The organism is Undibacterium sp. TC4M20W, from assembly GCF_049340245.1.
In the GTDB taxonomy this organism is placed as follows: domain Bacteria; phylum Pseudomonadota; class Gammaproteobacteria; order Burkholderiales; family Burkholderiaceae_D; genus Undibacterium.
The window spans coordinates 1-115,343 of sequence record NZ_JBMPPI010000012.1; the positions used below are offsets into that span (position 1 = coordinate 1).

At 50.5% G+C, this 115,343-nt stretch carries 89 protein-coding genes and 1 pseudogene (1 of these 90 running past the window's edge); 59 read left to right on the forward strand and 31 right to left on the reverse strand.

Annotated elements, in window-relative coordinates; all coding sequences use genetic code 11:
• Positions 1–729: pseudogene (locus ACO0LL_RS15645) on the forward strand (IS3 family transposase); the annotation flags it as partial.
• Between the two features lie 143 nt (positions 730–872).
• Here ACO0LL_RS15645 and ACO0LL_RS15650 read toward each other — a convergent pair.
• Entirely contained in the window at positions 873–2,924 is a 2,052-nt protein-coding gene (locus tag ACO0LL_RS15650) for a prolyl oligopeptidase family serine peptidase (protein ID WP_422951780.1), read from the reverse strand.
• A gap of 101 nt (positions 2,925–3,025) precedes the next feature.
• Positions 3,026–5,626, reverse strand: coding sequence for a TonB-dependent receptor plug domain-containing protein (locus tag ACO0LL_RS15655; protein WP_422951781.1), 2,601 nt, complete (start codon positions 5,624–5,626; stop codon positions 3,026–3,028).
• Positions 5,627–6,229: 603 nt separating this feature from the next.
• Between ACO0LL_RS15655 and ybaK the strand changes: the two genes are divergently transcribed.
• From ybaK to ACO0LL_RS15670, 3 genes are all read left to right on the forward strand, one after another.
• Entirely contained in the window at positions 6,230–6,721 is a 492-nt protein-coding gene (gene ybaK / locus ACO0LL_RS15660; RefSeq protein ID WP_422951782.1) for a Cys-tRNA(Pro) deacylase, read from the forward strand.
• An 87-nt stretch (positions 6,722–6,808) separates the two neighbouring features.
• On the forward strand, positions 6,809–7,474 hold the full coding sequence (gene plsY, locus ACO0LL_RS15665) for a glycerol-3-phosphate 1-O-acyltransferase PlsY (protein WP_422951783.1): 666 nt from the start codon (positions 6,809–6,811) through the stop codon (positions 7,472–7,474).
• Between the two features lie 96 nt (positions 7,475–7,570).
• Entirely contained in the window at positions 7,571–8,032 is a 462-nt protein-coding gene (locus ACO0LL_RS15670; protein WP_422951784.1) for a cache domain-containing protein, read from the forward strand.
• Between the two features lie 17 nt (positions 8,033–8,049).
• Here the strand turns inward: ACO0LL_RS15670 and tsaD are convergent, their stop codons facing one another.
• Positions 8,050–9,078: a tRNA (adenosine(37)-N6)-threonylcarbamoyltransferase complex transferase subunit TsaD gene (gene tsaD / locus ACO0LL_RS15675; protein ID WP_422951785.1), complete on the reverse strand. Its 1,029-nt coding sequence runs from the start codon at positions 9,076–9,078 to the stop codon at positions 8,050–8,052.
• 144 nt (positions 9,079–9,222) lie between these two features.
• Here tsaD and ACO0LL_RS15680 point away from each other — a divergent pair, with 144 nt between their 5' ends.
• The 9 genes from ACO0LL_RS15680 to ACO0LL_RS15720 all read left to right on the forward strand — a co-directional run bounded on the left by ACO0LL_RS15680 (position 9,223) and on the right by ACO0LL_RS15720 (position 21,602).
• Positions 9,223–9,900, forward strand: a complete 678-nt coding sequence (locus ACO0LL_RS15680; RefSeq protein WP_422951908.1) for an ANTAR domain-containing response regulator — start codon at positions 9,223–9,225, stop codon at positions 9,898–9,900.
• A gap of 404 nt (positions 9,901–10,304) precedes the next feature.
• On the forward strand, positions 10,305–11,474 hold the full coding sequence (locus ACO0LL_RS15685; protein WP_422951909.1) for a CmpA/NrtA family ABC transporter substrate-binding protein: 1,170 nt from the start codon (positions 10,305–10,307) through the stop codon (positions 11,472–11,474).
• A gap of 9 nt (positions 11,475–11,483) precedes the next feature.
• Positions 11,484–12,383: a nitrate ABC transporter permease gene (ntrB, locus tag ACO0LL_RS15690; protein ID WP_422951786.1), complete on the forward strand. Its 900-nt coding sequence runs from the start codon at positions 11,484–11,486 to the stop codon at positions 12,381–12,383.
• Positions 12,384–12,385: 2 nt separating this feature from the next.
• Positions 12,386–13,198 (forward strand): ABC transporter ATP-binding protein, encoded by an 813-nt coding sequence (locus ACO0LL_RS15695; RefSeq protein ID WP_422951787.1) that lies wholly within the window; start codon positions 12,386–12,388, stop codon positions 13,196–13,198.
• 466 nt (positions 13,199–13,664) lie between these two features.
• The gene (locus ACO0LL_RS15700) at positions 13,665–15,965 is read left to right on the forward strand and encodes a putative bifunctional diguanylate cyclase/phosphodiesterase (protein WP_422951788.1); all 2,301 of its coding nucleotides are present in this window, start codon (positions 13,665–13,667) and stop codon (positions 15,963–15,965) included.
• A 431-nt stretch (positions 15,966–16,396) separates the two neighbouring features.
• On the forward strand, positions 16,397–18,319 hold the full coding sequence (locus tag ACO0LL_RS15705; RefSeq protein WP_422951789.1) for a PrkA family serine protein kinase: 1,923 nt from the start codon (positions 16,397–16,399) through the stop codon (positions 18,317–18,319).
• Between the two features lie 56 nt (positions 18,320–18,375).
• Positions 18,376–19,647 (forward strand): YeaH/YhbH family protein, encoded by a 1,272-nt coding sequence (locus tag ACO0LL_RS15710; RefSeq protein WP_422951790.1) that lies wholly within the window; start codon positions 18,376–18,378, stop codon positions 19,645–19,647.
• 8 nt (positions 19,648–19,655) lie between these two features.
• Entirely contained in the window at positions 19,656–21,197 is a 1,542-nt protein-coding gene (locus ACO0LL_RS15715; RefSeq protein ID WP_422951791.1) for a SpoVR family protein, read from the forward strand.
• Between the two features lie 99 nt (positions 21,198–21,296).
• Positions 21,297–21,602: a hypothetical protein gene (locus ACO0LL_RS15720; RefSeq protein ID WP_162040187.1), complete on the forward strand. Its 306-nt coding sequence runs from the start codon at positions 21,297–21,299 to the stop codon at positions 21,600–21,602.
• 104 nt (positions 21,603–21,706) lie between these two features.
• On the opposite strand, the gene ACO0LL_RS15725 is transcribed toward ACO0LL_RS15720, so the two are convergent.
• Entirely contained in the window at positions 21,707–22,387 is a 681-nt protein-coding gene (locus ACO0LL_RS15725; RefSeq protein ID WP_232063727.1) for a MarC family protein, read from the reverse strand.
• A gap of 171 nt (positions 22,388–22,558) precedes the next feature.
• Here ACO0LL_RS15725 and ACO0LL_RS15730 point away from each other — a divergent pair, with 171 nt between their 5' ends.
• The 3 genes from ACO0LL_RS15730 (at position 22,559) to ACO0LL_RS15740 (ending at position 23,965) form a co-directional block, all read left to right on the forward strand.
• On the forward strand, positions 22,559–22,984 hold the full coding sequence (locus tag ACO0LL_RS15730) for a hypothetical protein (protein ID WP_422951792.1): 426 nt from the start codon (positions 22,559–22,561) through the stop codon (positions 22,982–22,984).
• Positions 22,985–23,081: 97 nt separating this feature from the next.
• On the forward strand, positions 23,082–23,567 hold the full coding sequence (locus ACO0LL_RS15735; protein ID WP_422951793.1) for a GNAT family N-acetyltransferase: 486 nt from the start codon (positions 23,082–23,084) through the stop codon (positions 23,565–23,567).
• 38 nt (positions 23,568–23,605) lie between these two features.
• A complete protein-coding gene (locus tag ACO0LL_RS15740) occupies positions 23,606–23,965 on the forward strand; it encodes a 5-carboxymethyl-2-hydroxymuconate Delta-isomerase (protein ID WP_422951794.1) in 360 nt (119 codons plus the stop codon).
• 55 nt (positions 23,966–24,020) lie between these two features.
• On the opposite strand, the gene ACO0LL_RS15745 is transcribed toward ACO0LL_RS15740, so the two are convergent.
• Positions 24,021–26,336 carry a TonB-dependent receptor gene (locus tag ACO0LL_RS15745; RefSeq protein ID WP_422951795.1) on the reverse strand — a complete coding sequence of 772 codons (2,316 nt, stop codon included), beginning with the start codon at positions 26,334–26,336 and terminating at the stop codon, positions 24,021–24,023.
• A 92-nt stretch (positions 26,337–26,428) separates the two neighbouring features.
• A complete protein-coding gene (locus tag ACO0LL_RS15750) occupies positions 26,429–26,809 on the reverse strand; it encodes a DUF2946 family protein (protein ID WP_422951796.1) in 381 nt (126 codons plus the stop codon).
• A gap of 234 nt (positions 26,810–27,043) precedes the next feature.
• On the opposite strand from ACO0LL_RS15750, the gene ACO0LL_RS15755 reads away from it, so the two are divergent.
• From ACO0LL_RS15755 to ACO0LL_RS15765, 3 genes are all read left to right on the forward strand, one after another.
• The gene (locus tag ACO0LL_RS15755; protein WP_422951797.1) at positions 27,044–28,513 is read left to right on the forward strand and encodes an APC family permease; all 1,470 of its coding nucleotides are present in this window, start codon (positions 27,044–27,046) and stop codon (positions 28,511–28,513) included.
• A 55-nt stretch (positions 28,514–28,568) separates the two neighbouring features.
• Positions 28,569–29,057 carry a CreA family protein gene (locus ACO0LL_RS15760; protein ID WP_422951798.1) on the forward strand — a complete coding sequence of 163 codons (489 nt, stop codon included), beginning with the start codon at positions 28,569–28,571 and terminating at the stop codon, positions 29,055–29,057.
• 150 nt (positions 29,058–29,207) lie between these two features.
• A complete protein-coding gene (locus ACO0LL_RS15765) occupies positions 29,208–30,074 on the forward strand; it encodes an HDOD domain-containing protein (protein WP_422951799.1) in 867 nt (288 codons plus the stop codon).
• 58 nt (positions 30,075–30,132) lie between these two features.
• Here the strand turns inward: ACO0LL_RS15765 and ACO0LL_RS15770 are convergent, their stop codons facing one another.
• Entirely contained in the window at positions 30,133–30,327 is a 195-nt protein-coding gene (locus ACO0LL_RS15770) for a hypothetical protein (protein WP_422951800.1), read from the reverse strand.
• 386 nt (positions 30,328–30,713) lie between these two features.
• Between ACO0LL_RS15770 and ACO0LL_RS15775 the strand changes: the two genes are divergently transcribed.
• The 4 genes from ACO0LL_RS15775 to ACO0LL_RS15790 are packed head-to-tail and all read left to right on the forward strand — an operon-like array spanning position 30,714 to position 34,456.
• Positions 30,714–31,358, forward strand: a complete 645-nt coding sequence (locus tag ACO0LL_RS15775) for a TetR/AcrR family transcriptional regulator (protein WP_422951801.1) — start codon at positions 30,714–30,716, stop codon at positions 31,356–31,358.
• Positions 31,351–32,346 (forward strand): HlyD family secretion protein, encoded by a 996-nt coding sequence (locus tag ACO0LL_RS15780; protein ID WP_422951802.1) that lies wholly within the window; start codon positions 31,351–31,353, stop codon positions 32,344–32,346. The genes ACO0LL_RS15775 and ACO0LL_RS15780 overlap by 8 nt, the downstream gene beginning before the upstream one ends.
• Positions 32,343–33,326: an ABC transporter ATP-binding protein gene (locus ACO0LL_RS15785; protein WP_422951803.1), complete on the forward strand. Its 984-nt coding sequence runs from the start codon at positions 32,343–32,345 to the stop codon at positions 33,324–33,326. The genes ACO0LL_RS15780 and ACO0LL_RS15785 overlap by 4 nt, the downstream gene beginning before the upstream one ends.
• Positions 33,323–34,456 (forward strand): ABC transporter permease, encoded by a 1,134-nt coding sequence (locus ACO0LL_RS15790; protein ID WP_422951804.1) that lies wholly within the window; start codon positions 33,323–33,325, stop codon positions 34,454–34,456. Before ACO0LL_RS15785 ends, ACO0LL_RS15790 begins: the two co-directional genes overlap by 4 nt.
• 123 nt (positions 34,457–34,579) lie before the next feature.
• Here ACO0LL_RS15790 and ACO0LL_RS15795 read toward each other — a convergent pair whose 3' ends face one another.
• The 4 genes from ACO0LL_RS15795 to ACO0LL_RS15810 form a co-directional block, all read right to left on the reverse strand.
• Positions 34,580–40,171, reverse strand: a complete 5,592-nt coding sequence (locus tag ACO0LL_RS15795; protein ID WP_422951805.1) for a DUF3320 domain-containing protein — start codon at positions 40,169–40,171, stop codon at positions 34,580–34,582.
• A 421-nt stretch (positions 40,172–40,592) separates the two neighbouring features.
• The gene (locus ACO0LL_RS15800; RefSeq protein ID WP_422951806.1) at positions 40,593–41,096 is read right to left on the reverse strand and encodes a M15 family metallopeptidase; all 504 of its coding nucleotides are present in this window, start codon (positions 41,094–41,096) and stop codon (positions 40,593–40,595) included.
• Between the two features lie 2 nt (positions 41,097–41,098).
• A complete protein-coding gene (locus ACO0LL_RS15805) occupies positions 41,099–41,908 on the reverse strand; it encodes an N-acetylmuramoyl-L-alanine amidase (RefSeq protein ID WP_422951807.1) in 810 nt (269 codons plus the stop codon).
• Positions 41,905–42,882 carry an N-acetylglucosamine kinase gene (locus tag ACO0LL_RS15810; protein WP_422951808.1) on the reverse strand — a complete coding sequence of 326 codons (978 nt, stop codon included), beginning with the start codon at positions 42,880–42,882 and terminating at the stop codon, positions 41,905–41,907. Before ACO0LL_RS15810 ends, ACO0LL_RS15805 begins: the two co-directional genes overlap by 4 nt.
• A 188-nt stretch (positions 42,883–43,070) precedes the next feature.
• Between ACO0LL_RS15810 and ACO0LL_RS15815 the strand changes: the two genes are divergently transcribed.
• The 5 genes from ACO0LL_RS15815 to ACO0LL_RS15835 all read left to right on the forward strand — a co-directional run bounded on the left by ACO0LL_RS15815 (position 43,071) and on the right by ACO0LL_RS15835 (position 49,273).
• On the forward strand, positions 43,071–44,372 hold the full coding sequence (locus tag ACO0LL_RS15815) for an MFS transporter (protein WP_422951809.1): 1,302 nt from the start codon (positions 43,071–43,073) through the stop codon (positions 44,370–44,372).
• Between the two features lie 14 nt (positions 44,373–44,386).
• On the forward strand, positions 44,387–45,394 hold the full coding sequence (locus tag ACO0LL_RS15820; protein WP_422951810.1) for a succinylglutamate desuccinylase: 1,008 nt from the start codon (positions 44,387–44,389) through the stop codon (positions 45,392–45,394).
• Positions 45,391–47,187 (forward strand): ABC transporter substrate-binding protein, encoded by a 1,797-nt coding sequence (locus tag ACO0LL_RS15825; RefSeq protein WP_422951811.1) that lies wholly within the window; start codon positions 45,391–45,393, stop codon positions 47,185–47,187. The genes ACO0LL_RS15820 and ACO0LL_RS15825 overlap by 4 nt, the downstream gene beginning before the upstream one ends.
• 137 nt (positions 47,188–47,324) lie before the next feature.
• Positions 47,325–47,924: a M15 family metallopeptidase gene (locus tag ACO0LL_RS15830; protein WP_422951812.1), complete on the forward strand. Its 600-nt coding sequence runs from the start codon at positions 47,325–47,327 to the stop codon at positions 47,922–47,924.
• 2 nt (positions 47,925–47,926) lie between these two features.
• A complete protein-coding gene (locus ACO0LL_RS15835; protein WP_422951813.1) occupies positions 47,927–49,273 on the forward strand; it encodes a serine hydrolase domain-containing protein in 1,347 nt (448 codons plus the stop codon).
• Here ACO0LL_RS15835 and ACO0LL_RS15840 read toward each other — a convergent pair.
• Positions 49,270–50,172 (reverse strand): LysR family transcriptional regulator, encoded by a 903-nt coding sequence (locus ACO0LL_RS15840; protein WP_422951814.1) that lies wholly within the window; start codon positions 50,170–50,172, stop codon positions 49,270–49,272. The two genes, ACO0LL_RS15835 and ACO0LL_RS15840, sit on opposite strands and share 4 nt — an antisense overlap.
• Positions 50,173–50,271: 99 nt before the next feature.
• Positions 50,272–51,159: an N-acetylmuramic acid 6-phosphate etherase gene (locus tag ACO0LL_RS15845; RefSeq protein ID WP_422951815.1), complete on the reverse strand. Its 888-nt coding sequence runs from the start codon at positions 51,157–51,159 to the stop codon at positions 50,272–50,274.
• Between the two features lie 177 nt (positions 51,160–51,336).
• On the opposite strand from ACO0LL_RS15845, the gene ACO0LL_RS15850 reads away from it, so the two are divergent.
• The gene (locus ACO0LL_RS15850) at positions 51,337–51,906 is read left to right on the forward strand and encodes a L,D-transpeptidase family protein (protein WP_422951816.1); all 570 of its coding nucleotides are present in this window, start codon (positions 51,337–51,339) and stop codon (positions 51,904–51,906) included.
• Between the two features lie 134 nt (positions 51,907–52,040).
• Entirely contained in the window at positions 52,041–53,363 is a 1,323-nt protein-coding gene (locus ACO0LL_RS15855) for a serpin family protein (RefSeq protein WP_422951817.1), read from the forward strand.
• Between the two features lie 202 nt (positions 53,364–53,565).
• On the opposite strand, the gene ACO0LL_RS15860 is transcribed toward ACO0LL_RS15855, so the two are convergent.
• From ACO0LL_RS15860 to ACO0LL_RS15870, 3 genes are all read right to left on the reverse strand, one after another.
• Positions 53,566–56,406 carry a TonB-dependent receptor domain-containing protein gene (locus ACO0LL_RS15860; protein WP_422951818.1) on the reverse strand — a complete coding sequence of 947 codons (2,841 nt, stop codon included), beginning with the start codon at positions 56,404–56,406 and terminating at the stop codon, positions 53,566–53,568.
• 329 nt (positions 56,407–56,735) lie between these two features.
• Positions 56,736–58,328, reverse strand: a complete 1,593-nt coding sequence (locus ACO0LL_RS15865) for a glycoside hydrolase family 10 protein (RefSeq protein WP_422951819.1) — start codon at positions 58,326–58,328, stop codon at positions 56,736–56,738.
• Between the two features lie 103 nt (positions 58,329–58,431).
• On the reverse strand, positions 58,432–59,580 hold the full coding sequence (locus ACO0LL_RS15870; protein ID WP_422951820.1) for an acyltransferase family protein: 1,149 nt from the start codon (positions 59,578–59,580) through the stop codon (positions 58,432–58,434).
• A 421-nt stretch (positions 59,581–60,001) separates the two neighbouring features.
• Between ACO0LL_RS15870 and ACO0LL_RS15875 the strand changes: the two genes are divergently transcribed.
• From ACO0LL_RS15875 to ACO0LL_RS15895, 5 genes are all read left to right on the forward strand, one after another.
• The gene (locus tag ACO0LL_RS15875) at positions 60,002–60,397 is read left to right on the forward strand and encodes a DUF6404 family protein (RefSeq protein WP_422951821.1); all 396 of its coding nucleotides are present in this window, start codon (positions 60,002–60,004) and stop codon (positions 60,395–60,397) included.
• Between the two features lie 21 nt (positions 60,398–60,418).
• Positions 60,419–61,000, forward strand: a complete 582-nt coding sequence (locus ACO0LL_RS15880; RefSeq protein WP_422951822.1) for a hypothetical protein — start codon at positions 60,419–60,421, stop codon at positions 60,998–61,000.
• Between the two features lie 428 nt (positions 61,001–61,428).
• Complete coding sequence (locus ACO0LL_RS15885; RefSeq protein ID WP_422951823.1) at positions 61,429–63,042, forward strand: ShlB/FhaC/HecB family hemolysin secretion/activation protein; 1,614 nt, start codon at positions 61,429–61,431, stop codon at positions 63,040–63,042.
• 18 nt (positions 63,043–63,060) lie between these two features.
• Entirely contained in the window at positions 63,061–69,228 is a 6,168-nt protein-coding gene (locus tag ACO0LL_RS15890; RefSeq protein ID WP_422951824.1) for a filamentous hemagglutinin N-terminal domain-containing protein, read from the forward strand.
• Entirely contained in the window at positions 69,197–69,955 is a 759-nt protein-coding gene (locus ACO0LL_RS15895; RefSeq protein ID WP_422951825.1) for a FecR family protein, read from the forward strand. The genes ACO0LL_RS15890 and ACO0LL_RS15895 overlap by 32 nt, the downstream gene beginning before the upstream one ends.
• 81 nt (positions 69,956–70,036) lie before the next feature.
• Here ACO0LL_RS15895 and ACO0LL_RS15900 read toward each other — a convergent pair whose 3' ends face one another.
• The 5 genes from ACO0LL_RS15900 to glyQ form a co-directional block, all read right to left on the reverse strand.
• Positions 70,037–70,993 carry a M48 family metallopeptidase gene (locus tag ACO0LL_RS15900; protein ID WP_422951826.1) on the reverse strand — a complete coding sequence of 319 codons (957 nt, stop codon included), beginning with the start codon at positions 70,991–70,993 and terminating at the stop codon, positions 70,037–70,039.
• 185 nt (positions 70,994–71,178) lie between these two features.
• Positions 71,179–71,928 (reverse strand): lysophospholipid acyltransferase family protein, encoded by a 750-nt coding sequence (locus ACO0LL_RS15905; RefSeq protein ID WP_422951827.1) that lies wholly within the window; start codon positions 71,926–71,928, stop codon positions 71,179–71,181.
• 44 nt (positions 71,929–71,972) lie between these two features.
• A complete protein-coding gene (gmhB, locus tag ACO0LL_RS15910) occupies positions 71,973–72,536 on the reverse strand; it encodes a D-glycero-beta-D-manno-heptose 1,7-bisphosphate 7-phosphatase (RefSeq protein ID WP_422951828.1) in 564 nt (187 codons plus the stop codon).
• A 51-nt stretch (positions 72,537–72,587) separates the two neighbouring features.
• The gene (gene glyS / locus ACO0LL_RS15915; protein WP_422951829.1) at positions 72,588–74,672 is read right to left on the reverse strand and encodes a glycine--tRNA ligase subunit beta; all 2,085 of its coding nucleotides are present in this window, start codon (positions 74,670–74,672) and stop codon (positions 72,588–72,590) included.
• Between the two features lie 71 nt (positions 74,673–74,743).
• Complete coding sequence (glyQ, locus tag ACO0LL_RS15920; RefSeq protein ID WP_422951830.1) at positions 74,744–75,691, reverse strand: glycine--tRNA ligase subunit alpha; 948 nt, start codon at positions 75,689–75,691, stop codon at positions 74,744–74,746.
• Between the two features lie 352 nt (positions 75,692–76,043).
• On the opposite strand from glyQ, the gene ACO0LL_RS15925 reads away from it, so the two are divergent.
• Positions 76,044–78,527 (forward strand): EAL domain-containing protein, encoded by a 2,484-nt coding sequence (locus ACO0LL_RS15925; protein WP_422951831.1) that lies wholly within the window; start codon positions 76,044–76,046, stop codon positions 78,525–78,527.
• A 16-nt stretch (positions 78,528–78,543) separates the two neighbouring features.
• Entirely contained in the window at positions 78,544–78,810 is a 267-nt protein-coding gene (locus ACO0LL_RS15930; protein ID WP_422951832.1) for a hypothetical protein, read from the forward strand.
• A gap of 13 nt (positions 78,811–78,823) precedes the next feature.
• On the opposite strand, the gene ACO0LL_RS15935 is transcribed toward ACO0LL_RS15930, so the two are convergent.
• Positions 78,824–79,846, reverse strand: coding sequence for an aldo/keto reductase (locus ACO0LL_RS15935; protein ID WP_422951833.1), 1,023 nt, complete (start codon positions 79,844–79,846; stop codon positions 78,824–78,826).
• Positions 79,847–79,984: 138 nt separating this feature from the next.
• Between ACO0LL_RS15935 and ACO0LL_RS15940 the strand changes: the two genes are divergently transcribed.
• The 13 genes from ACO0LL_RS15940 to ACO0LL_RS16000 all read left to right on the forward strand — a co-directional run bounded on the left by ACO0LL_RS15940 (position 79,985) and on the right by ACO0LL_RS16000 (position 93,230).
• Positions 79,985–80,896, forward strand: a complete 912-nt coding sequence (locus tag ACO0LL_RS15940; protein ID WP_422951834.1) for a LysR family transcriptional regulator — start codon at positions 79,985–79,987, stop codon at positions 80,894–80,896.
• A gap of 134 nt (positions 80,897–81,030) precedes the next feature.
• Positions 81,031–81,612, forward strand: coding sequence for a 3'-5' exonuclease (locus ACO0LL_RS15945; RefSeq protein ID WP_422951835.1), 582 nt, complete (start codon positions 81,031–81,033; stop codon positions 81,610–81,612).
• Between the two features lie 90 nt (positions 81,613–81,702).
• Positions 81,703–82,485, forward strand: coding sequence for a hypothetical protein (locus ACO0LL_RS15950; protein WP_422951836.1), 783 nt, complete (start codon positions 81,703–81,705; stop codon positions 82,483–82,485).
• Between the two features lie 116 nt (positions 82,486–82,601).
• Positions 82,602–85,772 carry a prolyl oligopeptidase family serine peptidase gene (locus ACO0LL_RS15955; RefSeq protein ID WP_422951837.1) on the forward strand — a complete coding sequence of 1,057 codons (3,171 nt, stop codon included), beginning with the start codon at positions 82,602–82,604 and terminating at the stop codon, positions 85,770–85,772.
• 386 nt (positions 85,773–86,158) lie between these two features.
• The gene (locus ACO0LL_RS15960) at positions 86,159–86,446 is read left to right on the forward strand and encodes a hypothetical protein (protein ID WP_422951838.1); all 288 of its coding nucleotides are present in this window, start codon (positions 86,159–86,161) and stop codon (positions 86,444–86,446) included.
• A 122-nt stretch (positions 86,447–86,568) separates the two neighbouring features.
• Positions 86,569–87,420 carry a helix-turn-helix domain-containing protein gene (locus ACO0LL_RS15965; RefSeq protein ID WP_422951839.1) on the forward strand — a complete coding sequence of 284 codons (852 nt, stop codon included), beginning with the start codon at positions 86,569–86,571 and terminating at the stop codon, positions 87,418–87,420.
• A gap of 47 nt (positions 87,421–87,467) precedes the next feature.
• Positions 87,468–88,670 (forward strand): acyltransferase family protein, encoded by a 1,203-nt coding sequence (locus ACO0LL_RS15970; protein WP_422951840.1) that lies wholly within the window; start codon positions 87,468–87,470, stop codon positions 88,668–88,670.
• A gap of 164 nt (positions 88,671–88,834) precedes the next feature.
• Positions 88,835–90,229, forward strand: a complete 1,395-nt coding sequence (locus ACO0LL_RS15975) for a dicarboxylate/amino acid:cation symporter (protein WP_422951841.1) — start codon at positions 88,835–88,837, stop codon at positions 90,227–90,229.
• 36 nt (positions 90,230–90,265) lie between these two features.
• Entirely contained in the window at positions 90,266–90,715 is a 450-nt protein-coding gene (locus tag ACO0LL_RS15980) for a hypothetical protein (protein ID WP_422951842.1), read from the forward strand.
• A 244-nt stretch (positions 90,716–90,959) separates the two neighbouring features.
• Complete coding sequence (locus tag ACO0LL_RS15985; protein WP_422951843.1) at positions 90,960–91,649, forward strand: hypothetical protein; 690 nt, start codon at positions 90,960–90,962, stop codon at positions 91,647–91,649.
• A gap of 56 nt (positions 91,650–91,705) precedes the next feature.
• The gene (locus ACO0LL_RS15990) at positions 91,706–92,047 is read left to right on the forward strand and encodes an ArsR/SmtB family transcription factor (protein WP_422951844.1); all 342 of its coding nucleotides are present in this window, start codon (positions 91,706–91,708) and stop codon (positions 92,045–92,047) included.
• A complete protein-coding gene (locus tag ACO0LL_RS15995) occupies positions 92,040–92,519 on the forward strand; it encodes an SRPBCC family protein (protein ID WP_422951845.1) in 480 nt (159 codons plus the stop codon). Before ACO0LL_RS15990 ends, ACO0LL_RS15995 begins: the two co-directional genes overlap by 8 nt.
• 27 nt (positions 92,520–92,546) lie before the next feature.
• Entirely contained in the window at positions 92,547–93,230 is a 684-nt protein-coding gene (locus ACO0LL_RS16000) for an Asp/Glu/hydantoin racemase (protein ID WP_422951846.1), read from the forward strand.
• 48 nt (positions 93,231–93,278) lie between these two features.
• Here ACO0LL_RS16000 and ACO0LL_RS16005 read toward each other — a convergent pair whose 3' ends face one another.
• Positions 93,279–94,052, reverse strand: a complete 774-nt coding sequence (locus ACO0LL_RS16005) for a VOC family protein (RefSeq protein ID WP_422951847.1) — start codon at positions 94,050–94,052, stop codon at positions 93,279–93,281.
• A 248-nt stretch (positions 94,053–94,300) separates the two neighbouring features.
• On the opposite strand from ACO0LL_RS16005, the gene ACO0LL_RS16010 reads away from it, so the two are divergent.
• From ACO0LL_RS16010 to ACO0LL_RS16025, 4 genes are all read left to right on the forward strand, one after another.
• Complete coding sequence (locus ACO0LL_RS16010) at positions 94,301–94,933, forward strand: hypothetical protein (protein WP_422951848.1); 633 nt, start codon at positions 94,301–94,303, stop codon at positions 94,931–94,933.
• 21 nt (positions 94,934–94,954) lie between these two features.
• On the forward strand, positions 94,955–95,896 hold the full coding sequence (locus ACO0LL_RS16015; protein WP_422951849.1) for a polysaccharide deacetylase family protein: 942 nt from the start codon (positions 94,955–94,957) through the stop codon (positions 95,894–95,896).
• Between the two features lie 28 nt (positions 95,897–95,924).
• A complete protein-coding gene (locus ACO0LL_RS16020) occupies positions 95,925–96,935 on the forward strand; it encodes a ParB/Srx family N-terminal domain-containing protein (RefSeq protein ID WP_422951850.1) in 1,011 nt (336 codons plus the stop codon).
• 264 nt (positions 96,936–97,199) lie between these two features.
• Complete coding sequence (locus ACO0LL_RS16025) at positions 97,200–99,029, forward strand: sensor domain-containing diguanylate cyclase (RefSeq protein ID WP_422951851.1); 1,830 nt, start codon at positions 97,200–97,202, stop codon at positions 99,027–99,029.
• Positions 99,030–99,033: 4 nt separating this feature from the next.
• On the opposite strand, the gene ACO0LL_RS16030 is transcribed toward ACO0LL_RS16025, so the two are convergent.
• From ACO0LL_RS16030 to ACO0LL_RS16045, 4 genes are all read right to left on the reverse strand, one after another.
• Positions 99,034–99,561: a GNAT family N-acetyltransferase gene (locus ACO0LL_RS16030; RefSeq protein ID WP_422951852.1), complete on the reverse strand. Its 528-nt coding sequence runs from the start codon at positions 99,559–99,561 to the stop codon at positions 99,034–99,036.
• Between the two features lie 89 nt (positions 99,562–99,650).
• Positions 99,651–100,157, reverse strand: coding sequence for a DinB family protein (locus ACO0LL_RS16035; RefSeq protein WP_422951853.1), 507 nt, complete (start codon positions 100,155–100,157; stop codon positions 99,651–99,653).
• 233 nt (positions 100,158–100,390) lie between these two features.
• Entirely contained in the window at positions 100,391–101,422 is a 1,032-nt protein-coding gene (locus tag ACO0LL_RS16040; RefSeq protein ID WP_422951854.1) for a Leu/Phe/Val dehydrogenase, read from the reverse strand.
• A 230-nt stretch (positions 101,423–101,652) separates the two neighbouring features.
• Positions 101,653–102,264, reverse strand: a complete 612-nt coding sequence (locus tag ACO0LL_RS16045) for a dienelactone hydrolase family protein (RefSeq protein WP_422951855.1) — start codon at positions 102,262–102,264, stop codon at positions 101,653–101,655.
• A gap of 265 nt (positions 102,265–102,529) precedes the next feature.
• Here ACO0LL_RS16045 and ACO0LL_RS16050 point away from each other — a divergent pair, with 265 nt between their 5' ends.
• The 3 genes from ACO0LL_RS16050 to ACO0LL_RS16060 all read left to right on the forward strand — a co-directional run bounded on the left by ACO0LL_RS16050 (position 102,530) and on the right by ACO0LL_RS16060 (position 109,042).
• Positions 102,530–103,765 carry an efflux RND transporter periplasmic adaptor subunit gene (locus tag ACO0LL_RS16050; protein ID WP_422951856.1) on the forward strand — a complete coding sequence of 412 codons (1,236 nt, stop codon included), beginning with the start codon at positions 102,530–102,532 and terminating at the stop codon, positions 103,763–103,765.
• 2 nt (positions 103,766–103,767) lie between these two features.
• A complete protein-coding gene (locus tag ACO0LL_RS16055) occupies positions 103,768–106,965 on the forward strand; it encodes an efflux RND transporter permease subunit (protein ID WP_422951857.1) in 3,198 nt (1,065 codons plus the stop codon).
• 511 nt (positions 106,966–107,476) lie between these two features.
• On the forward strand, positions 107,477–109,042 hold the full coding sequence (locus tag ACO0LL_RS16060) for an oligopeptide:H+ symporter (RefSeq protein ID WP_422951858.1): 1,566 nt from the start codon (positions 107,477–107,479) through the stop codon (positions 109,040–109,042).
• Positions 109,043–109,120: 78 nt separating this feature from the next.
• Here the strand turns inward: ACO0LL_RS16060 and ACO0LL_RS16065 are convergent, their stop codons facing one another.
• Positions 109,121–110,803, reverse strand: coding sequence for an alkaline phosphatase family protein (locus ACO0LL_RS16065; RefSeq protein WP_422951859.1), 1,683 nt, complete (start codon positions 110,801–110,803; stop codon positions 109,121–109,123).
• Positions 110,804–111,150: 347 nt separating this feature from the next.
• On the opposite strand from ACO0LL_RS16065, the gene ACO0LL_RS16070 reads away from it, so the two are divergent.
• On the forward strand, positions 111,151–112,398 hold the full coding sequence (locus ACO0LL_RS16070; RefSeq protein WP_422951860.1) for a sensor domain-containing diguanylate cyclase: 1,248 nt from the start codon (positions 111,151–111,153) through the stop codon (positions 112,396–112,398).
• Positions 112,399–112,461: 63 nt separating this feature from the next.
• Here the strand turns inward: ACO0LL_RS16070 and ACO0LL_RS16075 are convergent, their stop codons facing one another.
• Positions 112,462–113,637 (reverse strand): DUF3667 domain-containing protein, encoded by a 1,176-nt coding sequence (locus tag ACO0LL_RS16075; RefSeq protein WP_422951861.1) that lies wholly within the window; start codon positions 113,635–113,637, stop codon positions 112,462–112,464.
• A gap of 124 nt (positions 113,638–113,761) precedes the next feature.
• On the opposite strand from ACO0LL_RS16075, the gene ACO0LL_RS16080 reads away from it, so the two are divergent.
• Entirely contained in the window at positions 113,762–114,178 is a 417-nt protein-coding gene (locus ACO0LL_RS16080; RefSeq protein WP_422951862.1) for a lysozyme inhibitor LprI family protein, read from the forward strand.
• A gap of 56 nt (positions 114,179–114,234) precedes the next feature.
• Here ACO0LL_RS16080 and corA read toward each other — a convergent pair whose 3' ends face one another.
• Positions 114,235–115,200 carry a magnesium/cobalt transporter CorA gene (corA, locus tag ACO0LL_RS16085; RefSeq protein ID WP_422951863.1) on the reverse strand — a complete coding sequence of 322 codons (966 nt, stop codon included), beginning with the start codon at positions 115,198–115,200 and terminating at the stop codon, positions 114,235–114,237.
• Between the two features lie 85 nt (positions 115,201–115,285).
• On the reverse strand, positions 115,286–115,343 hold the 3' portion of the coding sequence (locus tag ACO0LL_RS16090) for a GlxA family transcriptional regulator (RefSeq protein ID WP_422951864.1). Its footprint extends 977 nt past the window's final position; only the last 58 of its 1,035 coding nucleotides appear in the window; its start codon lies beyond the right edge, outside the window; the stop codon is at positions 115,286–115,288.

Below are 115,343 nucleotides of genomic sequence, written 5' to 3' on the forward strand. Positions count from 1 at the left end.
GGTGAAAGAAAAGCGCTTGCGACAGCCACGGATAGGCACACGCAAATTGCAGCACCTGCTTCAAGCAAAGATGAGAGAGCGTGGCATTAAGCTAGGAAGAGATCGTTTATTCGCATTACTTAGGGAAGGCGATTACTGGTACCATGCAGGCGGGCGTATCACAAGACGACACACAGCCACCATCGCTTTCATAAGCATCCCAATTTACTCAAGGCTGGGCCGCAACAAGTCATCGCTTCGAGGGCAGAGCAAGTCTGGGTGGCAGATATTACCTACATTCAGACCAAAGAGAAATTTGTCTATCTGAGCTTGATCACGGATCTGCACTCCAGAAAGATCGTCGGGCACCATGTCCATGCAAGCTTGCAAACGGAAGAGGTCAGTTGTGCCTTCAAAGCAGCGCTTAAGAGCAGAAAAAGCCAGTCAGCTTTGATCCATCATTCTGATCGTGGAATTCAATATTGTTCCAGCTATTACCAGCAAATTCATCAAAAGCACAACATCACTTGCTCGATGACAGATGGGTACGATTGTTACCAGAATGCCTTGGCTGAACGTATTAATGGGATTCTAAAGAATGAATTCTTGCTCTCGACGCCAAAGAACCTGGAGGAAGCACGACAGATGGTCAGGCAATCTATTGATATTTACAACAACGAGAGGCCTCATTTAGCCCTCCAATACAAAACGCCCAATGCGGTGCATCGGGCGTCTTTACTGCATTTTTAGTTGTCAACCTATTTTAGGACTGGACACTGTGTCTTCCTGCTTCATTTTTTCAGGAAATGACAGAACAAAAAAATCCCCTGCAATTACAGGGGATTTTTTGTCTTGCTTGGCGAACTTGGCTGTGATTGCCTAAAGAATCGGCATTATTTCTTTAAACACTGAGCAAAGAATTTTTCGCTACGGTTGTACAAGTCAAATACGTTAACGTCTTTGTTAAAACCATGTCCTTCTTCTGGATAGACTTTGTAATCCAGGGTTTTGCCAGCTTTCAACAAGGCATCACGCATTTTTTCTCCATGAATCAGAGGAACACGTCTGTCATCCGAGCCCATGGTCAGCATGATGGGGCCTTTGACGTTGGCGGCATTCCTGGCTGGTGAGCGCAATTCAAACAATGCGGCATCGGCTTTGGAATCGCCTACCCAGAGTTTGAATTCATTGTTCAGGTAGCCGCCGGTTGCTGCATCCGCGAGTTCTGAAGTATCGGACCAGGAAACATTCTGCAAGAGGCCGAGATCACTGACGGCCACGACAGAGCTGGCGCAACGCCACAAATCAGGGTCTCTGGTCATGCCCTGCAGGGATGCGTAGCCACCGTAACTACCACCCATCAGCGCCATGCGTTTTTTATCGACTATGCCTTCCTGCACCAGGAACATGGCTCCATCATTGATATCATCCTGCATGGTGCCACCCCATTGCTTCCATGCCTTGACATAATGGTTGCGACCATAACCTTCTGAGCCGCGTGGTTCCAGTTCCAGTACGGCATAGCCACGTGAGGCAAAGAATTGCGCTTCAGGCCAGCGTCCCCAGGAAGAGAAGTGATAACCACGCACCATAGGGCCACCATGAATATTCATGATCAATGGCAGGTTCTTGGCCTCAGTGCCTTTAGGCAAGGTCAGGTAACCATACACAGGTAAGCCGTCACGTGCTTTGAAGCCTATATATTTGCGCTCTGCCATCAAGGCCGGATTTGCCCACTCACGGTCCTGCACTATGGGTTCCAGGGTTTTCTTTTGTGTGTCAAACAAATAGTAAATGCCAGACTGTATGTCTGAGGTGGCATGGACTAAAGCCTTGCTTCCATCAGAAGACAGCCTGAAGGCATTGTAGGTTGCCGGCAGGGAGGCATCGATTTGCTCAGACAGGGATTTTCTCGCGCTATCGCCAAACCAGATGCGAGTCGGTTTAGCTGCATCATAATACAAGCCAACGACCTTGCCATTCTCGTCATTGCTTTCGCGTATCAAGCGTGCGCTGGCACCCTGGCCATTGATATCAAATATAGGGTCTGCATGCACCAGCTCACCAAATTTCTTGGTGACAGTGTCATACTTGAACAGGGCCATTTTATCCAGGCCATCTTTGTTGGTAGAGACATACAAGGTGCGGTCATCATTGTCAAAGCCGAGCACGTCGTACATCGTGCCATCGTTGTAGCTCGACTGCTCGAATATCTTTTCCCATTTGTCGCTGTCGATGGGGCGGTGATAGTAGGCAGTCATTTGCGGCTGGCCAGCTGCAGGACGGATTTCACCTCTTTGTGCGATGCGCGGACGTTTATGAGTATCCAGTTCCCAGCCTTCTGTACGGCCTGGTGACTCAAACGTCAATAATTGCGAGCGTCTGGTTTTGAAGTTGAATTTATAGACATCCGCATATTCCTTGCTTCTTCCTCGCATGGAAACATAGGCTTCTGGCGAATCATTACCTTCTGCCATGATGATGCTGTCAATATGAATGTCGCCTTTCTTGCGTTCATTCGTATTTTCCAGCTCCATGCTTTTATCATTGTCTATATCGTAGTAGTAGGAACCTTTATAGACAAAACGGCCCCTTGCTTCTTGTCCGTCGGCAGTGCGATAGAACAGATATTTATTGCCTACCCAGCGACTCTCGGCAACGTCAAAGCGGGGAGATGAAGTGATGACTTTGGCTTTGCGCGTGGCAAGATCTATCAATACCAGATTGCCACGGCCATTCAGTGGCACGATCGCGGCGATGGTTTTTCCATCCGGTGACATCGACAAGTCACGGTAATCAGTCAGCTTGAAGAAAACTTCTACCGGTATTTCAGCGGCACTCTGATATGCCTTGGCTTCTGCCGGGGCTCCGGCATATGCAGCATAGATAGGCAAGGCAGCAAAAGCGGCAACGATCACATGTTGCAGCGTTGAACGAAATTTCATGTTTACTCCTAAAAATGGGGGCACTAGGCCCCCAAAAATTTGATCCTGTATTTACTTGTACATGGATGCAATGCTGCGTGTTTTTTCAATAATCGCTTTGATTATTTGAACGCGTATTTAACAGAGAATTGGAAACGACGGCCAAATGGACTGTTATAACCTGAGTTGTATGGGAATGAACCATTGTTCAGCGCGCTACGGGCATCAAATGGTGGCTTTGTATCAAACAGATTGGAGATGTTCAATGCCAGTTCCATGTTTTTGAAGCCCTTGTAACCGGTGAACCAGTTCCAGGTAGTAGTTGCAGCTACGCGGCAGTAGGAAGTTGGTGCACCATAAATGATGTCAATCTTACAGCTGTCTGCTGGCGTACCAACATAGTCATAACCCGAGATATAGTTACCAGATGCCTCATGTGACCATGGACCTTTTTCCCAACCAACTGCGAGGGAACCACGGAATTCAGGTTGGCTATAAGTCTTGTTGTAATCGACAGTTTCGCTATCCGGGAATGGCGTTGTCAGATATTCCCTGGTCAGTGACATTTTTGAACGGAAGTTCAATTTGCCGTATTCACCCAGATTCTGTTTGCCCTTGAAGTCCAGATCAAAGCCGCTGACCTGGGTCTTGCCGATGTTGATGTATGGCAGGCTTACTTCAGTGATATGACCACCTTTGTCGCGGGTGATGAATTTCGCGAAGTTAGGGTCTTTCTGATTCGACAGCAGATAGGTGATGTCCAGCGAGCTGATTTCATCACGGCGTTCTATTTTGTAATAGTCCAGTGTGACGCTATAGTCCTTGACCGGTTCCCAAACGATACCGATAGTGTTGCTGGTGGATTTTTCAGGCTTGAGGTTAGCGTTACCAGAAATATTTGCCTTCAGCGAGATATTGCAGTCTGGTTCATTACCAGTCTGGCACAGTACCGGATCTTGCTGACCGTTATAGAAACCGACTGAAACAGATGGAGAAATTTCACGGAAGTTAGGGGCGCGGAAGCCTTTTGCAATCGTGCCGCGCAAGACTACCGTAGGGAGTACACTCCATTTTGCACCTATCTTAGGTGTCAGAGAATTGCCACCGACACTGTAATTATCTGCACGCACCGCAGTAGATAATTCCAGGGATTTCAGTACAGGCAAATTCAACTCGCCATAAGCAGATGCGACATTGCGGCTGGAGAATGGCAACTTCGGCAAACCACCGATGGAATAAACGCGTTGATCCAGGAAGTACTGATCATCGACGTCACTGGTGGATTCGCGGCGGTATTCAATACCGGCAGCACCACCGGCAAAGCCCCCTGGCAATTCAAATAATTCAGAATTACTGACTTTCAGATCAGCAAACCAGGTTTTATTCTCGCCCTGGCGTCTCAACATAGGAGAGATTCTGGCGCGCACATCAGCTGCATTGTTGGCGGCGCCAGGCACATAAGTGCCATTTGCCAGTGCGGCTTCCATCTGATCGGTGATGATGAATCCGCGTTGATCTACGTTGACTTTACTTTGCAGATAGCCGATGGAAGTATCGTATTCCCAGCTACCCAATGCGCCTTTGAAACCGCCGATGACACGTGTTTCAGTATCCTTGACATCGATAGTGCGAGCACCCAGGTCGCCGGTACGCACCAGGTAACTCTTGCCACCAGCTACCGTGAAAGTACCAGCGTCGTCGTTCGCATAAAACTGCGGATCAAAACGCAAATTGGTTTTGATTTGTGTGACACCAGCTTCGATGAAGAAGCTGTGATTCGCGCTGAATTGATATTCGCCACGGGCGAAGATGGAATCGTTGGAACGTTTTGGAACCGCATCAGTCCAGTCAAAACGATCCAGCAGGCAGCGGCCGTTTGGTGCCAGGTTAGCAGTAGGGCATCCTGGCAGTGCAGTAATGACGTTATTGATCAGGACATTACCGGGTACTGAGTAAGCTGTGCGGCGATCGCCTTTGGTAATGCCAAAGCCACGGTAATCCTGGCTGTTATAGGCATTGATGTCGCGCATGGACAGGGCATCAGAGTCGTGATGCTCGAAAAAGCCCATCAGATTAAACTTGTCTGCTGCAATATCACCCATGCCATAGGAGAGATTGAAGTCTTTGGATTTTGCCTTGCCGTGAGAGGTTGTGCCACCACTGACTTTGACTTCGCTGCCAGTGTAGTCTTTTCTCAGCCAGATATTGATCACGCCTGCGATCGCTTCTGAACCATAAATTGCAGATGCGCCATCGAGCAAGACGTCGATATGATCAACGGCACCCACAGGTATCGCGTCGAGATTGGCAAATTGTGACTGGAAGCCGGTAATACCATATTGTGCAATACGGCGGCCATTGACCAGTACCAGGGTGGCGCCGCTACCCAGGCCACGCAGTGATGCAGTCGTTGCGCCTGGAGAGAAACCGTTGTATTCAACACCGGTCAGGGCACCGGCATTGTTTGACGAAAGATTTTGAATAACAGATGACAAGCTGGTGGCACCTGTTTTTTCCAGCTCTGCTCTGGTAATGATCTGTACCGGTGAGGCACCTTCGGTCTGCACACGTTTAATGTTTGAACCGGTAATTTCAATTTTTTGCAGTTTTGCAGGTTCCTCTGTAACGGCTTGCGCGTAACCGTTCATGGTGAGCATAGAGCCGGCCATCAGGCACAGGGCAGTACGCACCAATTGAGAAGCTTTTTTTTCTTTCAGGTACATATATTTTCACTTCCACCTTAAGTTGTTATTAATTTTATCGGCAACAATCAAACCGTTTTGCTGTTGTATGGTCGGCTTGATCAGCACCGATAGAGCTAACTGCATGACCTGTTATATTTTTTTAGCCATGCAGGCAAAACCAGAATGACCCTCTGGTTTGCGCGGTATTATGTAATGGAATGTAACTGGATTGTTAATAATTGTTGCTTACTCGCGACGGAAAAAAATATTAAGCATTTAATAAAGATTAAATTTTGTAAATGATTTTTTCAGACATGAGAATTCGTAATTTTGCTTATTTTCCTGACATTATTTTGTGTTTCTTTTATTTGTCATTTGGCATCTTGATAAAAATGTATATTTGTAGTGCAAATATACATTTTTTTTATGCGTATAGCTATGCTAGGTAATTCGCAGCTTGCACCAGACTGATAAGCATCTGCGCTGGCTGTTTTTTAGTTTGTCAGTTTGTACATCAAATGAGTTAAGTACCCAGACTCAAAATAAAGTGATTTTTAATCTGTTATTGCGTGCCAGCCTGGCATGTTGAAACGATATAATTTGCGCCTATCTTTTAGTAAATCCTGTTTTTGAGAGTGTAATTTGGCCAAGAAAGAACATGTATCAGTCACCCAGGCAACGCAGTTGCTGCGCAAGCACAAGGCTGAGTTTACCGAGCACCCGTATGCGTATGAAGAACATGGTGGTACTTCGGTGTCAGCCCGTGAACTCGGTGTGGATGAGCACCACGTTGTGAAAACCCTGGTCATGCAGGATGACGCTGCCAAGCCCATGATCGTGCTCATGCATGGGGACAAAAAGGTTTCTACCAAAAACCTGGCCCGGCAGATAGGCTGCAAGTCAGTCGAACCCTGCAAGCCTGAAAATGCGCAAAAGCATTCAGGTTACCTGGTTGGTGGCACGTCCCCCTTTGGCACTAAAAAGGCCATGCCTGTTTATGTAGAGCGCAGCATACTGGCCCTGCCAAAAATTTATATCAACGGTGGCCAGCGCGGCTATCTGATAGGCATAGCCCCCGGCTTGCTGGAAAGTCTGTTGCAGGCACGGCCAGTCGATTGTGCCATCGACGAATGAATCCAGTTCCAAGAATTTTGCCAGGCTAGCTGATTCTGCTACTAGCCTGGCTTATACTTGCGAAGCTTAAAGAAATGAAGGAATAAGATGAATACAATACTGGCGGCAGTTGCCGCTTACCTGATCGGTTCACTGTCGTTTGCAGTGGTGGTCAGCAAGCTGTTTGGCCTGGCTGATCCGCGCACGTATGGCTCAAAAAATCCGGGAGCGACCAATGTACTGCGTAGCGGGAACAAGGCCGCAGCGGTGTTGACGCTGTTGGGCGATGCCTTCAAGGGCTGGTTGGCGGTATGGCTGGCAATCCACTACCAGGATCAGTTTGATCTTGGTGACACCGGCGTTGCCATCGTTGCCCTGGCAGTATTCATCGGCCATTTGTGGCCAGTGTTTTTCAAGTTCGTTGGCGGCAAAGGCGTAGCAACCGCAGCCGGTATCTTGATCGGCATTGATATCTGGCTGGGTGTGGCGACGCTGGTGAGCTGGATGATGGTGGCGTTTGCTTTCCGTTACTCTTCACTCGCAGCCCTGGTCGCAGCGATATTTGCGCCTTTTTATTATGGTCTCTTGTTTGGGCCTGACATCAAAATGGCGGCCATTGCCGTGATGAGCGGGCTGCTGGTGTATCGCCATAGCCAGAATATCGCGAACCTGATCGCAGGCAAGGAAAGCCGTCTGGGTAGCAAGAAGACGGCAGTGAAAGATGACAAGAAAGACGACAAGAAAGAAGATAAAAAGCAGGACAAGCAAAAATAAGTCTTAAATATTGTAAATAAATCTAGATTATTCGCTACCCCTCACTTATGCTTAAAAAGCTCCATGCTTTTTAATTCATAAATGAGGGGTTTGCTTATGCTGACGCGATTTGTGAAACTTTGGATGGCAGGCGTGTTCACTCTGGGCTTGATGAGTTTTCCGGCTCAGGCAGCGGAGCATGGCAGTGCCAATGAGGCCAAGGCCATGGTGCAAAAAGCCATCGATGCGATGAAAAAGCATGGTGTCGAGGCGGCTGTAGCCGAGATCAACAAGCGCGATGGTCAGTATCAGGATCGTGACTTATATGTCGTTGTGTATGACATGAATGGCAAAAATCTCGCCCACCTGAATCCCAAGATGGTAGGCAAGGAGATGTTTGACCTCACCGATGTCGATGGCAAATTTTTTATACGTGAGCGTATAGAACTGGTCAAAGCCAAGGGCAAAGCCTGGCAGGATTATAAATTCGTTAATCCCACGACCAAGCAGATCGAACCCAAGTCCATGTATGTGGAGAAATTCGAGAATGTGATCGTCGGCTGCGGCATCTATAAATAGTACTGCCGTGGATAAATTCAGGTGGCAATCAATTCCTGTAAAGGCCAGCGCGGCTTCACATTAAAGCCGTAATCCCTGGTCGCCAGACCGGGATTGTTTTTCAGGCGCATGGCACCGGCAAAGGCGATCATCGCGCCATTGTCGGTGCAAAACTCCAGCTCAGGGTAATACACCTGGAAACGCTTCTTCGCTGCTGCCGCATTCAGGGACGCGCGCAACTGCTGGTTGGCCCCAACACCACCAGCGATCACCAGACGCTTCAGGCCACTTTCCTTCATCGCGGTGACGCATTTGGCGGTCAGCACGGCGACGATGGCATCGACAAAACCACGCGCAATATTTGCCTTGTCCTGCTCACATATATTTGCCGGGTGGTTTTTAACAACCGTCAGTACCGCTGTCTTCAAACCAGAGAAACTGAAGTTCAAGTCCTTGGAGTGCAGCATGGGGCGCGGGAACTGGTAAGCCGCCGGGTCACCAAACTCTGCCATGCGCGAGATAGCCGGTCCGCCCGGATAAGACAAACCCAGCAATTTGGCTGACTTGTCAAAAGCCTCACCTGCCGCATCGTCCAGGGTTTCTCCCAATAGCTGGTAACGACCAACGCCATCCACCCGCATCAACTGGGTATGCCCGCCAGAGACCAGCAAGGCAACGAAGGGAAATTCGGGTGGCTGGCTGGCCAGCAGGGGAGACAGCAGGTGGCCTTCCAGATGATGGACACCGAGCACGGGCTTATCCAGTGCCATGCCCAGGCCACAGGCAACCGAAGCACCGACCAGCAAGGCACCAGCCAGGCCTGGTCCCTGGGTATAGGCAATCGCATCTATAGCTTGTTTTTCTGTGCCAGACTTAGTCAACACTTCGGTCAGCAGAGGCAGGGCGCGGCGTATATGGTCGCGTGACGCCAGTTCCGGCACGACCCCACCATATTCCTGGTGCATGGCGATTTGCGAATGCAGGGCATGCGCAAGCAGGCCGCGCTCTGTGTCATACAAGGCCAGGCCGGTTTCGTCACAGGAGGATTCAACGCCGAGAACTATCATATCTGTTTCTAAGTAAGGGAAAAGCAAGCGAATGACATAGGCATGGCAAGAATGCAAGCGATTGTCCACTTGTATTCCAGCGCAGGGATTGGTGTGATTCTTGCTATTGCTGGTAAACGTAATTATATCTGGCATGGGCCATCAATGCGCGGCAAAGCAAATACTGACGAAGCGACAACACCGGCAACACCAGCATCAACCAGTCTGCGGATTGTGGTGGTGAACACGGTCATCCAGCGCGAAGACGAGTTGCAGGAACACGCCCAGGCACAATTGGCCCGCTCACGCGCCTTGCGCATAGGCTTGCTGCAAGCGGGTTATAACATCATCGCCGTTATTCCTGGCGACATCTATATGAGCGAGCGCATCGCCCAGTTGCAGCCAGACATGATCATTATTGATGCCGAGTCTGATTCGCGTGATGTGCTGGAACATATGGTCATGCTGACCCGTGATGCGCCTCGCCCCATCGTTTTGTTTACTGAAGATGGCAACCAGTCGAATATGGCCGCCGCCATGGAAGCTGGCGTCTCGGCCTATGTAGTTGCCGGTTTGCAGTCTGAGCGCATCAAGCCTGTGCTGGATGTCGCCATGGCGCGCTTCAATGCAGATCAAAAGCTGCGTAGCGAATTATCCGATACCAAGGCCAAGCTGCAGGAACGCAAAACAATAGAACGTGCCAAGGGGCTGCTGATGGAGCGTCATCATCTTTCAGAAAACGAGGCCTATCAAAAAATGCGCAAGCAAGCCATGGAAAAAAACCTGAAGCTGGTGGATCTGGCGCAGCGCATGCTGGATGTGGTGGATTTGCTCGGTGGCTGAGCCAAGCTTGTGCATGCAAATGGTGCGTTGCGTCATTTGAGTGCGCAGCAACTGGTATTTTTAAGAGGATTTCGCTTCATAGTATTGGCATGAAGAGCCGAGTCCTTTAATTTAAGCTGGCACGGCAATTGCTGTAGCTAAAGAAAGTGCCAAAGCTGGCGCTTCAGAAAAAATGTGAGTCTGACTAACGGCGGTCACCTCACAAGACAAAGGTGTCTTTCCATCCGGTTTATCCGTGGTGGAACGACACCTTTTTTCATTATAGAAATCAATTTAGCTGGAGTGCAGACATGTCGAATCAGGAAACTTCTAATAATCTCATCAAGACGCAGGAAGAAAATGAACCTAATTTCAAACGTCGCAGTTTCTTGCAAACTGCCGCACTGGCAAGCGGGGCAGGCATCATGGGCTTGAGTACCGGTGGGGTATGGGCTGCGGGATCAGACAAGCCAGAAAAAGAAGAGGTGCACATAGGCTTCATTCCGCTGACTGATTGTGCTTCGGTGGTGATGGCATCGGTGCTGGGTTTTGATAAAAAATACGGTATCAAGATTATCCCAAGCAAAGAATCTTCCTGGGCCAGCGTGCGTGACAAACTCGTCAATGGCGAGCTGGATGCTGCCCATGTTTTATATGGCCTGATCTATGGTGTGCAGCTCGGGGTAGGCGGCAATAAAAAAGACATGGCCGTGCTGATGACGCTGAACAATAACGGCCAGGCGATTACCTTGTCGAAGAAGCTGGCAGAGAAGGGCGCTGTAGATGGCGCTGGCCTGGCCAAGCTCATGCAAAGCGACAAGCGAGAATACACTTTTGCCCAGACTTTCCCTACTGGCACCCATGCGATGTGGTTGTATTACTGGCTGGCTGCCCACGGTATCAACCCCATGAAAGATGCCAAGGTCATTACCGTACCACCACCGCAAATGGTGGCAAATATGCGGGTCGGTAATATGGATGGTTATTGCGTAGGTGAACCCTGGAACCATAGGGCGATTGCAGACGGCATAGGTATCACCGCGGCAACGACACAGGACATCTGGAAAGACCATCCAGAAAAAGTTTTGGGCACTACGTCTGAATTCGTACAGAAATATCCAAACACTGCGCGGGCAGTTGTGGCCGCGATTCTCGATGCCAGCCGCTGGATCGATGCGTCCCTGTCCAACAAGACCAAGATGGCAGAAACCATTGCCGATAAATCCTATGTGAATACTTCGGTCGATGTCATCAACCAGCGTATTTTGGGACGCTACCAGAATGGCCTGGGCAAGACTTGGGATGATCCTAACTACATGAAATTCTTTAATGACGGTGCAGTGAATTTCCCTTACCTGTCAGATGGCATGTGGTTCCTGACTCAGCACAAACGTTGGGGCTTGTTGAAAGCTGACCCGGATTACCTGGCGGTGGCAAAAGCGGTTAACCGCATCGATATCTACAAAGATGCTGCGACCATGGCCAAGGTATCTGTACCAAAAGACCCCATGCGCAGCAGCAAGTTCATGGACGGTACGGTCTGGGATGGCAAGAACCCGGCTGCCTACGCAGCTTCTTTCAAAATCAAGGCTTAAGGAGTTGTCATGAATACCTTGGTGCATAGTGCAATGTCTGCCGCAGGTGATACCAGCAGCGCAGCAACTACAGTGACGGAAGTTAACGTGGTAAAGGAAATCAAAACCAAAGCAGAAAAAAGACCACGCTCGTTCCGGCCATTTTTCCTGAGTGTGTTGCCGCCTTTATTTGGCATAGGCATGCTGATTTTGATCTGGGAAATCATCGCAATCAAGAACACGACTTTCCCTTCACCATGGGTGACTTTGCAGGAAGCCATCAAGGTGTTTTCTGATCCCTTTTATCAAAAGGGGCCAAATGACCAGGGTATAGGCTGGAATATTTTTGCCTCTCTCAAACGGGTCGCAGTTGGCTTTGGCCTGGCTGCAGCGGTAGGCATACCGCTGGGATTTTTGATAGGCCGTTTCAAGTTTTTGTCCGGTATGTTCAATCCCATTATCAGCCTGTTGAAGCCAGTCTCGCCACTGGCCTGGTTGCCCATAGGTTTGCTGGTATTCAAGTCGGCTCATCCGGCGGCGATATGGTCTATCTTCATCTGCTCCATCTGGCCTATGATCATTAACACCTCAATTGGTGTGCAGCGAGTGCCGCAAGATTATATGAATGTCGCCCGCGTACTCAATTTGTCTGAATGGAAAATCATCACCCGTATTCTCCTGCCTTCGGTTCTGCCGTATATGCTGACGGGCGTCAGGCTGGCGATAGGCACGGCCTGGCTGGTCATCGTCGCTGCAGAAATGCTGACAGGTGGCGTAGGCATAGGCTTCTGGGTCTGGGATGAATGGAATAATCTGAACGTACCACACATCATCATTGCCATCGTCGTCATCGGCATGGTGGGGCTGATATTGGAGCAAATCCTGGTAGCGATAGCACGCGCCTTTACTTATGAAGATGTGGGGACATGATCATGAATGAAATCGACAACAAGTACATAGAGATCAATCAGGTAGAGATGGTCTTCAATACCAAAAAAGGCAGTTTCCATGCACTGCGCGATATCAATCTGAATGTCAAGAAGGGCGAGTTCATCACCCTGATAGGCCACTCTGGTTGTGGCAAATCGACGCTGTTGAATTTGATTGCTGGCTTGACCAATGCCAGTGCTGGTACCTTGCTGTGCGCGCACAGGGAAATTTCCGGCCCATCACCAGAACGCGGCGTGGTGTTCCAGAATCATTCTTTATTGCCCTGGCTGACCTGCTATGAAAATGTCTTCCTGGCAGTCGAGCGTGTGTTTGGCGCAACCGAGAATGGGACCAAGCTGCAAAAGCGCACCATGCAAGCGCTGTCACTGGTGGGTCTCACGCATGCCGAGAAAAAACGCCCGAATGAAATTTCTGGTGGCATGAAACAGCGTGTAGGTATCGCCCGGGCATTGGCGATAGAACCCAAAGTCTTGCTCATGGACGAGCCCTTCGGTGCTCTTGATGCCCTCACGCGTGCGCATCTGCAAGATGAATTGCTGAAGATCGTTGCCAAGACGCAATCCACCGTGGTCATGGTGACGCATGATGTGGATGAGGCGGTATTGCTGTCTGACCGTATCGTCATGCTGACCAATGGTCCGGCAGCGACGATAGGTGACATCTTGAAAGTCGATCTGGACAGGCCGCGTGACCGCGTAGCGCTGGCGCAAAATCCACAATATGCAGCTTACCGTACTCAAGTGCTGGAGTTCTTATATCACCGTCAATCACATCCTGTGCATGATGCCGCCTGAACTTGCCTGAATAAAGCATTTGCTGGAATCGGCGTTTCTGAGTTGCTTTAAAGATAGTGGTTTGTAGAAACTCTATTATCGTCGCCGTTTCATTGTTTTTTGGCAATGAAACGGCGTTTCTGCATTGTATTTGCTGTTATGTAATAAATTATCTAAATGCAATGTTTGGAATGTTTTGTCCTAAAAAGCGCGGCAATATGAAATATAAGTCTCTGTTCAATTCACCAAATGAAAAATAGTTTTCATTTTTAATGCGGCTAATTGTGACAATATGTGCGGAAATCAATTAAATCTATGAGAGAATGCCTAATTCTTTTGGAAACATTTTTTTACAGATTCATAGGGATTTGTTGATGTGAATGTGGTCAGAGATACCTCAGGGCAAATAATTGTTTTGCCGCAAGAATGCAGGTATTTTTTCCATGAATGCGCAACAGGTTCTGGCTTTTTATATTGATTGCATGACATGTTTCGCTGGCTTTTTCTTAATGAAAGTGCATTAACGCCTGCCGAGCACGCTGCATGGAAATTAAGTGCACTACGTATCATTTTGATGTCTGGCTTTGTGCTGGAGGCGGCAGTAGCGATTCACAGTTCCCTGGACGCAATCGCAGTTGGTGCTTATCAGGTGCTGTGGGTGGTTGGCTTTTTCTATGCTGTGCTGGCATTGGGGCTGTACTATTCATCCCGTCATCTGCGCGCCGGTGCCGCTATACTCATAGGCACGGTATATGCGTCTGCATTCGCCATTGTTTGTCTCATCGATCAGTTCGAAATAGCCAAGTTTGGCTATATCTTCATCTATACCACCCCGATTATTGCCCGGCTGTTCTTTGGTACCCGGCTTGCCATAGGTCTGATGGCATTCAATGTATTACCTTTTCTTTTATTGTTATTGAACCGGCCCCTGTTCAATGTGCCGGGCTTTGATGTCACCCTGCCGGCCAGCAATACCTATATACAGTCTCTGTTATTCCTGTTCTTTAATACCTGCGTACCGCTGGCTGTATTCAGGGTGTTGCATGAGCTTGACGTATCAGCATTGCGTTATCGCCAGGCCAGTGCAGCGCTGGAAGTCAGCCATGCGCAGTATGAAGAAGTGTTCCAGAATGCCGGCACGGCTTTGCTGTTGACTGACGCCAGCGGGCAAATCCTGCAGGCGAACCAGCTGGCCAATAATTTACTTGGACGTGAAGCGGATGATGATGGCGACCGTGCCTTGTTTGGCTGGTTGTCACTGGATAACAGTGTGCGTCTGAAAAGCCCGAATGCCGAAGAATCAGAAAACATGCGCATGTCGGCTTACCGCACACGTGATGGCAAACTGGTTGCACTGGAAAATATTTCACAGACTTCTACCGATCACTACATCGTCGCCTTGCGCGATGTTTCTGGTCTGCATTCCATGCACCATGCGCTGCAACTGAGCTTGCAGCGTGAAGATTACCTGAGCCGTCATGATGCACTGACCAATCTCCCCAACCGAGACATGTTGCGCAGCCACCTGCAAGGCGTGTTTGCCAATAATGATGAGACCAAAGTCACTGCTCTGGTGTCTTTCCGGCTGAACAGCATACGTCATGCCAATCAGCAGTTTGGTGCTCATACTGGCGATATCCTGCTGCGCCGTTTTGCCGAAGAATTGTCACGTGCCTTGCCGAAGAATTGTTTTTGCGCACGCCTGCGCAGTATCGTGTTTTCATTTGTCGTCGAGAATTCGCGTACCCCAGGTGAAATTATCAAACTGGTAGAAAAAGTCAGAAATAATTTACCTAAAGAGCTGGAAATCAATGGTGAGAATTTATTGATACAGTTCTCGGCCGGTATCGCCCTGGTGAGGTCAGAAGATGTTGATCCAGATGATCTGATACGCCGTAGCGAAGTGGCACTCGATACTGCCCGCCGCTCCAGTGACCAGAGTGTCACCTTGTTCGATGAAGAAGATGCCCTGCAAATACGCCGCAGTGTCGAGATTGAAGTCGGTATCGTCAATGGTCTCAAGCAAGATGAATTCCGCCTGGTATATCAACCCAAGGTCGATAAGCATGGCAAGATCGCAGGTCTGGAAGCTTTGCTGCGCTGGGAATCACCCAGCCTTGGCAATGTCGCCCCGGCAGAATTTATTCCGATTGCCGAGCGCGCCGGCTTGATACGCCTGATCAGCAACTATGTCATGAACCAGGTCTGTTGCCAGGTCAGGGACTGGCTCAACCGTTTTGCTGATTGTCCCGTAATTGCGCTGAATTTGTCAGCAACAGATATCGCCCGCAATGACTTGCTGCAACTGATAGATAATTGTTGCAACCGTTATGATATTGCACCTTCTTATATCGAATTTGAGATTACCGAGACCGGCCTGATCGCCAATGAGGCCCTGACCATACATCATCTTGATGAGCTCAAGGCGCGCGGTTTCAATATTGCGATTGATGACTTTGGTACCGGTTATTCATCGCTGTCCAAGCTCAGCCATTTCCCGGCACAGAGCGTCAAGATTGACCGTTCCTTCGTTGCTCAGATAGGCAATAACAAGAAGAGCGAAATGATCATCAAGGCGATTATCTCGCTGGCCAATATCCTGTCTTGTCACACGGTGGCCGAGGGGGTCGAAAACGAAGAGCAGGAACGGTTCCTCAAAGAGATAGGCTGCGATTACTTCCAGGGATATTATTATTACAGGCCACTCGAAGTCTCCGCACTGGAATTGCTGCTCACTGAAATGCCAGCCAAAGAAGCTGCGCCATCTTACAAATTCAAACTTGCCTGACATTTTTCATGTCATATTTCCCGCATATGCATCAATGATTTGCGATGGAATGCGCATAAAAATTTGTGCATCTGCGGAATACTTCATCACATAAATTAACATTCGCTGTCAACGTCATCCACGCAATTGCGTTGGATAGTGTAGATTGATGCTTTGTGTGTGATCATGCTCAAGCGCAGGTTTAACTTAATTCGTTTAACCTAATTCGCTTTACTTAATTCATTTAACAAATTTAGAGTAACTGAATTCGTTTTGCTTATTTCCAACATTTTGCACAGAGTAACAATTTCGTCTGCACGTTTTGATAATTTCAACTACACTAAAGTTGTAGTGTGCTGGCTGGCAATTAATTTGATGTGATCAGTTTGATTTGAATTGCCACCAGACCGGTTCGGTATTTGCAAGTTTTCTGCTTATCCATGGAGGTCGGGATGAATATCTTTGACAACTACACCGCGCGGTATGAACGTACTCGTGAAGAAGAGTATTCCATGCAGGAATACCTGGATCTTTGTAAGAAGGACAGGCTGGTATATGCCAGCGCTTCGGAGCGTATGCTGGCTGCCATCGGTGAGCCTGAGCTGGTTGATACCCGGCATGACTCGCGGCTCTCACGCATCTTCTCAAATAAAGTCATCAAGATCTATCCTGCCTTCCGTGAATTTTACGGCATGGAAGAAGTCATAGAACAAGTCGTTTCCTACTTCCGCCATGCTGCGCAAGGTCTGGAAGAGCGCAAGCAAATCCTGTATCTTCTGGGTCCTGTCGGTGGCGGTAAATCGTCCATCGCTGAAAGGCTGAAATCGCTGATGGAGAAGATACCCTTCTACTGCATCAAGGGTTCGCCCGTTAATGAATCGCCTCTCGGTTTGTTCAACGAAGATGAAGACGGGATTTTGCTCGAAGAAGATTTTGGTATCCCACGCCGTTACCTGAAAAATATACCCAGCCCATGGGCGGTCAAGCGCCTGCATGAGTTCAATGGCGATATCAATCAATTCCGTGTGGTCAAACGCTACCCCTCGGTATTGAAGCAGATTGCAGTTTCCAAAACTGAGCCAGGTGACGAAAATAATCAGGATATTTCTTCCCTTGTAGGCAAGGTCGATATCCGCAAGCTCGAAGAATATGCACAGGATGATCCTGATGCCTACAGCTATTCAGGTGGCTTATGCCTGGCGAATCAGGGCCTGATGGAATTCGTGGAAATGTTCAAGGCGCCGATCAAGGTCTTGCATCCATTGCTGACGGCCACTCAGGAAGGCAATTTCAAAGGTACAGAAGGTTTTGGCGCGATACCGTTTGAAGGCATCATACTGGCTCACTCAAATGAATCAGAATGGAAAACCTTTAAAAACAATAAGAACAATGAAGCCTTCCTCGACCGTATTTATATCGTCAAAGTACCGTATTGCCTGCGCGTCAATGATGAAATAAAAATCTACGACAAACTGGTACGCACTTCCTCATTGGCAGCAGCACCATGTGCGCCCGGCACGCTGAAAATGATGGCGCAATTTGCTGTATTGTCACGTCTGAAGGAACCAGAAAATTCCAGTATCTTCAGCAAGATGCAGGTCTATGATGGCGAGAATCTCAAGGATACTGATCCCAAGGCCAAGTCACGGCAGGAATATGCTGATTATGCCGGTGTTGATGAAGGCATGAATGGTCTGTCAACACGCTTCGCCTTCAAGATTTTATCCAAGGTGTTTAACTTCGATAATACCGAGGTAGCGGCCAACCCCGTGCACTTGCTATATGTGCTGGAGCAGCAAATAGAACGCGAGCAATTTGCGCCGGAGATTGAGCAAAAGTATGTGTCGTACATCAAGGAATATCTGGCACAACGCTATGCGGAATTCATAGGCAAGGAAATCCAGACGGCTTACCTGGAAAGTTATTCCGAATATGGCCAGAACATCTTTGACCGTTATGTGACCTTTGCCGATTTCTGGATACAGGATCAGGAATTCCGCGATCCCGATACCGGCGAGAGTTTTGACCGCGATGCCTTGAACAATGAACTGGAGAAAATAGAAAAACCGGCAGGCATTTCCAACCCTAAAGACTTCCGCAACGAAATCGTCAATTTCGTGCTGAGGGCGAGGGCGCAAAATGCCGGTAAAAATCCAGCCTGGACCAGTTATGAAAAACTGCGCACTGTTATCGAGAAAAAAATGTTCTCGAATACAGAAGAGTTATTGCCTGTCATTTCATTCAATGCCAAAGCCAGCGCCGACGATTCGAACAAGCACCAGGAATTTGTTGAACGCATGGTCGCCAAAGGCTACACCGCCAAACAGGTACGCCTGTTATGCGAATGGTATTTGCGGGTAAGGAAATCTTCCTGATCGCAGCATGAATAGAAGAGTGAAGCAGTAAATTTCAGGGCAAACGGGAGAGCATTTTGGTTCATTTGATTGACCGGCGTGTCCAGGGTAAAAACAAGTCTGCCCCGAATCGCGAACGCTTTTTGCGTCGCTATAAAGGGCAGATTAAAGATGCTGTTGCCAGAGCAGTTAAAGGTCGTTCTATTACTGATATAGAAAGTGGTGAACGCATTTCCATTCCCGTCAAGGATGTCAATGAGCCAAGTTTTGGTCATGCCCATGGCGGTGTCTGGGAAGGTGTGCAGCCAGGTAATGAGCAATATCAGCGCGGTGACCAGGTAGCCAGGCCCAAAGGCGGTAGTGGTGGCTCTGGCAAAGGGCAGGGCGGCAATAGTGAAGACCCCAGCGAAGATGATTTCGTATTTCAGTTGTCGCGCGAAGAATTCATGAATTACTTTTTCGAAGACCTGGAATTGCCCAATATGGTCAAGACCCAGCTCACTTCGACGACCGATTTCAAGAGCCAGCGTGCAGGCTATAAAACCTCGGGCACTGCGTCCAGCCTGCATGTGCTGCGTTCCTTGCGCGGCGCCATGGGCAGGCGGATAGCGGTGGGTGGCAAGTCTGCCCGCCGGCTCAAGGATGCAGAGCAAGAAATGACGGTCTTGCTGGAAGTAGGGGTGGACCCCAAAGAACCCCACTTCGTTGCGCTGAAAGAGGAAATACATCACCTGCGCATGCGTTTGCTGGCCATCCCTTTTCTTGATCCATTTGATCTGCGTTACAGCAACCGTGTCAAGGTGCCCAAACCCGCCAGCCAGTGTGTGATGTTTTGTCTGCTGGATGTGTCCGGTTCCATGGATGAGCAAAAAAAAGATACGGCAAAACGCTTCTTCATCTTGCTTTACCTGTTCTTGACACGCGCCTATGAAAAAATAGAAGTTGTCTTCATACGCCATCACACGACGGCGCTGGAAGTGGATGAAGACGCTTTTTTTCATTCGCGTGAATCAGGTGGCACCATCGTTTCTTCAGCCCTGAACCTGCTCGCTCAAATTGTGCGTGAACGTTATGCTGCATCGGACTGGAATGTGTATGTGGCGCAGGCCTCGGATGGTGACAATTGGGACAATGACTCTGCCACCTGCAAGCAATTGCTCCTCAATAGCATCATGCCTCTGGTGCAATATTACGCCTATGTAGAAATTACCGATGGCCAGCCGCAAAATCTGTGGCTGGAATATGAAAAAGTGGCCGAGCAAAGTGCGCACTTTGCGATGCAAAAAATAGAAACACCGGCGGATATTTATCCGGTTTTTCGGGAACTGTTCAAGAAGCAGCCGAAATGAGGTAATCCATGGAAAACGACCATGTCAGCCCCAGAAAAAAACATGCCCGCGCCTTGCCCGAACAATCAGAATGGACTTTCGAACTGATAGAGCAGGCGCATGAAGAAATACGCCGCGTAGCCGGGCAATTTGGCCTTGATACCTATCCAAATCAGCTGGAGATCATTACCGCTGAACAGATGATGGATGCCTATGCCTCAGTCGGCATGCCGGTATCTTATAACCACTGGTCTTTCGGCAAGCATTTCTTATCGACAGAAAAAAGCTACAAGCGCGGGCAGATGGGCTTGGCCTATGAGATAGTCATCAATTCCAATCCCTGTATTTCCTACCTCATGGAAGAAAATAGCCTGACCATGCAGGCATTGGTGATCGCGCATGCAGCTTACGGACATAATTCCTTTTTCAAGGGGAATTACCTGTTCCGTACCTGGACTGACGCCGAGGCGATTATTGATTATATGTTGTTCGCCAAGAATTACGTTGCCGACTGCGAACAGCGTTACGGCATGGAAGCAGTGGAGTTGATCATTGATTCCTGCCATGCCCTGCAGAATTATGGGGTAGATCGATATAAACGCCCGGCCCGCATCTCCCTGGCTGAAGAGCGGGAACGTCAGGAAGAGCGCGAGAAGTACATGCAGTCTCAGGTCAATGATTTGTGGCGCACGATACCGAGGCGCAATGAAGCACCTGAGAGTATGGTCAAACAGCGTTTCCCGGCAGAGCCGCAAGAAAATCTCTTGTATTTCATCGAGAAATATTCTCCGCTGCTGGAACCCTGGCAACGTGAGATCGTGCGCATCATACGCAAGGTGTCGCAATATTTTTATCCGCAGCGTCAGACCCAGGTCATGAACGAGGGCTGGGCCACCTTTTGGCATTACACCATACTGCAACAGCTGTATGAAGAAGGCGTCGTTGGTGACGGCTTCATGATGGAGTTCTTGCAGAGCCATACCAATGTCGTGTATCAACCGCCGGTAGGCAGCCGCTACTTTAACGGCATCAACCCATATGCGTTGGGCTTTGCCATGATGCGCGATATACGCCGCATATGTGAAGACCCAACGGAGGAAGACCGGGAATGGTTCCCTGACTTTGCCGGTTCTGACTGGCAAAAGACCTTGCAATTTGCCATGCGCAATTTCAAGGATGAAAGCTTTATTGCCCAGTATCTGTCGCCGAAACTGATGCGTGACTTTCATTTCTTTTCCATTCTTGATGATGACAGCAAGGATAAATTGCTGATTTCTGCGATTCATGATGAGCATGGCTACCGTTATCTGCGCGAGCAACTGGCTGGACAATATAATCTCGGCAACCGCGAACCCAATATCCAGGTCTGGTCAGTCGATATGCAGGGAGACAGAGCCCTGACCCTGCGCCATACTCAATACCTGCGCCGCCCATTGAACCCGCAAACAGGCGAAATGTTGAAGCACGTGGCCAGATTATGGGGTTTTGATGTGTATCTGGAAACGGTTGACCCTGAGTCCAAAGTCCTGGCAAGGCAGGAATGCAAATGGGAAAAACGCAACAGGCCCTGAGTTTTTGAGGCTGGCAAGGCGATGAGCTTAAATCCCGGTAGCGACAGTGCTGTCTATCAGTTAGAATGAAAAACGATTATCAGAAGACGGAGACGCGCCATGTATCTGGACCACCCAAAAATTTCTGCCACCAATAGCGAAACCGAACCAGACCGTATAGAGCGCCTGAGCCGTGTCTATGGTTATGCGATGGGGCTGGCAGATATTGATGGCAATACCGTGTGTATTACCAAGCTGGCCAAGATACATGATCACAAAGGCACCCTGATGGTGATCTGGTACGATGCGCCGACGCAGGCAGAAAAGAATTATTTTGTACGCGCCTGGAATAGCCGTATTGGTGACGAAACCGAGATAGTAGAGCATGCCCTGATGCTCAATGAGCCGGTATCCAACGCGGAATAAGTAGAAATAAGTAAACTGCTCTCTCGTTCAGAGAGAGTGTTAATAGCAAATGAGGCACATGAAGCACATGACCAGGTTTATACCTGTCATGTGCTTATTGCTTCTTAGTGCTTCAAATCCCCCAGCAAATCAGAAATACCTGCCCAACCAATTTCTATGCCTATACAGAGCAAAATAAAGGCAGACAGGCGCAGCAATACGATAGCGCCGACATCACCCAGTATTCTCTCCATATTGCGGGCAAAGCGGTAGCACAGGTAAATGACCAGGCTGGTCAGCAATACCCCTATCAGTGAGGCGATGCCGGTAATGATCCAATCGACAGGCTTGTGCGGCATCTGCGTACCCAGCGTGACTGAAGCGGCGATGGTGCCCGGCCCCACGGTCAGAGGGAAGCTGAATGGATAAAAACTGCGGCGGCGCAGCTCTTCCCGGGTCCAGCTGCCGCCATGGGATGCGGCGACAGAATTACGCAAATTATCCTGGCCCTGGTCGTTCAGCAATTTCCAGCCCGCCATGGCAACCACGATACCACCGGCGACCCGGACGATGGGCAGGGAGATGCCAAAAAAATCCAGTACATAAGAACCTATGAAGATAGCGCCCATGAGCAGGAAAAAACAATTCAGGGCAATGCGTTTTGCCAGCCGGTTAGCCAGCGGTGGTTCTATCGGTCCTGTCATGGACAAGAAGATAGGTGCAATGGCAATCGGGTTCAGGATGGGCAGCAAGGTGATCGGTACTACGATCAGGGCCTTGAAAAATATGATCATCGTGATGCTCATGTACACTCCTTGAATATGGGCTAATGATTATGCATCAGAAATCCGGCTACCGCGACTGTCAGGTCAGGCTTTGAAGTACAAATTGATACTTTTTGTTCATGGCTGGCGATCGCAGCATGGCCTAGAATGTTAGTACACTGTAATTTACAGCAATTCCGTGGCAGAAAATAGATGAACTCCTTATGTAAATTGGCCGCTGTAGCAACTCTGACTTTGCTTGCGGCCTGTGAGACGACGGCTCCTCTTTCTTATCTGAGCGACAAACCTGACCGCCCCCTGATTGATCATGAATACCCGGTTCGTATCGTGGCTGTCGATCAGACTTATTACTTCCAGGGGCCGGTGTCGGTGACGCCCGGCAAACATCTGGTGACGCTGGAGCTTCGTCATTCCGGTTCACGTCTGCCGACCCAGAAGACACTCGCTCTCGACGTGCAGCCATGCACCCGCTACTACCTCACGGCCAAGAAAATATCCCTGATGGAAAGTAAATGGGAACCGCGCATCTTCGACACTGAGCAGGTGGGCGGATGTAACGCTGAAGAAGAATTGAAGAAAGCCAGCGCTTCTGCCGGGCTTGCCGTATCTCGTTCATAAAATTTTGCAGGCATGGCATCGACTTAAGTGCAAGAAGCTGGGTATTTGCTTAAAATAGAAAGTCATAGGCAATCTTTACCCCAGGCCCGGCAAACTCATGAGCATCAGTTTCTCTCCCTTACTTCCTGAGCATCAGGACTTGCTCAGGAATTTTCTGCACGTCGCTTTGTGGGACCCGCCGCCCGCGGGTTTGCGCCCGCTGGAAACCCTGCAACTGCCTCATGTACGCATCTATGCAGAAGACTGGGGGCGTGCCAGCGATATCGGCGTCATCGCCAACATTGAGGGCGAAGCTGCTCCCATAGGCGCTTGCTGGATGCGTCTCGTGCCAGATGGCATGGGGCTGGCGTATATCAATGAACATACACCGCAGCTTGGCATCGCGCTTTTGCCCGCATTTCAACACAAGGGTTATGGCAAATTAATGATGCTGGCAGCATTGGATGCGGCACGCCAGCGTGGCATAGAACAGGTTTCTCTGACCGTGCATCCACAAAACCCGGCTGCTGGCATGTATGGCTCTTGCGGTTTTGTGCAGACTGATATCAGAAACTCTTATCTGCTCATGCAGGTCACGTTATAAAATTCAGTCACATTTTCTCAAATCATCAGAAAGAAAACATGCCTCATCTGACCGTAGAATATTCCAGTAATCTGCCCTTGCAAGCCAGGGAGTTACTATTGCAAATTAATGAATCTTTAGCTGAGACAGGGCATTTCAAGGAAATCGATATCAAGAGCCGGGCAATCCGCTTTGATGAGGTGGTCATTGGCACCGCGCCTGCTGCGCGCGCTTTTTTGCATGCCAAACTGGTGATATTGAGAGGGCGCAGCACCGAAGTCAAACGTGAATTGTCAGAGCGTGTGCTGGCAGTTATCCAGGCTGCACAAGCCTGGTCGCAGGGGCTGGATGTGCAGCTTTGTGTTGAGGTGCTGGAAATTGACAAGGAAACGTATGCAAAGGCGCATCTGGCTAATTGATAAGGCCATCATATAGTCACAGCATAAAGCCACAGCGCCTTTGGTTTAGTCCAGTTTAAAAATCAAACTTCAATTCACCTACTACACTGCGTTGCGTGTAGGGGTGAAAGGCCCAGTATTTTTTATTATTCAAATTATCTATGCCAACCGAGGCCACCCATTGCCTGGCCAACTGGTAACGCACGCGCACATCAGCGACCACAAAGCTGGAAAAGCCCTGATAGGTAAAGGCATTGCTGTCGCTGTTATCGAGTGAGCCATATTGCTTGCCGCTGTAGCGCAAACCCAGCGTAGTGCTGAGCTTGTCGTCAGGGCGGTAGCTGATGACAAAATTGGCGCGCCAGGCTGGCACACGCGGCTGCCATTTGCCAACACTGGCAGGGAATTTGTCATTACGCGTTATTTCAGAATTGGCATACGTCAGGCTGGCTACCAAATCCAGGCCACGGGTGAATACATCGTTGGCCTGATAGGCGAGTTCCAGCCCTGTCGTATGGATTTCATCCACGTTCTGGATATTTGTCACGTTAGGCGTGACCAGGGTGTTCACCTGTGAATACAGCGCATCCCTGGTTCTTTCATGGAACAGGGTGGTACGCAGAAAACCCTTGCCATCATTTAGCGTCCGCTCTGCCGTCCATTCCGTGGTCCAGGATTTTTCTGGTTTCAGGTTGGGGTCATTATTGACGATGGCGGTGGTGGAAATGCTGCCCTGATACAGCTCAGAAACAGTAGGCATGCGCACCGCACGACCTGCCGATGCCTTCAGGGTCCAGTCTTCATTGGCTTTGAAGGCGATAGCTGCCTTGGGTGAGAAATAATTTTCCTTGCGTTCAGCAAAGGGCAGGGTGCTGGTCGCGGATGAAATGGCTCCATGATCTGCCTGCCATTGCTCCAGACGGCCACCAATAATGGCTTTCCATTGAGGATTGATACGCCAGGCATCTTGCGCATACAGGCTTTGCAATTGGGTATTGCCCTGGAAGGCAGAGAAGCGCTTGAGAGCGCCGCCATTGATCCAGTCATCCGTATCCGACACCAGCGTACGCATCTGATACGCCTCGCGCTGGTAACCAAATTCGGCAGTGTGTTCTGCTGCTGGTCGCCAGATGCCTTTCAAGGCTAGCGTGTTCCAGCCTGTACCTGCTCCATCGGTAATCCGGCCATTGCCACCGCCGTTGGCCTGCGGGATTGCCACTGTCGGTGCACGGACGATATCCTTGCTGTAGTCATACAGGCTGGCGGCCACTTCCCAGTCAAACTCGCCTTTGGTATTGCTCCTGAGGTTCAGGCCATGGGTGATATGTTCAAGCTGGTTTTTGCTGTTCGACATATCGGTAGGGGCGAGGGTATATTTTTTACCTGCGATATTGATGTCGCCGCTATACACCGCATTGCCTGCAGCATCGCGCAAATAGCTTTCGACGCCGCTGTTCATATTATTGCGCCAGTAGCCAAAGGTGTAGCTCGCCCGTAAAGTGGGACTAAAGTCGTATGCCAGTTTGACTTTGGCATGGTCTTGCGTGGTATGGTATTGACCCGTCGCGCCGAGTATCCACCAGTCCAGACCCTGCGGATTCTTGTCGGCAATAGCACCCGTCACGGCTGTGCCGGCGTTGCTGCTGACGCCGGTTGAAACCAGTTTGTTGGCAAAGGCGATAGGGTGGCCATCGCTATCAAGCTGGTTCACATTGAGCCACCAGGAAAATGCCCCCTGCTTATTACCAAGACTGGCGCTGAGCTGCTTGCCGCTATAGCTCTTGTCTGTGCCATATTGCTGGAAGTTTTCGCTAAAGCCTACCAGTTTGGCATGGGCTTCAAACTGCTTGGGCATACGCGTCACATAATCGACTACGGCACCGGCAGAGTTACCGGCATAGGCAGCAGAAAAGGGGCCATACAGCACATCCACACGCTCGATTTCTTCCGGCGTTACCAGACCCCAGCGCGGGGTGAAGGCTGCACCATTGCCCAGTAAATTCGACAGCAAGATGCCATCGGCATACACCATGGAGCGCGCACTATTGCCCGTGCCTGATGCCCGTGTCGCCAGCACTGCATGGTTGTAGTCACCAACATAGCGCTTGCGCACCAGCAGGCTGGGCAGGTATTTCAGGGCATCTTCTGCATCGATGGCATTGATGGTCTGCTCCATGGTTTTGGCATTGATGCCTTCTATGGTGGTCGGGATTTCCTTGGGTAGTGAGGATGGACGGTCGCCATTGATGATGACGCGCTCGGCCTGGGTGGTATTTTCTATTGCTTCAATTGCGAAGGCAGTAGCTGGTAATAAAGATAAAGACAAAGGGAAGGCGGCAGCCATTGCTACTGCCAATGCGCGCAAGCGCAAAGGACGTAAAGAATGAGGCATATAAATTATCTAAAAATTGGAACGCGCATGTGTATGCGCAAAGCAAACTTGCCAGTGCGGGTAACACGACAGGTTTGAACTAATTCAAATTTTTAGACAGACGGCGGCCCGCGTGCCGGTAGCGGGGCAGCAACGATCGCAGCCAGATGTGCTGCCGGTATGGAGCGGGTAGCGTAGGAAAGAGCGTGTGGTGCGGCAAAAACCGTGGTTTGCGGGAAACTGGCAGGCAAGCTGGCGGCCAGACACATCGAGCAATCGAGCAAGTGCGTCATGCTCTTGCCAGCTTCTTTGCTGCCACTGCCGTCGGCCTTGATGAATTTATAGCCAGTGCTGGTACAGATCAGATTCATGCCCTGCTGACCGGACTTCACGACTGAAGATGCCATGGCGACACCCAGCGTCAGTACATACATGAGCAGTACTGCGCGCACCAGGTGGCGAAAACACGACAGGGAAAAACCTTGGGCGGACATGGGGCGGAATTGTACCATCCTTCTGTCTCGCTACAAATCTGCTGTTGGATGTCAGGAAAAATAAGCAGACTGACATCAAAGCAGACAAATTTGGGGCTATCATGGCGATTTTCGGGGCAAGCCTGGCCTGGGCCGCACAATGGCAGACAGCTGAACCTGGACCTTGGTCCGGATCATAGCCAGGCATGAGCTCCTTTACTCAACAGGTATTTGGCATAAGTAGAAGGATAGATCTTGAGACAAGTTAGCCTGGGTCAGCAACTGACCCGCACCAAGCCCATAGACCATAGCGAACAAGTGACGGACGATCAGGGCCATAGCCTGCATCGCTCACTGGGTTTGTTTTCCCTGACCATGATAGGTGTGGGTTCTACCATCGGTACCGGTATTTTCTTTACCATGGTAGAGGCGGTGCCCAAGGCTGGGCCTTCGGTCATTTTGTCTTTCATCATCGCCGCGATTACCGCTGGTTTGACAGCGCTGTGCTATTCCGAGTTGTCGTCCCGCATCCCGGCATCCGGTTCTTCTTATTCTTATGCCTATGCAACGGTCGGTGAATTTGGTGCCTTCATTGTTGCCGCCTGTTTATTGCTGGAATATGGTCTGGCTGCCAGTGCCACGGCAATAGGCTGGTCTGCCTATCTGAATAATTTTCTGACCAATGCTCTCGGTTGGCAGATACCTGAAATGCTGCGTTCACCCATGATCGTTGCGGGTGCCAACGGGGTCGAGTTTCATGCCGGGCAATTCAATCTGCCACCGATGGTGCTGGTGGCGATTTGCTGCATATTGTTGTTGCGTGGCGCCAAGGAATCTGCGACGGTAAATGCCGTCATGGTCATGATCAAGCTGGTGATTCTGACTTTTTTTGCCATCGTGGCATTCTCCGGTTTTAATGCCGAGCATTTCACCCCTTTCTTTAATACTGACAACAGCAAGGGTCTTGCCGGTATGGCTGGCGTAACGGCTGCTGCCGGTACTGTATTCTTTTCCTTCATCGGTCTTGATACGGTGGCAACTGCCGGTGCTGAAGTCAAGAACCCCAAGCGCAATGTGCCGCTCGGTATCATGGCGGCGCTGATCGTTGTGACCGTGTTTTATTTGCTGGTGGCAGTTGCCGCGGTGGGTGCCCAACCTGCCAAAATGTTTGAAGGCCAGGAAGCTGGTCTGGCAGTGATCTTGCAAAACGTCACGGGCAAAGCCTGGCCTGCATTGATCCTGTCTGCTGGTGCTGTGATCTCGGTATTCAGCGTGACCCTGGTGACTATTTATGGCCAGAGCCGGATCTTGTTTGCGATCAGTAAAGATGGCTTGATCCCAAGTTCTTTCCAGCGTGTACATGCGCGCACCCGTACACCTGTCAGCAATACCATCATCGTTTGTGTGCTGGTAGGTATCGTCGCTGGCCTGGTTGATTCGACCTTCCTGTGGGATATGGTCAGCATGGGTACCCTGGTCGCCTTCATGGTGGTCTCGGTTGCCGTGCCTGTCATACGCAGGCAAAAGCTGGGTGACGAAGCGGGCGGTTTCCGCGTACCTTTCGGCCCTTATCTGATACCGGGCATGAGCATACTGGCTTGCCTGTATATCCTCAAAGATTTGTCGGCAACGACTTACCATGTGTTCTTTATCTGGATGGCTGTCGCGATCGTAATCTATTTCCTGTACAGCAGAGCCCATTCACACTTGAATAAACAGCAATAAGCCTGATATTCCTGAAGCGCCCGGTTTGTGGCGTCTTCAGGAAAAGAGCGAGATTATGAAACTGCCATCTTTAAGTTTTGCCGCCATAGCTATCTTTACCGTTTTCTCCGCATGCAGTGCCGTTGCCTCGGCAGAAACCGTCGGCAGTGTCGATACGGCCTTCAAACTCATAGGCCCTGACCATAAGGTCGTGGTGGAGGCTTATGATGATCCTAAAGTAAATGGTGTCACCTGCTATATCTCGCGCGCCAAAACGGGCGGTATTTCCGGTGGCCTGGGCCTGGCAGAAGACAAATCTGAAGCCTCGATTGCCTGCCGCCAGGTTGGCCCCATCAGTTTTAATGGCCAGCTTAAGCAGCAGGATGAAGTCTTTAGTCAAAGCCTGTCTATCCTGTTCAAAAAGCTGCGCATAGTCCGCATGGTGGATCAAAAGCGCAATGCGCTGGTGTATCTGACTTATTCCGACAAACTGATAGACGGTTCACCGAAGAATAGTGTGACCGCTGTTCCAGTAGATCGCAGTACGCCCATCCCTGTTAAATAGTTCTGGAGCCCGGGAGCCCGGGAAGTACACCCGGAAAGCAGGCAGGGCTTGATATGTAAAAAATGTTTGGTTTTTCTATCCAGCAATGATTTGCGCTTACAATAGCAGCCTGTAAGTCTTATCTCTCCCTGGTGTATCAATCGTACTATTATGACAAGCTCTGCTGCAGCCCCCAGGCTGACCACTGAACAATCCGTTGATGCGCTCGTCAAGACGATACGCATACCGCCACGTCCCAGCTTGCTGGCCGACGTGCAGGCAGAGCTTGCCGCCAATGATCCTGATCCTCGTAAATTGACTGGCATTATTGCCAATGATGTGGCGATGTCTGCATCATTATTGAAGCTCGCCAATTCGTCTTTCTTTGGCTTGCGCCTTAAAGCAAAATCGGTCGAGCATGCTGTCAATCTGTTAGGTATTACCCAGTGCGGTAATCTGATGACGGGCATTATTGCCCGGCAAAGCATACAGGTTGAAAAAATTTCCCTCGTCAAATTCTGGGATTTTTCTACCAAGCGTGCGCAAGCCATGACACAACTGGCCAGACGTATGCGTGTTTGCCCACCTGATCAGGCGCATACCTTTGGGCTGTTTTGCGACATCGGCATACCCTTGCTGCTGGAACGTTTTCCTGATTACAACGAGACTCTGGATCTGGCAAATCAGGAAACACGCGAAGCCTTTACTGCCATCGAAGAACAGCGTCATACCACCTCGCACACCGCCATAGGTTCTTTGATGGCGCGTACCTGGGGTTTGCCTGAGAGCGTATCTTTGGCGATACTTTTGCATCATGACTATAGTGTTTTGCATGACGCCAATACCGAAGACTCAGTCAAAAGCCTGATCGCCCTGGCCCTGCTTGCCGAATATGGAATACAAAAATACCATGGGCAAGAATTTTCTTGTGAGTGGGAAAAAGGTGGCGCAGCCGCCTGTGAATTTTTGGGCTTGTCTGCCGATGAAGTCGAAGACAGGTTTGAAGAATTGCACGAATTATTCAACCATGCGCATTAGCCTGCATTAACTGTTAACAGTTGGCAGCTCGCTCATTTACCAGCTAAAAGCCGTCCGCTCATGGACGGCTTTTTAACAGGTTGGCCGGCAACATAAAGATTGCCCGCAATAATTCAAATACGCCAGTCACTGCTATGCCTAATATTCTGAAGGGCAGCAACACCAGCCACACCAGTGGGTACAACACCAGGGCCAGTATGGCAAGCGGCCAGCAGAGTACAAACAAGATAATCCAGATCAAAAAGCCTAGCATTATTTTTCCTTAAGCGATGATGGCGCGCAACAGGCTGCTCAGGATAACCAGAGCGATAGTGGCGATGACGACGCCGTCCATGTTTGCTGTGATGTTCATGATATTTCCTTTCAATTCGGGTGGGAGTGATTGCACTTTAGGTCGTCGCCATATTGGCCGCCAGTAGCAGGCGACGAAGTGCAATTTTCTAGTATCGGAATGCGTTTGCAGGCGATGAATTGAGGGAGATATTGATCGCCGCGCATCGCACTGCTCAGCCCTCACATTTCTTGCTAATTTAAAAATAAGCATTTGCAAACGGCCCAAAAAACGCTTGACTTGGCGGTCGTGCGCCTGCAAACTTCAATTATTAGTCGACTGCATAATAATTATTGGCAAACAGAAATATGGCACGTCCTTCTCAACAACTTGATGAAGTTTTATTGCAAAGCGGGCGCGCGCTGTTTGCCCAGCATGGCTGTGGCGGCTTGTCCCTGCGCATGCTGGCAGAGCATGCAGGCGTGAACGTGGGCATGTTCCATTATCACTTCAAGAATAAAGATAATTTCCTGACGCAGTTGCTGCAAACCATGTACGACGAAGTGTTTGTGCAATTGCAGGCTGAGGTGAACCATGAAGGTTCGCCAGTACAGCGTCTGCGTGAGGCTTTGTATTTGCTCGGTCGTTTATTGCGCGAACATGGTGGCTGGATAGGCCGGGTCTGGGCCGATGCTGCCATGGGTGAAAAAGTCGCCAGGCAGTTTCTCGAAAAAAATGGTTCGCGTCATGTATTGCTGATTACCGGTTTGCTCATGCAGGCCATGGAGTCTGGCGAGATTGCCATGGCGCCGCCCACCCATGCCCTGGCGTTCTTGATGGCCAGCGTTGCCGCGCCCATGGTAATCGTCCCGCGTGCACTGGATATGGGCTTTGTGCCAGCCATGCTGCAAGAACCTTTGAGCCAGGTATTAAGCGATGACGCCATTGCCGACCGCGTCAATCGTGCCCTGTATGCCCTGGCCGCAACGAATGAGGAGTTACGCCGTGTATAAAAAATGCAAACCCGCAGCAGTATTGTCATTGACACTTGCAGTGTCATTCATGCTGGCAGCCTGCAATGAAAAGACTTCCATCGCCTGGTCAGGCTATGCAGAAGGTGATTACGTCTATATCTCTGCACCGCTGGGCGGCAAACTCGACAGTATCAAAGTGCAGGCAGGCCAGCAAGTCAACAAGGACAGCCTGCTGTTTGCGCTTGATGCCGAAGCTGAAAATGCTGCCCATGACGAAGCCAGTGCCCGCCTCACGAGCGCGCAGGCGCAAGCCAGCAATACTGAAAAAGGCAGGCGTACCGAAGAGATTGCAGTCACCCAGGCACAATTGACAAGTGCGCAGGCACAAGCCGCCCTGGCAAGACAGGAACTGGCACGCCAGCAGCAACTGGTGGGGCAGGGCTTTGTGTCCAAATCCCGCATGGATGATGCACAAACCAATGTCAAACTCGCGGAAGCACGCGTGGCAGAATTGAATGCCTCGCTGAGTGTCGCAAAGTTGCCGGCACGCGTAGATGAGCGCGCCGCTGCCCAGGCCAGTGCCGATGCCGCAAAAGAAGCCTTGCGCCAGGCGACCTGGCGCTCAGGACAAAAATCACAAAGCGCACCTGCAAATGCGCTGGTTGCAGAAGTGTTTTTTCGTCAGGGTGAATATGTGCAAGCGGGCCAGCCAGTATTGTCCCTGCTGCCGCCAGAAAACCGCAAAGCCCGGTTCTTTGTGCCGGAAGCTGAGTTGGGCAAGATCGCTGTTGGTCAGGCAGTCAGCCTGCATTGCGATGGCTGCGCGGCACCCGTACCAGCCCACATCTCCCGCATCGCCAGCCAGGCTGAATACACACCACCCGTGATTTATTCAAATGCACAAAGAGCCAAACTGGTGTTCATGGTCGAGGCCAAACCTGATCAGCCAGGCAAACTCTTGCTGCACCCCGGTCAGCCTCTGGATGTGTCGCTGCTGGCTCCAGCAAGTACAGGAAAAGCACAGTGAACAGCACAACGAATACCAGCGTTGACACAGGAAATCTGGCCATCAATGTCCATGGCCTGAGCAAATCCTATGGCGGTCGCGCGGTGGTCGATAAAGTCGAACTGCAAGTTGCCAAGGGCCGTATCTGCGGTTTTCTGGGACCAAACGGCAGCGGCAAAACCACCACCATACGCATGCTCTGTGGCTTGCTGACGCCCGATGCTGGCACCGGTTCCTGCCTGGGGCTGGATATCATCAAGCAGGCAGAGCAGATCAAGCGCCAGGTCGGTTATATGACACAAAAGTTTGGCCTGTATGATGATCTGTCGATACGCCAGAATCTGGATTTCGTCGCGCGCCTGTTTGAACTACCCAACAGAAAAAATGCAGTTGACCAGTCTCTCGAAAGGCTGGGCCTGACAGCCCGCCAGCAGCAACTGGCAGGATCATTGTCCGGTGGCTGGAAACAGCGCCTCGCACTGGCGGCCTGCCTCATCCATGAACCGCGCCTGCTGTTGCTTGATGAACCAACCGCTGGCGTCGATCCCAAGGCGCGTCGCGATTTTTGGGACCAGATTCATTTGCTGGCTGACCAGGGCATCACAGTACTGGTGTCTACCCATTACATGGATGAAGCAGAACGCTGCCACGAGCTTTGCTATATCGCCTACGGCAAAATACTGGCGCGTGGCACCGCGGCAGAAATCATACGTGACTCCAAACTCAAGGTCTGGACCCTACAAGGTGAGCAACTGGGTACTTTACTTGAGCCATTGAAGTCGGCACCAGGTGTATTAAGCGTCGCCGCATTCGGCAATGCCGTCCACGTTGCCGGGCTGGACGAGGCGCTGGTCTTGCAGGCACTCGACGGCATCAGGCATCAAGCCAATATACAGATCACGCCGAGTGCGGCGAATCTGGAAGATGTCTTCATCAGCCTGATCGCCAGTGCACCTGATAATTTTTCCAAAGATGATATCCGTCAAAAGGTGACAGCATGAAGCGCTTTTCGCTGGCACGCATGTTCGCCATCTTTATCAAAGAGTTCCAGCAAATGATGCGCGACCGCCTGACCTTTGCGATGGCAGTCGGCATCCCCATCCTGCAACTCATCCTGTTTGGTTATGCGATTAATACCGACCCCAAGGGTTTGCCAACCGCCGTAGTCAGTACTGACAATAGCCCCATGGCACGCAGTTTTGTTGTTGCCATGCAAAACACTGGCTACTTCCGCATAGACTCGGTAGGCCAGAGTGAACAAGAGGCAGAGACCTTGCTCGAAACAGGCAAAATACAATTCATGCTGGTGATACCGCCACAATTCACCCAGCAACTGGTGCGCGGTGAAAAACCTGCCTTGCTGATCTCTGTCGATGCGACCGATCCTTCAGCATCAGGTAACGCCATCGCCGCGCTGAATGTCATCGCCACCCAGGCCTTGCATCACGATCTCAAAGGCCCTTTGCAATACCTGCAAACCGCCACGCCAGCTTATGAAGTGCGTGTGCACCGCCGCTATAATCCCGAGGGCCTGTCACGTTATAACATCGTTCCCGGTCTGATCGGCACCATACTCACCATGACCATGGTCATGCTGACCTCACTCGCCATGACACGCGAACGTGAGCGCGGCACCATGGAAAACCTGCTGGCAACGCCAGTACGCCCGGCAGAAGTCATGGTCGGCAAAATCCTGCCCTATGTGCTGATCGGTTACATACAACTCGGCGTCATCATCAGTGCTGCCTTCCTGTTATTTGAAGTGCCCATGATGGGCAGCTTCAGCCTGCTCATGAGCATGATAGGCGTTTTCATTCTCGCCAATCTGGCGGTCGGCTTTACCTTTTCGACTATCGCAAAAAACCAGTTGCAAGCGATGCAGATGACTTTCTTTTTCTTCCTGCCATCGATGCTGCTGTCCGGCTTCATGTTCCCTTTCCGCGCCATGCCGGAATGGGCACAAGCCATAGGCGAAGCCCTGCCATTGACGCACTTCCTGCGCATCGTGCGGGGTATTTTATTGAAAGGCAATACCGCAGGCCAGCTGACGCCGGAGCTGTGGCCCATGTTGATATTTTTACTGTTGGCGGGATTTGTGGCGTTGAAGAGGTATAGGCAGACTCTAGATTAAGGTTTAAAAAATATCGCTTCCTTAGAGAATGGAATCTACCGAAGTTAGTTCTGCATTTACAGTGAAATGAATATGTGCAAGACGTTATTCAACATCTGATTAAAAAATAAATAATTTCCTTGTCTAAGTAGAGCTGTTTGATATGTCATTTATCGTGAGCATGCCACCTTTTTGTAAAAGAACAGAATCTTTAACTAGGGTATCTATTTTTCTTTGGAAAATTTCGCGTAATTGAACACTTGTAGCTTTAAATCCAAACATTCTCGATATAGATAAAATGATTTCATCGGAATTTGCACCAAAATTATTTTTCACCGTTGCAAGGATTGCTATTACGATTTCTTGAGGCGGGATCATGTCCGGTTTGCGTAAAGCTTCCGACTGAACTGAGCTTCTATTTCGTACTGTGACAGTTGCATTTGGAATAGACAAAAATTGTTCATAAATATCAACACGTTTAGTCTGAATTATTGCAGAGATTGCTCGTTCTATAATAGCCTGAATACGGGAGCCAGCTCGTTTAAGACCCCATGCAGTGCGAAGCCGAGCGACAATTTCATCAATATGAACGGGGCCTTCTATAACGACAATTTTTTCGATAAGGTCAGCAAGGATACTAATTGGCGTTTCGTGTAATTCGTATCTTTCTGATGGGAGCTGCGGAGAGGCTTCAATATAATCGTTGTTTGTTTTTTCTCCTTGAGGCGATCTAATCAAGCCGATCTCCGTAACCGTTTCACGCTCAATAGTAATTACCTCAACTGTCACTGCACGGTGTTTTTTTTCTGAAATCGTTACTCTTGCATCTAATTCTGATTTTGCTGCTTCAATTGCTTTGATAGCTAATTGAAGTTGATCTTTTGGTCGTTGAAACCAATCAGTGCTCCATATGCGATGAATGATCCATCCATGGTCTTCCAGCACTGCTTGGCGTAGTCGATCCCTATCGCGTGCAGATTTTGATTGATGATACGAGGCGCCATCACATTCAATGCCAAGTAAATAGCGTCCAGGAAGCTCGGCATCAGCAATTGCCAAGTCGATGAAGAAACCTGCAATCCCCACTTGTGGATGAACTTGATATCCGCAGGCTTGTAATGCATTTGATACTTGGACTTCAAAAACACTTTCGTAGTCGCGGTCGGTTTTTTGTGCGATAGCTAATTTTCCTGTGCGAGCAAAATGTAGGAATAGTTTAAATGCGAAAACTCCTTTTCCTTTCCCTCTCTCAAGATCGATGTCGTCGTCAGTAATAGAAGAAAATACTTCACACCGTCGTTTGGCTCTGCTGATTAACACATTTAATCTTCGTTCCCCTCCGTCTGTACTTAATGGACCGAACCGCATGGACATTTGATTTTGAGCATTTCTTCCATAACCAACAGATATGAAAATAACATCCCTTTCATCTCCTTGTATATTTTCCAAATTTTTGACAAAAAATGGTTCATTGTGATGGGAATTAAAAAATGACTCTGTTTCGGGATTAAGACGTCGAAGCACCTCTAATTGATCTTGAATTGCGCGTCTCTGTTTGACTGAGAAAGTGGCAACACCTAGTGATAAGTCTGGATTAATTTTTGCATGTCGGATGATTGCTTCTGCTACTGCTTTGGCCTCAAACACATTTGTGCCTGTGTTTCCAGAATCGAATACACCTTGGGGAAGGTGATGGAATTGCAGACCCATGCCAGCTTCTTGTGTAAGCGGACTAGGAACTATAAATAATTTATTTTCATAAAATTGACTATTTGAGACTGCTATTAACGATTGATGCCTACTGCGATAATGCCAACGCAGCATGCGTTGAGGTAGTCCCCTTGCAGTGAAGAGTCCAAGAATACTTTCGATATCACTGACTTGTGCCCCATCTCCATCGTCATCTTCTGGCACAGATCCCGTTACTTTGGAAAAAAATTTAGTAGGAGGTAGCTGGCGTTCATCACCAACTACGACAACCTGACGGCAGCGAGCTATTGCTCCTAGAGCATCCACTGGTTGAATTTGACTCGCTTCGTCCATAACCAAAAGATCGAACGTTAATTGTCCAGGAGGTAGAAACTGAGCAACAGAAAGAGGGCTCATCATTAAAACAGGTTTAATGGCTTGAATCGCAGGTGCGGCTTTCAGCATTAATTGACGTATTGGCATATGGCCTCTTCTACGTGCCATTTCTCCACGAAGTATGCCGAGTGGGCCAACACCGCCACCTCCTTGTGGGATGCGTCGATGATGCGCACGGACTACTTCCAAACTAGATGCTTCTATACGTTTTTTATCTAAGTTCACAAATTCTTCTGTGAGCCTAAAGTGAAGCTCACCATCAAATTGCGCAAGCGCCGGTTCTTTTTTTACTTGATCTGCGAAAATAGCTTCGAAATAAACCATGTCAAAAGTCTGGAGCGATGATTCTGGTTTTATTAGACCATTCTCCAGTCTATCTACAATCTCCTTTAAACCAAATGCCCTAGCCTTATCGGCTCGTTCTTTGTACCCTACCCATTTGGATAATTGCTCCGAATTTAATATCCACAATTGAAATTTCTCAATGATTGTATCTGGTGATAGTTCTGCAAGGTCTTTTGCGGAAAATATTTTTTCCACGTCAGTATTTAGCTCAAGTAAGAGATTCCTTATCTCATACAAGAAAAGACTTAAGTTGTGCTTATTTTTTTTTGCTTGAATATATGGGGCGTCTCTGCTTGCAAGACTTGCTACAGTGAGCCTAATATCCGAATTTGAATTTACCCATACACAGGATCTTTTTAAAAAACTCCAATCCGATTTAGTTCCCAGCCATGCGTCATCGAAGAAAAAGCGACCAAATTCTTCGGATTTTATAATTGACTGAGCAGTTTTTTGTGCATCAATCAGATTGTCTAAGAGTAGAACAGTGGTTTCTAAATCTTCTGGTACATTTTTCAAGCTATTTCTACACAATTCCTTTGCATCATGTAATTTGGCTGCTTGTATAGCGACGTCAGAAATAAAAACAGATTCAAAATTTATAGCGTTTGGAAAAATATGATTAATACTTTCATCGAAGTCTAACCAGATAGATTTTAACAAAGGGCGCGTTTCATCTAACAGTTGCTTAACGCGAGTAACATGATCAAAAATTGCGGAGCGATCGGGTAATCTTGCCGCTATAAGCCGAGGTTCTGCGCCTAAGTTACGGACGCTTTGCATCCATGTAACTAAAGCTCGCAAAGGTTGTGCAGTTGAGCGTTCTCTTTGCCAGCCAGTACCAAATGCTGCGCGACCAAAATCATCATTTGTCAGGATATCTTGCAATGCTTTTTGACCTATAGCAAGATCGTCCAGTATGCCTAGAACGTCTTGAAGGGGGGCATCTGGAGATTTCAATATGGATTTGACTGAGGCACTGGCATTGCGCCAATCTTTTCGAAAGAATCTAAAAAAGTCTTTACCATGGGCAGCCAAGATTTGACGTGCATTTGTCAAAGAAATTGACCATGCTGAGGAAGTGACCTTATTCTCAAGCTCTTTCTGTTTTTTTTCTAAATTTTCAACTGCTTCGACAAGATAGTTTGCTTTGTCGATCCCGTTGTCCCACACAGTTGCTGCAAGCACATCTGGACTTACATTCGGCGCTGCTGCAACACGTTCGCCAGTCATTATTTCTCGACTTATTTCAGAAATTGTATTTATAGAACCGCGAAAGCCTAGATGCGACTTCAATCGAGAAACTTCGGCTATTAACTTTGGCAATAAATTATTTAATTCGCTAATTCTTTTAAATGCATCTTCATCGAAATTTTTTGGTAACTTAGCGAACTCAAATCGTAAAGGCTCAACATTTGCAGACCATCCAGAAGAAGATACCGAATCACTTAAATTCAGTGAGAGTTTCTCAAAATGTATTCCTGTATCAATCAAACTTGCCAATTCGCCAGAAGGATTCTCCCATCCTTTTGACGTGATAGCATTATTTGATAATGCTGGGGCGCTTGCTACCCGCTCAGCCAGAATCTCAATTAAATTAGAATCTTTTAATAATTTGGGTGGAGAACTATTTAAAATTAAGGCAAGCGTCGTTTGTTCACTGACTATACTTTCCAGACTCGCCTTTAAAGTTTCGATACGAAAAATTAATCGTTCCACTTCTGTCGGTAAAATATTATTTAGGCCAATGCCATTCCAAGGATGATGTAGTGGTTGACCTATATCATTAATCCTATGCGACAGTTCTCCTATTATTTTCCTGCGTGTTTCCGTGTCATCAGGTGACCAGGTTTCTGGAAGAACAAGTTTTAAATCGACAGGGCGAAATTCTTCCTGTCTAAGGCGTGTAAGCTGTCCAATAACTTGAAAAGGAGTTAGATCGGATGGAGAATACTTAAAATGCATTCTACTTGCATGATGATTTAGGCTATCCCTAGTTTCTTTTAGCCGTGTATTCAACGTGGTTGGAAAATCTCCCTGAGGAGAACCTAGTTCGGATGTTCGCTTTAGCTCATCTAGTAATATTCTTTTGTTCGCTTTATTGCTGTGCAATTCTAGACAGGCATCTCCGACTCCGGCTTGATCTAGCCTGCGTTTAACTACATCCAACGCTGCCATTTTCTCTGCAACGAATAGGACGGTTTTTCCATCTGCAATAGCAGAAGCGATCACATTTGCGATTGTTTGGGATTTGCCTGTTCCTGGAGGCCCTTGAATGACGAGATTGCGACCCGATCTTACATCATGGACCGCAAGTGTTTGGGAACTGTCGCAGTCAACAATATGAAGCAAGTTTTCCGGTAATATGTGTTCATCAATCTGCGCATCTTCTGGGATCAATGCAATATCGTTGTGAAAGCCATCCGAAAGTAAACCGCTAATGAGTGGTTGCTTAGTTAAGCCACCCTCAATGGGCCAAGCATTTGGATCCAGATCACGATACATCAAAAATTTGGAAAAAGAAAAAAAACCCAAAACTATGTCATCAGGCGAGACAAGCCAGTTTTCTTTTGACTTCACGCTTTCTGCTACTGCACTTAAGTAAGTACCGGGGTCAAATTCATCACCTTGATCAAAGGATGGCATTTTCAAATTATGCACTCGGTCAAGAAAAGTTTCTAGCGAGAGGTTTGGTGCATGCTCTTCTTGTCTCCATTTAAGTTTGAATTGCTCTGCGGCATTACCTCTTTCAAGACGCACAGGAATAAGAATTAAAGGAGCATACCTTACGTTCTTTGCATTTAATGGATCCAGCCATTTCAATGTTCCTAATGCCAAAAAAAGAATATTGACACCTTGTTCTTCTTCAAGAGTCTGCGCATCAAAATATAGATCAAGCAATTTTTTTTGCAGGCCTTTTGATGTCAATCTTGTTTGCAGTTTTGTATCTGCATGCCTATTTAGAATGCCTCGCTCATTAACACTATCATCATCTGGTTGAGCGAGGTCATAAATTTCATCTGGATCACCATCTGCTTCCTCTAACAATGACGCCGTAGAAGACTTTCCAGGTGAAAACGTAAACGGGCGATTTTCTTTTATCAATAGACGAAATATCTCTTCGGATTTTTCATCTATAACTTCTATAGTACGTGCAGTTTTTGAGTTGCGAGGAATATTCAGAAGTCTATTTCTTGCTGACAAGTCAAGCAATTCTGTTCTTGCTCGTTCTAACTTTGCATCTGCAGACAGGGTACTGTGGAGGAATGTAGATTCGCTTGAGTGCGCTGTAGTATCTGATTCAATCATACGATCACTGCCTTATTTTCATACTGAAGCTTATTAAGGGTGCAAGATGCAAACGTGTAGCATGGTTTTATGTATCAATGCTATCTCTAAATAAACAAATAAAGTATAAAAAAAGTAATAAATTGTTATCTATTATTAGAAGTGTTGTATTCGATTTGTTTTAAGAAATCGTGATATCTAGTGATGTAACTGAAGAGCAATAATAATTTTAATATATTTTCTCCTGTGCAATCCCACCGCATGTTGGATTTGGGATGTTTAGTTAGAAGTATATTTACTTTGGATTTTTTTGGAGGATCAGGGAATTATCTTGAGTCTGTCCGGTTACTCGTGAAGATATTGACTGTTTGGCGTGAATTTAACTGATACGTCTAAAATGAAAATATATATATTTCTTTAAATTGTTCGCCATGTTTGAAGTTTACTTAAAACACCAATGCCAAGGCTCATATTGAAACCCGCTACTATTCCCCGGCGGGTAAGACATGTGAAAGCCAAATCGCCCTGCATTGTTTTGCAACCACGCAAAGGCAGCGGTGGTGTCAAAAGAAATTTCCAGCTCCGGGTCTTCTGGCGTGGCGATGTCTATCGCGCGGCCAGTGTGGTGTTCGCTGTAGCCGGGTGGGGCGCAGACCAGTAATACATCTTTGAGTTGCTGGCCCTCAGCCAGCTTGTCGCTGATGATCTCGGTTTGTCTGGCGATGCTGCGGAAGGCGGATATCATCAGCAGGGCGATGCCATCCTCGCTGGCGGCAGCCTTCATGGTTTGCCAGGCGAGCTTGGTTGCAGGTGTCAGCAGGTATTGCCTGCCATCTTCGCCGGTTTCTGCCAGTACCAGTTCTGTGGCTTCTTGTTGCAATAGCAGACCACGCTGTTCCAGCAGTTGGAGTGGGATGGTGAAGTTTGCAGCCTGGCTGACGACCATATTTATTTTGCCTTCAGGTTTGCAAGCAGGGTGTCGAGCATGGCGGCGGTTTCTGCATCTGGCATGCCGTCAAATTTTGCTGGCCTGTACTTGGTCTGGAAAGCGACCAGCACACTGCGGGTGGTTTCATCGAGCAGGCCGGTTTGTGGGATGCCATAGCCGTATTGTGCAAGCTTTTGCTGGAACCATTTGATGTCCGGTAACTGTAATTCATAAGCTGTCATGCGTTGTGCAACTTCGTCTGCCTTGGGCCAGGGGATCAGGCCAGCATCGGCCAGTTGCTTCCATGGAAAGAGCGGCCCTGGGTCTGACTTACGCAGCGGGGCGATGTCGGAATGGCCGAGTATGTACTCAGGGCGTATCTGGTAGCGTGCCGAGATATCTTTGACGAGGGCAATCACGCGGTCTATCTGGGCTTGCGGAAAGGGGAAGTAAATCCTGCCTTCTGGCGTATCCTTGAAACCGAGATTGACGATTTCTATGCCTATGGAGCTGGCATTCAGACGGCTATAACCTTTCCATTCACTGAGACCGGCGTGATACGCCATGTGATTTTCCGGTACCAGTTGCCAGACCTTGATCGGGTCTTCATCACCGACCAGGTAATTGGCGCTGACGGCTTGCTGGCTGAGCACACGCAAAGACGTAGGCTGATCCAGTGCGGTGTAATGCAGGATGATGAATTGCACGCGCTCTTCCTGGCTCTTGGCAGAAATAGTGGTATCGAGTTTGCCCATGGGGCCTACGGTGGCACAGCCACTGATGAAGAGACTGACAGCAGTAAACAAACTATATAGCGTGATTTTTTTCATGGTAGATTTTTGAGGTGTCGGGCAGCGAGCCGTGCTGCGGAAAAATGTGCCTGGCAAGTACTTTGGCGCAAGGAGATATCGGGTGCTAAATTCTGGCGCAGGGATTCTACGATGGCCGGATGCAGGTCTTGCACACGGCCACCAAGTGCGATGGGTTTGGTGCCAAATCGGGCGCACATGGCCATACCCAGGCGGGCCAGCTCCTTGCCTGCATTTTGCAAGATGGACATGGCGACCGGGTCACTGTAGGCGGCAGAGGCGACGGCCAGTGCGAGTTTGCCTATGTCACCTCGGCTGCGGTGATAGATAAAGTCGCGCGATATATTCCAGTCATTACCACCGATGAGCTTGAAGATACGTATCGCCATTTCTGAATTTTTCCACTGACCCGGATTTTCATCTTCGGCACGCCAGAGCTTGCTGATGGCTTCGCGTGCTATCCAGAAGCCGCCTCCGGCATCATCAAGCAGGTAACCACGGCCACCAGCCCGGTGAAACTCACCTTCGGCATCAATATAGGCCGCGATAGAGCCAGTACCTGCATAGATCAGATAGCCAGTGCCGGGTTTGAAAATATCGAGATAGGCAATTTCTATATCATTGCTGACCAGGATATGTTGCTTTTTCAAGTCAAAGCACTCAGCCAGCATATCTGGCAGGGTCTGTGAATCGCCGCCGAAGCCGGTGATGCCTGCGCGTATGCTGCCTACCTGGCCATGGCTGCCAGTGGCAGCTGCGAGGCTGGCAAATATTTGGTGCACGGCTTCTCTTCCTTCCGGGCTGTCTGTTTGCAGCGCGGTCAGGCCTGCGGCCGTGCCGCTGGCAAGGATCTGCTCATCCTGGGTCGCCAATGCCCAGCGTGTCTGTGTGCCGCCTGCATCTATGCCTAGCGCAATGTCTGTGGTTTGTTGGGCCAAGGTCGCTTGCTGGTCAGGTGACATGAATACAGGTTTCTGTTGATTTTGGTGAAACATCGTCGAGCTGAATTGCAATAACTGGCAGTTGTTCGTTTATCATAGGGCGCTTCTGGCGCTGGCAGCGAATGAAAAGATACATCCGGCTTATAACTTTTTGCTATGAAGCTGCAGCAAAATTTCAATCGTAATCCCAGTATTTTACTGGGAAGATGATCCAGGCCTTACCATTCAAGAAAAAGATAAAAATGACAAGCGAGACAGTTACTGCAGTCAAAAAACCTGAAGTTCCTGCGGGCGGGGTCTGGCGCTGGATACCCTCATTGTATTTCAGCCAGGGGATTCCTTACGTCGTGGTAATGACACTTTCCGTCATTATGTACAAAAATCTCGATATTTCCAATTCGGACATTGCATTATATACAAGCTGGTTGTACTTGCCTTTTGTGATCAAGCCGTTCTGGTCTCCTTTTGTCGATATGTTTAAGACCAAGCGTTTCTGGATTGTTACGCTGGAGCTCGTCATAGGTGCGATGTTCGGGCTGGTAGCCCTGACCATACCCATGCCCGGTTTTTTCCAGGCGACGCTGCTGGTGTTCTGGCTGTTGGCGTTTAGTGCAGCCACCCACGACATCAGTTCTGACGGTTTTTATATGCTGGCGCTGGAACAGTATCAACAGGCCGCTTTCGTTGGTGTGCGCAGCATGTTTTTCAGGATGTCCATGCTGACTGGACAGGGTGCCCTGGTTTATCTGGCTGGCACACTGCGCGACATGACTGGCGATGCCAGGTTTGGCTGGATCGTGGTCTTTTGTGTGCTGGCTGTGATGTTCATCAGCTTGTCTGCCTACCATAAATGGGCCTTGCCACGCCCAGCCAGTGATACGGCGCATGGCGACCCTAACCAGGTAGTGGCAACTTTCTTTACGATCTTTGGCAAGTTCATCAAAAAGAAAAATATCTTGCTGACGATCGCCTTCCTTTTGCTATATCGCTTTGGTGAAGCGCAACTGGTCAAGATGGCACCACCGTTCTTGCTCGACAGTGTCGATAAAGGCGGCCTTGGTCTTTCGACCCAGGCGGTTGGTATCGTATATGGCACCATGGGCATGATAGCGTTGACCATAGGTGGCCTTGCCGGTGGTGCACTGATTTCGCGTTTTGGTTTAAAACGCATGCTGTGGCCGATGGCACTGGCGATTAATGTGCCGCATCTGGTATATGTCTATCTGGCCTTCGTACAGCCAGATAATATCTACCTGATTGGTGCTGCAGTCGCCATAGAGCAAATGGGTTATGGTTTTGGCTTTACCGCCTATGTGCTGTATATGATCATGATCGCTGATGGCGAACACAAGACCGCGCATTATGCGATTTGTACGGGCTTCATGGCGCTGAGCATGATGCTGCCAGGGATGTTCAGTGGCCGCTTGCAAGAGAATTTGGGCTATGCCCATTTCTTTGTCTGGATATGTATCGCTGCCGTTCCTACCTTTGTTGTCACAGCACTCATTAAAGTAAATCCGGCCTTCGGCAAAAAAACTGAATAGAGGCTGAATAAAATATGAATAAAACCGCTTATCCCTATCATTTTCAAAGTAGCAGCTACAGCTCACCACAGCCTGGCAGCAGTGTCATTATCACTGGTGCCGTGCATGGCAATGAAACCTGCGGCACGCAGGCAATCCGCCGCGTCATTGCAGAACTCGAAGAGGGCAGGCTGCAATTGCTGGCTGGTCGATTGACGCTGGTACCGGTGTGCAATCCGCTGGCCTACAAACTTGGGCAAAGAGAAGGCGAGCGCAACCTGAACCGCCGCCTGATACCAACAACTGATGTGCAGGAATTTGAAGACCATGTAGCAAACTGGTTATGCCCGCTGATGGCCCAGCATGATGTTTTGCTAGACCTTCATTCTTTCCGTGGACAGGGCGAACCCTTTGTCCTGATAGGACCAGAAAATAATCGTGGGCCCATAGAATCTTTCAGCCATGAAAAACAGGAGCTGGCCATGGCCATGCGCCTCGGCGTACATCGCCTGGTCGATGGCTGGCTGGGCACTTATGCACGTGGCGTACAACGCCGCCAGGAGAGGCTGGCGCATGATGCGGATTCAAAAACCGTGGCAAATGCAAATACGCAGTTCGGCGTCGGTACCACAGAATACATGCGCTCAGTCGGCGGTTATGCGATGACACTGGAATGCGGCCAGCACCTCGACCCGCAAGCGCCAGCGGTGGCTTATACCGCCATCGTCAACAGCCTGCGTCATCTGGGTGTGATCGCCGGTGCAGCGCCAGAACCTGTGGAACAGATGGAAGCACTGCGCATCTATGATGTCATCGACAAACTGCATGATAGTGATAGTTTCGTGCGCGAATGGCGCAGCTTTGATGAATTGAAACAAGGTGAGCTGATAGGCAAGCGTGCCGATGGTACTGAAGTCAGGGCAGACCAGGATGGCCGCATCATCTTCCCTGACGCGGGCGCCAGTGCTGGTGAAGAATGGTTTTACCTGACCAAGCCCAACCCGCGATTGGCCCTGGCCGGATCTGGAAAGTCGATAGCATGAGTTTGCGTTTCCTTTGTGCCGCATTGCTGGGTGTATCTGCCCTGGTCAGCATGACACCTGTACATGCCGCAGCCAGTACAGAAAAAGTCTTGCGCGTGCTGGTGACGACACCAGAGAGTAGCCTCGACCCGGCAGTGGCATCTGACGTACCCTCAGTCAGCATCAACGAAAATATTTTTGAACCCATGCTGCGCTATGATTACCTGGCGCGGCCTGTCAAACTCAAGCCAAATACCCTGAAAAGCATGCCAGAGATACTGGATCAGGGTAAAACCTATGTCCTGCATCTCCAACCAGGCATCATGTTCACACCTGACCCTGCATTCAAGGGCAAGCCCAGGGAATTGACGGCAGAAGATTACATCTACAGTATCAAACGTATCTATGACCCTACGGTCAAATCACCCTGGCTGTTCATGTTTGTAGGCAAGTTGCTCGGCGATGAAAAACTCAAGCCAGCCAAAGATGGCAAGAGCCAGGACTTCAGTCTGCAAACCAGCATACCTGGTTTGCAAGCAGTGGATAAATACACCCTGCGCGTGCGTCTGAATGCGCCTGACAGTAATTTTCTGTTCATCCTGGCGACTACCGCTACGGGCGCCGTGGCCAGGGAAGTGGTCGAGGCTTATGGCAACCAGGTCGGCAATTACCCCATAGGAACTGGCCCTTTTATACTCGGCCAGTGGCAGCGCAGTTTTCGCATAGAGTTACTGGCGAATCCGCAGTACCGCAAAGTCGTGTTCAATGATCAGGGTACGGATGACGTCACCAGGAAAATCGCCGCCAGCCTGACGGGGCAGACTTTGCCGCGCGTCAGCAAGGTAGAAATCAAGATCATGGAAGAGCAGCAGTCGCGCGTGCTGGGTTTCCTGAACCACGAATTTGATTATCTTGAACAAGTACCGCCACCGCTGTCAAACATGGTGCTCGATGATGGCAAGCTCAAGCCTGCATTACAGCAGCAGGGCGTACGCCTGTCGCTGTTCACGCCGCTGCAAACTTCTTATATGTGGATGAATATGGAAGACCCGGTGATAGGCGGCTATACCCCGGAGAAAATCGCCTTGCGCCGCGCCATTGCCCTCAGTTATGACAGCAAGGAAGATATCGCCCTGATGGAAAAAGGCCTGGCAATACAGGCGCAGTCTCCTTTGCCGCCAAATGTGCTGGGTTACGACGCCAACTATAAAACTCCGGTGCAATATGATGTAAAACTGGCCAATGCCTTGCTTGACAAGTTTGGCTACAAGCGCGCGGCAGATGGTTACCGCAGCCTGCCTGATGGGCAAGCACTGTATTTGCAAATGCATAGCCTGGCCAGCACGACTGGCCGCTTGCGCGATGAAGTCTGGCGCAAGAATCTGGATGCTATTGGCATTCACGTCAGCTTCAAGACTGACAAGCATTCTGAAATCTTGCGTGCTGCCCGCTTGGGCAAGGTGCAGATGACGGAGGCCAACTGGATTGCTGATTTTCCCGATGCCGAGAATTTTTACCAGCTTTTGTATGGCCCAAATGCTGGCCGTGCCAATTATTCGCGCTTCAACCTGCCAGCTTTCAACAAGCTGTATGAAGAAGCCATGCGTCTGAGCGACAGCCCGGAAAGAACGGCTATTTACCGGCAAATGGCACAGCTCATGCATGGTTACAGCCCCTGGGTGCCGCGCATACATCCGGTGACGGCAGATTTATCCCAGCCCTGGCTGCAAAACTTTTACAGACATCCAGTGGATTTTACAAGCTGGCGCTATGTTGATGTGGATGTTGCAGCCCGTAATAAAGTACTAAAATAATTTGTATTGATAGTCTGATGGAAGTTCAAAACCTGATCATTCCATCTGGTTATATGTCATCGGTAAGTTTTCATTGGCAGGTGCTGGTGACTCACCCTATGCTGCGATTATGAAAAACTCTGTTGTGTGGAGAATGTGTGCGTTGTGAATTGATTGCTGATCATCCTGATTTTTGCCGGCTCGACACCGTCAGCGGCATAGTTATCGATTTACGTTATGTCGGTGCTGACAATTTTGTCGGTCGTGAGTTATATGGTGATCTTGACTGTAGCTGGCTGCACCGCGAAGCGGTAGCTGCACTGCAGGCTGCGGTCAACTGGTTGCATGAACATCACCCTGACTTGCGCATCCTGGTACTGGACGCCCTGCGACCGCACCGCGTGCAGGAAATGCTGTGGCAGCACCTGGATGGCACACCCTTGCGCATGTATGTCGCCGACCCGGCACGGGGTTCCATCCACTCCTTTGGCATGGCGGTGGATGTCACGCTTATCGATGCCGATGGCAAGGAACTGGATATGGGTAGCGGCTTTGATGCCCTTGAAGAAAAATCCCATCCTGCACTCGAACAAAGAATGCTGGCGGAAGGCCAGCTCACCCAGCACCAGCTGGACCAGCGCGGCATATTGCGGGCAGCAATGGCACATGGTGGTTTCAGAGGCATCAATAGCGAATGGTGGCATTTCAATTGTGGCGACCCGGTGGTCGTGCGTGAAACCTATTTGCGCATAGACTGAGGATGAAGTCTTATCCTGTTCGATATGTGCTATTGCTTTTATCCTTGATGGCAAGCACGGCCATGGCGCAAGTCAATCCGGCATCTGAACAACTGGTAACGCAGCAATTGGCTACGATTGTCGCGCAGCCAGATAAAGCGCTTTCCAGCCTGTCTGTACTGGCAATCAAGGCTGGTAAAGTCGTTTATCAGCAACAGTTTGGTCAGCGCTATATAGACCTACAAAACCCCGCCAATAGCCTGTCTGCTGACAGCCAAACCCTGTTTCGCGTTGCATCGGTCTCCAAGATGGTGGCGGCCATAGGTGCGATGTGCCTGGTAGAGCAGGGCAAGCTTGACCTGGATGCCGATATCAGCAACTACCTGGGTTTCAAACTCAGGAACCCGCATTATCCAGATAAAGTGATTACTACCCGCATGCTGCTCAGTCATACTTCATCCCTGCGGGATGACGGCGGCTATAATTTCCCGACAGATGTCAGCATGCAGAGTTTTTTGCAGCCGGGCGGCAAGAATTATGCGCAAGGTTTGCAATGGGCTGATCCGGCGACAGCCAAACCGGGAGAGAACTTTGCCCCTGGTTTTTATTTTGATTATGTGAATTTGAACTGGGGCGTGCTCGGCACTGTCATGGAAGCCGTCAGCGGCCAGCGCTTTGATCTGCTCATGCAAAATCTGGTCTTGCATCCCTTGCAGATAGAAGGCGCGTATCACCCTGAACTTTTGTCGGTAGATGCCTTGTCGCGGCTGGCTGTTTTATACCGCAAGCAGGCGAATGAAGTCTGGAATCCGCAAGGCCCCTGGGTGGCGCAGACAGATGATTTTCGCAATAAACCTCTGCTTAAAAGACAATTGGAAAACTACCGGCCAGGCACGAATGCCACCCTGTCCAGCCCGCAAGGCGGTTTGCGCATCAGCGTACAGGGTTTGAGCCGCATCATGCAGATGCTCATGAACGAGGGGGAGCTTGATGGCGTGCGTTTGCTAAAACCTGCCAGCGTCAGGGCTTTGACATCAGAGCAGTGGCGTTACGACGCAAAGACCCACAATGGTGATGATTACCGTGGCCTGTTTCTATCCTGGGGGCTGGGTTTTCAGCGTTTCACTGACACCAGCGCTGCGCATTCTGGCGACAGGCTGGTACAGGCCCGTCCTGCCTTCAAGCCGGTTGGCCATCTGGGCTTTGCCTATGGCTTGCAATCGGCCTTCCTGTTTGACCCGGCAACACGCAATGGCATTATCTATGTCATAGGCGGTGTTGCGGCTGACCCGGAAAAAAATCCTGGTATCTATTCCAGCCTTAGTATCTGGGAAGAACAGATACAGACATCGCTTTACACTCTGTTTTAGCTGGTACGGGCAATAAACTCAGTTCCAGCTTCCTTGATGCATTCTACAAATGCGCGCGCAGAGCGTGACAGTGGTGTAGATTTTACCGTCAATAAATATAAATCCACAGGTACATTCGGCGACAACGGGCGGCATTGTACTTTGCTATGGTCAGATGTGGCGGCAGTAAAGGGATCAATGACGGCTGCGCCAGCACCCAGCTCCACCAGCGTCCTGGCCAGCAAGTAGGTCTGCACTACGGTATAAGAAGTAAAGCTCAGGCCCTGCTCTTCGCAGGCATCCATGACGCGGCTGACGAGATGGTCGTCAAGGTCCAGCGCAATCAGGTTCTTGGGCAGGTCGGCAACGGGCAGGGCAGTATTATCCAGGTTCTTTGCCCAGCTACCCAGCGGTGCGATGGCAGTCATGCTGCCGCGTATCAAGGGCTCAGATGCGATATTCGGGTGGCAGGGGTCGTACAATGACAGCGCAAAATCTACGTCGCCGAGCAACAGGGCATTGACGATTTCGCTGGTGTGATGGGTCGCCAGTGTGCAATGCACATTGCCAAATTTCTTGCGCCAGGCGGCCAGTGCGGTGGGCACTACCGTAATCGACAGGGTCGGTGTTGATGCCAGCCTGACTGCCTCGTCAGGATGATTTTTCAAGTTGCTGGCCAGCCTGCGTACTGATTGCAAATCACGGTTCAGTTTATCGACTTCAGCAAACAGCTTGTGCGCTTCTGGTGTCGGATGCAGCTTGCCCTTGATGCGCTCGAACAGTTTCAGGCCCAACTGTATTTCGCAATGCTGCAAGACCTTGGTCGCGGCTGGCTGTGAAATATTCAACAATTGTGCAGCACCGCTGATCGTGCCTGCCTGCATGATGGCATGAAAAACTTCGATATGACGCAAACGCATGGTGAAAGTCCATTCAGCAAAAATCGAGCTTGATTGTAACGCCTGACAGGGGATGTTGTCGCGCTTATTGCCGCGGTTTGTGGCTTGCGGCTTGTGGCTTTATGGTCTGCTATGCAGGGCAAGACGCAGGTCGTCACCGCAGGCCAGCAATTTGGCATGTGCGGCTGTCACGCTGATGTTGCTCAGGATAGCCAGTATCGCCGTCTTGACGTGGAAATCACATTCTTCCAGTATGCGGCGGCAATGTGCTTCATCCCGGCCAGTCGCATGCATAGTCAGGGCAACGGTGCGCCTGAGCAGTTTGACATTGGTCGGTTTGACATCCACCATGAGGTTGCCATAGACCTTGTGCAAACGGACCATCAAGGCGCTGGAAAAACTGTTCAGGGCGACTTTTTGTGAGGTGCCTGCTTTCAGGCGGGTACTGCCTGAAATCACTTCACTACCGGTATCCAGGGTGATACCTATCTCGGCCTGCAAAGTCACAGGTGCGCCAGGATTATTGGCAAAGCCTATGGTCAGGGCTCCAGTCTGGCGCGCAGCCTGCAAGGCACCCAGTACATAAGGCGTGGCACCGGATGCGGCAATCAGCATCACTACATCATTGGCCGTCAAACCCAGTTCCTGGATTTCTTTTGCACCTTGGTCAGCATTATCTTCTGCACCTTCGACCGCGACAAACATGGCTTGCTTGCCACCTGCCAGCAAGGACAAAGCGCGCTCGTTTGGCCATGAGAAGGTTGGCAATAATTCCACGCCATCCAGCACGCCCAGACGGCCAGAAGTGCCGGCACCCACATACACCAGACGGCCACCTGCGAGTATGCGTGGCGCGGCGGCATCCACAGCCGCCGCGATTTGTGCCGCGGCCAGGCTGACTGCACGTATGGCATTGAACTGATCATCAATGAAGGCATCAACCAGTTGCGTGGTCGGGTATAAATCCAGTCCGGTGTGGTTAACGCTTGGTGCTTCTGTATTCAGCATGGCTTGATTCCTTTTCTTTCATTACCTTATGTCCTCTGCCCGCAGAGTACAAATGAAAGCTGATACCCGGCCCATAACTTCAGGTAATGCATGCGGCTGCATGAATTATTTGCAGATGCTCTTTGATCAGCTTATGCTGGCTTATCGTTAAAGCACAGATAAACAATGCAAATAAGAATGCAAATTCTTCGTCGTCACTTGATATTGATACTGGCTGCCAGCTTGCTGCTATCCGCCTGCCAGTGGGGCTGGTTGCAAGGTGGTGATACCCGCCATCAATTGATCATCTCAGTTCCTGAACAAAAAATGGTGTTGCTGGAGGATGGCAAGCCAGTCGCAACCTATGTCATTTCTACCGCCAAACGCGGTATAGGCGATATGCCAGACAGTTATATGACGCCGGGTGGCCGCATGCAGATCGTCGAGAAAATCGGGGCTGGCGTGCCGCTGGGTTCAGTTTTCAAAGACCGCAAGCCTACCGGCGAGATTGTGGCTGCAGACGCACCTGGGCGTGACCCAGTGGTGACGCGCATACTGTGGTTGCGCGGCACCGAAGTGCGCAACCGCAATGCCTATCCGCGCTTTATCTATATCCACGGTACGCCACAGGAAAGCCTGCTGGGCACACCTGCCAGCTATGGCTGCATACGTATGCGCTCGGTAGATATTGCTGAATTGTTTGAGCGGGTGGGGGTTGGTGCGGTGGTGGATGTGCTTGAACAGCCGGCAGGTAGCACAACATCTTGATTGTTTATTTGGAAATATCTTTCAGGATTTACAATTTGATGACAATTTGAGTACATTTTTGAGCTGATTCAGGATGAGGCCGGGCGTATCATGATCAGGTGTTTCTATTCTGACAGCTTAATTGAAAGCTCAATATGCGTCCTACACTCCTATGCTCAAGCTTGCTACTTGCTCTGGTTTCTGCCTGTGGCGGGGCAGGCACTGCAGCCACCGCCAACATTCCTGATACCAGTAAACCCCAGGCTGTCAGTACAGCCAAATCCACGCTGACGCGCAATGTCGCCCCGCAAGCCAGCGACGCTGATCTGGCCGCCGCCGTTGCAGGAAATACTGAGTTTGCTCTCAAAATCCTGCCATTGCTGGATCCGCAGGGCGATAGCAATCTGGTGTATTCACCGTATAGCCTCACACTGGCACTGGAGATGGCAGCAGCCGGTGCCAAGGGCGATACCCTCAGTGATATGGAAAAGGCCCTGGCTTTCCAACTGCAGCAAAGCCGTTTGCAACCTGCCTTGAATCGCCTTGATTTACTGCTGGCAGATAAAACCTCGACCGCAGCCAAACCAAATGCGCAATTACCTAATTTAAACATTGCCAATGCCCTGTGGGCACAGCAGGGTTACAGCCTGCAAAGCAGCTACCTTGATGCACTCAGCGTGAATTTTGGTGCTGCCGTGAACTTGCAGGATTTTGTCGGTGCTGCAGAGCCCTCACGCCTGACAATCAATAACTGGGTGGCAGACCAGACCCAGCAAAAAATCAAGGACTTGATACCTGCCGGTGGCGTTTCATCACAGACCCGCGTGGTGCTGACAAATGCTATCTGGTTCAAGTCAGACTGGGCGCAGCCATTTACCAAAGAGGCGACGAGAAACCAGGATTTCACTGACCGTAAAGGTAGCGTGAAAAATCTGCCTTTCATGAATCTGACCAGCAATTTCCCTTATGTGCAGGGTAAGGGCTATCAGGCGGTGGAACTGCCCTACATCGATAACAAACTGGCCATGCTGGTCATCGTGCCTGATGCGGGCAAGTTTGACAGTTTTATCCAGGGTTTGAGTAGCACTACTGTCAGCGACATTACGACAGGCTTGAAAGACAATTACGTTGCCTTGAGCATGCCCAAGTTTAACTTTAGTGCCAGCCCGGCGATGAATTCCAGTTTGAGCTCTCTGGGCATGGGCGCTGCATTTGATGCAAGCAAGGCAGATTTTTCCGGGATAAGCGGTAACCGCGAATTGTCGATTTCTGGTGTCGTGCACAAGGCCTTCATCAATGTTGATGAGAAGGGCACAGAAGCTGCCGCTGCTACGGGTGTATTGATTGGTGTCACCAGTATCAATGTGACTCAACCCTTGAAGCTGACACTGGATCGTCCTTTCCTGTTCATGATCAGGGACAGGCAGACTGGTCTCATCATTTTCATGGGTAAACTCATGAATCCTGCTGCGAGTTAAAACGACATACGCAAAACCGCCCCAGCTGCGTTGCAGCTCCAGTATTTGTAAAATTCGGTACTAAAGTACTGTCTTCGTCGCTGGCGCCTTGCTGGGACAATTTTGCGTAAGTCCTGAAATAGAGGCATTAATTTTGGTCAAAAAAATCCCCTGGCATTGATTGATGCCAGGGGATTTTTGTTTTAGCTCGTTACTATTCGTTTTACTTGAACTTGTAATTCGCCAGTAAAGTAAATGCACGGCCACGTGGGTCAGCTACGCGTGGTTCCCAGGAGCTGCCTGCACCGGTATTGCTGTCATAAGTGATGGCAAATGGCGGGTCGGTATTGAAGATGTTTTTCAAACCGGCAGTCAGTGTCAGGTTCTTGATGCCGCTATAAGTCACACTCATGTTGTAGATGATGTAGGCTTTGACATTCGGATTGTAGTTCGATGGCATGACCAGGCCATTCTGTACGCCAGGCAAGACCTGGTCTTTGTAGCCAGCACGGTAAATCTGCGTGAAGGTACCTGTCCAGTCACCCTGGGTGTAATTGACAAAAGCCGTGTGCTTCCATCTCAGACCAAGGTCACCGGTGAAGGTGAAGCGGCCAACTTCGCTTTCGCCATAAGGTGCGTTAGCCATAGGGCGGGATTTTTTCTCCAGTAAATAAGAGCCATCCAGACCGGCAGCCCATTTGCCATTGAAAATTGCACCATTCGCTTTGGCGCCAACTTCCACACCACGGGTGATGCTGGAACCGGCATTGACCCAGCGCTGATCAACGAAAGCCAATGCGCCTGTGCTGTCACGCAAGAACTGATCCCTGAACAGATCATAGTTTTGCAGCATCGTGGTCAGGTCTATGGTGGTGATGGAATTTTCCTTGCGGATTTCCCAGATATCGGCATTGGCACTGAAGTTACTGCTTGGGGCCCACACCACACCTACCGTAGCTTGTTTGGCTTTTTCAGGGCCCAGCGTGGTTTTACCGCCAGTCAGGATATTCGGCGTGATGGCGGCACACCCAGGCTTGCTGCTATCGACCTTCAGCGTTGGGCAGGTGGCCGGATCGGCCAGGTCTTTACCGGCGTAAGGTGAGTCAGTAATACCGTTAAACAACTGGTTGAATGACGGCGCACGGAAGCCTGTGTTGTACGAACCACGGAACAGCAGCGTATCTGTCGGTGTATAACGGAAACTTACCTTGGGATTGAAAGTGCTGCCAAAACCAGAGTAATGATCCTGGCGGCCTGCAACGGTGACTTCCAGTGATTTCAAGACCGGTACCAGTACCTCGGCATACACGGCGCGTATGTCACGGCTGACTTTAGGCAAGGCATTGCTGTCATCAAATGGCGCATTCAGGATGGCAGGGCGGACGCTGGATGCTCTTGCGTCGCCATTGAAAGTATATTCTTCCTTGCGCAAGTCAGTACCTACTGCAGCCATGACAGCACCGGCAGGCAATTGCCAGATTTCGCCAGACAATGCGGCATCAGCCTGGGTCAGCGTCGTTTTACCACCGTACAGTGTGACACCTGCGGCTGAGGTGCTGTTGATCAGGTCAAGCGCAGCTTGCGATTGCTTTTCACCAGGCTTCAGGAAAGGATTGATGATGCCTGTACCCAGGGCATTTGCCAGCGCGACGGTGTAGTTATAGCCAGTGCCCAGTTTGGATTCAGACTCACTATAGGCACGCGACAGGCCAACGCGATAATCCCATTTTCCTATCTGTCCATCAGCACCCAGTTGCAGGCGGCCAGCTTCTGTACGGGTAGAGATTTCACGGTTGCCGCATTCCATACAACGCCAGCGGTAGGCAATAGGCGCACCGCGATTGGCTTCTATGCTGGGGAATACTGCCACGATGGCATTGAATACATCGTTATAGGCAGAACCTGTGCTTGGATAAAATGAAGACGCAGGGAAGTTGGTGCCCGGCGATACCTGGTTAGGTGAAAAGCGTTTTGACACTTCAACCTGGGAGCCAACTGCTTCGGCAAATAACTGGTGTGTGCCTATCTTGAACGTGGCACGGGCGACAAAGTTATCGTTCTTGACAGGCTGTTGCAGCACCGCAGCGCGGCCTGTGTCCCAGGCGCAGGCATATTTGGAAGATGCCACATCCCACAGCTTGGCATCATATGCCGCCATGCCATCGACAGCGCTACAACCTGCACCACCCGGCAAGTTCAATACGTTGATGGCATTCATGACCTGGGTAGTACCAGGGAAGACCGGGCCACTATTGCTCTTGTTGCTGAGTATAGTGTTTGCCAGTGAGGTGGCAAATACAGTCGCATTCGGTGTACCACGGGTATCTACCGACAAACCACGGTTGGGCTGGAAGGTATTCACAAAATCACGCTGGTCGCCACGCAATGCATCGTTCTCGCTGTGGGTCGCTGTCAGCAGAACATTGTAGTGATCATTTTCGAGGTCACCAAAGCCACCAACTATGGACATGCGCTTGATATTGCCGCCACCTTGCTGGGAGATATCGGTGAAGGCCTGGGCTTCCAGACCATTGTAATTCTTGCGCAGGATGAAATTGATGACGCCACCAATTGCATCGGTACCGTAGATCGCAGAGGCTCCATCTTTCAAGACTTCGATTCTCTCCACTGCAGCCATGGGGATGGAATTCAAGTCAACTGCCGAACCCTTCATGCCATGGGTGGCAACGCGACGGCCATTCAAGAGCACCAGCGTGCTGTCAGCACCCTGACCACGCAGGTTGGCGGAAGATGCGCCGTTATTACCGCGCTGGGCACCGGAGGTAACGTCAGCGTTACTGGCCAGATTGTCAGAGCCATTGCCATTGATATTCAGGTTGGCGATAAATTGTTCGGCAGTGACGATGCCCGCAGCTTCGAGTTGCTTGCGGGTAATGACCTCAATCGGCAAAGCACCTTCGGAGGCAATACGCTTGATGCTACTACCGGTAATTTCTACCCTTTGCGGTGATGGAGCAGGTTGTTCCTGCGCCTGCACCCATCCGCTGGCACCTGCAGACATGCCTATCAGGGCGATGCACCTGGCTATGGTCTTTAACTTCACTGGTCTCTCCTTGGGTCGTACGACATTGATATTGTGAGCTCGGTATTTGTTTATGCTCAATTCTGGTCGCTGCTTTGAATTGATATAAATTTTATGTGTATGTTTATATGTTCCAGACTAGGGTTTTGTCACAATACGTGACAAATGAAAATATCATGACGGGCGATAACCAAAAGATATGGGGTTTGCCATGGCTGACGTGTTAGCCAGTGCGGATACTGATTTCACAGGAAAAACCGCGCGTACGCCAAAGAAAAATACGTATGGACAAGACTGTTCATACGTATCTAAAAACCACACTTGCTGGTTGGATTTATGTCAACCTGACTTCAGGGCGGGCTATAACTGGCACGCACGCCTTCTACTCCGGTACGGCTGATGGCTGACACCGTGACTTGCCGGATAGCCCCTAGCTGAGGGTCATCGCTGATGTCTATGCTCATGTTCTGGGCAGGCACCACAGAGAACAGCCATTGCTGGTCTGTACGCTTCCAGATCGCCAGCAAGCGGGTGTTGCTGGTATAGCTCAGTTGCACGCGTAATGATTTCTTGTCGGCACTGGCTTCCAGCACAGCGCTGGCAGGTGGGCTGCTGTCCAGCCAGGGGCTGGCGGGGACCAGCGACTGGGACGTGTATTTCTCGCTCGCCAGTCGTTTGCGTATGTCTTTGCGGTTCTGGTTCAGCGCTGCCATGCTGAAGTGGATATGGCCATTACCGGCCTTTTCACGCAAGGCATCGACCTGGTTCAGGATTTCATCAGCAGGCCAGGATTTGTCTGTATTGTCTATGCGGCTAGTATATAAACCCGGCCAGATATGCTTGCCAGTGGGGTTCTGGGCCAGCCAGTAATCATGCAAGACCTTGAAAGCTTGCGGCCCCTGGTTGATCGGCCAGTAAAGTTGCGGCGCCAGATAATCGAGCCAGCCTTTGGCCAGCCACAGTTCTACATCTGCATACAGCTTGTCATATTGACTGAAACCGGCAATGCCGGGTGGTAAGCGGTCTGGCCTGCCTATGCCAAACGGGCTGATACCAAATTTCACCCAGGGTTTTTCCAGATGTACGCGCTGGTTGACTGCTTCTACCAGGCGGTTGACATTATCACGGCGCCAGTCGGCACGCGCCAGTTTGCCGCCAGACTGCAGATAAGCTACCCAGGACGGGTCGTCAGGGAAATCCTGCTCTGCGCCATTGCTGCCCTTGACTGGGTAAGGGTAGAAATAATCGTCGATATGGATGCCATCGACATCATAACGGCGCACCACGTCACTGATGACATTCAGGGTTTGCTGCATCGCCAGCGGTTCACCCGGGTCCATCCATTGCAGGTCACCATAATTCTTCACAACTTGCGGTGCCAGCTTGCTGATATGGTTGGTCGCCAGCGCCATTTTGGATTGCGCGGTGCGGGAACGGTAGGGGTTGAACCAGGCATGCAATTCCAGGCCGCGTGCGTGAGCTTGCTCCACCCAGAATTGCAGAGGGTCGTAATAAGGTGAAGGTGGCCGTCCTTGCTCACCGGTCAAAAACTCTGACCAGGGTTCTATCATGGATGGATAGATGGCATCCGCCGCCGGGCGCACCTGCAAGACGATGGCATTCAGTTTCAACTGCACCGCATTGTCGAGTATGGTGAGGACTTCGTTCTTTTGTTTTTCTGTGCTCAGGTCACGGCGTGAGGGCCAGTCTATATTCGCTACGGTAGATACCCAGGCAGCGCGGAATTCACGCGGCAAGGGCGGCGCGTCTTTGACTTGCACAGGGTAATTGACCAGAGCATTTTGCGGGATGATGGTCAGATCGACTACGACAGGTTTGGGCTGGGGCTTTGCTGGCGGCGTTGCTGTAGTACAGGCAAGCATCAGTGCACACGCAGATGCGGCCAGCGCAGGCAACTTGAAACCTTGAAGAGCAATTTTCAAATTAGACAAAGTAAAAGCAGGTCTTGACGTGGGGGGTAACGAAAACATGGATAAGCCGGACTAATAATGCAATAAAGAGCGAAAGACCTGAGATGCTACTGCATTACACTTTGACAAACCAGCGTTTCTTCCACATTGCCCAGGCGATCAGCAACATCAGCAGATTAAACAGTATTGCATACAGCAGGGAGGCATTGACGGCATTCATGGGCAGAGCCTTGATCGGTGCATAGATAAACGCCTGCAGGCTGGGTTTAGTGCCATCTGCCTGATCTACATGGATAAACCCCAGCATTTTGGCAATCAGGCCAGACAGGGTGAACAGGAACAGGGCATTCATGCCATACATGACAAAGGGATGACAGAGCTTTGCCATGGACTTTTTTAGCATGGCTGAGGGATTGCCATCCAGCAGCCAGTAAAAACAGGCAAAGCTGATCAGTGCCCAGCCTGTCATGAAAATACTGTAAGAGGGTGTCCACAGGCTTTTATTGATGGGCATGAACAAGGTATCCAGTACCACACCAATTGCCAGGCAAGCCAGGCCTGTGACAAAGAACCAGGCAGTTTTGGTAGCAGCATCCTGCTTGCTGCTGAGCCAGCGTCCGGCCCATGCACCAAAGATTACACTGCAGACGGCGGGCAGGCTGCTCAGCACGCCCTCAGGATCCCAGGTTTTTGCGCGTTTCCATAAGTGCCCGTCGAGCAAGAGCCGGTCCAGCCAGGCACCGGCATCGCGCCCCGGTTCCAGTATGCCTCTTGCCCAGACGCCGTCAACATCCGGTACAGATACGGCTAACATGAGGATGGAATATACGGTGAAGAGTATGCCAGTCCAGATTGCCTGCCATTTCCAGCCACAATAAATCAGTATTGGCGCGGCCAGCAGAGTGCACAGGGCGATGCGCTGTAAAACGCCAGGGATGCGTACAGACTGGAAATCAAAGCTGGGTATCAGGTTCAGCGTCAGGCCAATCAGGAATATCCAAAAAGCCCGTTTGGCAGTTTGCCTGAACAACTGCCCCTGGGCATAGCCAGACATCAATTTCTGATGCAACGAGATATGCAGAGAAATGCCGACGATGAACAGGAAGAAAGGGAAAATACAGTCAGTAAAAGTCCAGCCTGACCAGGCGGCATGTTCAAGTGGTGGGTACAATTGTCCCCAGTCACCCGGATTATTCACCAGGAACATGCTGGCAATGGTGAAGCCGCGAAATGCATCGAGTGACAGTAGTCTTGATTTATTCATCGCAATGGGTAATGCCAACTAAACACCAGCTGAAAAAAAGGGCGCTTGCGCGCCCTTGAAAATCTCGTTCGTCTTGGGGGAGTCATGAGAGTTAATCCAACGAGGAAAGAAGGATTACATACATCATAGACACTAATACCAGTTAACTGCGATTGACTTTTTATTCATCAGATATAAGCCTGGGTTATTCGCTGCCTTTACTGGTTTTGGGTTTCTTTCTGTAAATCAATATTTTCAACAGCCTGCCTGGCAGCAAGGCCAAAAGTATTTATTCTTTTGTCGTTTATCTATACCGGAAAAGCTCCAGGCAAGCTTTAAGTTGCCTATAATCCAATATTAAAGTGCAGTTTTATTGTAGGCGTTTTTATGAGTCAAACAAGTCAGTTACGCACTTGTATCGTTTTTCTTGATAAGCACACAGATGAATACCACTGAATCAGACAATCGTGGAAATAGTAAAGAGCTCAAACGCCAGGCAGCCTTAAAGTTGCTGGAAAAAACCGGCATCATGCGCAGCAATTATGCGCCACCTTACTTGAGGCTGTTGTGGCGTATGGGTTTTGATGTTCCGCCGCCACACTTCGCCCAGTTCTGGCAAAACGCGCTGTTTTCTGGCAGCTTTTATGCCATAGGCTGGGGCGCATTGATGTACTTTTTTGTCTGGTCCAAAACGGCCATGTCAGCCACTGCCATGCTGAATTCCGCAGGGATTGCCGGTATTCTGTTTGGTCTGGCCCTAGCCAGCTATTATGCGCATGGCAAACGCAAGCATGGGCTGCCATCCTGGCAAGAGTTCAAGCCTGACAACCTCGCCTGATGGATGATGATTGATGATGGCATGAAGTATTTTCTTTCCACTTTGCTGTGCAGCTTCACGCTGCTTGTCTGCACAACTGTTCAGGCTGCTTCAACGCCAGTTCGTGCGGCGGTGACGGCATCAACAGCGCAACAGACAGCAATGCAGCTTGAGCTAGAAAGGCTGATCGCACAGTTTAGCGATGGCATTGCAGAAACTTATAGCGAAAACCCTGCCCGTATCGTCTATGGAAATTTGTTTGGCGACCATCAACATGACGCTGTTCTGCTGTTCAATCTCGAAGGATATGGTGGCGGCAACCATCATGCAGAATTCATCGCCTTTTTTACCGAACAGGAACAATTTGAAGTAGCCGGCAAACATACCAGGCCCTATCTGCTGGTGGCTGTTGCCAAGCTGGGGGAGCGTGGCTGGCGCTCCTTTGACTTTAATAGTGTCAGCATCAATCAGGGCTTCGTCACTCTGAAGGGCAAGGAAATGACTTCAGGTGATGCCATGTGTTGCCCGTCGCTGACGATTACCCGCAGTTTTAGTGTCGATGAATTTGATCACATTATCGAAAGCAAAGACGGGAAAGTGAAGCGCCGCGCTATTCGTCCATAATTACACGTCCATAATTATTCGTTCATAACTACCCGTCCATCAATTTTCTGTTTTAACTTCACGAAGTCCAAATTTCACACATTCCAATTTCTCGCATTTTTCTCGCATTTAAACCTCTCACATTCATATTTCTGCGCTTTAATCTGAATAAAGCGCATCAGTTTTAAATTTCCCGAATGCAAAATAAGACAGCATGTTTGAAATAACAACATAGTGCTTGTAGTGCTTATTGGATTGCAGGATACTTGTAAGCAGACATTTCAGCCGCAGTTTTTTGCGCGCATCTTCAGCACAGAATTCGATATAAAAATAGAAGTCGACAAGCAATATCAGCACAATCAGCATAAATCAGTACATCGCGGAGGCTGGCCAGGCTCCGCACATAAAAAACTTGGTATGGCACGACTCAGTAACTGGGAAATCTTAGTATGAGACCGTTGAAGAACAAGCACGTCAAATCCCGTCTTAGCCTCAGCCTGCTATTCGCCATGGCATTGGGGCTTAGCCAGCCACTGGCGGCGCAGGATACCGATAGCGTCATTGGGCGTTTTGATATCAGCCGTTACGATGTCAAAGGCAATAATTTGCTGAGTGCTGCTGCACTCGATAGCCTGCTGGCACCATATGCCGGCAAGGGCCGCAGTTTTGCCGATGTGCAAAGGGCACTCGAAGCACTGGAAAAAGCTTATCGCCAGAAAGGTTACAGTCTGGTGCAGGTGGTCTTGCCTGAGCAGGAATTGAACCAGGGCGTCGTTAAATTCATCGTCGTGCAGGCACGCATTGCCAGTGTCAGTGTCAAGGGCAACCGACATTTCGACAGTGACAATATCAAACGCAGCCTGCCCCAGTTGCGCACAGGTGATACCCCCAATATTAAAAAGCTGTCTGAGAGCCTGAAGACGGCAAATGAAAATCCCGCCAAAAAAACCAGTTTGCAATTCGAGACATCGAATCAGGAAGGCGAAGTCAATGCTGTCCTGAATGTCACCGACAGCAAACCCTGGACAGTTGGGGCAACTGTGGATAATGCCGGTGACAGCAATACCGGCAAGTCACATCTGGGCTTGTTGTTCCAGCATGCCAATGTCAGCGGGCATGATGATGTACTCAGCCTGCAATACACGACCACCCTGCAAAAACCGAGTAAATACGCGGTGTTTGGTGTTGGCTACCATTTGCCACTGTATGAACGTGGTGACAGTGTGGATTTGTATGCGAGCTATTCGAATGTTGATTCAGGCTCAGTCTCGGCTGGTATCTTTGACCTCAATGTCAGTGGCCGTGGTTCTGTCGTAGGCGGGCGTTATAACTTCAATCTGGGCCGCAGTGAAGATTTTGATTCGCGTCTGAGCTTTGGCTGGGACTATAAGGCTTTCAAGAACAATGTGGCCCTGCAAGGCATACAACTGGGTAATGATGTCACTGTCCACCCCATCAGTATCAGCTATGCCGCCAGCCTGAATTCCACGGCAGGTGAGACAAATGCCTATGTGACAGCAATACACAATCTGCCCGGCGGTGAAAAGGGCAAGACCGAAGATTTCCAGCGAGTGCGCAGTGGCGCGACTGCTGGTTACAGCATCCTGCGCTACGGCTTTGGTTATAGCAAGGTATTGCCAGCAGCCTGGCAATTGAAGCTCATGCTCAGTGGTCAATATACGAGGGACAGCCTGGTCCCGGGTGAGCAGTTCGGTGCCGGTGGTGCCAGCAGTGTGCGGGGCTTTACTGAACGGGCGCTGGCCAATGACTATGGCACTCTGATCAGTGCAGAAATTTATACCCCTAACCTGTGTGCCGGTTTCAGTGCCAGTTTTACCCAATGCCAGTTACTTGGCTTTTATGACGCTGCCCATCTGTCGCGTAACAAGGCGCTGCCTGGGGAGCAGAGTTCGGCTTCCCTTTCCAGTGTAGGCATAGGTGTCAGGCTGGCCATGTCGCGCATGATGTCGCTGCAGATGGACTATGGCAAGTCGCTGCATGCGCCGGATGAATTGAGCAAAGATGACAGGCGTTTGCATGTCAGGCTGGGCATCAACTATTAATGATGGATGAGGAAGAGCATGAGAAAAGAAATCGATATGTTCGCTCAATCTGTATCAGTATTGCGATCGGACTTGAAGCAGGTCTCGTTACCGAGATTGCTCCCCCGGCTTATGCCGGTTTTGCTGGCAGCATGTTTTGGTACGGGTTTCATTGCCAGCCTGGCCCATGCAAATCCCGTAGGGCCGCAGATCATCAATGGCAAGGTCATCTTCAATCAGGATGGCAAGGTCTATACCATCACCAATACGCCAGGTGCAATCATCAACTGGCAGGATTTTTTCATCAATGCCGGTGAGACTACCCGCTTCATACAAGAGAGTGCCAATAGCACGGTATTGAACCGCATCATAGGCCAGAATCCCACCCAGATACTGGGTACCTTGCAGTCGAATGGACGGGTGTTTTTGATTAACCCGAATGGCATTCTGTTTGGCAAGGGCGCGCAGGTTGATGTCAATGGCCTGACCGTCTCCAGCCTGGGCATGAGCGATGCCGATTTCAAGGCTGGCAAACTGAATTTCAATGCCGGTACTATAGCAGGCAAAGTCAGTAACCAGGGCGCAATCACAACGCCGTCTGGCGGCCAGGTTTACCTGATCGCGCCGGATGTAGAAAACAGCGGCATCATCACTTCACCCAAGGGTGAGGTCTTGCTGGCAGCAGGGCGCTCGGTGAAGCTGGTTGATTCAGCCAACCCGGATGTACACGTGGTAGTCAGCGCCAATGCTGATCAGGCAGTCAACCTGGGGCAAGTCATTGCCCAGGGCGGCAAGGTCGGGATTTATGGTGGTCTGATCAGCCAGCGTGGCCTGGTCAGTGCCAACAGTGCCGTTGTAGGTGAAAACGGCAGGATTTATTTCAAGGCCAGTGGAGATACCATACTTGATGCTGGCAGCACAACCACGGCAACTGGCAAAGGCAAGGGCGGCGATATACAAGTGCTTGGTCAACGTGTAGCACTGGCTGGTAATGCCCAGGTGGATGCCAGCGGCGACACCGGTGGTGGCCAGGTTCTGGTAGGCGGTGATTACCATGGCGATAATCCTTCCGTCATGAATGCCAAGCGTGCTTTTGTGTCCAGCGATGCCAAAATCAGTGCAGATGCTGTCAAGGTTGGTGATGGCGGCAAAGTCGTCGTCTGGTCGGACGAAGTGACAAGAGTGAATGGCAGTATTTCTGCACAGGGCGGGGCACAAAGCGGAAATGGCGGTTTTGTAGAAACTTCAGGCAAGCAAAGCCTGGATTTTCATGCGAAAGTAAACGTGGGCGCGGCCCGTGGCAAGGCAGGGACCTTATTGCTTGACCCGTCGTCGATTACTATTGCTGGCGGCACCAATGACGGTGCATCTGACGGTGTAGGGACATTTCAGGGGTCGGCGATAGGTACTATCAATTTTGCCGATAGTGGCCCGACTACTGTATTTCAATCAGAATTGCAGGGCTTGACACCAGGCACAAATATCGTGCTTGAGGCGACAAATTATATTGATACGAGTGGTGCTTTTTTCGGTAGTTCGATATCGTTGCCCAGCAATTCCAACATCACGCTCAGAACCCGCAATGCATCTACCGATGTCAGCGCTACCCGGGGCATTAATCTGACGGCTGCAGACCCCAATCTGGAAATCAAGACCAGTGGTACAGGTACGATCACGTTGCAAACTGGCACTGGTGTTTCACCGCAAACTGCCGATATCGTGGTAGCCAGGTTGACCAGCAACAGCAGCCAGATCAGTACCAGTGCCAGTGGCAACACGATCTTCAAAACACTACAAACAACACCGGGTACGGTTGGTGTTGGTGGCGATATCCTGATCAACAGTACTGGTTATGTGAATGTTGGTACCGGCGGTGCCGATGCCCGGGGCAATTCCTCTGCCAGTGGCAATGTCACGATTACTTCCGGTGCAGATATCACGCAACAAAACGGCAGCATCATTTATGCCAAAGATTTGAAGCTGAGCGCAGTGACTGGCTTGCACGGTAATACTTCAACAGACTATATGGGAGTGCAGGCTACCAGGGTGAATGCGCTTAATACTGGCAGTGGCGATATCCGCATCGCCAGCAATGGCGCCAACCTGGTCATCAATGATGTGGGCGGAACCGGTTATGGCGTTAAACAGCAAACTTCAGGTGGTGCAATTTACCTGAGTTCTCCTACTGGCTTTACTACGCAAATCAACGCACCTGTACTGACCAATAATGGCTTGCTCAATGTGAACGGCCAGGGCGGTATCAATTTGAATGCTGGCGGCACTATTAATAGCGGTGGCGGCGCCATCACTTTGCAGGCAACTGACGCTGGTGCCATGACCAGTACCGCATCGGGCACACAGATCAATAGCTCTGGTGCTGCCATTTTACTCAAATCAGACAAGATGGATTTGCTGGGTACAGTCAATGCTGGCAGTGGCACCGTGACCTTGGATTCAAATGCAATCGGCACCATTCACCTGGCAACCGGGACAAGTAATGTTGCTACCGGCACCCTGGAATTGTCTGCTGCTGAATTGAACAACATTACTGCCGCACGACTAAGAGTCGGCAACATAAGTGGCAGCAGTATTGATATCAAAGGAGTCCTGGGTTCAGGTGCAGGAGGTGCCTTGCAAAATATCAGTACCTCACTCAGCCTTAATTCTGGAGGTACAATTATTCAGCAAGCTGGTGCCACTATTGATGGTGCCAGTTCGGTGCAGGCGCGTGGCTATAGCGTCACCCTGACCGAGGCAAATGCAACAGGTGTTATTTCAGGTTCTTCCAGTACCGGCAGTTTCTTGTACCGCTCAGTCAACCCCATCAATGTGACTACGGTGGATGGCTATGGTGGTATTAATGCGCCATCCAGTGTTGTTCTGACTTCTGATGCTGGTATCACACAGGCAGCAGGTGGTGCGATCACAACTTCTGGTCTGGCGGTGCAAGCTAAAGGCTCGGTTAATCTGAGCAATGCAAGTAACAGCTTCAGCTCGATCGCGGCAGACCTCAATCAGAGCGGCCTCGGTAGTGGTAGCCTGACAGCTGTTACTTCCGGTAATCTGACTGTCAGCACAGTCTCTTCCACCGTTGGTATTACGACCAATAACCAGGCGGTCACTTTGAATGCGGGCGTAGGTTTATTGTCGCTGTCGAATAATGTCAGTGCAGGTACTGGCAAAGTCGGTTTCGTCGCCGATCAACTTTCCCTCGCCGGCCCTGGCGGCGTGACTGCCGGTGATTTTGGTGTACGCCCATTTACTACCGGGCGTGCCATTACTGTTGGCTCTGGTACATGTGTTGTGGGGCCTTGCCTGAGTGTGACCAATTTGTATAAAGTCACTGCCCCCACTATTTCGATAGGCAGTGCGGATGCTGGCAATGCATCAGGTTCTATTGCTGTTGTTAGCATCACCGATACCAATACCAGTGCTGCTACCGATATCAAGCATCTGACAACGACACGCATAGGCTTGCTGACCGGTGGCGATATTACACAGTCTAATTCGATTACCGTACAAGACCTTGGCCTGGTCGCTGGTAACAGCATCGCCCTGAATGTCCCGAATTTCATTAGCAATCTGGCGGCCAAGAGTAATACCAGCATGAGCTTTGTGAATACCCAGGGTATTAATGTCAGCACATTAAGCGGTGCTAATGGCTCAGTCTCATATAGTCTGGATGGTATCGCTACAACCGGTAACTTGTATCTGACAGCCAATGCCGGCAACATCGCACTCGGTGCCAATGTGAACAGTGGTAGCGGCACGGCCACTCTGGCCGCTCCTACAGGGGCAATTACCCAGGTGAATGGCAATACCATCACTGGTGGTGCGCTGGACGCGACTGCCAATGGCGGTATAGGAAATAGCACAGGCTTGAAAACCAGTGTGCCTGTTCTGCTGGCGAATAACACAGGTGCCAACACGGATATCAACATCAAAAATACCGGTGCCTTGAATCTCCGCAATGTGCAGCAAAGTGGCACTGGCAGTACTGGCAATATCCTCATCGACAATATTGGGGCGATCACGCTGGACAGCACCGATGCGGTACGCAGCAAGGCGGGCAATATCAGCCTGGTGGCACATAGCCCATTAACAGTCAATGGCACTGTTGCCAGTTCTAATGGCGGTAACATTACCCTTGAAGCGGGTGCCAGCGGCAGCACTACCGATAAACTCACGGTAGGCAGCACTGGTTCGGTCACTACCAGCGGTAGTATTTTGCTCAAGGCAGGCGACGCGATACTGATTTCAGGCAATGTCAGTGGTGGTAGCGTGACGCAGCAAGCTTTCCTGAACGGGGGCTCGCTGCCTACTTTGTCTCAATGTATTGCCAACCCTTCTACGCCAGGGTGCAGCTCTGTGCTGCCTGGCTTGACCGCCTGTATCAGCAATCCATCTTTGCCGGGTTGTAGCGTGGTCTTGCCTAGTGTCGCAGCCTGTCAGGCCAACCCTACGCTGGCAGGTTGCAGTGTAGTCTTACCCAGCCTGAGTTCCTGCATTGCCAATCCTTCGCAATTTGGTTGTTCAAATGTATTGCCCAGCCTCAGTAGTTGCCTGGCCAATCCGAATCTCGCAGGTTGCAGCGTAGTCCTGCCAAGTTTGTCGGCTTGTCTGGCGAATCCTTCCATATCCGGTTGCAGCTCTATTTTGCCTAGTCTGAGCTCATGCATAAGCAATTCCGGCCAGCCAGGTTGCAGTGCAGTGTTGCCTAGCCTGACACAATGTACTGCCAACCCCAGTATCCAGGGTTGCAGTGTGGTCTTGCCTGCACTGGCAGCCTGCCTGGTATCACCTAACATCGCTGGCTGCTCGGCTGTCTTGCCATCGGTTGCGGCCTGTACTGCCAGCCCGACTTTGCCTGGCTGTTCTGCGGTCTTGCCCAGCCTGTCTGCCTGCATCGCCAACAGCAGCCTGGCTGGTTGCAGTGCTGTATTGCCGACGCTGGCATCCTGCATCGCCACACCGACGCTGGCAGGTTGCAGCAGTGTATTGCCAACGTTGACAGCATGCGTGGCCAACCCGTCTCTGGCTGGTTGCGCTGCTGTTTTACCAACGCTGGCAGCATGTACCGCCAGCCCTAGCCTGCCAGGTTGCAGCGCTGTCTTGCCCAGCCTCAGTGCCTGTATTGCCACACCAACGCTGGCAGGTTGCAGCAATGTGTTGCCGACGCTGACTGCATGCCTTGCCAACCCATCGCTGTCGGGTTGCAGTGTAGTCTTGCCAACGCTGGCAGCATGTACAGCCAACCCGGCCCTGGCTGGTTGTTCATCTATCCTGCCTAGCTTGACCGCTTGTATCGCCAACCCTGGTTTGGCAGGCTGTTCATCTGTGCTGCCATCGGTTGCGGCATGTGCGGCTACTCCAAGCCTGCCTGGCTGCAGTGTGGTCTTGCCTAGCCTGAGCGCCTGTATTGCCACACCTGCGCTGGCTGGTTGCAGCAATGTCTTGCCTACACTGGCATCCTGTACTGCAACACCTACGCTGCCAGGCTGTAGTGTTGTTTTGCCCAGCCTGAGTGCATGTACTGCCAATCCGGCTACGCCAGGTTGTTCTGCTGTCTTGCCTGGCTTTGCAAGTTGTACTGCCAATCCAGCGCAGGCAGGTTGCAGTGCCGTATTGCCGACGCTGGCAGTATGTACCGCTAATCCATCCACGGCGGGTTGTTCTGCCGTCTTGCCTACCCTGGCTGCTTGTACTGCCAGCCCTGGCCTGCCCGGTTGTAGTGCGGTGTTGCCTGGCCTGGCCATTTGCGTAGGTTCGCCATCGACGCCAGGTTGCAGCGCGGTCTTACCTGGTCTGGCTGCATGTACTGCCAATCCAGCGACACCCGGTTGCTCTGCTGTCTTGCCTTCGATGGCCAGTTGCGCAGCTAATCCGGGTTTGCCAGGTTGCGCTGCTGTGTTGCCTACCCAGGCACAGTGCGCCATCAATCCAGTCTTGCTGGGCTGTTCACTGGTCTTGCCCATAGGTGATCTCAGGACTGGCAATATCCTGAACAACACGATTAATTTTGCGCTTAATAACTTTGTCAGTTCTACCTTGTTCATCACTAACGCTATCAGCAATCCTGGCAGTTTCTTCGATAGTGGCAGTGATTCCGGCAGGGAAACCAGGTTCGAACAAAGAAGCAGTTTTAGCGGTATCAGGGATAACGGAGTATTAAAAAATGCTACAGATAAAAAACTCTACTGCAATTAAGTTTCTCCTTATTGCAGCACTGTGCCTGAGCTGCGCACTGAGTTTTGCTGCGCAGATCGCGGGCACGGTGACCCATCTCAGCGGGCCATTGATCGCCAAGAAGGCAGATGGCACGGTCAAGGTATTGTCCCTGCAGTCTGGCATAGAGCAGGGCGATACCCTGATTGCCGAGAAAGATACGTATGCCCGCATCAAGTTTGCCGATAATAGTGAAATCGTCTTGCGCCCAAGTACCCAGATCAAGATAGACCAGTTTTCTTTTGAAGAAGACAAGCCCAATAATGATGGCTTTACCATGACCCTGATCAAGGGCGGCTTGCGTGCTGTCACCGGCTTACTCGGCAAGCGCAATAAAGAAAGATTTGGCCTGAATACACCAACGGCATCGATAGGCATACGCGGCACTATCTTCATCGCAGAGTTTGTGCCTCAGGACGCGAACCAGCCTGGCTCAGGTACTGCAGACGCTCAGGGTAAAGGGCCACGCGCGCCTGGTTTATATGTGCAAGTCCTGGATGGCACAGTCTTCCTGAAAAATGATGCGGGCAACATCGATGTCACAGCCGGTCAATTTGGTTTTGCGATCAGCTTTACGAGACCACCAATTCTTTTGCCTAACAACCCAGGCATGCAATTTTCACTACCCGGTAATTTTCCTGTGAGCCTGAATCAGGACACTGCCAATAATGAAAGCAAGTCAGGCAGTTTGATTTGTGAAGTAAGGTAATGAAGTAATTATGTATTGAGATGAAGGCAGGATTTGTCGTAGCGGCAAATCCTGTTTTTCATTAGAGCCCTGTCGCTGAATTTAGAAAACCGGCAAATCAGCACTGGCATGCTGGCGCAAGGTATTACGTGCGACTTCAAAGTCAGGAAATACCGACTGCACAGTTGCCCAGAAGCGAGGGCTATGGTTCATCTCACGCAAATGCGCAAGCTCATGCGCAATCACATAATCAATAATCATTGGTGAGAAATGGATCAAGCGCCAGTTAAGGCGTATCTTGCCTTGTGACGTGCAAGAGCCCCAGCGCGTTGCTGCTGCCGACAAAGCCATGCTTTGATAGCGCACATTGAGCTTCTCGGCAAATACTGGCAGGCGCTCATTGAAAACCCGCTTGGCTTCTTGTTGCAGCCAGGCTTGTACCCGGTCTTTCAATTGCTGCTCACCAGCGTCCGCTGGCAGGTTGATAATCAACTCGGCCTGCTCGCTCTGGAAATGCGTGCCGCTGACAGAGGCAGGGGCAATCCGCAAGGTAATCTCACCGCCCAGATATGGCAGCTTCGCCCCATCCTGCCAATGCATGGTGGGTTCCAGCTGGCGCTGCGTACGCTCACGCCGCTCAGTCAGCTTGCGCAATATCCAGGCTTGTTTTTCCTGTATCGCCGTTTCTATATCGGCAATCGTCACCCAGCGCGGTGCCGTGATGCGCAAACCATCTTCATTGATCAAAAAACCTATACTGCGCCGTTTCGAACGTTGCAAATCATATTCGAGCAAATAATCCTTTATCAGGATGCGGCGCTTGTTGCTGGTATTGATGAAGGTGGAAGGTGGCGGTGCAGACGGTGGTGGTATGGGAGCGGGTGGTGCGTAGGGCCGCTGTTCATCACGCAGAACGATATCTTTGAGCGGGCTTGATGCCGGCACCGGCGTCTTGGCAGGCACAGGACGCAATTTGTCCGGCACCAAAAAATCACTGAATAAATCCAGTTGCAAAGCCATTTGTATGGCCTTGCCTATCGAGGGAATACGGGGCTTCATTTATGCTTGGGGAATCCTGATTCAATAGCAAGTGAATATCTGCTCAGCTTAATTTTTAAGCTGGCATGACACTAGTTTGACCTATTTTCAGGCTTTCGTGTTTTTACGGCTGAAAATGGAGATTTGCAGAGGAGTCTGCAGCGGAGATAGAAGGAGCTGACACAGCAAGCATCAGCCCCGATAGCTTATTTGGATTGTTCAGACTGATAAACCTGCGGTGAAATCACACGCATTTCGGCTTCTATCCATTTTTCCACTTCCTGCATCAGTTCAACGGCATTCATGCCGTTCGATGGGATAGGTTTTCCAACGGAAACGGTAACGGTACCCGGCAATTTGGTGAAAGAATTTTTGGGCCAGCATTCACCAGAGTTCAGCGCGATAGGTACGACCGGCGTATTGGTCTCCACCGCCAGACGGGCACCACCACCTTTGTACTGGCCTTTTTTGCCAACTGCGATACGCGTACCTTCAGGGAACATGATGATCCATTGCCCATCAGCCAGACGCTTGCGGCCTTGCGTGACAACGTGGGCAAAAGCATCCTTGCCCTTGCTGCGGTCGATAGGGATCATACGCAGCATGGAGATGGCCCAGCCAAAGAAAGGGATGTAGGTAATTTCTTTTTTGAACACAAAAACCAGTGGGCGCGGTGTTGCCATCAACAGGAAAATGGTTTCCCAGGCAGATTGATGCTTGGACAGCAGGATGGCCGGGCCATCGGGGAAGTTTTCAAAGCCCTTGGTCTGGTAGCGTATGCCGCATATTACTTTTGCTGCCCAGATAATGGTGACATTCCAGCGGGCTGTAATGTAATAGCGCTGGTTGTACGGCAAAAACGCAAACAACATGCTGATAGGGGCCCAGACGATGGTGACGATTGCCATCACCAGCAAGAAAATCAGCGAACGAACAAAACGGGTAAAGCTAAGCATGTAGTCTCCATTGTAGCGATGCTGGTTTGAATCTTTTCAATGACTCAGATCGCGATATTAAATTCAGATGGCGAGTTTTCCACCAGTTTATCGACCATGGCGGCCAGGTCAGCAAAGACTTGAGTACCTGGCGGCAAGCCACCTTTTTCCTGGGTCTTGCTGCCTTTGCCGGTCAGTACCAGATGGGGTTTGCAACCGAGAACAAAGCCAGCCTGCAAGTCACGCAGGGAATCGCCCACACAATGCACACCCTTGAGATTGGTGTCATAGCGGCGGGCTATCTCTTGCAGCATGCCGGGCTTGGGTTTGCGGCAATCGCAATTGTCATCTGCCATATGCGGGCAAAAGAAAATCGCATCTATCGTGGCACCGACTTGCTGGGCGCTGGTATGCATTTTTTGATGGATGGCATTCAGCGTCGCCATATCAAATAGCTTGCGACCTATGCCAGATTGGTTGGTCGCTACCACTACCATATAGCCCGCCTGGTTAAGGCGGGCGATGGCTTGCAGTGAACCCGGTATCGGCTTCCATTCTTCGGGCGACTTGATAAAGTCGTCCGAATCCTGGTTGATAACGCCATCGCGGTCAAGGATGATGAGTTTCATCTGCAATCCTGGTTAGTGGTGCTCATGTGTTCCATGTTGTTTTAATACGCCTCAAGCTGCCAGCTTGGAAATGTCGGCAACCTGGTTCATCATGCCATGCAGGCTTGCCAGCAAGGCCAGGCGGTTATTACGCAGGGCCAAATCTTCAGCATTCACCATGACATCATTGAAGAAGCTATCGACCGCTGCACGCAGGGCTGCCAAGGTTTTCAATGCGCTGGCGAAATCACCTTTGGCAAATGCCACATCCACTTCTGGTTTGACATCGGCCATGGCCTTGAACAGTGCTTGCTCTGCAGCTTCCTGCAACAATGCTGGCTGGACTGCACCAGGCGTACCCTCGGCTTTTTTGAGGATATTGGTAATGCGCTTGTTGGCAGCAGCCAGTGCTTCAGATTCTGGCAGGGCAGCAAAGGCTTGTACAGCTTGCAGGCGTTCAACGATGTTATCGAGCGTGTCTGGTTGCTGAGCAACCACAGCTTCGACTTCATTTTGAGAAAAGCCCTTGTCGCGCAACTGGCCGCGCAAGCGATCAAACAAGAAGTTCAATATATCGGCTGTCGGATTTGTGAAATTGGCATTGCCAGCAAACAGTGCTACTGCTTGCGCCAGCAAGGTATTCAGCGACAGCGGCAAGCGTTTTTCCACCAGCATGCGCAAGATGCCCAGGGCATGGCGGCGCAGCGCAAACGGGTCGCGGTCACCGGTAGGCTGCAAACCTATACCCCAGATACCAACCAGGGTTTCCAGTTTGTCCGCCAGTGCTACGGCAGTACCTGTCAGTGTTGCTGGCAATGCGTCACCAGCGAAACGTGGCTGATAATGTTCAGACGCGGCAGCGGCTACATCAGCGTGCTCACCATCATGCTGGGCATAGTAAGTACCCATGATGCCTTGCAGCTCAGGGAATTCACCAACCATGTCAGTCAGCAAGTCGGTCTTGGCCAGCAGGGCGGCACGTTCAGTCAGCGCGACATCGCCATTCAGGCTGGCAGCAATCTGGCCCGCCAGGGTTTTAACGCGTTGCGTACGTTCTGCCTGGCTGCCCAGTTTATTGTGATAGACCACATTTGCCAGCAAAGGCAGGCGTGATTCCAGAGTTTTTTTCTTATCTTGCTCAAAGAAGAATTTTGCATCCGACAGGCGTGGGCGCACGACGCGCTCATTACCCTGGATGATGTATTGCGGGTCGCTGGTTTCCAGGTTGGAGACGATCAAAAAGCGTGAACGCAATTTGCCTGATGCATCTGTCAGGGCAAAATATTTCTGATTCGTTTGCATGGTCAAAATCAGGCATTCTTGCGGCACAGCCAAAAACTCTTGCTCGAAATTGCATTCATACACCACTGGCCATTCGACCAGGGCGGTCACTTCATCGAGCAGGGATTCAGGCATCAACACCTGGTCTGCGCCTGCTTTGCCCAACAGGGCAGTGCGTATCTGTTCTTTACGCTCATTGAAGCTGGCAATGACCTTGCCTTCGGTTTTCAGGCTGGCTGCATAGTCTTCAGCTTTGGCAATACTGACTTCACCGGCGGACAGGAAACGGTGGCCTTTGGTAATGCGGTCACTGTTCAAACCCAGCAGGGACAGCGGCACTATGTCAGCACCATGCAGGGCAATGATCTTGTGCACAGGGCGCACAAAATGCACAGTCTCGCCATCAGGACGCTGGTAGCTCATGACTTTAGGAATGGGCAGTTTGCCTATGGTTTCTTCCAGTGCAGTTTGTACTGCTGGTGCCAGGGCAGTGCCTGCGGCTGTATAGCTGTAAAAGAAGCTCTCGGCCTTGCCATCTACCGCACGTTCCAGATCACTGACCTGAAGGTCAGGGAAGCCCAGTGCCGCCAGTTTCTTGCCCAGCGGTGCGGTGGCGTTGCCAGCCGCATCCAGTGCCACAGATACCGGTAATACTTTTTCGCGCATCAGCTTGTCGGGGGATGTGGAGCGTACGCCAGTGATGCTGACAGCCAGACGGCGTGGTGAGGCATAGCTGGTCGCTACCGACTCAGCTTCCAGAAAATCGCGTGACTTCAGACCAGCGACAATACCGGCGCTAAATGCTTCACCCAGTTTGGCCAGGGCCTTGGGTGGCAGCTCTTCGGTAAATAATTCTACTAACAGTGTTTGGCTCATGTTTCTTATCCTACGTTCCGGCGCTGTGCCAGAATCTGTTTAATGATGTTCTTGTGGGCTTGGCGTAAAGCTTATGCAGTAGTCACTGCAGCAGGAGTAGGCTTGTGCTTGTCATCCGCAGCACACATGGGAAAGCCCAGTGCCTCACGCGATGCATAGTAAGCCGCAGCCACGGCACGCGACAGATTGCGTATGCGGCCTATGTAGGCAGCACGCTCAGTCACAGAGATGGCGCCACGTGCATCCAGCAAGTTGAAAGTATGCGCAGCCTTCAAGATCATTTCATAAGCAGGCAGGGCCAGGGATTTTTCTGTCACTTCCAGCAGGCGCTTGGCTTCCGCTTCGTAATTGCTGAACAAAGAGAACAGGAAATCAGTGTTTGAATATTCAAAGCTGAAAGTCGATTGCTCAACTTCATTTTGATGGAATACATCGCCATAAGACAGGCGCACGGTCTTGCCGTTTTCTTCACGCTCGGTCCAGACCAGGTCATAGATATTATCTACACCTTGCAGATACATGGCCAGACGTTCGAGGCCATAGGTGATTTCACCGAGGATAGGTTTGCAATCCAGGCCACCAACTTGCTGGAAGTAAGTGAATTGCGTGACTTCCATGCCATTCAGCCAGACTTCCCAGCCCAGGCCCCAGGCGCCGAGGGTAGGGTTTTCCCAGTCATCTTCAACAAAACGTATGTCGTTTTGCTGCAAATCCAGACCCAGGGCTTTCAGAGAGCCCAGGTAGAGGTCAAGGATATTTTCCGGTGCAGGCTTCAACACCACCTGATATTGATAATAGTGTTGCAGACGGTTAGGGTTTTCACCATAGCGGCCATCCTTGGGGCGGCGTGATGGTTGTACATAAGCCGCACGCCATGGTTCTGGCCCGATGGCGCGCAAGAAAGTGCCGGTATGCGAAGTACCCGCGCCCACTTCCATATCGTAAGGTTGCAGCAGGGCGCAGCCTTGCTTGTCCCAGTAATCTTGTAATGTCAGGATAATTTGTTGAAATGTGAGCATCGTGCTATCTGCCTTTGTCACTTCTTGAAGAAGCGATGAATAAAGTTTGCCAAACCTTAGATTTTAACGGCTTTTGCGTAGGATAGGCGAATTTGCTTGATGTTGTTTTATTAATTTCATGGGGTAATTTGCCTAAATACCCAAGACCTCTCACCACAGAGACACAGAGGCACAGAGAAAACCAGGAGGGTGCTTATTATTTTTGCAAATATTCGTTTTATATCAAGTGACGCAATTGCAGCATAAATAGGCTGCTTTGTGATGGCGGTTTTTGTTGCAATTGCCTTGGCTACGCGGTATAAAAATCCACCTGCCAATAAAAACAGCATGCTGAATGGGAGACCTCGGAGCAATGGCTATAGTTGACCAGACCCTTACTTTGGATGCCGAGTCACAACGGTTGGAAGAGTGGTATCTCTTGCTGGGGGAGCTTTCCCATTGTTTGTGGTACACGGCAGAATTGCCTGAGATGTTGCGTGGCTTCTGTCGCATCCTGGTACAGCGCGCTGGTTATCTGTGTGCCGAGGTGGAACTGGACTTGGGTGACAAGTCAGAAATTTACCGTTTTCGCGCCGACAGGCAGGCTGGAAAAGAGACAAAATACCTGATCCTGCCCTTGCAGCGTTATGGTGATGTGCTGGCGCAATTGCGTGTCGGTGCTGACTTTGATCTCAGCGAAAATGGTGATGCATACAACATACTGAGCCGCTTCGCCAATGAACTGGCGCAAGCCATCCATGCCCTTAGCAGTACCCATGAACACCATGATCTGCAAGACAATATGGACATGCTGGCACTGTCAGTGCAGCAAAGCCCGTTTGCGGTAGTGATTACCAATGCTGATGGTGAACTCGAATATGGCAATGACAGCTTTTGTCGCATTTCTGGCTATGCATTGAATGAGGTGCTGGGCAAGCACGTATTCTGGAATTCTGGTGATCCTGCTGATGAAAAAGTCATGCGCATCATCAAGGCGCTTAAGGTTGGTGAGCACTGGCAGGGAGATGTACTCAGCCATCGCAAGGATGGCACGGCATATTGGGAAAGACAGATGGTCAGCCCGCTATGCAATGCAGACGGCTATATCACCCACCTGATCGCTGTCAAACAAGACATCACTGATAGCAAATTCCAGTTGAAGGAAGTCGAACAGGCCTTGCTCTTGCGTGAGCAGGCGCTCGTGTCCAGCAGCAACGGCATCATGATTACCCGCAGTGACGACAGTGATCATTCCATCGTCTATGTGAATCCGGCTTTCGAGCGCATCACCGGCTATACGGCGCAGGAAGTCATCGGCAGGGAAGGGCGCTTCCTGGTCAGGGAAGACCTAGCGCAACCTGATCTCGAGGAGATACGCACTGCATTGCGGGAAAAAAGAGCCGGTTGCGCGTTATTGCGCAATTACCGCAAGGACGGTACGCAATTCTGGAATGAATTACATATCTCGCCCGTCAAGGACGCGACAGGTGCGGCCACTACGCATTTTGTCAGCGTTATCAATGACGTCAGCGAGCGTGTCAATTACCAGAAAGAACTGGAATACCAGGCCACCCATGACAGCCTGACTGGCCTGGCCAATCGTAATTTACTCAACGATAGGATTACCCAGGCCATCGCCTGGGCCAAGCGCCAGGACTTGTCGGTGGGTTTGATGTTGCTCGATCTTGACCATTTCAAGCTTATCAATGATGCATCCGGCCATGGCGCTGGAGATGAAATGTTGAAGCAGGTAGCCAACCGGCTCAGTCATTGTGTGCGCGAGACTGATACTGTTGCCCGCCTGGGTGGCGATGAGTTCGTCATCATCCTGACTGATTTGCCTGAGACTGGCGATGTTGATATCGTTGCTGAAAAAATCCTGGCAGCACTGGCGCGTCCGTTTGAAATCAATGGGCATGATGTATTTGTTACCGCCAGCATAGGTATTTCGCTCTACCCACGTGATGGTGACCACGGCGAAATATTGCTGCGCTATGCCGACATCGCCATGTACCGCGTCAAGGAGCATGGACGCAATAGTGTGCGCCAGTTTATTCCCGAGATGGGTGTCACTGCCATCAGCCGCCTGAATATGGAAGGCGCATTACGCCGTGCGCTGGAAAGGCATGAACTCACTCTGCACTACCAGCCCAAGATAGAACTGGCTACGGGTCATATCGTCGGCGCAGAAGCACTGGTGCGCTGGCATCATCCGCAGATAGGTTTGATACACCCCATAGAATTCATCCCGCTGGCAGAAGAAACTGGGCTGATATTGCCGTTAGGTGAGTGGGTGCTGGCCGAGGCCTGCCGCCAGCAAGTCAGCTGGAAAAAATCTGGCATGGCAGATTTAAAAATTGCCATCAATATGTCACCTCGCCAGTTCCGGCAAGAGGATTTGTCTGACCGTGTTGCAGCTATTTTTGCCGAGACGGGTGCCGATCCATCGAATGTCACGCTGGAGCTGACCGAGAGCATGGTCATGCAGGATGTTAACAGTACCCTGGTGGCATTGCGTGCCTTGAAAAACCTGGGTTTGTCGATATCGCTCGATGATTTTGGTACGGGTTATTCCAGCCTCTCTTACTTGCGGCGCTTCCCCATTGATGAACTCAAAATAGATAAGTCCTTCATCAATGACATCCATGAAAATCCTGACGATGCAGCGATTGCCAGTGCCATCATTGCCATGGCTTTGAGCCTGAGTCTGAGTGTGGTTGCAGAGGGAGTGGAAAAGAAAGAGCAGGCCGAGCTTTTGCGCAAAATGGGATGCAGCCAGGTACAGGGTTATTATTTTGGCCGCCCCATGGATGCCGTCGGTTTTGCCACCCGCTATCGCGAGCACATCAATGAATAAGGCGATGAGTAAAACCATGAACAAGCTGCTCTGGCGTACCGGCAAGGTAAGCGAAATTCCGGAATTACTGATGGCAGCAACACTGGAAAAATCAGCCGCCGTTGGCGCGGCGACTGTCTATCATTTCAAGCATGATGGGCAAGAAAAACTGGCGATTTCCCTGCCCGATGGTCAAGCCCTGATCATAGAGCCATTGCCCAGTGGCAGGCCACGCCGCCGCCGTGTTGACCCACTAAAAGCTGAGTCGCCATGCCAGCTTGCAGATGTCATCGATAACAGCTAAATGGTTTAATCGTTTAGTGACCAGGCGTATGTTCGCTATCAAGCATAGCCATGGCGTGGTCATTGTAGCGATTACCTGCTACTGCATCGCTGGGAACCGCCGTAGCTATTGCCTGTAAATCTGCCGCATCCAGCTTCACATCCAGAGCACCAAGTGCCTCTGTCAAACGGTCACGGCGGCGTGCGCCCACCAAAGGAATGATGTCTGCACCTTGCGCCAGTACCCAGGCAATTGCCGCCTGTGCCACGCTGATGCCCTTGCTGCTGGCGATGCCGCGCAAGGCTTCTACCAGAGCCAGGTTACGTTCCAGATTGCCATCCTGGAAGCGTGGGCTGATGCTGCGGAAATCCCTTGCGCCAGTAGTGCGTTCAGGGCTCCAGTGACCGCTAAGCAAACCTCGCGATAATACGCCGTAAGCTGTGATGCCTATGCCCAGTTCGCGGCAAACTGGCAAAATCTCAGCTTCTATGCCGCGAGAAAACAGTGAATACTCTATCTGCAAATCACTGATGGCATGGACGGCTGCCGCACGGCGCAGGCTGGCAGCACCAGCTTCCGACATGCCTATATGGCGTACATACCCGGCTCTCACCATGTCGGCAATCGCGCCTATGGTGTCTTCCACCGGCACTTGCGGGTCTATGCGCGCCAGACGATAGACATCGATGTGATCAGTACCCAGTCGTTTCAGGCTATAGGCCAAGGCATTCTTGACGGCGGCTGGCCTGCCATCCATGCCTATCCAGTTGCCTGCCGGATCGCGCAGTGCACCGAATTTGACGCTGATCCTGACCTTTTCGCGTGGCAGGTTTTGCAGTGCTTCCTGTATCAGTAATTCATTATGGCCCATGCCATAAAAATCACCTGTGTCGAGCAAGTCTATGCCTGCATCGAGCGCCGCATGGATAGTGGCGATGCTTTCGCCGCGATCAGCCGGGCCATATAAATCCGACATACCCATGCAACCCAAACCCAGTGCTGAGACTGCCGGGCCTTGTTTGCCCAATTGACGTATTGCGATTTTGTTCTGTGCCATGCTGAAACTCCTTCGTCATTGTTGCCTCAGCGAGATTGCTGAAGATGTAGCCATTGTAGTTAGACTGAATTTTTAGATAAATACGTTAAAATTGCCTTTACTGTGCAAAAAATCTAAACAATGAGGGCGGGGACGTTTATGGACAAATTCCAGGCTATGCAAGTCTTTATCGCCGTGGTTGAGCAAAGCAGCTTCACCCGCGCTGCAGAGCAATTGCAAATGCCCAGGGCCAGCGTGACCTTGAGTATCAAGCAACTGGAAACCCATCTGGGTACGCGTCTCTTGCAAAGAACCACGCGTCAGGTCAACACCACGGCGGATGGCGATGCCTACTACCAGCGTTGCGTGCGCCTGCTGGCTGACCTGGAAGAAACCGAATCTGCATTCAGCCACAGCCTGCTCAATCCGCGTGGCAAGCTCAGGATTAATTTGCAGGGTTCGCTGGGCAAATCTTTCGTGGTTCCTGCCTTGCCAGGCTTTAGCGCCAAATACCCTTTGATAGAACTGGAAGTCGGCATGAGTGACCGCCTGGTTGATCTGGTACGCGAAGGCGTAGATTGCGTCTTGCGTGGGGGAGAGTTGCGCGATTCCAGCATGATCGCCAGACGGGTAGCACTGATGACGCAAATTACCTGCGCCAGCAGCGCCTACCTGCAAAAGCATGGCGTGCCCGAGGCTCTGGACGATTTGCCTGCCCATCTGGCAGTGAATTATTTTTCATCACAGACTGGCCGGAATATGGATTTTGAATTTGTCATCGACGGTAAAACACAAACATTGCCTTTGAAAGGGCAATTGGCAGTCAATGATGTCGATGCCTATGTTGCAGGCGCAGAAGCGGGTTATGGCCTGATACAACTGCCGCGTTTCCACGTTGCTGCCCAGCTGGCGGCTGGCAGCATGCAGGAAGTTTTACCGGAGCTGCGGCCACCGCCTATGCCGGTATCCATACTCTACCCTCACCACCGGCAGTTATCGCCCAGGGTCAGGGTATTCGTAGAATGGCTGACTGAGCTGATGGAAACGCATGCAGACAAATTCAAGGCATAAATAATATTAAAAATATATCGTTTATCAGGCTGGCTTGCAGTTTGTGGCTTATTTTCACTGTTTTTGACCTCACACAAGCTACGCTGGCAAGTCAACACCTGACATATCCACCCTGTTTCCCTTATCATGCTGTCATGACAGAAGATCAGGAAGTTCTCCTCCCCCCTTATCCTGGTATCCAGGAAAAAGACATATTGCTGGTACAAACGCCAGCAGACGCAGAGCAAGCCTATGCAGAGATGCTGACAGCCGATATTTTGGGTTTCGATACCGAATCCAAGCCGGTATTCTTTAAAGGCCAGCAATCCGATGGCCCGCATCTGATACAACTGGCTACCGATAACAAAGCTTATCTCTTCCCCACGATCAAGGTGCAAAATACCGATGCCGTGAAAGCCTTGCTGGAATCGAAAGAGATACTCAAAGTTGGTTTTGGGCTCAGCGATGACATGAAACGCCTGAAGATCAAACTCGGCATTGTGCCGCAGCATGTGCTTGATCTCGCACGCGCCATGCGTGAGAGCAAGCAACGCGACATGGGCGCAAAAGCGGCGGTCGCCAAATATTTTGGCATGCAACTGCAAAAATCCAAGAAGACCTCAACATCCAACTGGGCTGCCCCAGTCCTGAATGACAGGCAAATCATGTACGCCGCCAATGATGCGCAAGTGGCCTTGCTGGTCTATAGAAAGTGGCTGGCAATAAAGCAAGGATAGAGCAAGGATAAAGCGGGGATGAAGCAAGGCTGAACTTTAAGACGTCCCAACGGTCAGATGGCTCACGATAGCTATATTGACAGGGGATGTATGCTGGCCAAAAAGAAAACGCTTTTACTGCTTGCGGGCACGTGTTTCAGTTTGCTTGGTTTGTTTACTCAGGCGGCACAGGCAGATGGTCTGGCAGATTTAAAAGCCGCGCTGGCGCGTTTGCCAGGGCAAACACCAGTGAAAGCTGTCGTTGAAGCCAAAACATGGAGTCGCCAGGGTGACGGCAAGGACGCTGATGAACAAAATGGCCAGGCCAGTATCAGCCTTGATGACAGCCCGCGTGGCTTACAAATTTTGTACAGCAAGGATTTATTGACGCGCCTCGAAACCGAAGAGCGCGCCAAGGAAAAAGACTCCAAAGCCAAAACCCCCACCATTGCTGCTATCAAGGAAGTCAATTCATCCGAATTGCGTCCCATGGTTTCTGCCGTTGGCAATCTTTCGCGGGTGCTTGAGAAAGCCATCTTCAAAAGTGAAAAAGCCGACGCTAACTACAATGGCAAGCCCGCCCGTTTGCTGAGCTTTGAGATACCTGTTGAAAAGCTCAGCGAAAAAGACCGCAAATACGTCAAGAAATTCGAAGGCAGCCTGGAAGTCTGGATAGGCCAGGATGGTATCCCGCTTGCCAGCCGCATGCATCAGGCTATCTCAGGGCGTGCTTTCGTTGTGATCAGCTTCGAAACAAAAAATGAAGAAGAGCTGGTGTATGGCGTCAGCGGTGACCGGCTCGTCGTGACAAAAAAAGAAAGCAAGAACAGCGGGTCAGGTGCCGGTGAAAAAGGTGAGATGCGCGTGGTCAAAACGCTGCAGGTGCAATCTTGATATGTTTGGGCTTGCTGCAACGCAACACCGATAATTCATAATTGTTTTGTCGATTTAATTTGGTTTGACATTACAATGTAGTGATGTAAAGTTCGTCTCCCAGAAAGGTAATTCCAGTGTTTAGCACGCCTTATTCCTCTCCTTCTTCTGTGTCTTCTGTGTCTTCCTTCGGCCACTACAAACAGCGTCATCTGCGTAAGCTGGCTGCTACTGCCTTGCTGGTATGTCTGGCCTACGGTGCCTATGTTCCTGCTGTCCATGCTGCCCCGGTATTGGCAGATGGTGCTGCAGCCGCAGTCATTTCGGTAAATGCAAAAAAAGTCATCAGCCATGATGTCTATGCGAACTGGCGCACCATACAGGGCAGTGTCCTGAGCCGCGATGGCAACTGGGCAGCTTATGCCCTGGTAGGGCAGGAGTCAGATGGCGAGGTCGTGGTCAGGAATCTCAAAGATGGCCGCGAGTGGCGTGCACCACGCGGCACGACACCAGCCTTCAGTGCAGATGGCCGTTACCTGGCTTTTGCGATTGCGCCAACCAGGGTAGAACTGGACAAGGCCAAGAAAGAAAAAAAGAAGGGTGATGACTTACCTAAGTCTGGCCTGGGCATTATGAACCTGGCGACTGGTAAAGTTGAAAACCTGGACAGGGTAAAGCGTTTTGCCTGGCCAGAAGAGGGCGGCAATTTCCTGGCAGTCTTGTTCGATGCGCCCAAGGAAACAAAGAAAGAGGCGAAGAAAGACGCCGAGCCTGCTGCCAAGGACGATGAAGATCAGCAAGCCGCTGCTGCCTCAGCCGCAGCAAAGAAAAAAGATACAGGCACAGAATTCTTGTTGATTGATGTGGCGAATGCCAAGCGCACCAGCTTCACGGACGTTGCTGATTTTACCTGGGCAAAAAATGGTGAATTGCTGGCTTTCAATATCATCACCAAAGATGCACAGAAAGACGCTCAGAAAGAGGTTCAGAAAGACCAGCAAAAAGATACACATAAAGATGCTGCGGGCGAAGGCGTTTACCTGATCAGCCCGCAAGACCTGACACCACGCACCGTCATGGCAGGTGCAGGCAGTTACAAACACATGAATTTTGATGAGGCAGGTCGCCAACTGGCTTTCGTCAGCAATCGCGATGACCTCGCAAAGAAAAATGTGGAAGCCGAAAAATCTGGCAAGAAAAATGCCGACGCCGAGAAGGCTGACAAGGGCGATAAGTCTGATAAGGCCGAGAAAGCTGAGAAAGTAGATAAGGCAGAAAAAGAAATTACTGCTTTCAACCTGTATTACTGGCGCGCTGGTGATAGCGAAGCCAAAGCGGTCGTTACAGCAAACACCACTGGCATGCCAGCAGGCTGGTTGCCCAGTGAGCACGGTAGCCTGAGTTTTAGCAAGGACGGCCAGCGCCTGTTCTTTGGTACAGCAGAGCTGGCCAAGGCTGATCCCAAGGATGCACCAGAACCTTTCAAGGTTGATCTCTGGCACTGGAAAGACCCTGAGCTGCAATCCATGCAAAAGGTCAAGGCAGAGAAAGAAAAACAACGCAGCTATAAGGCAGTTTTTCATATCGCCGAGCAACGCTTTGTCCAGCTTGCCAACAAGAATATCCCGAATGTGCTGATCAATGATAACCCTCGTTTTGCCATGGGTGCCAGCGACGTACCTTACAAAATGCAGCAGTCATGGGATGCGCTGTATCACGATGCCTACGCGGTAGATTTGCAAACGGGCCAAGCCCGTTTGCTGGCGCAAAAACTGCGCTATGTGCCCAGCCTGTCACCAGGCGGCAAATACGTCATGGCCTTTGATGCCAATAGCAGTATCTGGTATTGCTGGTCAACCGCGGACGGCAGCAAGATCAATCTGACAGGCAAAATCAAGGCGCGTTTTGAAGATGCCAAACGCGATACGCCAGAAGTCAAGGATGCCTATGGTTTTGCGGGCTGGACAGAAGATGACGCCAGCGTCGTTTTGTATGATCAGTTCGATTTGTGGGAAGTCAATCCTCAGACTCTATCCAGCCGCAATGTGACTGCAGGCTATGGTCGCAAACACAATCTGGAATTGCGTTATGTTCCCATCGATACCGAGAAAAAACCGCCCGCTGATGAACCGTCACCAGTGGCTGAATCCAAGGCTTTGCCGACAGATTCATGGATACTGGCAGCTACCAATGAAGGCAATCGCTCTACCGGTTATTACCAGCAAAATCCAAAATCTGGTGAGCCGGTAAAACTCATACATGGCGATAAAATGTTTGCCGGCCTGATCAAGGCCAAAAAGGCGGATACGGTCTTGTTTACGCAGCAAAGCTTTACAGAATTCCCGGACTTGTGGACCAGTAACCTGGCTTTGCAAAACCCGCAAAAAATCAGCAATGCCAATCCCCAGCAAGCCCAGTTTAACTGGGGCAAGCAGGAAATGATTGAATACACCAGTCTCGACGGCAAGAAGCTCAAAGCCTTGCTGGCCAAGCCTGAGAATTTTGATCCGGCAAAAAAATACCCGATGATGGTGTATATCTATGAAAATATGTCAGACAATCTGCATCGCTATGTTGCACCGGCACCTGCCCAGAACATCAATGTTACCCGTTACCTGAGTAATGGCTACATCGTGCTGCGCCCGGACATCGTCTATAAAACCGGGCATCCAGGCAAGAGCGCTTATAACGCTGTGGTACCGGCAGTACAAAAAGTGCTGGCACAAGGCTATGTCGATCCCAAACGTGTGGGTATTCAGGGTCATAGCTGGGGTGCTTACCAGGTCAATTACCTGATCACGCAAACCAATATGTTCCGCGCGGTTGAAGCCGGTGCATCCATGGCGAACATGATCAGCGGTTACGGTGGCATACGCTGGGGTACAGGCATGAGCCGTGCCTTCCAGTATGAAAAACAGCAAAGCCGTATTGGTGGTGCGCCGTGGAATAAAACGGCAGAGTACATAGAAAATTCACCGATATTCTTTGTCGATAAAGTGCAGACGCCTTACCTGACCATCCACAACGACGATGATGATGCAGTGCCGTGGTATCAGGCCATAGAATTCTTCACCGCCTTGCGCCAGTTGGGTAAAGAGGCTTACTGGTTCAATTTCAATGGTGAAAAACATGGTCTCAAAGAACGTGACAACATGAAGTATTTCACGGTGCACATGGCTGAGTTCTTTGATCATTACCTGCTGAACAGCCCACGTCCTGAATGGATGGACAAGCCTGTGCCTTATCTGGAACGGGGCAAGCGGGATGTGATGGGGCAGTTCAAGCCTGTGGGGGCGAAGGCTGAGTAATTTTGGGGAGCCGCGTGCGGCTCTTTGCCATCCGGCAGATTGCAATTGTTGACTTGTTTTTAATCCCTTCTCCTTCAAGTCGATTCGTGGGAACTTGCAAAGCGCTGCTTTGTGCCACGCCTCTCCATGCCGCTTGCAAGCTGCGCTGTGGGATGGCACGAACGAGGATGGGGTTCAGTCAATAAACCGTATTCAAATTATCGTCGCTCCAGCGTAGGCTGGAGCCTAGTGGCGTTCGCCATGCACTTGGGGCGTTATTAAAGCGATTGCCCTCCATGGACACAAGCCGGGTTTCGGCCCGGCAGCCGAAATTCTTTCTTTGCGTCGCCAAAGTAAGTATTCAAAGAAAGGCGACCCAGGCGTAGCCGCCCCTTTGGGGTGCCCATTTGTGCAGTACAAAAAATGGGAAGATCCGAAACTCGCCTGCGGCTCAAACAGCGGCTCTTCTTTTTCCATTTTCTGTACAGCACAAATGGCGGCTACACATGGGAACTGCTGAAAGTCAAAAGCAACGTCAAAATCAAACCCAACAGCAACAGCAACAGCAACAGCAACAGCAACAGCAACAGCAACAGCAACAGCAACAGCAACAGCAACAGCAACAGCAACAGCAACAGCAACAGCAACAGCAACAGCAACAGCAACAGCAACAGCAACCCCCCCCTCGGCAGTAATCCAGATGATCTGAGCAAATTGCTAACAATGGCCAAACAAATCAAACACTGGCTCTCATAAAACTTCAAAAATGTCGTAAACGTCCAATACATACGCCATGTAAGCAGGTAGCATCCACTACATGCACAAGACTCACATTATTCCCAAAGCGCAAACGCATATCTGGCCAGCCAGTGGCCAGGCGGCTGAGCATGTGCTGATGTATATCGTGCGGGATACTCGTGGCTGTCATCTGGATGGGCCGGATCAACTGAATCGTTACCCTGCTACGCCATTCTGTTGCATCACCTGGATGCTGGAAGGTGAGGTGAGTTTGCTGCAACAGGGAAAAATCAAGCGTGAGCAGCGCTTGCCGCAGATATTTGTGGCTGGTTGCCAGAGCCAATATGGAGTGTCGATGAACCTTGGTGACCGACACAGTTTTATGGCGGTGTTTTACTCGGATGCATTTCATGCCTTGTTTGAACTTGACCTGACGACAGTGCAGGACAGATTTGTCGATGCGATGGAGGTACTGAATCCGTCAGGGCTGGCATTGCTGCAGGCCGTTGCGCTGGCGGAGACACATGCTGACCGGCGCTCGCTGATTGAAAACCATGTTGCACAAAACAACAGCGCCCTGCTTTCCAGCCCCTGGTCACGTTTGCGCAAGATGGGGCAGAACCTGAGCCTGCGCCTGAGTTGCAGCCTGCTTGGTGTAGGCGCGCGCCAGTTACAAAGACGGGTCAGGAAAGAAGCTGGCCTGCCTTTGCTGGGTTTGTCACGTTTATGGCGTGCCAAGCGCAGTCACAGCCAGGTCTTGAGCGACCTGGCGCAGGGGCAGACACCAAACTGGGCGGAACATGCAGATGCCCTAGGTTATGCCGACCAATCCCACCTGATTCGCGACTGCAAGGAAGTATCCGGGCGTAGCCCACAGCAATTGCTCAACGATGCCAGGAAAAATGAAAGCGACTGGATTTACCGTCTTTAAGCAAGACGCCAGCCAGAGCTGTCCCACGCTAAGCTTGAACTCACCCTATGAATACTGCTAACACTGATCAACGCCTGCATTCTCTTGATAATCTCAGGGCCATCATGATGTGGCTGGGCATCGTCGTGCATGTATCGGTGAACTATATGATCAATCCATCACCTACGCCTTGGCGCGATAGCCAGACCAGTGTGCTGGCAGACTTATTGATCGTTTTCATCCATGCTTTTCGCATGCCTGTTTTTTTTATCCTGGCTGGATTTTTTGTTGCCATGCTGGTGGCAAAGCGTGGCACGGCAGCCATGCTGCATCAGCGTGTGCGCAAGCTGGTCTGGCCTTTCATGGTGTTCTGGCCCTTGCTGCTGATCTGCATGAGTGTGCTGGTGGCAGTGTATGCGCATCTGAATGCTTTTGGGACGATAGGTGTGGATTTTGAGCTGATTCCGCAAGTACCTGGCAGGCCGCAGGTGTCGCTACTGCATCTGTGGTTCATCTATTACCTGTTCCTGTATTGTCTGGTGTACGCGCTGTTGCTGCGCTGGTCGGTCTTTATCCCATTGACCTTACAGGATGGTTTTGCCAATACCTGGAAAACACTGTGCATTAACTGGTGGGGTATATTTTTCCTGACACTGCCGTTGGCGTTGGCCGGGAGTTTTTACCGCAATGGCATGGTGACGCCGCTGGGTTCTTTCATGCCACACCCTGCAGAATTCATCCATAGCGGCATGTTCTTTAGCTGCGGGATTTTCCTGTATCGCTTTCAGGCAGATTTGCTGCCCCGTTTTGAGCGCAGGTGCTGGTCATATCTTTGCGCCGGTTTGCCGGTCTTCATCGCGTTCCTGGCGCTGGTAAAGAGTGGCGGCAATGCAGACTCTGCCAACCCAGGCATGCAGACCATCATGGCGTATTTATACAATAGCGTGAGCTGGCTCTGGAGCTTTGCCCTGATAGGCTTGTTCCTCCGGTACTTACCTGGTCAGAGTCGTTTGCTGTCTTATCTGGCAGACAGCTCTTACTGGGTTTATCTGGTGCACATGCTGGGGACGATGGGATTTGGTATCCTGCTTTATCACAGCCCTTTTGGCGCTGTTGGGAGAATGATGTGCAATATCGTCCTGACCAGCCTGTTTTGCCTGCTGAGCTACCATTTGCTGGTGCGCGGCGGCTTGATAGAGCGCTTCCTGAATGGGGGCGCGAGAAAAAAGCTCGTTGATGCTGGCTCGGTCAATCCAGGGGTTTCTTGCTGAATTTTGCTAAATCCTAGGCATATTCGTAGGCATATTCGTGGGCATATTTCTCCTTATGCGCTGAGCTCATTGCTGGGATGAATTTCTGTATTTGCAAATAGCACAGTCTTTGGTGCATGATGGCAGGCATTAATCATCATGTCAGAAGCACAGGGAATTTGGATATGCAAACTTCAAATAACAAGGCGACTGTATCAGCATTGCCCAGCGGGCATGGCGCACGCTGGTGGAAGTCTTTCGGACCACAGATAGTCATAGGTTTATTGGCCGGGGTAGTGGTGGGGCTGATAGCACGCAACATGGGTACCCAGGGTAACGAGGCCAATTGGCTGCAGGTTGCGCTTGGTGCAATTGGCAATGCCTATGTAGGCCTCTTGAAACTCATGATCCCGCCGCTGATATTGACGGCAGTGGTCAGCAGCATTGCCAATCTGCGCCGTTTGCAAAATGCAGCGCAACTGGCAACACAGACCTTGATCTGGTTTGCGATTACTGCTTTTATCGCAGTAGCTATAGGCCTGACAATAGGCTTGCTGGCAAATCCCAGTGCCGGTGCGGTAGTCGATGCTGCCAAGGCCAGTGCACCGTCAAGAACCGGCTCATGGTGGGCTTTTCTGAATCAACTGTTACCGGGCAATATCCTGGGCATGACCGCCAGCAGCTCAGTCAAGCTGGTAGGTGAGAAAGCGGTTGCCTCCACCCAACTGGGTTTCAATGTTCTGCAATTGCTGGTGATCTCGATTGCAGTAGGTATTGCTGCACTCAAGGTTGGTGAGCGTGCAGAACCGCTGTTGCGTTTTACCGATGCAGTCGGTGCGGTGGTGCAAAAAATATTGTGGTGGATCATACGCCTGGCACCAATAGGCACACTGGCCCTGCTGGGTGATGCGGTTGCCAGTTATGGCTGGGATGCGCTGGGTTCACTCGCCAGCTTCAGTGCCTCAGTGTATGTGGGTTTGTTGCTGGTGTCGTTCGTGGTGTATCCCTTACTGGTCAAGTTGCATGGCTTGTCCGTGCGCCAGTATTTCACAGGCGTCTGGCCTGCGGTGCAACTGGGGTTTGTATCACGTTCATCAATGGGTACCATGCCTTTGACAGAGCGGGTGACCGAGCGTTATCTCGGTGTGCCGCGTGAATATGCAGCCTTTGCCGTGCCACTCGGCGCAACCACCAAGATGGATGGCTGTGCCTCAATTTATCCGGCAATATCCGCTATTTTTATCGCGCAATTCTATGGCCTGCATCTGGATGTCACGCAGTTGGCATTGATTGCCCTGGTTTCTGTACTGGGCTCAACCGCGACTGCTGGCACTACCGGTGCCACTGTCATGCTGACACTGACTTTATCTACCGTGGGTCTTCCACTTGAAGGTGTCGGTTTGTTGCTCGCTGTGGAACCTATCATTGATATGGGCCGTACTGCAGTCAATGTCGCTGGACAGGCACTGGTACCAACCATAGTCGCCAAGCGCCTGGGTTTGCTAAATCTGGAACTCTATAATGCTGAGCGTACGGCAGAAGCGCTGGAAGCTGAGATTGTCGAACGTCAGGCAGCATAAGTCTGATAACGCTGGCGGGCAGTTGAGTCTATTGCGATGAAGCGCATCAGCATCCTGGATGGTAGTCCTTATTTTAATACCCCTGATTTGCCTTTGCAATTCGGCCAGTCTGCGGTAATGGCTGGCGATATCAAAGCAGCTCTGCCCGTCGGCGTGCTGGAGTTTTATCAGGGGGCACCAGCCTGCCATTTGCTGGCCTGGAACGATACAGATAGCGCAACGATGGGCCTGAGCAGATCAGGCAGCCTTATCGTGTTTGAACGCGCCCGCTTGCTTGAATTAACGATCAATATTTTGCGACGGGCCAAAGGAGCTGGCTGGATATATTTCGAGGCAGTGCTTACAGATCAGGATCAGCCACTGGTGTTGCTTGAAGCCGTTACATTTAATGAAGCTGGTCTGGCATGGCTGGAAGCAAGAACTGCCGTTTTCGAGGCCGTGTTTGGCGTCAAGTCAATATTGATTGAGCATGGCTATGATTGTTAAATTGTTTTAGAAGGTGATGGATTTGATATGTCATAGCCATAATTTTCAATATGAAAATGACCAGTCTGAACCAGTCTTGCAACATGGCGACAAGTCCCGCTTGTAAGCTACTGAAAATTGTTAAATACTGGAGATGGGAAGGTTCCATCACTGATGGTTTGATTGCTTATTTGGTCACTGATAGTCACTAATAGTCACTAAGCAAGAACGCGAAATGCCTGTCCCGGTTTGAAAGCCCATTATCGTGCGCGCATTTCTATTCACTTTTTTCTGTAGTGCCTGTGCCTTTGCGAGCGCCCATGAACAGCCCGTGCAACCTGAGGTGTTGCGCTTTTCTTCTTCGCTTAGCGAAGCCGGTGAGGCCTTCGCAGACAGCAAAATTTTATTGGAAAAACTGTGCAGGCAAAGCGGCCTGAGTTGTATCCTCACTGCATATCCGCCCGGTCGTGCGGTGAAGATGCTGCAAGATAGCGAAACAGCGGGCGAGTTACCGCGCTTTGAAGAATTCCAGAATCTGGTACCAACAGCAAGTCGTGTTCCTACGGCTTTGGGTTATCTGAGTTTCAGTTTGCTTACGCATGATAAAAATATAGTCGTGAAATCCATGGCCGACCTGAACAGACACAAAGTGTTTTATGTGCGCGGCAATGCGGCAATTGCAGCGCATAAGGAGCTGGATCATCTGATAGCAGTAAGCTCAGAACATGATTGCGCCTACATGGTGTTAAGAAAACTCGGGGACGCCTGCATCATGACCAAATCGCTGGCGCTGAAAATGATAGAGGAAAGCCAGGCTGCTGCCGGCAGCTACTACCTGCAAGATTTATTTTTCAAGCCAGTTTATTTATACCTGTCACCCCGTTATCAACATCTGCAAGAGACCCTCGATCAAAAACTCAGGAACATGCGGCCAGAAGAAAAAATCGCACAGTAGCGAAATTTTAATATAAAGGTATTTACCTAAGTATTGTTTTGCGCTATATTATTCGCATGTCAAACCAGCAAACTCAACTCGATCATCTGTTTTCTGCTCTCGGTGATACAACACGGCGTGCTGTACTGGCACGCCTGTGCCAGGGGCCGGCAGCAGTCAGCGAGTTGGCGCTGGAATTCGACATGGCCCTGCCTTCATTTACCCAGCATCTGCGGGTACTCGAACATTCCGGTCTGGTAGTGTCTGAAAAAAATGGCAGGGTAAGAACATACCAACTGGCACCAGCGGGCTTGCAAGAAGCAGAGCAATGGCTTGCTTCGCAGCGCAGCGATTGGGAAAAACGCTTTAACCAACTCGATGCTTACTTAAATAAGATAAAGGAGAATCATGATGTCTGAAGCAACGACGGAAGAAGGTAAATTTGATCTGGTGCTGGAGCGTATAGTTGATATCCCGCCATCTTTGGTATGGGCTGCCTGGACTACGCCTGCCCATTTGCTGGAATGGTTCACGCCTGCTCCGTGGAAAACCGTGGATTGTGAGATAGACCTGAAAGCTGGCGGTATCTTCCGCACGGTCATGCGTTCGCCTGAAGGTGTTGATCACGACAATGCCGGTTGCTATCTCGAAGTCATCCCTGGAAAAAAACTGGTGTTCACCGATGCACTGGGGCCAGGTTTTCGTCCTACCGGCAATTCCTTCATGACTGCTATCGTTACCTTTGAGCCGCATGAAACGGGAACCCGGTATAAAGCCGTCGTCTTGCATAAAAATGCAGAAGACAAGCAAAAACATATGGAAATGGGATTCCATCAGGGCTGGGGCACTGCCCTCGACCAACTGGTCGCCCATATGAAAAAACTCAATTGACAGTACAAATGCCAGACTAAGGATCATATGAAGGCCCAGTTCGCCTTTTTACATACTTCACCGGTACATGTAGAGGGCTTTGATGCTCTGGTGCAGGAACTGGCTCCGGGACTTAAAGTACATCACCATGTTGATGAAAGCCTGCTCATCGCTGCCCAGCAGTTTGGCGCAACAGATGCTGCCGTTATTCAAAAAGTGGAGGCAGCGATGCATGCGGCTTCCACAAATTGTGCAACTGGCTATGTGAGCATGGTGGTATGCACCTGTTCCAGCATAGGCGGGATTGCCGAACGCATGAACGGGCGTTCAGGTTTGCAGGCGGCCAGGATAGACCGTGCCATGGCAGATCGCGCAGTCGCTTTGGGGCCGCGCATTTTGCTGGTCGCCGCGCTGGAAAGCACGCTTGATCCAACGACGGAGTTGCTGATGGAGTCGGCCAGGGCTGCAGGTAAAACGATAGAGATCAGCACACTCCTGTCTGAGCAGGCCTGGGGGTATTTCCTGCAAGGCGACAGGCAGGCTTATCTGCAAGCGATCAGTGATGCGGTCAGGCTGGCATTGCAGGATAAAACTGCTGACATTGATGTCGTGGTACTGGCACAGGCATCAATGGCAGCAGCGGCAGAAGAGTTAAGTGATCTGGGTGCCGAGGTGTTGACCAGCCCCCGGCTTGGTGTGGCACGCGCCATCAGTGCATTGACACATGCTTGATACAAGCTTGACACATGCAAACCAGGGACTGTGATTGCTAATTTCTTGCTAATGTCCCTCATAGATTGCAAACACAGCACCCTGAGGATCAGCCAGAACTGCAAAGCGACCAGTATTTGGAATATCACTCGGTGGCACATACGTCGCCGCACCCAGGGCCTGTGCTTTTGCAGCTGTAGCGTCGCAGTCTTCAACGCTGAAATAGGCCAGCCAGTGTGAAGGTGCCATGACACCATCTGGCAAAGCCATCATGCCGCCTATGGCAGTGCCATGTTGCTGCCACTCGGTATAAGTCATGGCGTCATCGCTGCCTGTGCTGGCATCCCAGCCAAACAAGGCTTTGTAATAGGCTTCTGCTTTTGCCGTGTCACTGGTATTGAGCTGTCCCCAGCAAAAAGCGCCAGGCTCATTATGTATGCCTACACCCGTGTTTTTACCCGGCTGCCAGATGTTGTGGAAAGCGCCGGTAGGATCTTTTAATACTGCCATGCGGCCCAGGTCATACACATCAAATGCCGGGACGACGACTTCACCACCCAATTCTGCGCTGCGCTTTGCCGTGGCCTCTGCATCTGCTGTCGATACATAGATAGTCCAGTGCGGCGGTACGCCTGCCTGCTGTTCCGGGTCCAGGGTATATGCTGCTGCGGCATCGTGACCCTTGAGCTGGAAAATCGTGTAATAGCTTCCCGGTCCCATCTCATTGTCCTGATGTCCCCAGTCGAACAGTTCGCCATAAAATGCTTTTGCAGCTTTTTGATCACTAGTGCCAAGTTCTACCCAGCAAAAGGCACCAGGTTCATGTGAGCTTACGATACTCATGCTGATATCTCCTTCAGTTTATGTCGGTTGGAAAACGATGGGTTAGGGCAGTTGTTCGGGGAGTGAAAATATAGCAGTGCAGCTCAGGAATTATAAGCTGCCCCACTAAAAATGAAATGGGAATCTGGATGGAAATATGCAGTTTGTGCGCTTGATAAAACTTAATGTTATGCTATCGCATATGGTTTTGTTGCGCACCTGCAATTTGCACTGGCATCAAAAGAAAATCCCTCAGCCCCTCTGTATTCATGCCGCAAAAAAAATCGCTGTTTTCACTACTCATCCTGACGACCTTGACAGCCTGTCAGCCTGCCGCAAAATCTGTAGTCAAGCAGATTCCACAGCAAGCCGCAATCCCCGCATTGAGCAAGGAAAATGTAGGTGACTTCGAGAATTACAGCGTGCTCAGCACGCAGGATGAATGGAAGATCATCACCTGGTCCGGCAAAGCGGTAAGCCAGCCCGGCAACAAGATCAGGGGTGGAATCTCAAGCACGGTCAGCATACTGAAAAAAGAAAAGCAAGCCTGGCGGGTCGTTTCGCAAAAGCAGTTTGCCGATAGTTATAACCCCCGCCTGCAGTTACATACCGAATTCACCCTGGCAGGAAAACCAGTCTTCATTCTCAAGTTACAACAAGGCGCAGCTTATGAAGAGTTGCAAGTGTATGGCCTGGCTCAGGGTGAATACAAGCTGCTGCAAGGCCTGGTAGCCGGGGCATTTGAGTGGACTTATGATGCAGCCGGAAATAAGAAATCTCTATTGGCAGTATCTGCAACACCAGGAGAGCAAGCAGCAACTTATCAATGGAATGGTCAGCAGTTCATGCTTATTAGCGCTGCTGAGACATCAACAAAATCTGCTGATTATGTCACAGATTAAATTTCGGAAAATGAAATCAAATTGAAACTCTCCGCTTATTTAAGCAGCGTAACTGCTTCGGTATTTTTTATAGCCTGTATTTCGTTCGGCGCAGATGCAATTGCGCAAACAGTCGCCATCACTATCGACGATGGCCCCAATCTGGAACAGACGCCAAGGCTGAGTCCTGAACAGCGTAACCAGGCCATGCTCAAAGCGCTGGCCAGACATGGCGTGACTGCTGCCCTGTTTGTCACGGCAGACTATGCAGCAAAACAACCCGCTGGTTATGTACTGGCCAAAGCCTGGGGTGATGCCGGACATGCTGTCGGCAACCACAGCATGAGCCACCCCGATTTGCATAGTGATAAAGTCAGCCTCGCACAATATCAGCAAGAAATACTGGATTGCGACGCCATCATCAGCACCTTGCCCGGCTACCAGAAATGGTATCGCTATACTTATCTGCGCGAAGGTAATACACCAGAAAAACGCGATGGCATGCGCAGTTTTTTGAAGCAGAATAACTACCGTAATGCCTATGTCAGCCTGGATACCAGCGACTGGCGCCTGAATGAGAAACTGGTAGAAGTGCTGGAAAAAAATCCCCAGGCAGATGTGAGTGCCATCAAGCGCGCTTACCTGGCCCATATACGCCAGCGCGCCGAAGCTTATCGCGCCTTATCCTGGCAATTGCAGGGGCGCGATATTCCGCAAGTCATGCTCATGCATCACAATCTGATCAATGCCCTGTGGCTTGATGATGTGCTGGCCCAGTTCAAGGACATGGGCTGGAAGTTCACGACCCCGGCTGCGGCATTCAGTGATTCAGTCTATCAATTGATACCAGAACGTTTGGCATCAGGACAAAGCCTGTTGTTATCCATGGGCAGAATACTGGGCTTGGGCAAGTATCCTGGCGGAGAGCGTTTGGTCGATGATGGAGATTTTGAGATTGAGCAATTGAAGCAGCAGGGTTTGTGATACCTGCGCTGTTATCCAGGAATACCTGATGGCTATCCAGATCCACTACCAAGACGACACGCGCGACCATGAACGTGACTACGGGAAATGGTCTGGGCTTTTGTTGAATGTCAGCAATGCCCCGAAACCCATGCTTCGTCTGCGCACGGCGGCAGGCAAGCGCATGCGCTTGGATGCGGGTGATCTGCCCATTTTGTGGGCGCAAATTGATGGTGATTATTATGAAGGTGTGCATGTTTATCGTAGCTTGCCACAGCATCAGGAGTGGTTGCCATCCATCAGTTCGGCTGAAGTGCAAAAGATCGCCTTGATGCCAGTAGAGCAGCAAAAAAAGCGATGGCTAAAGTATTTTGTGCAGGCATTGCATGAGACCAGAATCAACTGCCTTTCAGACGGGTTGTGGTCATTGGAGTATTGTGATGGCAGTCAGTCGTATGAGCCGCATTGGCGTGGCAAACATCGATTGCGCGATTGGCATGCCGGGGCAGGGGATGAGGACTTCCAATTGCTACAGGCACCTTGCGTGTATCTGGACTGGTGCCTGTCTGGCAGTGGTCAGATATTAAATGTGTTTGCTCCGCAAGCCAGGGATAGCGGGCGCATCAAATGGTGGCGCAAGCTCGCCAGGCTTGGACAAACGCCACCCATACTCGTCTGGTACATACACAGCCTCAGCGCTTACATGATATTGGATGGTCATGACCGTTTGCAAGCCTGTCTGCTCGAAGGTGTTCAACCTGCTTTTGCTGTCTTGACATCCTTTTATGAAGTGGCTATTCACAGTGACCCTGGACGCGAACAAGCCATCCTGCATCAGGTAAATCTGACAGCGGAAAGAATCGCCAAGGGCACAGAGAATAACCCGGCTAGCTTCGTCAATATGCAAAAATTGCTGGCACAGGCGTTTGATCGCAGACCAATGCGTCGCTTCATTACCCGCAGCTCGGCGACTTTGGATCCGCAAGCATGGGACGATGAGGTTGCCGCCTTCATGCGCCAAAAAGCTGCTACTTACTGTATTTATTTACGCGGCCTGTGATGAATCACATCAATTCTGTAAAGCAATTTACTGTTGCATTAATCTCAGCAAAATCTCAGTGAAATAGCGAAACACCGGATTGTATTCAATATTTGTATTAAAAATTGTTGCTCGCCATCACGCCTCCTCTCTTTGGTATATGATCAAATAGGGTATTACCGCTCTCTGCTGGTAATGACCTGCGCTTAGTCCGATATGTCATGCCGATATAGCGGGCCTGCTAAATACGTGCAAGCACACTCTGATCAGAAATGCCGGGTAAATATGAGTCTGGATAATTTGCACAAGAGCAATGAAGACGGTCAGCATTTGCTGGACCTGTATCGTCTATGCATGAATGATATTGCGCGCAATACTGACCTGACGGATAGTTTGCTTCGCATAGTCAGCAGCCTGGATGCCCATTATTCTGGTTTGCTGTCTGCTATAGTGGTGCGTGGTATTGAGACTGATCTGCTGCTTGCTTCAAATTTATCCCAGCCCTGCCTTGATGACATACGCAATATGCATGCAGTGGTCGAAGATGCATATCCAAAAGGCGCAATTCCTGAGCGCAGCAAGCAAGTCAGCCGGTTGCAGGAACTTGCGCAAGACCATGACCTGTGGCTGCTAGCTGAGATACCCATTTCCAATGATGAACACAGGCAGTCAGATGGCTTGTATTTTTTTGCTAAAAATGGGGCAATTGAAAAAAAGCCCGATCAGCATGTCTTGCAAGAGCTTGCAAGCCTGATCGCTAATCTCATACAACACAAGCACGCGCAGCAAAAATCCCTGCACGCACAGTCACTGGCTGAGCAAAGCCAGGCCAATATGTTGCGTATGGCACTGGCCTTAGAGGGTAGTGGCACTGGCATCTGGGACAGGGATGTGCCTGGCGGACGAATACATTATTCACCCGGCTGGAAAGCCATACTCGGTTATACCGATGCAGAAATTACCGGGCGCATAGAAGACAGTTATGCGCGCCTGCATCCTGATGACAGCGCCTATGTGCAAGCGACCATACAGGCACATTTTGAGGGGCTCACTGAGCAATATGTCGTCGAACATCGGGTGCGTTGCAAGGATGGCAGTTATAAGTGGATATCCAGCCGTGGCAAGGTAGTCAGCCGTGCGGAAGATGGCAGCCCCTTGCGCATGATAGGTACCACCACTGATATCACGGCCATGCGGGTTTTGTCGCAGCGTCTGCAAGAAAGTGCAGACCTGGTGACTTGCCTGACCAATGAAGTGCCAGGCCTCGCCTATCAATACTGCATGCAAGCCAATGGCGAAGAAAGTTTTACCTATCTCAGCGAAGGCATACGCGATATTTATGAATTAAGCCCGTTACAGATGCAGGAAGCCGTGGCGCTGATACACGCACGTATACATCTTGATGATTTTCCTGCCTACCGCAATGCCGTCCTGAAATCAGCCAGCAGGCTGGAACACCTGCATCTGGAATACCGCGTCAATCTGCCGCAACAAGGCATACGCTGGCGTCAGATGGATGCAAGGCCACGCCGCCTGCCGGATGGCGCTACCCTGTGGCATGGTTTTATTACCGATGTCACTGAACATAAACGCATAGAACAAGAGTTGCAGGAACTGGCGACCATCGATTTTTTAACGCAGATTCCTAACCGCCGTAGCTTCATGGGGCGCATGGAAGAAGAGCTGGCGCGCATGCAGCGCGGTGCTAGCAAGGCGGCAGCGGTATTGATGTGTGACCTGGATAATTTCAAGCTCATCAATGACACCTATGGGCATGCCATAGGCGATCTCGTGCTCAGGCATTTTGCCCATATCCTGCATGATGAACTGCGTAAAAGCGATTATGCAGGCCGGGTAGGTGGTGAAGAATTCGCTGTGGTGCTGGCAGGCACCAGCATTGCCGATGCCACCGTTTTTGCTGAGCGTGTACAAAAACAATTACTGGATACGCCAGTCAATGCGCATACCCATATTATTCCGGTCACGGTCAGTATAGGGATCGCGCTTATGCAAGCCAGTGATATTGATGCCGATGTCTCGCTCTCATCCAGTGACATGGCCTTGTATCGCGCCAAGGAAGCTGGCCGTAACCGTATTATTGTTGCGGCAGATTAAAACATTATTTTCTGCTTGCCAGCCATTGTGCCTTATCCATGGAATAAACTGCAGTGTCCATGTCATACCAGCGCTCTATGCCACGGTATTGCATGCCCAGTTTTTTCATGATATTTGCTGAACCATGATTGTCTTGATGGCAGACCGCGCACAAGGATTCTGCCTTGAGGTTTTCAAAGGCGAACGCCGCCATGGCCTGCGCGGCTTCTGACGCATAACCCTTGTTCCAGCTTTCCTTGCGCAGACGCCAGCCAGTTTCCAATGGGTTGGCCGGGTCGCGGCCCAGATGCTGTATGCAGCCAGCACCGATGACTTCATTGCTGTCTAGTTCTATGAAGCTCCACCAGGAAAAACCATATTCTATCCAGCGCGCCTTGATGCGTTCTATCATGGCCTGTGTGTCTTCTGGTGCGTCTGGTTTGCCAGTAATGTATTGCATGACTTCGGCCTGGCTGTTCATGTGGAACAGGCCATCAAAATGGCTGTCGTTCATTGGTTCCAGGCGCAGGCGTGCAGTAGTGAGTATGGTCATGATCAGGCGGCTTGTTGAAAATAGGACATACGAGTGTAAGCCTGAAATTCAACTCTTTCAAGCAGCACGCCGCATGACAAGCTTATGCATCATGCGCGCAGTACATCCCTGACAAATACGGTCAGGTCGGTTGATTGCGGCATGACCTTGGCCTGGTACATCATGTCACCGACAAAACCGCGATGGTAAGTAGCGTGATTGACGACGTGTAGCAGCATTTCCTGACAACTCATGACACCTTCGCCACCGCCAATAAAATTGAAATGGATGACGCGTTCGAGATCTTCGTCAGTCAGGTCTTTTGCGAAGTCACGGTACCACTGGTTCATTTGTTTGGATGCACTCCAAAGATCAGGCAATGCTGGTGTGGTAGCTGTATTGCGGTCCTGATATTCATGTTGTTGCCCTTGTAGATGCGCACGGAAGATATCATCGATGACATACACATGGGTCAGGGTATGCAGCATATTGCCAAAGCGGGTAAGACGGGGGCGCAATACCTCTTCTTCAGGCAGGGCACTCAGCATGGAAAACATCTTGTCGTCAGCCCAGGCCTTATAGTGGGTCAGCATGCATATATTTGATAACATCGTCATTCATATTCTCCGGTATGGGTAAACAAATCTGCCTTACGGATAGAATATGCCTGTTGAGATGCGGTCAGTAGATACAGATGTTTGCGATTCCGGCAGATACAAAAGTACGACAAGGGCCGAGCGGCACAAGAGCACAAAGACACAAAGACACAAGCGCACAAAATAAAAAGCCACCAGAACATCAGTCCGGTGGCTCTTGACCTCAGCATCTGCAAGCCGGGGCTTGCATCGCTTTATTTTTTGAACCTGGCTTCCGCAATGCGGTCGGCCACGACGCTGGTTGGCAGGCCTTCTGCATCTGCGCGGGCAAATACTTCTGCCAGGGTTTCACCGATACGGCGTACATGGGCAACCATGCCGTCTTCTGGAGTGTTCAGGTATTCATAGCACACCTTGATAATACCGCCGGCATTGATGACAAAGTCAGGTGCATACAAAATACCTTTTTGACGGCAAATTTCGCCCATCTCTGGTGTCGCCAGTTGGTTGTTGGCGCCACCGGCAACGATCTTTGCTTTCAGGCGTGACAGCGTGTCCGGGTTCAGGGTCGCACCGAGGGCGCATGGTGCATAGATATCGGCTTGCACATCATAGATGGCGTCGATGGCGACGACTTCTGCACCCAGTTCTTCTTGCGCGCGTTTCAGTGCACCCTGATCGATGTCGGTAACGATGAGTTTGGCACCTGCTTCTTTCAACTGGCGCGCATAGTCATAACCGACATGGCCCAGGCCTTGCAGGGCCACGGTCAGGCCATCAAAGCTATCACGTTTTAAATGGTGTTTGACTGCGGCCTGGGCACCAACGAAGCAGCCCAGTGCAGTGTAAGGGGATGGGTCGCCACGGTCACCCAGACCGGCAACGTATTTGGTTTTGCTGGCAACATTGGCCATGTCTGCCGGGCTGGTGCCTACGTCTTCTGCTGTGACATAACGGCCACCCAGGCGCTCCAGGGCTTCACCCAGGGCTTCAAACAGCGCAGGGGTCTTGTCAGTTTTTGGATTGCCGATGATGACGCTTTTACCGCCACCGATAGGCAGGCCAGCAACGGCGTTCTTGTAGGTCATGCCGCGCGATAGGCGCAATACATCACGTACGGCTTCGGCTTCATCTGCATAATTCCACATGCGGCAGCCACCCATGGCTGGGCCAAGATTGGTGTTGTGGACTGCGATGATGGCTTTCAAGCCGGATTTGGCTTCGGATGCGAACACGACTTGTTCGTGGTCGTCGAAATTGATTTCATTAAATACAAAGGCGGTCATGCTTATGGCTCCGCGCGGATCAACCAGACGAGCTGCCAGATCAGGCAGATGCACTGGTGCCGCAAAAAAAGTTAGTTAAATAGGTGGTGTTGTCATGCAAATAAAACTGTCTTTGATCACGGGTTGGTGCAATCAAAAACGCAGGGCGGTGATTGTGTCACGCGTGCGCAGTATAGGGGAATAGGGTGTGAAACTCAATCTTGCCAGCCAGCTACAAGCAGGGTTTTTGCTTATGCCGCAGCGCTGATTTGCGTCAGATCAAGAAGCTCTTTCATAAAGCGTTCCTGGGTCTTCAGGCAAAAACCGGCGGAATACGGATTCATGAAGCCATGTTTGCTGCCCTTGACCAGTTCCGCATTCTGATTGCGCTGTCGCAAGTCGGCCACCAGTTCTGCCGGTTCAAACGCGGCTTCTTGCTCAGCAAATATCAGGCGTGTCGGGCAGGCAGGCTGTACATCACGGTGATCGCGGATGCGCGAACCATAAAATAATACCGACTGTTGCAGATTTGCCATGGCCGTACTGGCACTATTGAGCCACAAGGCGCTGGCACCGGCGCTAAAGCCTATGGCATAACGCAGGCTGGATTGATGAGTCTGGATAAGCTGAGACAGATTACTCGCATAGGCAGCGACACCACCTTCAGCGATAAATGCATGATAGGCAAGTGTTTCTGCGGGGTATTGTGTTCTTTCGCCGGTAAAAGGCGAGGCGATCAGGCAGGGCAGGGGAAATTGCCGGGCAAAACTGGCAATCGCAGGCGTATTGCCAAAAACATCAGTCACAATCAACAAGACGGGTGGTGAAGCCGGAGCAGCCGGAGCAGATTTAGCCGCAGACACAGTAACAGACGCATTAACAGAAACAGATGCAGAAACAGACACAATAAGAGCTTGATAGATACGCAAGAGGCCGGAGCCTACCGGACTTGTGCAGACAATGCAAGAAACTCGCGGATATTTAGCTAGTATTTAGATAATGTTGCAAGCTGGTAATGTGCGATTGACACTGGTGTGCATGCTCATGGATACTTGGCAAGTTCTGGAACTTTTTGTTACAAATCAGCTTCTTAGTGAAACATTTACTATAAATATACGGAGAACCACCATGTTGCGACCCAGTCTGATTTTTCTTTCCCTTGCCTTGGCATTGACGGCATGCAGCAAGGGAGGAAAAGATGGCAAGGAAACGGACCAGTCCAAAGCCAGCGCAGGGTCAGCCAGCTCAAAGTCAGCCAGTGCCAGGATACCCGACAGCCCGCTGCTGGTGACAGAAGAAGATGTGCAAGTCATACAAAATAGTGCGCTCTCTTCGGGGCCAGTGATTACCGGCTCAATACAGCCAGAACGCAAGGCCGACCTGCGTTCCGAGTTATCTACGGTGGTTTTGCAAGTATTTAAAGAAAATGGTGAGGCCGTAAAGCGTAATGATTTACTGGTGCGCCTGGATGATACATCGATACGCGACAGCCGCAATTCGGCAGACGAAGCCGCCAGGGTATCGGCGCAAACGCTGGAGCAGGCTGAACGCCAGTTCCAGCGCCTGAAGACTTTGCGTGCCTCCGGCATGACATCAACCCAGCAACTGGAAGATGCAGAAATACGCCGCAATAATGCCCAGAGTGACCTGGTCGCAGCCAAGGCGCGCGCGGTACAGGCACGCCAGCAAATGCAACGCACAGAAGTACGCGCACCTTTTGATGGTGTGGTCAGCGAACGCAAAGTGTCAGCCGGTGACACCGCCCAGATCGGCAAGGAACTGGTCAAGGTCATCGACCCGACCAGCATGCGTTTTGAAGGTTTGCTGTCGGCTGACAAGGTAAATAATGTCAAGATAGGCCAGGCAGTCAGTTTCCGTGTCAATGGTTATGGCGACCAGCAATTTGCTGGCAAGGTCAAGCGTGTCGATATGGCCGCGAATGCTACCACCAGACAGGTAGAAGTGCTGGTGGCTTTTGCCGATGCAACGCCACCAAAGGTGTCTGGCCTGTATGCGGAAGGCCGCATAGAAACAGGTTCGACCCAGACCCTGATGATCAAGAGTACAGCCTTGATACGTGATGGCGACAAGGCCTATGCCTGGCGCATCAAGGATGGCATAGTGAAAAAAATCAGTATCGTGATTGGTGAACGTGATCCACGGCGTGGCGATTTTGAAATACGCAGCGGCCTGGTGGATGGCGACAAGGTCATACGCAATCCGATTTCTACCCTGGTGGATGGGCAAAAGGTAAAAATGGTTGCTACTGCAGGTGCGGACTTGCCTGCTGCTCCGGCCAGTTCAACTGCTGCATCTTCTGCACCGGCGTCGTCCTCTGCAACTGCCAGTCCTAAAGGGAAATAATCATGTTCCTTTCTGATTTCAGTATTAAGCGCCCCATTGCGATGATCGTCATTATCATCGCCCTCATGTGCATGGGCCTGCTGGCGCTAAAAAAACTCAAGGTTAACCAGATACCGGACGTTGAGGAACCGGTACTGGTGGTCAGCATCCCCTATCCAGGTGCATCTCCAGAAACGGTAGAGCGCGAGATTATCAACCGCCTGGAAAAATCGCTGCAAAGTATTACCGGCGTGTATCAGGTGCGTTCGACTGCGTTTGAAGGTCGCGCGCAAGTCGTGATCGTTTTTAACTTCAATAAAAATCTCATTGAAGCCTCGGACGAAGTGCGCAATGCGATTGCATCGGTGCGCTATAAACTGCCGACAGAAATGCGTGAGCCGATATTGGAGCGCAGTGATCCTTCGGCACAACCCATCATGCAGATGGCACTGTCATCCAGCACACTCAGTCATGCCGAGATTTCACGGCTGGCAGAAGATGAGTTGTCCGATAAATTTCGCGGTATAGATGGCGTTGCTACGGTCAGTGTGAATGGTTCTTTGCGTCGTGAGTTGACTGTGCTGCTGCATGCGCAAAAACTGCGTGAATACAATGTTTCCGTCGGTGAAGTGGTCACTGCACTGCGTAATCAAAATACCACCGCACCGGTAGGTAAAGTGCGTGGCAAGCTGGATGAACAGAGCATACGTCTGATAGGCCGCATAGAATCACCGGCAGAATTCCAGAATATCGTCATCAAGCGCCGTGGTACTGACCTAGTCAGGCTCGCGCAAGTGGCTGAGATTGCTGACAGCTTTGCCGAGATAGGCGGCTTCAGTGTGCGCAATGGCAACCCCAATGTCGGTATCTCCGTCACCCGTTCGCGTGATGCCAGTACTGTGACAGTCGCGAACAAAGTGCGGGACTTGATAGCAGAAATCAACAATACTCTGCCCAAAGGCAGCAAGCTTGAGGTGACGCAAGATGGCGGTAAGGATGCCCAGTCCAGTCTGAACAACGTTATTGAATCCCTGATGTTTGGTGCGGTGCTGACGATCTTTGTCGTGTATGTGTTCCTCAATTCCTGGCGTTCTACCCTGATCACGGCGATGAGTTTGCCGACTTCAGTGATTGCCGCTTTCATCGCGGTGTGGTTGTGTGGCTTTACCCTGAACTTCATGACCCTGCTGGGCCTGTCACTGGCAATCGGTGTACTGATCGATGATGCGATTGTCGTGCGGGAAAATATCGTGCGTCATATGGAGATGGGTTCAGACCGCCGCACTGCTGCCAGCAACGGCACCAAGGAAATTGGTCTGGCGGTGGCGGCTACCACTTTCTCTATCATTGCCGTGTTCATTCCTGTGGCTTTCATGCCCGGTGTTTCTGGTGAATGGTTCAGACCGTTTGCGTTGACGGTTGCCAGTTCTGTGCTGGTCAGTCTGTTTATTTCATTTACGCTAGACCCGATGTTGTCTGCGTACTGGGGCGACCCGGTCGGTCATCACCTGGAACCCAAGCGCGGCATTAGCCGGATATTGGCCAAATTCAATACCTGGTTTGATCATCAGGCTGACCGTTATGGCAATGTGATTGCCTGGGCTCTGCATCACCGTGTCTGGATGGCTTTGATCGCTGGCCTCAGTTTTATAGGGGCAATCGCTTTGCATGCGAGTATGGGGGGCACCAGTTTCTTGCCTGTGTCTGACAATGGGACCCTGGTGATTGATGTCCGCACACCGTCCAGTGCCAGCCTTGATTATGGTCGCATGAAAGTGGAAAAAGCTGCCGAGCTCGCCCGTACCATCAAAGAAACCAAGGCGACCAACAGTGTTATCAACGCTGGTGGTGGCCGTGTCTATGTCGATATCGGCAAGAGCACTGAACGCAAGCGCTCGGCCAGCGAAGTTGGTGTGGAGTTGCGCAAGCTGGTGGCAACCATTATCGGCGCAGAATATGTGGTGCAGGATGATCTGAGCAATGGTGCCAGAAAGCCGGTGCAAATCAGGTTCTCAGGCCCGGATTCAAGAAAACTCACTGAGATTGCTACCGACTTCATGGGGCAACTCAGCAAGGTGCCCGGCGCAGTGGATGTAGGCTTGTCTGAGCAAGATCCCAAAGATGAATTGCAGATAGAACTGGACCGTGGCCTGGCAAATTCCCTCGGCATCTCAGTCAATGATGCGGCCCAGGCTTTGCGTGTGGCATTTGCTGGCGTCGAGATTGGTGACTGGGTTGATCCTACCGGTGAAGCGCGTGACGTGGCAGTGCGGCTGCATCCAGATGATAGGATCAGCGCAGAAAATATAGAACGCTTGCCTATCGCCGTGGCTGGCAGCGACAAGATGGTACCACTGGAGCAAATCGCCAAAATCACCATGGGCAAAGGCCCAGCCAAGATTCAGCATACTGATGGCAAACGCATGATAGAAGTATCTGCGAATGCACAAGGCAAGTCTTCTGGTGAAGTCACAACCGAGGCTTTGAAGATCGCCAAGGCCATGAACTTCCCCACTGGTTTTGGTATAGAACTTGGCGGTGCAGCACGCTCGCAAAAAGAACTGTTCACGGAAATGACCATTGCCCTGGTCGCTGGCATAGGTTTGATGTACTTGATACTGGTCATGCAGTTCGGCTCTTTCACCGCACCTATTCCTGTCATGTTGTCCCTGCCTTTGAGCCTGATAGGTGTAGTGGTTGCCTTGTTGCTGACCAAGGGTACACTGAACCTGATGAGCTTTATCGGCATCATCATGCTCATGGGGCTGGTTGCCAAGAATGCGATTCTCTTGCTTGACTGTGCCAGGAAACGCGAAGAAGAAGGCTATGACCGTGAAGAGTCACTGATGTACGCTGGCCGCAAGCGCCTGCGTCCTATCCTGATGACTACCTTTGCGCTGATCGCCGGTATGTTGCCAGTGGCGATAGGCCTGGGTGAGGGCGGTGAGTTTTACCGCCCACTGGCGATTGCGATTATTGGCGGCACCATCACTTCCACCTTCCTGACCTTGCTGGTCGTGCCGACTTTCTATGACAGTATAGAAATCAGTGTTGACCGTATGGTCGCCAAGTTCCATCGCCGTGAATCGCGCTGGAATACCTTCTTTGCCTTCATCATGACATTTGTTGAAGCCCTGCTGACACTCGTCATGTTGCGTTTTATCTTCCGCCTGCCGTTCAGGCTATGGCGTAAGATCAGCGGCAAACCTGCGCTGGCCTGATGAAATGAATGCCCACTTCACAAGTGGGCATTTTCATTTTTACGCCAGATAAGTTAAGAAACGGTGGAGAAGGGGTGGAGACGGGGAGGAACAAATGTGCCGCAAAGGTGGTGCATATGGAGAGTATGTGAAAAATTATTTTGTCTGAATTTTACTCATAACCGTATCGTCATCAACTCATGAGTTTTTTATTTTTGCGGTGCACAAACCCAGTATCCATGCGGCTTGCAGCCTGGCTGCCGGTTTGAGTGACATAGCATTACGGTAGCTCTCTGACATCATTTCTACCTGATTGTTCAAGCAAGCTTAAAACCATAGCTTTTCTCTATCAAACGCGGTCGTTTTCAGGCTTGACTACCCCTGCACAAATCTGGATACTTCGCCCACTGTTTTTCCAGATATATCCATCTTATATGCTGGCAAACTTATCCATGATCCCAAAAGGCAAGCCTGTCTTTACAAAAGGCAGTTTGCCCAGGCTGTGAAAAAAACAATTGAACAGGAGAGACGAATGACTCAATCCGTGGCTATGGATGGCGCCGATAAAGCGCGCATGCCTAAGCAAATACCCTATATCATCGCCAATGAAGGTTGCGAGCGCTTCAGTTTTTACGGCATGCGCAATATTCTGGTCACTTTCCTGACGACCAGCCTGCTGCTATCCATGCCAGAAGAAATGCGTAAGGGAATGGCGAAAGAAGTGTTCCACACCTTTGTCATCGGCGTGTATTTCTTTCCTTTGCTGGGTGGTTGGCTGGCAGACCGTTATTTTGGTAAATACAATACGGTGCTATGGCTCAGCCTTGTATATTGCTGCGGCCATGCATGCCTGGCTATTTTTGAAGATAGCCGTAACGGTTTTTATACCGGGCTATTCCTGATTGCCCTTGGGTCGGGCGGTATCAAACCACTGGTAACATCTTTTGTTGGCGATCAGTTTGATCAGACTAACCGCTCTCTGGCGCAAAAAGTCTTTGATGGTTTTTATTGGATCATTAATTTTGGCTCTTTCTTCGCGTCCTTGCTGATGCCTTATTTCCTTGATGAATTGGGCGCTAGATATGCCTTTGGTATTCCTGGTTTGCTGATGCTTATTGCGACGATTATTTTTTGGTCTGGCCGTACCAAGTATATCCATGTACCACCAGCACCGCGTGACCCGCATTCTTTCCTGAATGTAGTGCGTACCGCACTGACCACGAATGTGCCAGGACAGGCTAAAACTGGTTATTTCATCGCAGTCGCTGGCGTGTTGCTGGCGATAGGCTCCATGTTCCTGATTCCTAAAGTCGGTATTGTCGCGGCGCTGTGCCTGGCGCTGGTGCTGGTAATGGGCTTTGGTGGCATGGGCACATGGATGCAGCTGGAGCGTGCCCGTGGCATACATCCTGACGTCGCGGTGGATGGTGTGCGTTCGGTATTGCGTATCCTGGTGGTGTTTGCTCTGGTGACACCGTTCTGGTCCTTGTTTGATCAAAAGGCATCTACCTGGGTGTTGCAGGCTGATCAGATGACCAAACCTGGCTGGTTTAAGTCTTCACAAATGCAGGCTTTGAACCCTATGCTGGTGATGTTGCTGATTCCTTTCAATAACCTGGTCCTGTACCCATTCTTGAAACGTAAAGGCGTGGAGTTGACTGCCTTGCGCCGCATGGGCACGGGTATCGCGTTCTCTGGCCTGGCCTGGATCGTGGTCGGCTTCATGCAAGTAGCCATTGATGGCGGCAATGCTCTGACCATTACCTGGCAAATCCTGCCATATGCCTTGCTGACCTTTGGTGAAGTGCTGGTATCCACTACCGGCCTGGAGTTTGCCTATAGTCAGGCACCGCTGGCGATGAAGGGCGTGATCATGAGTTTCTGGAATCTGTCTGTCACGATTGGTAACCTGTGGGTCTTGCTGGCCAATTCCAGCGTCAAGAGTGAGGCAGTGACTGAGCAAATCAAATCAACTGGCATGAGCGTCACTGCTTTTCAGATGTTCTTCTTTGCCGGTTTTGCCTTGGTGGCAGCCTTCCTGTTTGCCTTGTATGCACGTGGCTATACGATGCAAAACAATTACCGTCAGGCAAAATAAATTGACGGTATGATGAAAAAAAACCGCATGACTTTATTCATGCGGTTTTTTTTCACCTGTAATTTAGCGTGATTGGAATCAGCGCAATATCTCTGTCAGTACCCGTCCTTCAGAACCAGAAGGAGGGCGCACTCTTAACAGGTGGGCCAAGGTAGGTGCAATATCCATGACTTCTGCATACTGGCCATAAGAACCGGCTTTGAAAGGTTTGCCCATCAGTATCAGTGGCACGTTGGTGTCGTAGATATAAGGTGATCCATGTGAAGTGCCATGTGCCTCGGTAGCAAAATACCAGTAAGGTTTGGTGACGACCATGACATCGCCCGAGCGCTGTTTATTCCACGCACGTTGTACCAGTGTGCCTATGCGGGTACGTGGCAGATTGCCGTTTTCAAACTGGGTGCGGGTAAAGCTGTCAGCAATGCCTGGCACGCCCTGCAGGAACCTGACTGCTGCCAGTTCCACTTCTTCGCGCTTCAGGTTTTTTTGCTCCATGAGTTTGTAGTCAAGCAGGAAATGAGGATTCGACCATTTGCGCACCAGATCCTTTTGCCCGAACTTGTCCGACAGATACTGGTTCAGGTCTGCAGTTATTTTCTTGCTCTCCAGACGTTGTGCATCACGTTTGATGGATTGCGCAAATTCAGGCACATTTGGGAAACCGTGATCTGCAGTCAGCACCACCATGGTATTTTCCAGACCTATGCGTTTGTCGAGGTAGGTAAAGAAATTCGCCAGCATCCTGTCCAGCCTTTGCAGATGGTCATGTGACATGCGGCTTTCAGGGCCAAAGCTGTGATTGACATAATCATGGCTGGACAGGCTGACACCGAGTACATCCGGCACGCCAGTCGGATTTTGCCCCAGTTTTTCACCTTCGATGGCCGCACGGGCAAAGTCCAGTGTCATTTCATCGACATAAGGGCCAGTGTAGAGATCCTTGTAGTATTCAGCATCAGGTTTGCCTGACTTGCTGACGTATTTGAAAGGGAAGCGCTTGTCTTTTTCTTTTTGGTTGATGACCAGTTCGTCGTCGGCATCGTTTGCATATGCTGTATCCGGCAATAGCGGGCGCCATTCCTTGCCATAAAACTTGTCTTGCGGTTTTGCCGCCTGGAATTGCTGCACCCATTGGGGGTGAGACTTCATGTAATACGTAGAGCTGGCGAAATTGCCAGTCTTGCTCATGTACATATAAGCGGTACCGGTTTTGCCTGCCAGCAGGATTGCGCCCCTGTCCTTGCCGGACACGGTGATCACCTTGCTGTGCTCACCATTCGAATAGCGCAATTCATCACCCAGGGTGCTGACGCGCAGGTTGGCTGGCGACGTGCCATCGCTGGCCTTGGTTTCTTCGCCTATGTAGGTATATTGCTTGTCTTCAGTGCAATACACAGATTCCAGCGTGACCGGGTCTATCCAGTTATTGCCGATAATGCCATGTTGGTAAGGATAAGCGCCAGTCAGTACGGCAGTGTGGCCTACGGCAGTCACGGTAATTCCATGTGCCTGGTGTGCATCCGAGAACCAGGCACCCTGGTCGAGCAAGCGGCGGAAGCCGCCTTGTCCAAACTGGTCGCGGTAGCGTACTACTTGCTCTTGAGGCAGGCCATCAACGACCAGCACCACGATCAATTTGGCTTGCGCCGGTTTTTCAGCGACAGTTGCAGCCTGAACAGGCATGCTGGCAGAGACAGCGAGGCAGGTCAGTAAAAATAAGCGGCGCATGGGAAGAGGGATGCTGGACAGGGAATTATTCATGGTAAATTGTTGAATAGTTAATGATGGTCAATAGCAGGCAGTAGCGGTCGAGGCAGGAGCGATTCTGACTATGATCGGCACCCAGGCTAGCATACACTAAGTGATACATCTGACAGCTTGATGACAAAGTAAATCTTAAGCAAAATACATAAGCTTTTCGGCATGTATTCTTTATCTATTAAATTTAGCTATTAAGTTTTTGCTTTCAGTTTTCTTGTTGTTGCGCATCAAAAACAATCTGCCTGATCTTGCATTTTCTTACTTTGCTCATCATTGCCCGGCAGTAAAATGAAATGATGCTTTTCTGCATGTCTATCAATTGAAGCCGGACCTGATGGGATCATTTTTTGAACAAAGATAATTATCATACTTACCTGTTTGATATCTTGCCAGTCGCGGTGGCGATTGTGGTCGATGGCAAATTGGTGAAACTCAATCCCGCTGTAGTGCAATTGCTTGAGGCCAGCGATGAGCAGCTATTGCTGGGCAAGTCTGTCGATGAATTTGTCCACCCCATTGACCAGCCAAGGTCACAGGGGCGATTGAAAAAGCAGGGTGGTCACTGGGCAAATGCCAATAGCAAATTTCGCATACGTACCAGTAAAGGCAATTTCCGCATGTTGCTGGTGATTAGCAATGCCATAGAATTTGAAGGCAAGGATGCTGTCATGATCAGCGGCATGGATATGACCGAGCATAATGAAATGGAAGAGCAATTACGCCAGAGCGAATTCAATTTCCGGCGCTTGTTTGAAAACATGCAGGACGTGTATTACCGCACCGATGTTGATGGCATAGTACAAAAAGTCAGCCCGGCAGTCACTAAGATATTGGGTTACACCCCTGAAGAAATTGAGGGCAAGCCAGCAGCGGAACTATATCCGCAAATGGGCGACAGGGAAGCATTCAGAAAAGAGATCATGCTGCACGGCATGGTCAGTGATTTCCCTGGACAAATGGTCACCAAAGATGGCCGCATCATCGATATATCTGTCAATAGCCAGGCGCTGTATGACGATGAGGGCAATTATGCCGGTGCAGAAGGTATTTGCAGGGACGTCACCCAACGAAAATTGCTTGAGCGAGAAATGCAAAGATTGGCAACCACGGATTCTCTGACTGGCATTGCCAACCGCCGGGCTTTTCTTGAGCATGCCGAGCATATCTTCAAAAGCTGCCAGCGCTACCAAACCCAGATGACGCTGATGATGCTGGATCTGGATTTCTTCAAGGGCATTAATGATAAATATGGTCACCAGTCTGGTGATCTGGCGTTGATAAATTTTGCTGAGGCCGTCAAACTGGAATTACGGGAGTCCGACCTGTTTGGCCGTCTTGGCGGAGAAGAGTTTTGCGTGCTTTTGCAACAGGCTAATCAGCCAGAAGCCTTGCTCGTGGCTGAACGCATACGTGCCCATGTACAGTCTCTGCTGCTGAATTCTGCCGCTGGTGAGCCGTTCTCACTGACCGTCAGCATAGGCATAGCCATATACCGGGCCGAGGATGACCGCCTTGGCCGTTTGCTTGAACGCGCAGACAAGGCTTTGTACCAGGCTAAAAGTAATGGCCGTAACCGGGTTACCTGGGAGACCTAGAGTATGGTTTTTCCCGGTTGCCCACTACATACCGTACACTGTACACAGCACACTACAAACTGATCAGGCGCTCACACTCAAAATCAGTAACAGATAAATGAGCAAAGAACATCCCGCCACGAACAGCAAGGCTATCGTGCGCCACAGGCTGGCGGCTATTCCCAACTGATAGGCCTCACGTAACTGCCTGAACATATGCAAGGGTGGCACAAACACAAATAGTAGTACTGCTGTGGTGCTGAAGCCCATGGTATTCAGTATGGCCGTTGTCATCAGAAGCAGGGCCATGAAGGACAGGGAATACAGCGAAAACACCGCATGATCGAACATGCCATATCTGCGCTTGAAGATGAATAGCAGCCATAAAAACGGCAATGAAATAGGCATGAGCATGAAGGCAAGTTTCGATGCATTGCTCTTCATTTTGTATAAGGTCAATTCAGGTGTATTGACCGCATGCTTGATCTTTTCCTGTATGGATGGAAGAGATGAGGTAACCGTGACCTTTTGTTTTTTTGCCGCTTGCTTGGCCTGATTCTCTTCTATTTTTTTAAACAGTTTTTCATCCAGTTTTTGCGCGAGCTTTCCCACGCCCTGGTCTTTGTCATCGTCCTTTACCTGGCCATTTCCATCACTTTTGACGCCGAGTAATTTCAATGAGCTTTCTAGTGCGGTGATCTCTGACTTAAGCTCTGTGATGTCTTCATCCAGGTCTTCCAGTTTCGAGTCTCCTGCTGGCAGTTTGCTGCGTTCACTTTGCAGGGATGTCAGCTTCGCCTGATTCTCTTGCAAAACCCTGCTGATACCTTCTCTGGTATGCGGCTTGTCAGTAATACTCTCGAGCGGATTACTCGTCGTGAAAGAAAACACAAAGAACATCAAAAAGATCAAAAACAAAAACAGGGCCAAAGGTGATACATAACGTGTGCGCTGGCCATCTATAAAGTCGCGGGTCAGTTTGCCAGGAGACCAGATCAGTTTTGGAATCGTGCGCCAGGCCTTGGTCTCAAAGTGAAACAGACCATGCAAAAGCTCTTCTACCAGATGCAACAGGGATTTATGTATGTGTCCAGACTGACCACAGGCGTGGCAATAGGCCCCCTGCAGGGGGGTATCGCAGTTGGCGCATGCATGATGATGCTCTGTTGAGCCCGCCGCATGTGCGGCGCTCTTTTCTGCTTCATTGACCAGCACGGCTGCTGTTGCCACATCTGTTGCAATTTCCACATCCACGTTCATATGCTTGCTCTCTGATTTTTTTGATTATGCACGATGTTGAACTTCCCTCTGTCCGGCAAGATAGCACAATCAGGTGTGGATTTGATAATATGCAACACTCATTTTGTAGATAAAAAGGAGCAAGATGCGCTTGCCTCAATTACTGTTATGTTTGTCCCTGGCAGTTTCCAGCGCCGGTGCATGGGCGCAACGCGCTGCATCTGGCGAAGACTGCTTTTTCATTGGCGGCCAGGCAGATGCACGCACTTGTCTGGAACAACGGGTCAGGGACAGTGACACGCTGCTCCAGCAAACAGAAGCAGATACCTCGGCCCTGGTGTTACGCTGGGACGATACGCTGGCAAACCGTGGCCGGGTGCAGCGCTATCTGTTATCCGCAGGCAAGCAGTATTTGCTCTACCGTAAAGAACAATGTGAGCTGCAAGCTGCGCTCGCCGCTGGTGGCACAGGTGGCTCGCACCGACGCTACCTGTGCATACTGGAATTGAATGAACAGCGCATGCTTCATCTGCAAGGCGTCAAGACCTCATTGCAGCGCTGAGACACCGATAATGACTTGCCCGATACGATGTAAGTCGTGCCACGAGTGAACTCAAGTCACAGCCAGCCTGACTTCTTGAAGCGGTAATACAGATAAGCACAGGCCGAGAACATGATGCCCAGGGCCATGGGATAGCCGAAATGCCATTCCAGTTCTGGCATGGCCTTGAAGTTCATGCCCCAGATACCGGCAAAGGCGGTGGGTACCGCAAAAATCGCTGCACCTGCGGCCAGGCGTTTGTTGACTTCGCTTTCATCGATTGCGACCATGGATAAATTGACCTGTATCGCCGTGCTGATGGTGTCGCGTATGGTTTCTATTGAAGTATTGATGCGGTATAAATGATCATAGACATCGCGAAAATATTCCTGGGTATTTACACACAGGGCTGGCACACGCCCACCAAATAGCTTGCCGCAAGCTTCCATCAATGGTGTGACGGCATGTTTGACGATCATTATCTTGCGCTTGAGCTGGTACAGGCGCTGGATGTTGGCGCGCTCACTGCCCTTGGTGAAAATCTGTTCTTCGATGAGTTCCAGTTCTTCTTCCAGCGCTTCCACGACCGGGAAGTAACGATCGACCACGGCATCAATCAGGGCATAGAACACAAATGAAGAACCATGCTTGAGCAAATGAGGTTCGCGCTCACAGCGCTGGCGCACACCGAGAAAATTTTGCTGGCAACGGTTGCGCACCGAGAGTACATAATTTTCACCGACAAAGAGATTGAGTTCACCCGTGTGCAGCTCGCCTTCCAGCATTTCTACCGTATGGATGACGGCAAACAGCGAGTCGCCATATTCTTCTATCTTTGGCCTTTGATAACCGTGGCGCGCATCTTCTACCGCCAGCTCATGCAATTCAAACTCCACCTGCATTTCCTGTAATTCTTCGTCCGACGCATCGCGCAGGGCCACCCAGACAAACTGATCCTTATGCTTTACATAGTCGCTGATTTCTGCCACGGGTATGTCAGACAGTTTGCGACCTTCCTGATAAGTAACGCAGTTGATTAACATGTTTCAGTTTCCATCTTTTTGTTGGGAGAAAATAGACTCAGTCTGAGCCAATATCTGTGCCGTGTAAACTCAGGCGTGGCAGGATTCAGTCAGTATCGTAAGAGGTAGCATCATTCGCACGCCACCAGCGCTTATCGACCCGG

Coding starts and splice junctions, on each gene's coding strand:
- ACO0LL_RS15650 (WP_422951780.1), bottom strand. CDS start 2,924: ATGAAATTTCGTTCAACGCTGCAACATGTGATCGTTGCCGCTTTTGCT.
- ACO0LL_RS15655 (WP_422951781.1), bottom strand. CDS start 5,626: ATGTACCTGAAAGAAAAAAAAGCTTCTCAATTGGTGCGTACTGCCCTG.
- plsY (WP_422951783.1), top strand. CDS start 6,809: ATGAATACAATACTGGCGGCAGTTGCCGCTTACCTGATCGGTTCACTG.
- ACO0LL_RS15670 (WP_422951784.1), top strand. CDS start 7,571: ATGCTGACGCGATTTGTGAAACTTTGGATGGCAGGCGTGTTCACTCTG.
- tsaD (WP_422951785.1), bottom strand. CDS start 9,078: ATGATAGTTCTCGGCGTTGAATCCTCCTGTGACGAAACCGGCCTGGCC.
- ACO0LL_RS15680 (WP_422951908.1), top strand. CDS start 9,223: ATGCGCGGCAAAGCAAATACTGACGAAGCGACAACACCGGCAACACCA.
- ACO0LL_RS15685 (WP_422951909.1), top strand. CDS start 10,305: ATGGGCTTGAGTACCGGTGGGGTATGGGCTGCGGGATCAGACAAGCCA.
- ntrB (WP_422951786.1), top strand. CDS start 11,484: ATGAATACCTTGGTGCATAGTGCAATGTCTGCCGCAGGTGATACCAGC.
- ACO0LL_RS15695 (WP_422951787.1), top strand. CDS start 12,386: ATGAATGAAATCGACAACAAGTACATAGAGATCAATCAGGTAGAGATG.
- ACO0LL_RS15700 (WP_422951788.1), top strand. CDS start 13,665: ATGTTTCGCTGGCTTTTTCTTAATGAAAGTGCATTAACGCCTGCCGAG.
- ACO0LL_RS15705 (WP_422951789.1), top strand. CDS start 16,397: ATGAATATCTTTGACAACTACACCGCGCGGTATGAACGTACTCGTGAA.
- ACO0LL_RS15715 (WP_422951791.1), top strand. CDS start 19,656: ATGGAAAACGACCATGTCAGCCCCAGAAAAAAACATGCCCGCGCCTTG.
- ACO0LL_RS15720 (WP_162040187.1), top strand. CDS start 21,297: ATGTATCTGGACCACCCAAAAATTTCTGCCACCAATAGCGAAACCGAA.
- ACO0LL_RS15725 (WP_232063727.1), bottom strand. CDS start 22,387: ATGAGCATCACGATGATCATATTTTTCAAGGCCCTGATCGTAGTACCG.
- ACO0LL_RS15730 (WP_422951792.1), top strand. CDS start 22,559: ATGAACTCCTTATGTAAATTGGCCGCTGTAGCAACTCTGACTTTGCTT.
- ACO0LL_RS15735 (WP_422951793.1), top strand. CDS start 23,082: ATGAGCATCAGTTTCTCTCCCTTACTTCCTGAGCATCAGGACTTGCTC.
- ACO0LL_RS15740 (WP_422951794.1), top strand. CDS start 23,606: ATGCCTCATCTGACCGTAGAATATTCCAGTAATCTGCCCTTGCAAGCC.
- ACO0LL_RS15745 (WP_422951795.1), bottom strand. CDS start 26,336: ATGCCTCATTCTTTACGTCCTTTGCGCTTGCGCGCATTGGCAGTAGCA.
- ACO0LL_RS15750 (WP_422951796.1), bottom strand. CDS start 26,809: ATGTCCGCCCAAGGTTTTTCCCTGTCGTGTTTTCGCCACCTGGTGCGC.
- ACO0LL_RS15760 (WP_422951798.1), top strand. CDS start 28,569: ATGAAACTGCCATCTTTAAGTTTTGCCGCCATAGCTATCTTTACCGTT.
- ACO0LL_RS15765 (WP_422951799.1), top strand. CDS start 29,208: ATGACAAGCTCTGCTGCAGCCCCCAGGCTGACCACTGAACAATCCGTT.
- ACO0LL_RS15770 (WP_422951800.1), bottom strand. CDS start 30,327: ATGCTAGGCTTTTTGATCTGGATTATCTTGTTTGTACTCTGCTGGCCG.
- ACO0LL_RS15775 (WP_422951801.1), top strand. CDS start 30,714: ATGGCACGTCCTTCTCAACAACTTGATGAAGTTTTATTGCAAAGCGGG.
- ACO0LL_RS15790 (WP_422951804.1), top strand. CDS start 33,323: ATGAAGCGCTTTTCGCTGGCACGCATGTTCGCCATCTTTATCAAAGAG.
- ACO0LL_RS15795 (WP_422951805.1), bottom strand. CDS start 40,171: ATGATTGAATCAGATACTACAGCGCACTCAAGCGAATCTACATTCCTC.
- ACO0LL_RS15800 (WP_422951806.1), bottom strand. CDS start 41,096: ATGGTCGTCAGCCAGGCTGCAAACTTCACCATCCCACTCCAACTGCTG.
- ACO0LL_RS15805 (WP_422951807.1), bottom strand. CDS start 41,908: ATGAAAAAAATCACGCTATATAGTTTGTTTACTGCTGTCAGTCTCTTC.
- ACO0LL_RS15810 (WP_422951808.1), bottom strand. CDS start 42,882: ATGTTTCACCAAAATCAACAGAAACCTGTATTCATGTCACCTGACCAG.
- ACO0LL_RS15815 (WP_422951809.1), top strand. CDS start 43,071: ATGACAAGCGAGACAGTTACTGCAGTCAAAAAACCTGAAGTTCCTGCG.
- ACO0LL_RS15820 (WP_422951810.1), top strand. CDS start 44,387: ATGAATAAAACCGCTTATCCCTATCATTTTCAAAGTAGCAGCTACAGC.
- ACO0LL_RS15825 (WP_422951811.1), top strand. CDS start 45,391: ATGAGTTTGCGTTTCCTTTGTGCCGCATTGCTGGGTGTATCTGCCCTG.
- ACO0LL_RS15835 (WP_422951813.1), top strand. CDS start 47,927: ATGAAGTCTTATCCTGTTCGATATGTGCTATTGCTTTTATCCTTGATG.
- ACO0LL_RS15840 (WP_422951814.1), bottom strand. CDS start 50,172: ATGCGTTTGCGTCATATCGAAGTTTTTCATGCCATCATGCAGGCAGGC.
- ACO0LL_RS15845 (WP_422951815.1), bottom strand. CDS start 51,159: ATGCTGAATACAGAAGCACCAAGCGTTAACCACACCGGACTGGATTTA.
- ACO0LL_RS15850 (WP_422951816.1), top strand. CDS start 51,337: ATGCAAATTCTTCGTCGTCACTTGATATTGATACTGGCTGCCAGCTTG.
- ACO0LL_RS15855 (WP_422951817.1), top strand. CDS start 52,041: ATGCGTCCTACACTCCTATGCTCAAGCTTGCTACTTGCTCTGGTTTCT.
- ACO0LL_RS15870 (WP_422951820.1), bottom strand. CDS start 59,580: ATGAATAAATCAAGACTACTGTCACTCGATGCATTTCGCGGCTTCACC.
- ACO0LL_RS15875 (WP_422951821.1), top strand. CDS start 60,002: ATGAATACCACTGAATCAGACAATCGTGGAAATAGTAAAGAGCTCAAA.
- ACO0LL_RS15880 (WP_422951822.1), top strand. CDS start 60,419: ATGAAGTATTTTCTTTCCACTTTGCTGTGCAGCTTCACGCTGCTTGTC.
- ACO0LL_RS15885 (WP_422951823.1), top strand. CDS start 61,429: ATGAGACCGTTGAAGAACAAGCACGTCAAATCCCGTCTTAGCCTCAGC.
- ACO0LL_RS15890 (WP_422951824.1), top strand. CDS start 63,061: ATGAGAAAAGAAATCGATATGTTCGCTCAATCTGTATCAGTATTGCGA.
- ACO0LL_RS15895 (WP_422951825.1), top strand. CDS start 69,197: ATGCTACAGATAAAAAACTCTACTGCAATTAAGTTTCTCCTTATTGCA.
- ACO0LL_RS15900 (WP_422951826.1), bottom strand. CDS start 70,993: ATGAAGCCCCGTATTCCCTCGATAGGCAAGGCCATACAAATGGCTTTG.
- ACO0LL_RS15905 (WP_422951827.1), bottom strand. CDS start 71,928: ATGCTTAGCTTTACCCGTTTTGTTCGTTCGCTGATTTTCTTGCTGGTG.
- gmhB (WP_422951828.1), bottom strand. CDS start 72,536: ATGAAACTCATCATCCTTGACCGCGATGGCGTTATCAACCAGGATTCG.
- glyS (WP_422951829.1), bottom strand. CDS start 74,672: ATGAGCCAAACACTGTTAGTAGAATTATTTACCGAAGAGCTGCCACCC.
- glyQ (WP_422951830.1), bottom strand. CDS start 75,691: ATGCTCACATTTCAACAAATTATCCTGACATTACAAGATTACTGGGAC.
- ACO0LL_RS15925 (WP_422951831.1), top strand. CDS start 76,044: ATGGCTATAGTTGACCAGACCCTTACTTTGGATGCCGAGTCACAACGG.
- ACO0LL_RS15930 (WP_422951832.1), top strand. CDS start 78,544: ATGAACAAGCTGCTCTGGCGTACCGGCAAGGTAAGCGAAATTCCGGAA.
- ACO0LL_RS15935 (WP_422951833.1), bottom strand. CDS start 79,846: ATGGCACAGAACAAAATCGCAATACGTCAATTGGGCAAACAAGGCCCG.
- ACO0LL_RS15940 (WP_422951834.1), top strand. CDS start 79,985: ATGGACAAATTCCAGGCTATGCAAGTCTTTATCGCCGTGGTTGAGCAA.
- ACO0LL_RS15945 (WP_422951835.1), top strand. CDS start 81,031: ATGACAGAAGATCAGGAAGTTCTCCTCCCCCCTTATCCTGGTATCCAG.
- ACO0LL_RS15950 (WP_422951836.1), top strand. CDS start 81,703: ATGCTGGCCAAAAAGAAAACGCTTTTACTGCTTGCGGGCACGTGTTTC.
- ACO0LL_RS15965 (WP_422951839.1), top strand. CDS start 86,569: ATGCACAAGACTCACATTATTCCCAAAGCGCAAACGCATATCTGGCCA.
- ACO0LL_RS15970 (WP_422951840.1), top strand. CDS start 87,468: ATGAATACTGCTAACACTGATCAACGCCTGCATTCTCTTGATAATCTC.
- ACO0LL_RS15975 (WP_422951841.1), top strand. CDS start 88,835: ATGCAAACTTCAAATAACAAGGCGACTGTATCAGCATTGCCCAGCGGG.
- ACO0LL_RS15980 (WP_422951842.1), top strand. CDS start 90,266: ATGAAGCGCATCAGCATCCTGGATGGTAGTCCTTATTTTAATACCCCT.
- ACO0LL_RS15990 (WP_422951844.1), top strand. CDS start 91,706: ATGTCAAACCAGCAAACTCAACTCGATCATCTGTTTTCTGCTCTCGGT.
- ACO0LL_RS15995 (WP_422951845.1), top strand. CDS start 92,040: ATGTCTGAAGCAACGACGGAAGAAGGTAAATTTGATCTGGTGCTGGAG.
- ACO0LL_RS16000 (WP_422951846.1), top strand. CDS start 92,547: ATGAAGGCCCAGTTCGCCTTTTTACATACTTCACCGGTACATGTAGAG.
- ACO0LL_RS16005 (WP_422951847.1), bottom strand. CDS start 94,052: ATGAGTATCGTAAGCTCACATGAACCTGGTGCCTTTTGCTGGGTAGAA.
- ACO0LL_RS16010 (WP_422951848.1), top strand. CDS start 94,301: ATGCCGCAAAAAAAATCGCTGTTTTCACTACTCATCCTGACGACCTTG.
- ACO0LL_RS16020 (WP_422951850.1), top strand. CDS start 95,925: ATGGCTATCCAGATCCACTACCAAGACGACACGCGCGACCATGAACGT.
- ACO0LL_RS16025 (WP_422951851.1), top strand. CDS start 97,200: ATGAGTCTGGATAATTTGCACAAGAGCAATGAAGACGGTCAGCATTTG.
- ACO0LL_RS16030 (WP_422951852.1), bottom strand. CDS start 99,561: ATGACCATACTCACTACTGCACGCCTGCGCCTGGAACCAATGAACGAC.
- ACO0LL_RS16035 (WP_422951853.1), bottom strand. CDS start 100,157: ATGACGATGTTATCAAATATATGCATGCTGACCCACTATAAGGCCTGG.
- ACO0LL_RS16040 (WP_422951854.1), bottom strand. CDS start 101,422: ATGACCGCCTTTGTATTTAATGAAATCAATTTCGACGACCACGAACAA.
- ACO0LL_RS16050 (WP_422951856.1), top strand. CDS start 102,530: ATGTTGCGACCCAGTCTGATTTTTCTTTCCCTTGCCTTGGCATTGACG.
- ACO0LL_RS16055 (WP_422951857.1), top strand. CDS start 103,768: ATGTTCCTTTCTGATTTCAGTATTAAGCGCCCCATTGCGATGATCGTC.
- ACO0LL_RS16060 (WP_422951858.1), top strand. CDS start 107,477: ATGACTCAATCCGTGGCTATGGATGGCGCCGATAAAGCGCGCATGCCT.
- ACO0LL_RS16065 (WP_422951859.1), bottom strand. CDS start 110,803: ATGAATAATTCCCTGTCCAGCATCCCTCTTCCCATGCGCCGCTTATTT.
- ACO0LL_RS16075 (WP_422951861.1), bottom strand. CDS start 113,637: ATGAACGTGGATGTGGAAATTGCAACAGATGTGGCAACAGCAGCCGTG.
- ACO0LL_RS16080 (WP_422951862.1), top strand. CDS start 113,762: ATGCGCTTGCCTCAATTACTGTTATGTTTGTCCCTGGCAGTTTCCAGC.
- corA (WP_422951863.1), bottom strand. CDS start 115,200: ATGTTAATCAACTGCGTTACTTATCAGGAAGGTCGCAAACTGTCTGAC.